Raw genomic sequence first — 115,343 nt, forward strand, 5'->3', positions numbered from 1 at the left:
TCGCGCAAAAACGCGGCCAGGGCCGCGTTGTCAGGCATTACTGCCTGTTTGCCAGCGCAATAAATTGCGCCGCTACAGAAGGTTACACCGATTTGTAGCGGCGCGATTCATCGCGCAAAATCGCGTCAAGGCCGCGTTGTCAGGCATTACTGCTTAAAGGAAGGGAATTCCATCTCGCTGTATTTCACGAAGCGGGTGCCGCGCGTCAGCTTATAGCCCAGCCAGATCACCAGGAACAGCGGAATGCCGATATAGGTTGCGGCTACGCCGTACCAGTCGATGCGATCGGCGAGGAATGCCTGATAATTCTGCCCCAGCGTAATGACCAGACACAGCGCGAACGCAAACATCGGACCCAGCGGGAAGAAGCCGGAGCGGTAAGGCAGATCGGCCAGATTCAGCCCCTGTGCCACATAGCCGCGGCGGAAGCGATAATGGCTGATAGCAATGCCGAGCCAGGCGATAAAGCCGGTCATCCCTGACGTATTCAGCAGCCACAGGTACACTTCCTGATTGCCAAATTTCGAGGTCAGGAAGCAAAGCGCTGCCACCACCGTGGTCGCCAGCAGGGCATTGCGCGGTACGCCGCCTTTCGACAGTTTTGCAAAAATGCGCGGTGCCTTGCCTTCCTGCGCCAGGTTAAACAGCATACGCGTTGAGGCGTACATGCCGGAGTTCCCCGCCGACAGCACCGCCGTCAGGATCACCGCGTTCATCACCGCCGCCGCGGACAGCAGACCGGCATTCTGGAACACCAGCGTGAACGGGCTGACGCTGATATCGGTGACATCGTTATGCAGCAGCTGCGGATCGGTATACGGCAGAATCAGGCTGATGATCAGGATCGCGAACACATAGAACAGCAGAATGCGCCAGAACACCTGGCGCACCGCGCGCGGGATATTCTTCGCCGGGTCTTCTGATTCACCGGCGGCAATCCCGATCAGTTCGGTGCCCTGGAAAGAGAAGCCGACAATCATCGCCACGCCAATCATCGCCGCAAACCCGCCGGCAAACGGCGCATCTCCCACCGTCCAGTTGTGCCAGCCAGCATTTTCCGCGCCGCGCAGGATGCCGGTAATCATCAGCACACCGACCACAATAAAGATGATGACGGTGGCGACTTTGATCAGCGAGAACCAGTATTCCGCCTCGCCGAAGCCTTTGACCGAAATATAGTTGAGCAGGAACATCAGACCGAGGAACAGCGCGCTCCAGATCCAGCCTGGCGTGTCCGGGAACCAGTAGTTCATCACCAGCTGTGAGGCGACGAGGTCAACGGCGATGGTCACCGCCCAGTTGTACCAGTAGTTCCAGCCCAGCGCGAAGCCAAAGCCCTCTTCGACATATTTAGCGCCGTAGGTGGCAAAGGAACCGGAGACCGGCATAAACGCCGCCAGTTCGCCGAGGCTGGTCATCAGGAAGTAGACCATCAGGCCGATCAGCGCGTAGGAGAGTAACGCACCGCCAGGACCCGCCTGAGAGATAGTGGCACCCGAGGCGACAAACAGGCCGGTGCCGATAGAACCGCCAATGGCGATCATGGTGAGATGGCGCGCTTTTAATTCACGGCGCAGCCCAGGTTGTTGTGTTGTTTTTGAGTCATTATGCATGTGTAAACGCTATGCTGGATAAAAATAAGGCGCGATTGTAGCAGCAAAGCCTGCACTGTATAGCATTCGCCTCGGGTTATTAGTTACCTTCATAATCGGCCGGGAATTATTAGCCACAGCACAGGGCAGGCTGCGGCTATTCCCGGCAATAGGCGAGGAAGCGGCTCAGCGCTTTCGACAGATGTTTCTGCCGGTGATGGATGCGATACAGGGTACGCCTCAGGCGCGGCAGGGGCACCGGCACTTCCGTCAGCGTGCCCGCCTCCAGCAGATCGGCAATCACCCGGCGCGATAAGCAGCTGATGCCCATGCCGTGGCGCACCGCGTGTTTAATCGCCTCTGAGTTGCCCAACTCCATCCCCAGCTGAAACTGCGGCAGGTGCGACAGCAGCAGGTAATCGACAATCTCACGCGTACCGGAACCGCGCTCGCGCAGGATCCACGGCGCAGCGGCCAGCGTCTCCAGCGTCACCGGCTGCCGTAACAGCGGCGCATCCGGCGCGGCGAACACCACCAGTTCATCTTCCAGCCACGGTTCGCTGATGATATCCGGCTCATGGCACGGCCCTTCAATCAGGCCAATGTCGACGCGAAAATCGGCCACCGCATTGATGGCGTCCTGGCTGTTGCCGACGCTCAGCTCCAGCGGCAGCGTGGGAAAATCGCGACGATACGCGGCGATCATCCCCGGCAGCAGATAGTTGCCGATGGTGCTGCTGGCAAACAGGCGAATCGCTCCGTTGTCCTCTTTAAACAGCTGTTCGATCTCAATCGCCTGCTCCAGCAGCCCGACCGCACGCGGATAGAGCAGCCGGCCGTGCTCGTTGAGCACCAGCCGTTTACCGACGCGGTCGAACAGCTGTACACCGAGCTGACTTTCCAGATCGGCCAGAGCCGCGCTGACCGCCGACTGCGACAGCGCCAGCACCTGCGAGGCCTGAGTGGTGGAGCCGCTTTTCAGCACCTCGGTAAACACTTCAATCTGACGCAGCGTAATGTGCATGCGTGCTCCTTACATGGCGTATCGCTTCACCAGATAGATCACCACCGCCAGCCAGATCAGCAGCATCAGAATCAGGCCGCTCCAGCTGACGATCTTTTTGCCGCGCGCCCGTTGCACCTCGGCGCGTTCGGCGCTGCTGATGCGCACGTCGCGCGGCAGCAGACGCAGCAGGATCATCACGCCAAGCGGGATGATAATCGCATCATCCAGCAGGCCAATAATCGGGATGAAGTCCGGAATCAGATCGATGGGGCTGAGCGCATAAGCGACGATGCCAAACGCCAGCAGCTTAAACCACCACGGCGTACGCGGATCGCGACAGGCAAACCACAGCGTCAGCACGTCCCGTTTGATGAGCTTCGCCCAGCGGCGCAAGCGCATGAACATTGTTGCCCTTCCTTATCACTTATTCCGGTTGATTATAAATATATTATCAATTTCACTTTTAAGCCAGCCAGGCGCACGCTAAAGCCTCACTGAGGAGAAGCGTATTATGGCTGAAGTAAGCGTCAACAAAACCCCTTTTCATGTTCATCGCTGGCTGCCGGGACTGCTGCTGACCGCCGCCATCGCCGCAGGTGCCGCGTGGCTGGCCAGTCAGCCGTGGCTGGCTGGCGCGGGATTCGGCGCGCTGACGCTGGCTATCATTATCGGCATCGTGCTGGGTAATAGCCTGTATCCCCGCGTTGCGACCCCGTGCGACAGCGGGGTGCTGCTGGCCAAACAGCGACTGCTGCGCCTCGGCATTATTCTTTACGGCTTCCGCATCACCGTGCAGCAGATCGCCGATGTCGGCGTCAGCGGCGTGCTGATTGATGTGCTGGTGCTGAGCTCAACCTTTCTGATCACCTGCCTGATCGGTATCCGTTTACTGAAAATGGATCGCGAAACCGTGTGGCTGATTGGTGCCGGCAGCAGCATCTGCGGTGCGGCAGCGGTGCTGGCAAGTGAACCGGTGATCAAAGCCGCACCGTCGAAAGTGGCGGTCGCGGTGGCCACCGTGGTGCTGTTTGGCACCGTCGGCATTGTGCTGTACCCGTTTATCTGGACGCTGCTGCCGCAGGTCAGCGCGCAGCACTTTGGCGTCTTTACCGGCTCGACGCTACACGAAGTGGCGCAGGTGGTGGCGGCTGGCCATGCAATGGGCGCGGAAACGGAGAACACGGCGGTGATCGCCAAGATGCTGCGGGTGATGATGCTGGCACCGTTTCTGCTGATCCTCGGCAGCTGGCTGCAGCGCCAGCGCAGCCACCAGCGTCAGGCGCAGCAGCCGATCCGCTTTCCGTGGTTTGCCCTGTTGTTTATTGTGGTGGCACTGTTTAACTCGCTGCATCTGCTGCCACCGCCGGTGGTAGCGGGACTGAATCAGCTGGCGAATCTGCTGCTGGCGATGGCGATGGCGGCGCTGGGCTTAACCACGCGTTTCGGCGCGCTGAAGCAGGCGGGCGTCAAACCGCTGCTGCTTGGTCTGCTGATGTTTATCTGGCTGATTCTCGGCGGCGGCGCACTGAATGTGCTGGTGCAACATTTCATGGCGTAAGCGCATCCGCTATCATGGGCGTTTTGCATCAGCAATCGCCCATTCAGGAGAGCGGCATGAAATATATCGGCGCACACGTAAGCGCATCCGGCGGCGTAGACCAGGCAGTGATCCGTGCCCATGAAATCGAAGCCACAGCCTTTGCGCTGTTCACAAAAAATCAGCGCCAGTGGAAAGCCGCGCCGCTCTCTGCGCAGGTGATCGACGCTTTTAAAACCGCCTGCGATCAATACAACTTTAGCGCCGCGCAAATCCTGCCGCACGACAGCTATCTGATTAACCTCGGCCACCCGGTGATGGACGCGCTGGAGAAATCGCGCGAGGCGTTTATCGATGAGATGCAGCGCGCCGAACAGCTTGGCCTGACGCTGCTCAACTTCCATCCCGGCAGCCACCTGCAGCAGATTGATGAAGATGCCTGCCTGAAGCGCATCGCCGAGTCGATCAACATTGCGCTGGATAAAACCCACAACGTGGTAGCGGTGATTGAGAATACCGCCGGCCAGGGCAGCAACCTCGGTTTCCGCTTTGAACACCTCGCGGCAATTATTGACCACGTCGAGGATAAATCGCGCGTCGGCGTATGCATCGACACCTGCCACGCCTTCGCTGGTGGATATGATTTACGCAGCGAAGCTGCCTGTGAAGCTACCTTTGCCGAGTTTGAGCGCGTGGTGGGCTTTCAGTATCTGCGCGGTATGCACCTTAACGATGCCAAATCCACGCTCGGCAGCCGCGTGGATCGCCATCACAGCCTCGGCGAGGGCAACATTGGCAAGACCGCGTTTAGCTGGCTGATGAAGGATGCGCGTTTTGACGGTATCCCGATGATTCTCGAAACCATCAATCCGGATATCTGGAAGGATGAAATTGCCTGGCTGAAGGCCGAGCAGCAGGCGTAACGGGTTTCACCGGGGCCTGTCGCCAATAAAAAAAGGGAGCCGCGGCTCCCTTTGTTGTTCCTGGCTGCCGTTACGCGGCTTTGGCCAGTTCCTCTTCCGGACGTTTCAGAATCGCATAGCCCAGACCCGCAATCAGCGTACCAATCACAATCGCCAGCAGGTAACCCAGCACCGGGGTAATGGCGCCTGGAATCAGCAGGACGAACAGCCCGCCGTGCGGCGCCATCAGTTTGGCCCCCATCGCCATGGAGATCGCACCGGTCACTGCGCCACCCACGATACAGCATGGCAGCACGCGCATCGGATCACGCGCCGCAAACGGAATGGCACCTTCGGAGATAAAGCACAGGCCGAGTACCAGCGCGGCTTTACCGCCTTCCTGCTGACCTTTATTGAACTTACGACGCGCTACCAGCGTTGCCAGCCCCATCGCCAGCGGTGGCACCATACCGGCCGCCATGATCGCGGCCATCGGCGCGTAGGTTTGCGAACTCAGCAGACCAACACCAAACGCGTAAGCCACTTTGTTCACCGGACCGCCCATGTCGGTACACATCATGCCGCCCAAAATTGCGCCCAGCAGGACCGCGTTAGCAGTGCCCATGTTCGCCAGCCAGCTGGTCAGGCCGCTCATGATGCCGGCAACCGGTTTGCCTACCACGTAAATCATCAGCAGGCCGGTAATCAGACTGGCCACCAGCGGAATGATCAGAATCGGCTTCAGCGCTTCCATACTTTGCGGCAGCTTCACTTTGCTGCTCAGCAGTTTCGCGGCGTAACCAGCGATGAAACCGGCGATGATGCCGCCAAGGAAACCGGCGTTGATGCTGGTGGCGATCATGCCGCCAATCAGACCCGGCGTCAGACCCGGACGGTCAGCAATCGAGAAGGCGATAAAGCCCGCCAGCACCGGCACCATCAGCGCAAAGGCGCTGCCGCCACCGATCTGCATCAGCGCCGCGGCTAAGGTGCCCTGCTCTTTAAACGCGGTAATCCCAAAGGCGAATGACAGCGCAATGCTCAGACCGCCGGCGACCACCATCGGCAGCATATAAGATACGCCGGTCAGCAGATGCCGATAGGCACCGGCTTTCTCTTTACTGTCGCTCTGGCTGGCTGCCGCCTGGTTGCCGGAAGGCAGCCAGACTTTGGCTTCCGCCTGCGCTTTATCCAGCTCCTGTGCGGTTTTCTTCAGCGCCAGACTGGTGGAGGTGCGGTACATCGGCTTGCCGGCAAATTTCGCCAGATCAACGTCGATATCCGCCGCAACGATCACCAGATCGGCCGCCGCCACTTCTTCCGGGGTGATCGGGTTGCCGGCGCCGACTGAGCCGCGGGTTTCCACTTTTACCCACCAGCCGCGCTTGCTGGCTTCCGCCTCAATCGCCTCGGCTGCCATGAAGGTGTGCGCCACGCCGGTCGGACAGGCAGTGACGGCCACAATACGTTTCTGCCCGGCGCTCTGCGCCGGTGCACTTGCCGCCGGTGTCGCCGCAGCTGGCTGCCACGGTTGCGCCGCATCTTTAGCCAGCGCCAGTGCCGCCTGCGGATCGCGCAGCGCCTGCTGCACGTCCACGAGGGCAACGGACTTGCCGGCGAGCTGCGCGTTGTCGGTAACCTGCTGGCCAATCACCAGCACCAGTTCGGCATCCGCGGCGCTGTCGACCAGCGTCAGTCCCGCCTGCCCTGCCGCCGCCTGCAGACGTTCCGAGGCTAAATGGCCTGATGCCAGGCCGAGTGAAGAATCTTTTATCAGCAGCGTTTTCATTATCGCTCTCCTGCTGTTAGTTAACGGGTTGTAAGTCGACACGCGCCATCATCGCGGCCAACTGGGTACGATCGGTCACGCCGACGTTGCTCTGGCTGACGGCCATGGCCGCCACCGCCGTCGCCAGACGCAGCGTGTGTTCACTGGATTCCCGCATCAGCAGGCCATAAATCAGGCCGCCAACCATCGAATCTCCGGCGCCTACGGTGCTGACCACTTCACACGCAGGCGGTTTGGCGATCCATTCGCCAGAGGCATTGACCCACAGCGCGCCTTCCGCACCGAGGGAGATCACCACGTGGGCAATGCCCTGCTCGCGCAGCTGGTGCGCGGCGTCAATCACATCCTGCAGCGTCGGCAGCTTGCGGCCGGCCCAGATCTCCAGCTCGCGGCGGTTGGGTTTTACCAGCCACGGTGCCGCTTTCAGACCGGCCACCAGCGCTTCACGGCTGCTGTCAAAAATGATGCACGGACAGTGGGTGCGCAGATCGCTCATCCATTTGGTGAACGCGTCCGGCGCAACGCCGGCTGGCAGGCTGCCGCTGACGCACACCATATCGAACTGGCCCAGCCAGGTCAGCGAGTCGGCGGTGAAGCGGTCCCAGTCCTGGGGTGTGACGTCAAAGCCCGAGAAGTTGAGGTCGGTGACGTCGCCGTCTTTTTCCGTCAGCTTAACGTTAATGCGGGTACGGCCCTGCACCACCTGAAAACGATTAGCGATGCCGAGTTCGCTGAACAGCTGCTGAAAGCCGTCCTGATTCTCTTTGCCGAGGAAGCCGCCGACGGTGACGTCGATGCCGAGATCTTTCAGCACTTTGGCGACATTGATGCCTTTACCCGCAGCGTGCAGCCCGGTGGTTTTGACCAGGTTAACTTCGCCGCGCTCGATCTCCGGCGTGTAGCCGACCAGATCGTACGCCGGGTTCAGGGTAATAGTGGCAACGCGACGACTCATGCTGCCCCCTCGCCCAGACCGCTATTAATGGCTTCTTCGATAGCGTGCAGTGCCTGCTGCGCATCGTCACCGCTGGCGGTGAAACGCAGACGATGGCCTTTCTTCACGCCCAGCGCGACCACCTTCATCAGGCTGCGCCCGTTAGCCGGCTTACCGCTGCCGTCGAGATTGGTCACGGTGATATCGCTGTTGAATTGCTTGATCACGCTCACCAGCGCGGTGCCCGGACGCGCATGCAGACCGTGCTCGTTGCGGATGGTGAATTCCGCGGTTAAGACGTCCGCAGCCTCATCAACTTCGCTGGTCAGCAGCGCGAGAATGCCTGCCGCGTCCGCCTTCAGCAGGCGTTCAGCCTGCTTGTTCAGCAGCAGATTGCTGAGGTAACCCAACACCTCAAGCGGGCGCTGATCGGTGGCGGCGACCGTCAGCAGCAGCGCTACCGGTTCGCCCTGATGCGTCAGCGGCGTCGCGCTGCGGCTCACTGCCACCGCGCTGTTGAGGTTGCCGTGCGTGCTGTCGCTCAGCCAGATGCCCTGACCGAGGCTGAGCGGCGCGTGCGAGACAACGTCCGCGACAAAGCTGGCGTCAACGGCACCGGCCGCCTGCAGACGACCAGCGTTCAGCGCCTGCAGCGTCATCAGATCGCTGGCGGCCACGTCAGTGGCGATCAGCGACGTATCGAACTGGAATTCAGCGGCCTGCTTTTCACCCATCAGCAGCGCGCGCAGCTCTTCAGCAGATGCAGATTTCAGCTGCTCCGCGATGCTGTCATCGCTTAATACGTGGGTCAGCTGGCGCAGCAGCGCGAGGTGCTCGTCAGATTTAGCGGCAATGCCGATGGCGACGTACGCCGTCTGGCCATCGCCCCAGTCCACGCCCTGCGGGAACTGATAAACCTGCACGCCGGTTTTCAGCACCAGATCGCGGGTATCGGTGGTGCCGTGCGGAATGGCGATGCCGTTGCCGAGAAAGGTGGTGGTTTGCTGTTCGCGCGCCAGCATGCCGTCGACGTAGCCTTCGGCCACATTTCCGGCCGCAGTAAGCGCAGCGGCAACCTGACGAATGGCCTGTTCTTTATCGGACGCGCTGGCGCCGGTGTGAATGGCCTGAACTTCGAGCTGGAACATATTTCTCCTCGCTTGCTGAAAGTGAATCGTTTCAGCCTGATGGCGAAAAAATACGCTGTGCGACACGGACTTAGCCGGGAGGACAACGCTGAAACGTTTCAGGGAATATGGTACAGCCCCCGATTACAGGCAAGAAAATGCGCAATCGGCGTAGCAGATTTTTGATGCTCCGCACACTTCGCGGCGGATTTAGGATTTTTCACAGCGGGCGCGCTGACGCGTTGCTGTAACGCGGTACCTGTGACGAGCGTGCTGTTCAGCTCGCGTCAGCTTAAACTCAGGGCGCGGTATCGGCTTCCAGCTGCAACAGGTAGATCATGGCGTCGGCGCGGCTGCTGCCGCACATCTCCGCCTGTGGCTGTAAACCGGCACACACCGCCGGACGCAGCGGCGAGCCAAAAATTTTGCAGCGCTGCTGTTCGTCGAGCTGCACGCAGCGGGTATTGGCCGGTTTGCCGTCAGGCATACCGGGAATGGGGGAAGAGATGGAGGGGGCTGTGCAGCAGGCACCGCACTGGTCTCGACATAACATCATGCGCTCCTGCAAAGATTAGCGGCCGACAATAGCAGTCTGCACCGCGGAATTCTATGCGCGACCAACAATTTTCACCGGCCTCACTTGCCTGTTTTTCACCGCGCGAGTAAGTTGGCGCGCATCTACATGGTTATAGCGAGTCAAGCATTATGCCAAAGGCAAACGAAATCAAAAAAGGAATGGCCGTCACCTGGAACGGTAAACTGTTGCTGGTGAAGGATATCGATGTCCAGAGCCCGAGCGCGCGCGGTGCCGCCACGCTGTACAAGATGCGTTTCACCGATGTGCGCACCGGCCTGAAAGTTGAAGAGCGCTTCAAGGGTGACGACATTATTGATGCCATCCAGCTCAGCCGCCGCGCGGTGACCTTCTCATACATTGACGGCGACGAATACGTGTTTATGGATGACGAAGATTACACGCCGTACAGCTTTAAAAAAGATCAAATCGAAGAAGAGCTGCTGTTTATTCCGGAAGGCGGCATTCCCGGTATCCAGGTACTCACCATGGATGGCCAGGTGCTGGCGCTGGAACTGCCGCAGACGGTAGACATGGAGATTGTTGATACCTCTCCCGGCATCAAAGGGGCATCCGCCAGCGCACGCACCAAACCGGCGGGCATGAGCACCGGGCTGTCGATTCAGGTGCCGGAGTACCTGAGCAATGGCGATCGCATCCGAATCCATATTGCCGAGCGTCGTTATATGGGACGCGCCGATTAAGCGCACGATTTTCTCCGGCGGCGGTTGATTGTTATAGTATAACAACAGCCTGCGCGCCGGATGCGGTTGTCCGGCGCGGCTATTTTAACGGAGTAAATCATGACGCGCGTGAACCTGATTACCGGTTTTCTCGGTAGCGGTAAAACCACCACCCTGTTACATCTGCTGGCGCACAAACCGGCCAATGAGAAGTGGGCCATTCTGGTCAACGAGTTTGGCGAGATCGGCATTGACGGCGCCCTGCTCGCTGACCGCGGCGCCACGCTGAAAGAGATCCCCGGCGGCTGCATGTGCTGTGTTAACGGCCTGCCGCTGCAGGTTGGGCTGAATATGCTGCTGAAGCAGACCCAGCCGGACCGCCTGATCATCGAACCCACCGGCCTTGGCCATCCCAAACAGTTACTGAATATGCTGCGTGCTGCGGTCTATCAGCCATGGATCCGCGTGGACGCCACGCTGACGCTGCTCGATCCGCGTCAGTTATCCGATACGCGCGTCACGGATAATGAAAACTTTCGCGACCAACTGATCGCCGCAGACATCATCATCGCCAACAAGAGCGACAAATGGGATGCGGAAGATCGTCAGCGGCTGGCGAGCTGGCAGCAGCAGCATCTGGGCGACCGTCAACTGGTGGAAGCCAGCTGGGGCAATATTGATCCGGCGTTGCTGAGTCAGCCGGCATTGGCGGATCGTGCGGTACCCGATGCCGCGCATCATCATCATTCGTCACGCCCGCAGGGGCTGGCGGCGCTGAAACTGGAAGGCGAAGCGCGCTGGCGTCGTGCGTTAAATGAAGGTCAGGGCTATGCTTCCTGTGGCTGGATTTTCGATGGTGACACGGTGTTCGATACTATTCCGGCTTTAGAGTGGGCGCGGCTTGCGCCGGTGGATCGCGTGAAAGGCGTGCTGCGTACCGCTGACGGTCTGGTCAGCATTAACCGTCAGGGTGAAGACCTGTTCATCGAAACGCGCCCGGTCACGCCGCCGGATAGCCGTATCGAATTGATCCACCATCAGGCCGCCGACTGGAATGCCTTGCAGACTGCCCTGTTGAAGATTCGTTTAAATTAGCTGCGGTAGGTTTGCCCGTTATTTTTTTTCTTTTTGAGTTACTTTTATGCGCACTTCTCGTTTGATCACCATCCTGCTGCTGAATGCGCTGGGTGTGATGCTATTTATGTCGTGGTATCTGCCGCCGGAGCACGGGTTCTGGTTCGCTCTCGACAAAGGCATCTTTTTTGGCTTTAACGACCAGATGGTCGACCATCACGGCTTTGCGCTGCTGGTGGCGATCACCAATTTCCGCGGTTTTGATGCGGTGTCGCTACTGGCGATGGGCCTGCTCTATCTGTGGTTCTGGCGCCGCGAAACGCCGCAGGGCCGACGTCGTATGCTGGCGATTGGTATCACCATGCTGCTGACGGCGGTGATTCTTAACCAGCTGGGCCATCTGCTGCCGGTTAAGCATGCCAGCCCGACGCTGTTCTTTGATAACGTGCATCGCGTCAGCGAACTGACCGGCATTCCGGCAAAAGATGCGTCCAGAGACAGCTTCCCCGGCGACCACGGCATGATGCTGATTATCTTCGCCTGCTTTATGTGGCGCTATTTCGGCTTCCGCGCCTTCCTGATGGGCCTGCTGATTGTGGTGCTCTTTTCCCTGCCGCGCGTAATGGCAGGCGCACACTGGTTTACCGATATCGCGGTCGGTTCGCTGTCGGTGGTGCTGGTGGGCCTGAGCTGGTGGTTATTAACACCGGCCAGCGACAAACTGGTGAACTGGCTCTATCGTTCGCTGCCCGGAAAATATAAACCCCAGGCGTAATTGTTTAGCGCGGGCGATTATTTCCTGTTTTTAAGATCGCCTGCGCTTATTTAATCCTGCAATAAATTATTAGCGGACTAAGCGTTTTCTGATAAAAGAAAAACCTATGCGTCAAATCGTCTGACAATGGCGTTATTCCTGGCCTGTCCAGTCAGAACCCTCTTAAAATCTTCCTTAGCGCCAGAATTAGCCGCTGTTCCTGCCGTTAATTGACGCTTAAATCGCTACCAGTTGTTGATAAAGTAACCGTTGTGTTACAGATTGATTTCACATCAAAAAAACCTATAAAAATTTATATAAAAGCACTCGCCACGCGGTCTGTAATCGGTTAACCTCAACTCCGATTACTACCGTGCAGCATAAAATTCGGTACCTTAAGCAACAAAAATGTGTGCATTAACACATTTTAGTAATTAAGGAATTGTCTTAGAGGGTCGCACTTATTAATCTCAACCCGTTTTGTCATCTGGCTGGCGACATTCTGTCGTAAGGACATCGAAGGAAAACACGTACAATGGTCAAGTCTCAACCAATTCTGAGATACCTCAGGCGGATTATTCCCGCAGTAGCATTAGCAACCCTCTTATCGGCATGTAGCAGTACCCATAACGGTCAGAACGCGAATAACGAGAATCATGAAGTTAACAACCAGAATGGTTTTTTACTTCAGGCGTCTCAGGACGAATTTGAACAAATGGTGCAGAACGTGGACGTTAAGTCCCGCATCATGGAGCAGTACAGTGACTGGAAAGGTGTGCGTTATCGCTTAGGCGGCGACACCAAACGCGGCATTGACTGTTCTGCTTTTGTTCAGCGCACCTTTCGCGAACAGTTTGGTTTAGAGCTGCCGCGTTCCACCTCGGAACAGCAGGACAGCGGTAAAGAGATTTCACGCAGTAAACTGCGTCCGGGTGATTTAGTGCTGTTCCGCGCCGGCTCCACCGGTCGCCATGTCGGCATCTATCTCGGCAACGACAATTTTGTACACGCGTCTACCAGCAGCGGCGTGATGATTTCCAGCCTTAACGACAGTTACTGGAAAAACCGCTACCGCGAAGCGCGTCGGGTACTGGCAAAAAACCCCAGTTAACCTCCTTCCTTCCTGATGTTCTCAGCCAGAGAATCTGAAAACGCTGCCCCGGCAGCGTTTTTTTTCGTCTGCGGTTGCTTAAGCCAAATCCATGACGGAAAAAGTAATTGTGAATCAAAAATATAACGAGACTTTTCGCGCAACCTCGTTATATTCTCGTTGCCTTGAACCAGCACAGTTGTATGCGTTTTTATAATAAAAAGGGCAAGATCAGGGGAACCAACTCCATGCCACTGTCGGGGACGTTAAATCGTCATGCCAGCTACTCGCGGCGCATCGCCTGGAGTAGCGTAATTATTGGGGTCGCGTTTTTTATCCTGTTTGTCACCGTCCTGCTCACGCTGACCTGGCAAAAACGCGTCCAGCAACACCAGCAGCTGCTGGCTCACAGCCGTGACGATCTGCAACAGGTGATGTCAACCCTGGTCGAGAGCCTTTATCCACTGCAGCAATACACTCAGCTCAGCTGCAACAGCGTCAACCGTGAGCTGACCTCTCGCGCCGCCTTTGCCGGCAACATTCGCGCGATATTACTGGTACGCGGCGGCAACGCTTACTGCTCTTCGGCTACCGGCGCATTTCTGCTGGCCGCCAGCGCCATTTCACCCGATTCAGAGCTGGAGCGCGACCGTGACGTCCGCCTGCTGCCCGGCACACCGCTGCAGCCCGCCAAGCCAGCGCTGGCGCTGTGGCTGAAAAGTCCGGGAGCGAACGAAACCGGCATCCTCGCCACCATGAACCTCAGCATGACGCCTTACCAGCTGCTGGCCTCTTACCATCCCGAAATCACGCGCATGGCGCTGGTGGCAGGCGATAGCGCGCTGCTCAGCGGCACCAGCCAGGTGGTGCGCAGCCGCGATTTGCCGCCCGCCCTCACCGACCTGACGCTTGATGACGGCAGCATGCGCTTTGTGCTTTACGGCAGCACGCTGGCCTCACGCGATTACACGCTGGCGTTGCTGACCGGCCTGCTGCTGGCGCTGCTGGTTGCCGCAATCAGCTGGCTGCTGCTGTCGCTGCATCAGCGACCGGGACGTGAAATCCTGCTCGGCATCCGGCGCGGTCAGTTTCACGTTGAGTATCAGCCGCTGGTAACGGCACACAACGGCAAACCCTATGGCGTTGAAGCGCTGCTGCGCTGGACTCACCCGGTTGAAGGCATGATCCCACCCGATGTATTTATCAGCCACGCCGAAGCGCAGAACCTGATTATTCCTCTGACCCAACATCTGTTCAGCCTGGTAGCGCGCGACGCGCGTTTTCTCTGTCAGCAACTGCCGCGCGGCACCCGTCTCAGTCTGAATATGTCACCGCAGCATCTGGCATCGGCCAGTTTTCGCCGCGACGTGCAGGCATGGATCGCCAGTATGCCCGCCGATCATTTTAACTATGTATTTGAAATCACCGAGCGCACCATGGTGCGGGAGAAGAACGCCGGCGAAATCTTCGCCTGGCTGCATGAACACAATTTCAAGATTGCCATCGATGATTTTGGCACTGGCCATAGCGCGCTGATCTACCTGGAAAAATATCCGTTCGACTACCTGAAAATCGATCGCGGCTTTGTGCAGAGTATCGGCACCGAAACCGTAACTTCGCCGGTGCTTGACACCGTGTTGCTGCTGGCAAAGAAACTCAACCTGAAAACTGTGGCGGAAGGCGTGGAAACCGGCGACCAGGCGGCCTGGCTGGTTAACCGGGGCGTCACGCATCTGCAGGGGTATCTGTTTAGCCGCCCGCTGCGCCCGGAAAAGCTGATCAGCTACTATCAGAGCCAGGCCAGTTTGGGTTAACGTCACGTACCGCACATGAAACTGCTACCATACAGTGCGGATTACCACAGGAGAGCGCCCCACTTATGCTGCTTCGTCTTGCCACAGCACTACTGATGTGCAGCGCCATTGCGCCGGTGCACGCGGTCACTATCCATGAAAGCTATGCCTTTGCGAAGCTGGGCGAACCGAAATACGCGGTCAACTTCAGCCATTATGATTACGCCAATCCGGCGGCGCCAAAAGGCGGCAAGATCACCCTCGCCGTGGTGGGCACTTACGACAACTTCAACCGCTATGCGTCGCGCGGCAATCCCGGTATCGGCACTGACACGCTGTACGACGGCCTGTTTACCACCTCAGACGATGAGCCCGGCAGCTACTATCCGCTGATCGCTGAATCAGCACGCTATCCCAGCGATTATCACTGGATGGAGGTGTCGATCAATCCGCACGCGCAGTTTCAGGACGGTACGCCGATCACCGCGCAGGATGTTGCCTTCACCTTCGGCAAATTCATGACCGAAGGCGTGCCGCAGTTTCGCGTGGCGTTTCGTGGCGTGCAGGTGAAAGCGCTGAACCGGCTGACGGTGCGCATTGAGATGCCCAAACCAGATAAAGACCTGGTGCTGAGCTGGATCACGCTGCCGGTACTGCCGGAAAAATTCTGGCAGAACAAAAAATTCAATGAGCCGCTTGGCTATCCGCCGCTCGCCAGCGGGCCTTACCGCGTCACTTCGTACAAATCCGGCCAGTTCATCCAATATAGCCGGGTGAAGAACTACTGGGCGGCCGATCTGCCGGTGAACCGCGGTCGCTTTAATTTTGATACCCTGCGCTACGACTACTATCTTGATGACAACGTGGCTTTTGAAGCGTTTAAGGCCGGTGCCTATGACCTGCGCGAGGAGAGTTCGGCGAAGAAATGGGCCACACAATATCGCGGGCGCAACTTCACCAGCCACGCCATTGTGAAAGCCACCACGCCGAATGACGTCTCCACCGACACGCGCTGGCTGGCGTTCAATAACGAGAAAGCATTATTTTCCGACCGCCGCGTGCGCGAGGCGCTGACGCTGGCGTTTGATTTTGAGTGGATGAACAAAGCGCTGTTCTACGGCGCTTACAAGCGGACCGACAGTTACTTCCAGAACACCGCTTACGCCGCCAAAGGCTATCCAGACGCCGATCAGCTGGTCCTGCTCGCGCCCTACAAGGCGCAGCTGCCTGCCGAGGTATTCAACAACGCCTACGCGCCTCCGCACTCTGACGGCAGCGGCTTTGACCGCAACAATCTGCTGCGGGCGATGGCGCTGCTGAAGCAGGCCGGCTGGCAGATCAAAAATCAGCAGTTAGTAAACGTGAAAACCGGCCAGCCGTTTCAGTTTGAACTGTTGCTTCGCAGCGGTTCTCCGAACGACTGGGCGCTGCCGTTCCAGCACAGCCTGGCACGGCTTGGCATTACAATGACGCTGCGTCAGGTGGACAGTTCGCAATATCTGCGCCGGCTGCGCGAAGGCGATTACGACATGATTCCGTCGCTTTATCAGGCGATGCCGTGGCCCTCCACCAGCCTGCAGTATGTCTGGCAGACGGATTACATCAGCTCCTCGTGGAACACCGCGCGGGTAAAAGATCCGCTGGTCGACCATTTCGTGCAGCAGATCGTGGCGCATCAGGGCGATGAAAAAGCGCTGCTGCCGCTCGGTCAGGCGCTGGATCGCCTGCTGCTGTGGAACGCCTACATGATTCCGATGTGGTACAACGCCGAGCAGCGGCTGGCCTGGTGGGACAAGTTTTCCCATCCGCAGATTAAACCGGCGTTTGCCACCGGGCTGGAAAACTGGTGGTACGATGTGAACAAAGCCGGTCGTTTACCGGCCGATCGACGCTGAGGAGAGCGGTTTGGGTGCTTATTTCCTGCGCAGGCTGTTGCTGATTATTCCCACGCTGTGGGCCATCATCACCCTGAATTTCTTTATCGTACAGATTGCGCCGGGCGGTCCGGTCGATCAGGCGCTGGCCAACATCCAGTTTGGTCATAGCACCGGTCTGCCTGGCAGCGGCGGCAGTGACAGCGGCGCGCGCGGTGCGCTGGTGCGCGACAATCCCGGCGACAGCCAGTACCGCGGCGCGCGCGGGCTGGATCCGGAGGTGGTGGCAGAAATAACCCATCGCTACGGCTTCGATAAGCCACTGCTGCAGCGCTATGGCGAAATGCTGTGGAATTACCTGCGTTTTGACTTTGGCGACAGCCTGTTTCGTAACGCCTCGGTGCTGCAGCTGATTAAAGAGAGCCTGCCGGTGTCGATCAGCCTCGGGTTGTGGAGCACGCTGATCATCTATCTGGTGTCGATTCCGCTGGGCATCAAAAAAGCGGTGCGCAACGGCAGCGCGTTTGATATCTGGAGCAGCATCTTTATCATCATCGGCTACTCAATTCCGGCGTTTTTGTTTGCCATCATGCTGATTGTGCTGTTTGCCGGCGGCAGCTATCTCGACTGGTTCCCGCTACGTGGCCTCACTTCGCCGCAGTTTGACACGCTGCCGTGGTACAGCAAAATCAGCGATTACCTGTGGCATATCACCCTGCCGGTGCTGGCTACGGTAATTGGCGGCTTTGCCACCCTGACCATGCTGACGAAAAATTCGTTCCTAGATGAGGTGCGCAAACAGTACGTCGTCACGGCACGCGCCAAGGGCCTGGATGAGAAGCGCATCCTGTACGGCCACGTGTTTCGCAACGCCATGCTGCTGGTGATCGCCGGGTTTCCCGCCACCTTTATCAGTATGTTTTTCACCAGCTCGGTGCTAATCGAGGTGATGTTCTCACTCAACGGCATGGGGCTGCTCGGCTATGATGCCACCATTCAGCGCGACTATCCGGTGATGTTCGGCACGCTGTATATCTTTACGCTGATTGGCCTGCTGATGAATATTCTCAGCGATCTGACCTATACGCTGGTCGATCCACGCATTGATTTTGAGGGCCGCTGATGCGTTTATCTCCCGTTAACCAGCAGCGCTGGCAGCGCTTTCGCCACAACCGGCGCGGCTACTGGTCGCTGTGGCTGTTTCTGCTCATTTTTGTGCTGTCGCTGGGCGCGGAATTATTAGCCAATGACAAACCGCTGCTGGTGCACTATCAGCAGCGCTGGTACGCACCGCTGCTGTTTAACTACAGCGAGAGCGATTTTGGCGGCCAGTTTGCCACGCCGGCGGATTATCAGGATCCGTGGCTGAAACAACGTATTGACCAGCAGGGCTGGGCGCTGTGGGCTCCCATCCGCTTCAGCGACAGCACCATTCATTTCGCCACCGACGTGCCCTTCCCGTCACCGCCGTCCGCGCAAAACTGGCTGGGTACCGATGCTAACGGTGGCGATGTACTGGCGCGTCTGCTGTACGGCACGCGCATCTCGCTGCTGTTCGGTTTGCTGTTAACGCTGTTCTCCAGCGTGATTGGCATTGTGGTGGGTGCCCTGCAGGGCTACTTTGGCGGCCGCGTTGACCTGATCGGCCAGCGATTGATTGAAGTGTGGTCCGGCATGCCGACGCTGTTTATGCTGATTCTGCTCTCCAGCGTGATTCAGCCCAATTTCTGGTGGCTGTTACTGCTGACAGTGATCTTCGGCTGGATGAGCCTGGTGAGCGTCGTGCGCGCCGAGTTCCTGCGCACGCGTAACTTTGATTATATCCGCGCCGCACGCGCGCTGGGCGTGAGCGATAGCCGCATCATGCTACGCCACATGTTGCCCAACGCCATGGTTGCCACGCTCACCTTTCTGCCGTTTATCCTGTGCGGTTCGATCACCACGTTGACCTCACTGGATTTTCTCGGCTTCGGCCTGCCGGTGGGCTCGCCGTCGCTGGGCGAACTGCTGCTGCAGGGAAAAAACAATTTACAGGCACCGTGGCTTGGCCTTTCTGGCTTCTTCGCCCTCGCCCTGCTGCTGTCGCTGCTGATTTTTATCGGCGAAGCGGTGCGCGATGCCTTTGATCCGAGCCGGGGGCGCTAAATGAGTTTGTTAACGGTGAATCATCTGGCGGTGGCGTTCGGGCCGCGCCGCGTGGTGGAAGATATCTCGCTGCGCATCGACGCCGGCGAAACGCTGGCGCTGGTGGGCGAATCGGGATCGGGCAAGAGCGTGACGGCGCTGTCGATTATGCGTCTGCTGCCGCAGCCGCCGGTGAGTTATCCGCAGGGCGAGATCCTGTTTGACGGGCGCGATGTGTTACAGGCCAGCGAACGTGAAATGCGCGGGCTGCGCGGCAACCAGATGGCGATGATTTTTCAGGAGCCGATGGTGTCACTCAATCCGCTGCACAGCGTGGAAAAGCAGCTGTATGAAGTGCTGTCGCTGCACCGTGGCATGCGGCGTGAAGCGGCGCGCGCTGAGATTCTCAGCTGCCTCGATCGCGTAGGCATTCGCCAGGCCGCGACGCGCCTGCAGGATTTTCCGCACCAGCTGTCCGGCGGCGAGCGCCAGCGCGTGATGATCGCCATGGCCTTGCTGACGCAGCCCAAACTGCTGATTGCCGATGAGCCCACCACGGCGCTGGATGTCACGGTACAGGCACAGATTTTACAGCTGCTGCGCGAACTGCAGCGCGAACTGAACACGGGCATGCTGTTCATTACCCATAACCTGAACATTGTGCGTCAGCTGGCCCACAGCGTGACGGTGATGCGCAACGGGCGCGAGGTGGAACACAACCGCTGTGACGCCCTGTTTCGCCAGCCGCAGCAGCCTTATACCCGTGAGCTGCTGGCCGCCGAGCCGGACGGCGCACCGGTACCGCTGATCGACGCGCCGCCGCTGTTGCAGGTAACTAATTTGCAGGTGGGTTTCCCGATTCGCCGTGGACTGCTGAAGCGCACCGTGGCGGAAAAAACCGCGCTACACAATCTCAGTTTTACCCTGCGGCGCGGCGAAAGCCTCGGGTTAGTCGGCGAATCCGGGTCAGGCAAAAGCACCACCGGCCTGGCGCTGCTGCGCCTGATTGCTGCGCGCGGCGAGATCTGGTTCGACGGCCAGCCGCTGCATCAGCTGAGCGCGAAGCAGCTACTGCCGCTGCGCCAGCGCATTCAGGTGGTGTTTCAGGATCCCAACTCTTCACTCAATCCGCGCATGACGGTACAGCAGGTGATTGCCGAAGGGCTGGCGGTGCACCAGCCGCAGCTCAGCGCTGCCGAACAGGAAGCCAGAGTCATTGCGGTGATGGAAGAGGTTGGTCTGGAGGCAGCGAGCCGCAGCCGCTACCCGGCGGAATTCTCTGGCGGTCAGCGCCAGCGCATCGCCATTGCCCGCGCGCTGATCCTGCAGCCGCAGCTAATCGTGCTGGATGAACCCACCTCGTCGCTGGACCGCTCGGTGCAAAAGCAGATCCTCACCCTGCTGCGCCGTTTACAGCAGCAGCATCAGCTGGCGTATCTGTTTATCAGTCACGATTTGCAGGTGGTGCGCGCGCTGTGTCATCAACTGGTGGTGTTGCGCCAGGGTGAAGTGGTGGAACAGGGTGAATGCGAAGCGCTGTTCAACGCGCCCGCAGCAGAGTATACGCGTCAGCTGCTGGCCTCCGCGCAGGGCAAGATCGGGCCTCAGTGACCGTCAAAGGTTTCGGCGATCGCCACGCCCTGATTTTTCAGACAACAGTTAGTGGCGCTCTCGTCGCCGCGCTGAATCAGCAAACACGGCTGCCCTTCACATTCGGCAATTTTGCACTCGACCTGAATCTGCGCCAGCGTTTCCTGTAGCTGCTGCAGGATCTCCAGCGCCGGATGGCCGTCATGGCTCAGCAGGCGCAGCGCGACCAGATCCCCGTCATGCGCGCCGTTCGCTGCTTCCTGGCGTTCAATGGCGCCGGCATGTTCCAGCGACCAGCGGTAAAGTTGTGGTAAACGATGCACAACCGAGAGTTGCAGCATAGTGTTTCGGTTCCCAGAGACAGTAACGTTATTCACAACGGACGGCTTCATCGCGGTGAATCCCCACCTGGCAAGCTCAGCATACGGACGTCAAGGATAGCCTTCTCGTTTTAAGCACATAGCGTGATGCAACTTTATTATTTGCGAGCTTTCTCGCATTTATGCCTATGTTTACCGCGTTACGCGGCGCTTAACAATCATTTTAGACGCAATGTCGTTACTTTTTTATCAATTAATTTTCACAATATGGAAACATTAAGCAGAGCGAGAGTGCGGAGAGGGGCAAATCAGGAGGTGAAATAACAGCGGGCTCAGCATAGACCCGCCGCCATCACGCGGTGTGGCGCGGACGGGCGGCGTAGCTGAACAGCACGATTGAGACGGTAGCGCACAGCGCGATGGTGGCGACCATTGGCCAGGCGCTGTTGACGCTGACCAGCGACAGCAGCGCGCCAACCAGCGCACCGACGCCAAAGCGCAGCGTACCGGCCAGCGAGGATGCGGTGCCGGCCATATGGGGAAATTCGTCAAGGATCACCGCCATCGCATTGGAGGAGACGGTCGATACGCAGCCAATAAACATTGCCACGCCAAACACCAGCGGCAGGAAACCGAGGTTGAGCGCGCTGACAATCAGCAGCCAGATGCCCATGGCAAACTGAATCAGCAGACCGAGGCGGAACATCGCCAGCGGTCCGAAACGGCGCACCGCGCGGCTGTTAATCAGCGTCATGACAAACAGAAACACCACATTGAGGCCAAAGTAGTAGCCGAAATTTTGCGGCGACACATGGTTCACTTCAATGTAAACAAACGGCCCGGCGTTAAGAAAGGTAAACAGCCCGGCAAACGAGAAGCCGCTTGCCAGCATATAGCTGAAGGCGCGTTTGTGCCGCACCAGCGAGACAAAATTGCTCAGCGTGGTGAGCAGGTGAAAACGCTGCCGCTGCTCGGGCTTAAGCGTTTCGCGGATCTGCGTTACCACCAGCACCGTGGTAATCAGCGCGGCCAATGCCAGCGTCCAGAAGATGGCGTGCCAGTTCCACAGCAGCAGCAGCCAGCCGCCGATGATCGGGGCCAGCAGCGGCGCAATGGTGGTGATCAGCATGACAAACGACATCATGCGCGAGAAATCTTCTTTCGAATAACTGTCGCGCATCAGGGCGTTAATTACCACGCTGGCCGCGGCGGCGGAGAGCCCGTGCAGGAAACGCATCAGAATCAGCTGGTCAATGGATTGCGACAGCGCGCAGGCTGCCGCCGCGCAGGCAAAAATCAGCGTGCCAAGCACAATCACCGGTTTACGTCCGTAGCTGTCCGCCAGCGGGCCATACACCAGTTGACCAATGGCGAAGCCGAGGATGTAGAGATTCAGCGTCATCTGTACGCTGCCGGCCGACACCGCGAATTCACGGGCAATTTGCGGCATCGCCGGCAGATACATATCAATAGAGAGCGGCATCAGCATGGCCAGCAATCCCAGAATCACCACTAATCCCACCGGTGAATTTTTTTCCTTACGCACCGCTGTCTCCCGCTATTTGCGCTGTTTCAGTTCGTCCGGCAGGCCGATGCTGTTGATTTCCGCCTCGGTCAGTTCACGGTATTCGCCTTCACCGAGCTCGTCATCCAGCACAATCTCACCGATGCTTTCGCGATGCAGCGCCGTGACGTGATTGCCCATCGCCGCAAACATACGTTTCACCTGGTGATAGCGCCCTTCACTGAGGGTGAGGCGCGCGGCTTTCTCATCGAGGATTTCCAGCTGCGCCGGTTTGGTCAGATCTTTCTCGTTGTGCAGCTGAATGCCGGCAGCAAATTTTTCGATCAGCCCCGCGTCAAGCGGCTGCTCCAGTTCCACCAGGTAGGTTTTCTCAAGGTGATGGCGCGGAGAGGTAATGCGATGCGACCACTGACCATCATCGGTCAGCAGCACCAGCCCGGTGGTATCAATATCCAGCCGCCCTGCCGCGTGCAGTTTGAACGCCGCCGGCTCCTCAATGAAATAGAGAATGGTGGGATGATCCGGATCGTCGGTGGAGCAGACATAGCCCTGCGGTTTATTCAGCATGAAATAGCGCGGGCCCTGCTGCACCGTCAGCGGATTGCCGTCGTACTCTACGGCATCGTCCGGCAGGACTTTATACGCGGTGTCGCGCACCACTTCGCCATTGATGGTGATCTTTCTGCCACGTATTTCACGGCCGGCGATGGCACGGCTAACTTCCAGTTGCTGAGATATGAATTTGTCGAGTCGCATGAATTCGCTTTTTTGCCTGTTACTGCGGAGGGGAACTGAAACGGCGTTTGCCCGGTAAATCATTTACAGCGTAGCGCGGCGGCCACGGCATAATTGAGAGCAGGGTTAACCGTTGAAAAAGTGTGGGCAGTATAGCCTGAACCTTTGCCTGCTAATAGTGCCGATCCTGCGTTTCAGCCACTTTCATGGCATAATGCGCGTCCGTTCCAGAAAAAGCCGGTTCCCATGTCGTTTACCCTGCGCCCCTATCAGCAAGAAGCCGTTGATGCCACCGTTGCCCATTTTCGCCGCCACGCCACGCCAGCGGTGATTGTGCTGCCAACCGGCGCCGGCAAAAGCCTGGTGATCGCCGAACTGGCGCGGCTGGCGCGCGGTCGCGTGCTGGTGCTGGCTCACGTCAAAGAACTGGTGGAGCAGAACCACAGTAAATATCAGGCGTACGGCCTGCAGGCGGACATCTTCGCCGCGGGCCTGCAGCGCAAGCAGAGCGACGGTAAAGTGGTGTTCGGCAGCGTGCAATCAGTGGCGCGCAATCTGGCCAGTTTTGACAGCGCCTTTTCGCTGGTGATCGTCGATGAGTGCCATCGCATCAGCGACAACGAGGAGAGCCAGTATCAGCAGCTGTTCGCCCATCTGCGCCAGCACAATCCGCAGCTGCGTCTGCTGGGGCTGACCGCCACGCCATTCCGCCTGGGCAAAGGCTGGATTTACCAGTACCATTATCACGGCATGGTGCGCGGCGATGATAATGCGCTGTTCCGCGACTGCATCTACGAATTGCCGCTGCGCTATATGATCAAACATGGCTTTCTGGTGCCACCCGAGCGGCTGGATATGCCGGTGGTGCAGTACGATTTCAGTCGGCTGATCCCGCAGAATAATGGCCTGTTCAGTGAGGCCGATCTTAACCGCGAACTGAAACAGCAGCAGCGCGTCACGCCGCAGATCATGCGACAGATCATCGAGTTCGCTGAGACGCGCAGCGGCGTGATGGTGTTTGCCGCGACCGTTGAACACGCGCGGGAAATCCTCAGCCTGCTGCCGGAAAACAGTGCGCTGGTGTCGGCGGAAACCCCGGTGAAAGAGCGTGACCGGCTGATTCAGCAGTTCAAAGCGCAACAGCTTAAGTTTCTGGTTAACGTGGCGGTGCTGACCACCGGCTTCGACGCGCCGCACGTCGATTTGATCGCCATTCTGCGCCCGACCGAATCGGTCAGCCTGTATCAGCAAATTGTCGGTCGCGGGTTGCGGCTGGCACCGGGCAAAACCGACTGCCTGATCCTTGATTACGCCGGAAACCCGCACGATCTCTTTACGCCCGAAGTCGGCGCACCGAAAGGCGCCAGCGATAACCAGCCGGTGCAGGTGTTTTGTCCGGCCTGCGGCTTTGCCAACACCTTCTGGGGCAAGGCGACCGAAGATGGCCACGTCATTGAGCACTTTGGCCGCCGCTGTCAGGGCGTGCTCGACGATGACGAGGGCAATCGCGCGCAGTGCGACTACCGTTTCCGCTTTAAAAGCTGCCCGGACTGCGGTGCAGAAAATGATATCGCCGCGCGCCGCTGCCAGCAGTGCGACAAGGTGCTGGTCGACCCCGATGATATGCTGAAAGCGGCGCTGAAGCTGAAAGACGCGCGCGTACTGCGCTGCAGTGGTATGACGCTGGCGCACGGACGCGATGATAAAGGCGAGTGGCTGCAAGCCACCTATTTTGATGAGGATGGCACCAGCGTCAGCGAGCGCTTTCGCCTGCGCACCCCGGCGCAGCGCACCGCCTTTGAGCAGCTGTTTATGCGGCCACATCAGCGTGCGCCCGGCGTGGAGCTCGGCTGGCAGACCGCCGCCGATGTGGTGGCGTTACAGCCGCTGCTGCGCCATCCCGATTTTGTGGTGGCGCGCGCCAAAGGCCACTTCTGGCAGGTGCGGGAAAAAATGTTCGATTATCAGGGACGCTATCGCCGCGCCAACGAGCTGCGCTAAGCGGCGGAATCATTTGCCCCGCTGTGGCAATCCGGCTATAATGCCGCCCGCTTTTGCATCCGTAAAAGCGTATTGAATAACCGTCCTGTTGCTGGGTCGCCTGTAGCAGGAACTATAGAAGAGATCTTAAGATGTTCACTATTAATGCAGAAGTACGTAAAGAGCAGGGTAAGGGTGCGAGCCGCCGCCTGCGCGCAGCGAACAAATTCCCGGCCATCATCTATGGCGGTAAAGACGCTGCGGTTTCTATCGAACTGGACCACGACTCTGTGATGAACATGCAGGCTAAGCCTGAGTTCTACAGCGACGTGCTGACTCTGGTTGTTGACGGTAAAGAAACCAAAGTTAAAGTTCAGGCTGTTCAGCGTCACCCGTTCAAGCCAAAACTGCACCACATCGACTTCGTTCGCGCTTAATCGCTAACGGGTTGACGAAAAAACGCCGCATCTGCGGCGTTTTTTTATGGCGCAAATCGGGCGATCACTGACCGCCGGTACGACGTTGCAGCTGATCGCGCAGATTCGGCGGCGTGCCTTTGATGGTCAGCGTATCGGTGGCCGGATCCCAGAAAATGCGCTCGCCCAGCAGCATGGCATCAAAGTTAAGCGTTAATCCCCCGCCGCTACCGGCAAATTTCGTCAGCTGACGCAGGGTGCTGCGGTCGGCCGGGAAATGCTCTTCCAGCTCATAACCCTGCTCCTGGGTAAACGCCTGAAAGGTTTTTTCGCCCAGCGGCGGCAGCTCGCTGGAGAGATCTTCCAGCGCAATCTCCTCGCCCGCCTGCAGCTGTTCATTGCAGTAGCTGTAGACCTGCTGGCGATAGTTCTGGCGCTCATTTTTATCGAGGCTGGACTCGGCACAATAATCATCTACCGCCTGCAGCAGCCCGCGGTTCTGTGCTTTGGTGTCCAGACCAACGCTGGCACCGAGGAAATCCATGAAGAAATCGGCCACTTTGCGCCCCACGCGTCCGCGCAGGAAGGTCAGGTAGCGCGTGGATTCCGGGTTGGTTTCCCACTCGGTGAGATCGATACGCGCCACGATATCGGCATGGTTGATGTCCAGATAGTGCGTGCTGCTGATGTCGAGCTGCTCGTTAACGCGCATGCTCGACTGGCTGTTCAGCACCGCCACCAGCAGATACTCCACCGCCAGATAGCGATAGTGCAGAAACAGCACCACGCCGCCTTCGGCGAACGGGTATTTGCTCAGCTCGTCGCGCAGGCGTCCGGTAGCCGCACGGCTGAACGCCAGGAAGTCATCCTGCCCTTTGCGGCAGTTGCGCAGCGCTTCCGCCAGCTCGCTGTCTTCATTAAACAGGCCGTAAGCCTTGCTTTTGGCGCTATAGACGCGGTGTAACTCTTCCGCCATCTCTTCCACCGCCTGCGTGGCAGGTAACAGGGTATCGCGCAGCACCAGTTCCAGCTGGTTTTCATCACGTTTGACTAACTGATGCAGGGCAATCTGGTCGATATCCAGACTCATGGTAGACTCTCCTTTTGGCTCAGGCGCGTATTCAAACACCGCCCGCAGCCGCTTTCAACTGCGCGCACAAACTGATCGTTCTGCTTGCGATAAAATTGCGGAAAAAAGTGCGTTGTTACGGTAATATACCGCGTTTTCACACTTGATTAGTCGACGATATGCCACAATCATCCCGTTACAGCGACGCGCGCGTCGAACAGCTTCTCGCGCAGCTGGCGCAGGTTCTTGAAAAAGACAAAGCGCCAACCGATCTTTCCCTGATGGTGTTGGGGAACATGGTGACCAATTTGATTAACACCGACATCGCACCGGCCCAGCGCCGCAGCCTCGCCCGCTCGTTTGCGGAAGCGCTGCAGTCTTCCGTGCGCGATGACAACGCCCACTAAATTGCAGATTTGACCTCATAAATATGGTAACCAACCGGCAGCGCTACCGTGAAAAAGTCTCCCAGATGATCAGCTGGGGGCACTGGTTTGCCCTGTTTAATATTCTGTTTGCGCTTATTTTAGGCAGCCGCTACCTGTTGGTCGCCGACTGGCCCTCTTCCCTCGCCGGCCGTATTTATGCGTTTACCAGCTGGATTGGCCATTTCAGCTTTATCGTGTTTGCCGCTTATCTGCTGATTATCTTCCCGCTGACGTTTGTCGCCATGTCGCAGCGGTTGCTGCGCGTGCTCTCCGCCGTGGTCGCCACGGCCGGGCTGACGCTGATTATGGTCGACAGCGCGGTGTTCAACCGTTTCCATCTGCACCTCAATCCGGTGGTGTGGGAACTGGTGGTCAACCCCGATCAAAGCGAGATGGCGCGCGACTGGCAGCTGATGTTTATCAGCGTACCGCTGATTTTCCTGGTTGAGATGCTGTTTGCCACCTGGAGCTGGCAAAAGCTGCGCAGCCTGAACCGGCGTTCGTTTGGCAAGCCGCTGGCCGCGCTGTTTATCAGCGCCTTCTTTGCCAGCCATCTGCTGTATATCTGGGCGGACGCCAACTTCTACCGGCCGATTACCATGCAGCGTGCCAACCTGCCGCTCTCCTATCCGATGACCGCACGGCGTTTTCTGGAGCGACACGGCCTGCTGGATGCGCAGGAGTATCAGCGCCGTCTGGTGCAACAGGGCGATCCGGAAGCGCTGTCGGTGCAGTATCCGCTCAGCGATATTACGTTCCGCGATGGCGGAACGCGTCACAACCTGCTGATTCTGACGGTGGACGGCCTGAACAATGCCACGGTGGATAAAGCGCTGCCATCGCTCAATCAGTTCGCCAGTGAAAACGTGCGCTTTACCCAGCATTACAGCGCCGGACTGCAGCCGGAAAAAGGCCTGTTCGGTCTGTTCTACGGTATCTCCTCCAGCTACATGGACGGCGTGCTGGCGGCGCGCATGCCCTCTGCCCTGCTCGGCGCGCTGAACAGCCAGGGTTATCAGTTCGGCCTGTTCTCTTCCGATGGCTTTAGCCAGCCGCTGTACCGTCAGGCGCTGCTGGCGGATTACAGCCTGCCGCAGGCCGATACCCAGCCTAACAGCACCACGGTGACGCAGTGGCAGAACTGGCTCAATGGTCAGAAAGGCGGCGCGCCTTGGTTCTCATGGATTGCGCTCAACGGCGTGACGGTAACCGGCGACAGCACCAAAGCGCGCCAGCGCAGCTATATGCGCCAGGCGACAGGCGTGGATGAACAAATCGCGACGGTGCTGCATACGCTGCAGCAGAATGATGCGCTGAAAAATACCGTGGTGGTGATCACGGCGCAGCGCGCCATCACCTTCGACAACAGCGATAATCCGGGCAACCGCGCGACGCTGCAGGTACCGCTGGTGGTGCACTGGCCGAATACCCCGGCGCAGAGCATCGATCGCCTGACCGATCAGCAGGATGTGATGACCACGCTGATGCAGCGCCTGCTGCACGTGCGCACCAATCCGGTTAACTATTCACAGGGTGAAGATCTGTTTGCCGCGCAGCGCAGCCATAACTGGGTCGCCAGCAGTGAAGATGGCAAACTGGTGGTGACTACGCCAACGGTAACGCTGGTGCTCAGCAACAACGGTAACTACAGCGCGTACGATGCCCAGGGCAAAGAGCTGAAAGATCATAAACCTCAGCTGGCGCTGCTGTTGCAGGTGCTGACGGAAGAGAAACGGTTCACGGCAAACTGATTAATTATGAGGCAGTTAAGCTGCCGGCATATTGCAATCGCCAACGGAACCAGTAGTATAACCCTCCACGTTCGGCACGTAGCGCAGCCTGGTAGCGCACTGTCATGGGGTGTCAGGGGTCGGAGGTTCAAATCCTCTCGTGCCGACCAAAATCCCAAAGAAAAGCAGCCTTTTACGGCTGCTTTTTTATTGTCTGCATTTTGCGAGGGTAAAACCCGGCGCGCCCCGAGCGCGATGGTTTTCAGCGCGCGGACTGCCACGCGTCTACGGGTTAAACGTCAGCGGAACTTCCGTCTCGCAGGGTTGCACCAGAATCAGCGGGCATTTCTTCACCTTACACGCCTGCGAATAAGCCAGCTCGCACACTTCGCAGATATCGCGCACTTCCGACTCATATTCATACTCCATGAAGTAGCGAAACGTACCGCTGCGCGTGTCGCTGCGCCAGAAGCGTTGCGGTTCCAGGATTTCATCCAGCTGCCTGAAGGTCAGGGCTGAGGGGTTGTGAAAACCCACTCTTACACGATATTTAGTCATGCCCTGATAATTATCGAGATTTGGCCGCGTTGCCAGCCGGAAACAATTCTCGCTGGGATAGGGAAAATCTTTGCTAACGCAGGCACATCGGGCGCCGCAACCCTATCCGTAACGGTTGCGGCGCAGAGGAAAGGCTTTGACCGTCAGCGCTGGATTTTCATTTCATCATCCCAGCGGTCTGGCGCCGCGTTTGCGGGATCGTGATCCTGCAGCAAAAACTCGCCGTTTTGCTGGGCGATCTGCTCACCGGTATCGGTAATCGCGTTTTGAATAAACACCTTTGCCTGCGCGCCATTCACAAAGGTGAGCTGATGGAAGGCGGTTTTGTTGCCCCAGTCTTTTGACGGCGCTGAAATATAGCGGATGGTGTAACTCTGGTCCTCAACGCTGCCCTGCATCACATAGAGGCCATAATGATTTTCGCCCTGCGACAGGATTTTATACACCCCGTTGCTGTAGTAATAAATCACCGCATCCGGGAACGGCTTTTCATCATAGAGTTTGCGGTAGTGCAGTTTATGCACAAAGGTGGGTTTGCCGGGCACCACTTCAATATTGCCCTGCGCATTCTGGAAGCTGAGATCTGCTGCCTGTGCAGCGCCTACGCTCATGCAACCCAGTAACATTATGCCAGCCAGTTTTTGCATCGTTCGCTCCTTAGCCTCTTTCGTCAGCCACCAGCATGTTACGCCCACGCTTTACCCCGGTTAAACGAAGCGGCTATCGATGTGTGATGGGCTTCATAATACAGCCATTACCGTAAGGATAGAGATGGAAAATGACGGCGCGATTACCGCGCCAGACGCGGCTATTCGTCACCACTGCAACTGGCCCTGACCTTATTGTTCAGGGTGCATAATCCTGCAGCATAATCTCGCATCATACTTCATTCATGCTGCGAATCAGGTACTTAACTGAAGTCAGCAAAGCCGACCGGGATCACGTTTTTACTGATTTGTGACAGCAATTCATTAAAGTGAAACAAAACTGTCACAGATTTCCCCTACCCTAAAGCTCCCCGTTTATTTGATGGAATCTCGTTATGGTCATCAAAGCAAAAAACCTGCAGGATGCGGAAGAACTCCTGCACTCAGGCATCAGCAAAGTGGAGCTGGCGTATGATATTGGCAGCGATGATTTCTTCCGCCTGGCGAGCCACTGGTGCGACCGTGGTGCACGCATTACCAAAGGCCACCACCATTTTGTGGTGCAGATGAAGAGCTTCGCTATCCCGCCAAATCGCTAACCCGCAGCAGCCTTTTCGGCTTGCTCTGCCCGCGGCTGACTGGTAAAACACGCTTTTCCATCAGCCGTTACTCGTTATGTTCTCAGCCGAAACATCCCTGCCGCTGCCCGCTTGTGGTTTTATCACCGCCGCTGGCCACACCGCTGAATCGCTGTCGCTGGCGTGGTGCCGCTTTGATCGGCAACAGTGGCACGCCGCTTTACCTGCGCAGTGGCAATTGCCGCTGCCGTCCGCGCTACAGCAGGCAGCCAGCAAACGCAAAATTGAATATCTCGCCAGCCGCTGGCTGGTGCGGCAACAGCTGGCGCAGCTGGGAATCACTGATTTTGTGCTGCACAACGCGCCGGATCGCTCACCGTGCTGGCCGGCAGGCATTCGTGCTTCACTGTCGCACAGCCATGACTGCGTGGTGATGGCCGCGACGCGCGAGGCATTGTATGTGGGTATTGATGTTGAGCAGGTGATGGCAGAGGAAACCGCGCAGGACACGGCGGAACTGCTGATGAACGCGCAGGAGCGCGCGCTGCTTGAGGGCCAGCCGCTGCCCTTTGCGCAGGCGGCAACGCTGCTGTTTTCGCTGAAAGAGAGTCTTTATAAGGCGCTATGGCCGCGGCTGCATCAGCCCATGGCGTTTCATCAGGCTGCGCTGATCGAGCTCGACCTGCCGCAGCAGCGCGCCAGGCTGCAGCTGTGTCAGGATTTCAGCGCGGAATTTACCCGCAGCACCGTGCTGGACGCACGCTTCTGGCTGCAGCCGGCGCGCGTGGTCACACTGCTCACTCACCCGGCCTGCGCGCAATAAAAAACCGGCGCGGAATGAGCCCGGGCCGGTGACAACACAAGACGACAGAAGTGTTCCAGGGAGGCAGAGACGAGGATCTCTGCTGCCATTCACTGTATCCCGCTGACAACGTCCTGCCCAATAAGGGTTTTTGCTAAGCTTTGCCGCCAGCCGTCAATGGCCGGTATCGGTGCGTTTGACGGCGTCCAGCGTGGCCATTTCGCGCTCGCGGCCGGTCAGCTCGCTTAACTGCCCATCGCGCATTTCCAGCAGCCGATCGGCATGAATAAAGTAGTGATCGTCATGGCTGATGGCGAACACGGTTTTGCCGGACGCCTGAAGCCACGGCAGCAGCTCGCGGTAGAAGATGCGGCGGAAATGCGGGTCCTGATCGGCCGCCCACTCATCAAGCAGCAGGATATCGCGCTCCTCCGCCGCCGCCAGCAGCAGAGCAAGCCGCTTGCTCTGCCCTTTCGACAGCTGCAGGTTGAGTACCCGGTTGCCTTCCAGCTTCAGCTTGTCCTGCATTTTCAGCCGCTCCAGCCACTGCTGCACCAGCGCCGGATTAGCCGGCTCACCACCGCGACGAATCAGGCGATCAAACAGGTGCACGTCAGTGAACACCGCCGAGAAGTGCTGGCGATAAACATCAAGGTTATGCCAGTCCACCTCTTTACCGTCCAGCAGCAGGCGGCCTGAATGCGGCTGATACAGGCCGGTCAGCAGCATCGCCAGCGTGGATTTACCGCTGCCGTTACCACCAATCAGAAACACCAGTTCACCGCGGCGCAGCGTCAGGTTGATCGGGCCGACGGCAAAACCGTGCTCGCCATAATGGAAACAGACGTCGCGCAGCTCCAGCGTCTGCCAGTCGCTCACCGTCGGCAGCGCGTTGAAACCGTCGCTGTAGGGAGCCAGATCAAAGGTATTAATTTTCCGCAATGCCACCTGTGCGCTGAGCAGCGTCGGCAGCGCGCCTACTGCCGCCAGCAGCGGCGTGCGCAGGAACAGCAGCGTCAGCGAATAGGTCGCGGCGACAGCGGTATTGGCCCAGCCCAGACCGTTGGCCATGAAGAACACAATACCAATCGCGCCGAGCATCATAATGTTCGACCAGTTCACCGCGCTGAGATGGAAGGTATCGGCGCGCACAATGTGACGACGATAATCCGTGGCATTTTCCTGATACACGGTGTCGTAAATCAGCCGGGCGCGCTCGCGGTTAAGCTGCAACTCTTTGCGCCCTTCAATGATGGTCTGAAAATCGCGGTACAGCTCGTCCTCGATGTCGCGCAGCTTCGCCATATGCTGATAAACACGCGACACCAGCAGCCAGCCGCCGATCAGCGTCACCACCAGCCACAGCGTGGTGATCAACAGCATTTGCGGTGACAGCCACGCCAGATAGATCGCGGAACCCAGCGTAATAATGATGCCCTGAATCAGCTCCGGCAGGCGCACAAACGCGATAGTGATGGCACGCACGTCGCTGGTCAGGCCGGCCAGCAGCTGAGCGTTACCAATCTGCTCAATGCGTTCAACCCGGGTATCCAGAATACGCTTGATAAACTCACCGCGCAGCCGCCAGACAAAATGGTGGCCGAGCTGAGTCAGCGCCAGCTGCGACGCCAGCGTCACCGCCATCAGCAGAAACAGCTGGGCGAGAAAGCCCGGCAGCACGGTGAGCGAGGTATTGACTGCCACGATCAGTTCATTATTGATGTAGGCGATTAGCCCGATACCCAGCGCGGCGCTAAGCAGCGTCAGCACAATCACGCCAATAAACGGCCAGCGGTACTGGCGAAAAACAACCTGAAGCAATGCCATTAAAAATTATCCAGAGGTCAACCAGGCAGCCTGCAGTTTAATGGCGCTTCAGGTGAAGGCAAGAATAATTCTCATCCGTTTTACGGTTACTGGGCGCGGCGGAATGTCAGGTTGTAACGGAACGCGCCAGCCTGCGGATGGATGCCCGCTTTTAGCGGCAAAATGCCGTGATAGCGCAGGCGCGACGGACCGCCCCATACCACGATATCGCCGTGCTCCAGCAGCACGCGCTGCGTCGCATCGCCGCGCTCAAAACCGCCAAACTGAAAAACGGCCGGCAGGCCAAGCGATACCGAGACAATCGGCTGGCGTAAGTCCTTCTCATCCTTATCCTGATGCAGCGTCAGTTTGGCACCGGGCTCATAGCGGTTAATCAGGCAGGCGTCCGGATTGAAACCGGCAAAGCCTGCCTCCTGCGCGGTCTGCTGTGCCAGCGTGCGGAACAGCGCAGGCATCGGCGGCCATTTACGGCCGCTGCTGACATCCTGTTCGGTGTACTGGTAACCGCGCGAATCGGTCGACCAGCCGAAATCGCCGCAGTTGGTCATGGCGACCGACATGCGATGTCCACCCGGCGTGATGCGATGGGCAAACGGGTTAAGGGCCGCGACGTCATGAATCGCCGCCAGCAGCGCATCGGCCTGCTCGCGCGCCCGGCGACGCAGAATCACCGCGCCCTCGGCCAGCGGCTCCTGCCATGGCGCGTCTTCACTAAATAGATCCAGCACAGTTACCTCCTGTCAGGTCAGGGCTGATCGATAAGAAACGATTTGAACTGTGGCGACATCCAGTGGCTGAAGCCGTCGCCCTGCTTCGTAATCAGATACACCGCCAGATGCTGTTTCAGCGCCAGCGCTTTGGCACGCTCGGTGCCGAGCACCATCAGCCCGGTGTCCCAGCCGTCGGCTTCCAGCGCGGTGGTGGCAATCACCGTGGCTGAGACCAGCCGGTGATCGATGGGTCGGCCGCTGGCGGGATCGATCACGTGCGAGATGCGTTTGCCATCCAGTTCATAATAGTTGCGATAGCTGCCGGAGGTGCTGATTCCGTGCCCCTGCAGATCGACGCGTGCCTCCACCGCGTTCTCGCGATCGGTCGGTTTCTGGATGGCGACCCGCCACGGCTGCTGGCTGGCATTCAGGCCGCGACTCAGCACCGCCCCGCCCACCGACACCAGATAATTAGTGATGCCCTGCTGCTCCATCAGCCGCGCCAGGTGATCGGTGGCGTAGCCTTCGCCCATGGTGGAGAGATCGACATACAGGCCCGGCAGATCTTTTTGCAGCCACTGGCCGTTCACCGTTTCAATCACGCGCAGGTGCTGCAGGCCGGTCTGCGCTTTGGCGGCGGCGATGGCGGCATCCGATGGCGTATGCGCCGGCTGCTGCGCCGGGCCAAAGCCCCACAGATTCACCAGCGGTCCGACGGTAATGTCCATCGCGCCGCCGGTCAGCTGGCCGATGCGCAGCGCGCGGGTGACGATATCGGCCATATCGGCACTGACCGGCTGGGGATCCTGTCCCTGATACTGGTTGAAGCGCGACAGCACTGAGTCCTTTTTCCAGGTGGAGAGTTCGCCATCGTCACGATCGAGCTGCTGCTGAATTGCCTGCTGCAGCGCGGCCTTACGCTGAGCATCCACGCCCGCCAGACTCACGCGCCACACCGTTCCCATGGTTTTGCCTTCCAGCACCAGCGCCTGCTGCGCCGTTTTTTGCTCGCACCCGCTCAGCAGCAGTGCTACCATGCCTGTCAGCAGAATGTTCTGAAAATTCATCAATTCCTCGTCTGTAACTCATTACTACAGCCTATTACAAAGCATAACTCGCTTGTAAAACCGTCTAAAGCTGCTTGAAGTTGATCGCTGGCTGGCACAGCATACTGCGTTCCTGCACGAGAATCCTTACAGGAGCGACAGATGATTTATATGATTCTTGCTATTACCGCCGGGTTGTTTGCTTACGGAAGCTTCCGTTGCTGGCAGCACTATCGCCACCGCCTGATTCAGCACTATCCGTCGCGCCGACGTTAAGGCATTGCACCAGCGTCGTGCATCCTGCACCGCTTCAGCGCTGGCGCAGTGTAACAAAGCGGCCACGGGGCGCGTGGCGCTGAGAGCGGTGGCATGGCATGAATTGTGCAGCGTTGATGGTGGGTTGAACATCAGCGAGGTGCAAGATGAGTAAGGCAACAGAACAACAGGATAAATGGCAGCGCTGGCTGAGCTTTTCCGCCTTTACGCTGGCGGGCGTGGCGCTGGAAGGCAGCCTGCCACCTGCTACTACATCCCCGCAGCAGGCGGCAAAGGCCAGACGCTGGCGCAACGCGCCGTAAATTACAGACCCAGCTCGCTCAGGCCCGGATGATCGTCCGGGCGTCTGCCAGCCGGCCAGTGAAACAGCCGCGCTTCAGCGCTAATCGGCAAATCGTTGATGCAGGCGAAGCGCTGAATCATCAGACCATCGGCACCAAAGTGCCAGTTTTCATTGCCGTAGCTGCGGAACCAGTTGCCGCTGTCATCGCGCCACTCATAGGCAAAACGCACCGCCAGCTTATCGTGGTGCCACGCCCACAACTCTTTAATCAACCGATAATCCAGCTCGCGGGCCCATTTACGCTGCAGAAAGGTCACGACGTCCGCGCGTCCGTTAACGAATTCGCTGCGATTGCGCCAGCGGGTATCTTCACTGTAAACCTGCGACACGCGCTGCGGATCGCAGCTGTTCCAGGCATCTTCCGCCATACGCACTTTTTCTAAGGCACTTTGATGATCGAACGGGGGGATGAGCATTTTTTATCTCCTGATGATGTAGACAGGTCTGTCTACTTGATTCATCCTGCCGTATGTAGACAATTCTGTCTACCCCCGAAAACAGGAATTTTTTCTTATGCTCGCACCCCTGCTGTTTGATGCCAGCGCCAGCGCGCGTGACCGCATCCTGCTCAGCGCGCAACAGCTGTTTTATGCGCAAGGCATCCGTGCTACCGGCATCGATAAAGTGATTGCCGCGGCTGGCGTGACCAAAGTGACCTTCTACCGCCACTTTCCGGCCAAAAATGACTTAATTCTGGCGTTTCTGCAGCAGCGCCATCAGCGCTGGATGAGCGGCTTTCGCAGCGCGCTGGCGCAGCAGCCTGCCATCAACGTGGCGCTGCCGGCTGCGTTACTGAGCTGGTTTCAGGAGGAGGATTTCCGCGGCTGTGCGTTTATTAATAGCGCGGCAGAACTGGCTGATACCCTGCCGGAAGCGAGCGCCCTGATTCGCCAGCACAAGCGTGAGATGGCGGCCGCCATTGCCGAAAGACTCAGCGCGGCACAGCAGGAAAAAACTGGGCAGATCGTGTTGCTGGTGGATGGTGCAATCGTGCAGGTTCAGATGGGGGAAGCGGCGCAGCAGGTGACGGCAACGCTGCAGGCGGCGCTGAACGCGCTGCTGGAGAGCAGAGCGTGACCCGCAGGCCACGCTCTCCGGCTTAGAACTGGTAAACCAGGCCCAGCGCTACGATGTCGTCGGTGTTGATACCGGCCGCATCGGTGAAGTTGTTGTCGTCCAGCAGGTTGATCTGGTAATCAACATAGGTCGACATGTTTTTGTTGAAGTAATAGGTCGCACCCACGTCGACATATTTTTTCAGGTTCTGGCTGCCGTAACCTTCGATATCGCTGCCGCGTGAGGAGACGAAGGCCAGCGACGGACGCAGACCGAAGTCAAACTGATACTGTGCCACCAGTTCCCAGTTGTCCGCTTTGTTGGCATAGCCGTACGCAGCGGAATCCACCGCGCCGAAGCGGGTTGCGTTGTAAGAACGGGTGTACATCGCCGCCAGATATACGTTGTTAGCGTCATATTTCAGACCGCCGGTGTAGGCTTCGGCTTTATCACCGCGACCGAGAATGCCTGGCGCGTTGCCGTTCTGATTGTTGGTACGGTCAGACTGGAACATCGCCGCACCCAGACCGAAGCCGGAGCCGAGATCGTAGGTGGTGCTCAGGCCCCAGCCGTCGCCGTTCTCACCCAGGACATCACGACCGGAAGAGGATTCGGTTGGGTTGTCGTTTTTGCCCTGATACTGCACGGCAAAGTTCCAGCCATCCACCAGGCCGAAGAAGTTGCTGTTGCGGTATGTCGCCAGGCCGTTGCTGCGCTGGAACATGAAGTTGTCCGCGCCGTAGGTGTCACCACCAAACTCCGGCAGCACGTCAGTCCATGCGCCGATGTCATACAGTACGCCGTAGTTACGGCCGTAGTCGAACGAGCCCGCATCACCGAATTTCAGACCGGCGAAGCCGACACGGGTGTAGCTGTTAGCGGTGCCCTGCGATTCTGCGGTGTTCAGCGCAGCCTGGTACTCCCACTGACCGTAGCCGGTCAGCTGGTCGGTCACCTGAGTTTCACCTTTAAAACCAAAACGCAGGTAAGACTGGTCACCGTCCTGGCCATCGTTGTCCGAAAAATAGTGCAGGCCGTCTACTTTGCCGTAGAGGTCTAATTTGTTGCCATCTTTGTTATAAATTTCAGCTGCGCTTGCTGAGCCTGCCACCAGCAATGCAGGAATCATCAGGGAGAGAACGCGACGTTTCATTTTATTACCCTCTGTAATGTGCCTTTTATATGTGCCACTGCTAACTGAATGCTTAAAAATTCAGCCGGCAAGCCATTGTTATTTTATGGAGAGCAATAATCTATCACGAAAATGATACTAAATTTCCGAAAGTGTTTCATTGTATTAAATAGTTATTTCTAAATGTAAATATCGCGGAACTAATAATCAGCACACATCGGCAAAAAATATCGCACTAATTGATAAACCGAATTTTATTCATTTAAATACATAGAGATAAGATGAGATAAGCTGCCGCACTGAATGATAAAACTTAACGCCACTCAGCGCATACAATTACTCCCGCTATCATCATTTATTTCATTATTACCTTCATTCACCCCGAATGAGAGATTTACCCTAATTCCCGCCGGACATGATTGTCCGGCATTTTTTTGCCTGCCATTTTTCTTCCGCTGTGTAATTTAATGTAAACCTGTTTGCTGAGGTTAAATTAACCGCCACTCAGGACGCCATTATTTGTTCGTTTTCGCACTTTTTGTTCATTACTTAGCCATGATTGCGCAATGTTAATTTCCGGGCGTAATAAAGTTGCACGGGAAAATAGCCGATGCGTTTACCCAACCGCTGGCGGAATATTCTTTACCACTATTCAATCAGTTAGCGCTGCCGCAGCAATCGATTTTCACCCCAACTTAAGCCAAATTCCCACTGAATCTGTCGGTTTAATAACGGTCAGAGAGCTTATGAAGTCCAGGAAATGTCTGGAAAAGCGCAGCGCCTGGCAAAAGATCGGTAATATGCTGTTTTCTGGCGACCATTTTTGCCCTGCTCTTCGCCTTCATTGAGCGGTGCCGCGCCAGCTTTAATGCTAAACTTCGTCGCTCGAACGACTTATGACAACGACACCTTTATGACAGCACTGGACGCCGCACAGCCCAATAAATTGCATCAGCGTGTCAATCTGGGAACACGCCTCGTTTTTCTCATCGCCGGTTTAAGCATGTCTGCCTGGGCGCCGCTGGTGCCGTTTGCCAGCCAGCGCCTGCAGCTGACGGGCGCGTCGCTGGGCGGCCTGCTGCTGTGTCTCGGCATTGGTTCACTGGCGGCAATGCCGGTGACCGGTGCGCTGGTGGCACGCTTTGGCTGCCGCCGCGTTATGCTGTGCTCCACGCTGGTGGTGCTGGCAGTATTGCCGCTGCTGGCGACGCTGAATGTGATGTGGCTGATGGCCGCCACGCTGATGGTGTTCGGTGCCGGGCTCGGCATGCTGGATGTGGCCATGAATGTGCAGGCGGTTGAGGTTGAGAAAGCGGCGGCCAAGCCAATGATGTCCGGTTTCCACGGTTTCTTCAGCCTTGGCGGTATTCTTGGCGCCGGCGCGGTCAGCCTGTTACTTGGCGCGGGTCTGACACCGCTGCAGGCAGTGGGCGTTATCATGCTGCTGATGGTGCTGCTGTTGCTGTGCAGCCTGCCGACGCTGATGACGGAGCGCCTGCATCAGCCCGATCAACCCTGGCTGGTGATCCCGCGCGGCTGGGTCGCCTTCCTCGGTTGCCTGTGCTTTATTCTGTTCCTTGCGGAAGGCGCGGTACTCGACTGGAGCGCCCTGCTGCTGCTGCAAAGTCCGGGCATGAGCGTGGCGCACGCCGGCCTGGGTTACGCCATCTTCTCCATCGCCATGACCATAGGTCGTCTGACGGGCGATAAAGTGATTCAGCGCTTTGGCCGCTATCCGGTGATGCTGACCGGTGCGCTGGCGGCGGCAGCCGGCATGACGCTGGCGGTGCTGCTGCCGTGGCCGCAGGCGGCGCTGCTGGCCTTTTTGCTGGTGGGCTTTGGCCTGGCCAATACCGTGCCGATGCTGTTTAATGCCGCCGGTAATCAACAGGATATGCCGGCCAATCTGGCGATTTCCGCCATGACAACGCTCGGCTATGCGGGTATTCTTTCAGGCCCGGCTTTAATCGGCTTTATTTCCCAGTGGCTCAGCCTGAGCGGCGCGTTTTTACTTATCGCCCTGCTGCTGCTGGCGGTTGCCGCCAGCGCCCGGCTGGTCGCGCGTTAATTGCAGGATCCTGAGACACCTATGCTGCCTTATAAATTTCCGCTGACCTCCGGCAACGTAACGCGCTTTTTCGTGGTGTTTAACCTGGTGCTGTTTCTCGCGCTCGGCGCCATGGTGCACAACAGTGTGAATGCGTGGATCATGGAAAAGCGCTACGCCATGACTGACCTGGCGCGCGCGATGCAAAAACGCATTGATGCTTACCGCTTTGCCACCTGGCAAATCTATGAAAATCTCGCCACCAGCGCCGCAGGTTCTACGCCGAACAGCAGCCTGCAGGAGACGCGCCTGCGCCCGGATGTTTACTATCTGGAGAAAACCCGCCGCAAGACCGAAGCGCTGATTTTCGGCTCGCACGACAGCAGCACGCTGGATATGACGCTGCGCATGTCCAATTATCTCGATACGCTGTGGGGCGCTGAAAATCCGGCGTGGTCGATGTACTTCCTCAATGGTCAGGACAACAGCCTGATCATGATCTCGACCCTGCCGCTCAAGGATATGGCGACACGCTATAAAGAGAGCGCGATCAATACGCTGGTGGACAGCCGCCGTGCCGAAATGCTGCAGCAGGCCAATGCGCTCGACGAACGCGAAAGCTTCTCGCCGCTGCGCCACTTTGCCTGGCAGAACGATCACTACTTCACGCTGCGCACCACGTTTAACCAGCCAGGTCATTTAGCCACGGTGGTGGCGTTCGATCTGCCGGTTAACGATTTGATTCCACGCAGTATGCCGCTGGAGAATTTCCAGCTGCGCCAGGATGCCAGCCAGCCCGGCAGCGCCACCAGCGATGACGCCAGCAGCGAAAGCACCGCGGTGACGCTGGTTAACCCGAACCTGGAGATTGCCGCCACGCTGCCCAGCACCTCGCTCCAGCTGGTGTACCGGGTGCCACTCGCCAGCCTGGCGATGGATACCCTGCACAACCTGATGTGGCCGCTGCTGATCAACTTGTTGCTGTTCCTGCTGTCTATTGCCGGCATTACGCTGCTGCGCCAGCAGTCGCTGCGACCGAATGAGAACCAGAGCGCTGAGCTTGATTCGCTGCGTATGCTGAATGAGGAGATCGTCGCCAGCCTGCCGGTCGGGCTGCTGGTGTATGACTTTGGCACCAATCGCACCCTGCTGAGCAACAAAATCGCTGAGCATCTGCTGCCGCATCTCAATCTGCAGAAGATTATCAATATGTCCGATCAGCATCAGGGCGTGCTGCAGGCTACCATCAATAACGAAGTGTATGAGATTCGCCACGCGCGCAGCATGCTGTCGCCGCACACCCAGCTGTTTATGATGCGCGATCAGGATCGCGAGCTGCTGGTGAATAAGAAGCTGCAAAAAGCGCAGCAGGTGCTGGATCGCAACCACCAGATGCGCCAGCAGCTGATGCAGAATCTTGGCCATGCGCTTAATCGTCCGCTGCAGAGCATGGTGACGCAGCTGGTGCAGCTCAGCCAGCGCGATGACGACGAGAGCGTGCTGGATCTGCTGGATGAGAGCCAGGGTCTGGCGCGGCTGGTGGACGATATCGTCCTGCTCAACCGGCTGGAAGCCCACGACTGGTCGCCGGATGCGGGCGTGTTTAACCTGCAGGATCTGCTGGATGAGATTGCGCTGGAAAGCCTGCCGCTGCTGCGGCGCAAAGGACTGACGCTGGTGGTCAACAATCAGCTGGCCAACGACGAGATGCGCTTTGGCGATCGCCGCGCGCTGCGTAAAGTCCTGACCACGCTGATGCACTACGCGCTCACCACCACGCAGTGGGGCAAGATTTCCCTCGATATCAAAGCCAGCGACAGCAAAGCCAACAGCGTGCTGTTCCAGCTGGTGGATACCGGCTCAGGCCTGACCGGCGACGAGCTGGCCAACGTCGATTTCCCTTACCTTGGCGAAACCACGCAGGACCGTTACGGTCAGGCGTCCGGCATGGCGTTTTTCCTGTGTAAGCAGCTGTGCAAACAGATGGGCGGCCAGCTGGAGATTATCGCCAAACCGGATATCGGCACGCGCTACAACATTCAGCTGCCGCTGGCGCTGGAGCAGCAGAGCGAGCAGGAAGAGAAACTGCTGGAAGGCGTGACGGCGCTGGTGGATATCGCGGTCGAAGACGTACACAAAATTGTCTGCCGCCACCTCGAGAACTGGGGGGCAAATTGCCTGACCTCGGACGAACGCCTGTCCGGGCAGGAGCATGATGTGCTGGTGACGGACGATCCGGCGCGCCTGCACGGCTGGGCGCTGTTGCTGGCGGGCGACGAAATGGGGCATCACGCCCTCAACGACCAGCAATTCCGGGTCAATTTCAATCTCAGCAATGCACTGCTTGATGCGCTGCTGGCCCTGATTGAGAAGCAACTGGCTCACGATTCGATAGAGGAGAGCGACGACGATGAGGCTGCCACGCCGCTGCTGAGCGGCGGCTATTTCCAGCTGTTTACGGAGACAGTACCGCCAGATGTGAAGAGACTGTATACTGAGTCGGCGGAGAAGGACTATCCCTCGCTTGCTCAGACAGCGCATCGCCTGAAAGGCGTGTTTGCCATGCTCAATTTACTGCCGGGTAAACAGCTTTGTGAAGAGTTAGAACAGCACATTAAATTGTGCGACGATTTAACCATTAAAAATACCACCAGTGAAATTGACGCGTACGTCAACCAACTGCTGCAGCAAGGTAACCAATAAGATGAATAACCTGAATGTAATTATTGCCGATGACCATCCAATCGTTCTGTTCGGTATCCGTAAATCTCTGGAACAGATCGAATGGGTGAATGTGGTAGGTGAGTTTGAAGACTCAACAGCACTGATCAATAGCTTGTCCAAACTGGATGCCAACGTCCTGATTACCGATCTGTCGATGCCGGGCGAAAAATACGGCGACGGCATCACGCTGATCAAGTACATCAAGCGTCACTATCCGGATCTCTCCATTATTGTTCTGACCATGAACAATAACCCGGCGATCCTGAGCGCGGTACTGGATCTGGATATCGAAGGCATCGTGCTGAAGCAGGGTGCACCGACCGACCTGCCAAAAGCGCTGGCAGCCCTGCAGAAAGGCAAAAAGTACACGCCGGAAAGCGTGGCCAAACTGCTGGAGAAAATCAGCGCCGGCGGCTACGGCGACAAACGTCTGTCACCGAAAGAGAGCGAAGTGCTGCGCCTGTTCGCCGAAGGTTTCCTCGTTACCGAGATCGCCAAGAAGCTGAACCGCAGTATCAAAACTATCAGTAGCCAGAAGAAATCAGCAATGATGAAGCTGGGCGTGGATAACGATATCGCGCTGCTGAACTACCTCTCTTCCGTCAGCGCCACTCAGGTCGACAAAGAGTAATCCCTGCGGCGGTGCTTCGGCACCGCCTCTCCCCTGCCCTGCTTATCCTTCGCGGCTTTTGCGTACGCGTTCGGCATACAGCGCCAGCGTGGTTTTCAGCACATCCAGCGTCACCGGTTTTGACAGGCAGTTATCCATGCCGGCATCCATACAGCGCTGTTTCTCTTCCGCCAGTGCGTTAGCGGTCACCCCAATCACCGGGAAAGCATGCCCCAGCTGGCGCAAACGCTGCGTCAGCCGGTAGCCGTCCATGTTTGGCATGTTAACGTCGCTCAGCACGATATCGATATGGTTGCGGCTGAGCACGTTGAGCGCATCCACGCCGTCCTGCGCCGTTTTGGTCTGATAGCCCAGCGTGCCAAGCTGTTCAGACAGCAGCATGCGGTTAATCGGATGGTCATCAACGATCAGCACCATGATGTCTTCATAGCTGGAGGCCTGCTGCGGCACCGGCAGCTCCAGCGTGGTCGCCGTTTCGCTGTCGATGGCAATGCGGTAAATTCGGCCCAGCAGCAGCGGCAGATCGTGCAGCGTCGCGCTGCTGTGCACCCACTGTCCCGGCGTCGTTTCCTGCGGCATATCAATGTGTTCACCGCAGATACGGATGCGCGCGCGTACCGTCTGCGCTGGCGCGTCGTGGTGATCGCAGATCATCACATCGTCCGCCCCAGCCCGCCCCTGATAGTGCGCAACCTGGATGCCCTGCTGCTGGAGCAGACGCAGCAGGAAGGCCGCCAGATAGTCGTTGCGCAGGTCGAGCCAGATGGCTTTTTCCTGCAGACCATCCAGCAGCGGCGGCGCGGGTTGCTGTCCGGCGTAGATCGGAATACGCACCACGAACTGGCTGCCCATGCCCGGTTCAGAGTCGACTTCGATGTCGCCATCCATCATGTTGATGAGCTTTTCACAGATCGCCAGTCCCAGCCCGGTGCCCTGGAAATTACGCTGCACGCCGGAGCCGACCTGGAAGAACGGGTCGAACAGGCGCGTGATCTCTTTCGCCGGGATTCCCACGCCGGTGTCGCGCACGCGAAACGCCAGATATCCCTCTTTGACATAGGCGTGCAGGATAATGCAGCCGGTGTGGGTGAACTTGATGGCGTTGTTCAGCAGGTTGGAGATCACCTGCTGCAGGCGCAGCGGATCGCCATCCAGCGCCAGCGGCACATCGTTCTCGATGAACACATACAGCGTCAGGCGCTTGCGCACCACCAGCGACAGATAGTTGCTGGCAATATGGTTGACCACCTCACGCGGCGAGAAGGGACGCGGCTCAATCTTCAACTGCTCGGACTCGATCTTCGAGAAGTCGAGAATATCGCTGATGATTTTCAGCAACAGGCTGGATGAGTTGTTCATCGCCGTGACCAGCGAATCCACGCCCTTCGGCAGCGATTTGGTCTGCAGCAGATCGAGGTTACCGATAATGCCGTACAGCGGCGTACGCAGTTCGTGACTGACGGTGGCAAGGAACATCGACTTGGACTGGCTGGCCTGCTCGGCAGCGTGCGCCATCTCCTGCAGCGACTGCTCCATGCGCACGCGCGCCGAGACGTCGACCAGCACGCAAATCGCCACGTTCTCGTTGCGGTAGCGCGAATGCACAAAGCTGATTTGCAGGTTAGTGTTACTGCCGGTCAGCATATCGACAAAATTAACCTGCTGGCCGCCGATGATTTCGTTCAGCCGCAGGCGATCTTCCTGCGTCAGCAGCGTCAGATAGTTATGCGCCAGTTCATTACTGAGGATGTTGGTGCCATCGCTGGTACGCAAAATACAGATGCCGACCGGCGCTGACGCGACAATCTTGCGGTTGAACTGCTCGTGCTCCTCCAGCCGGTGGGCGTTGTCTTCCGCCGGCAGGAACATGCGGCGTTCAAACACCCACGCCAGGGTAAACAGAATCAGCGCGCTGAGGATATTGAGCAGCAACGCGTTGATCAGCATCAGCTTGAGCTGATCCATTAGCACATCGGTCGACAGCGACCACACCACATTGAGGCTGGACGGCGGCAGCGGCTTTTTCAGCACCAGCTGACGATAGCCGTCAAGATAACCAAACCAGGTGCTGTTATCCGGCAGATCGTCCAGCGAATAACCGGGTCCGCCGCGTCGTGAGCTGATCAGCGGACGATAGTTTTCATCGGTGATGGTGGCCACCAGCGGCAGCCCGCCGGGCTGAATAAATTCATCCAGGCGAATGTTCTGTTCCACGCCGAGCAGCGCCTGCAGTTTGTTGGCGACGTAAACCGGCACCACCATGTAGAAGTTGCCGATGCCTGGCTGGCTGCTGTTGGTAATCCAGTACATTGGATTACGCCGCTCTTCCTCGTTGCCGCTGCGGTAGTGCAGCACGTTTTCGCGCAGCGCCTTCAGGCTGCGTTCGCGATCGACCGGATTATTGTTGCCAATGGTGAAGTCTGCCAGGCACTGATTTTCGCCGCCGATAAAGAACACCCGATTGAGTTCATAGGCTGAGGCAAAATTGCTTTTCCAGTAGTTAATGAAATAGCTCAGGGAATCGAGCGAGTTACGCCAGGTGTTGCTCATTGACGTGCAGTCACCGTCCGTAAACAGCGGCGTAAACTGCGGCAGCGTGCTTTTACCGCCCGGCATGCCGTTGAGCATATCCAGCCCGTTGACGCTGCTGCTCAGGCGATTCTCAGTGATGTACTTCAGCTCGCGCATCACATCCGCTGAGTGGCGCACATACCATTCGGCCTGACCATAATTGGTGGCAAACTCCTGGCGCACCGCGTTCTCTTTCTCGTGCAGCACATTGATGATGTAGAAAGTGGTCAACAGTGCACCCAGCGACCAGAGCAGCAGTGCCAGCGCACGAAACAGGTAGCGCGAGATGCGAAGCGTGGTGCGAAAGGAGACGAGATATTTCAAAAGAGACTCACTGGCGGCAAGGGTTATCGGGACGTTGAAAAGTTCTCATACACTAGCTTTATCAGGGCGAAAAAGCCAGTTGGCACGCGACTTTGGGAGTGAAAGTCAGACAAAAAAAACGGCAGGTCGGTTGCCCTGACCTGCCGCTTGTGACAGACAATGAACGGTTACTCTTCGTCGTCTGTTTCCGGTGCGTCGTCGTCGCTGTCGACTTCCGGCGCGATATCGTCTTCGCCTTCTGCCACGCTGCCGTCGATGGCGTCGAGTTCTTCCTCTTCCACCGGTTCAGCGACGCGCTGCAGGCCGACCACGCTTTCATCTTCCGCGGTACGAATCAGGATCACACCCTGCGTATTACGGCCAACCACGCTGACTTCCGACACGCGGGTACGCACCAGCGTACCGGCATCGGTGATCATCATGATCTGATCGCTATCCACCACCTGTACCGCGCCCACCACTGGCCCGTTACGCTCGGTGACTTTAATCGAGATTACGCCCTGCGTGGCGCGCGATTTGGTCGGATACTCGCTGTTAGCAGTACGCTTGCCGTAGCCGTTCTGCGTTACGGTGAGAATCGCACCCTCTTCACGTGGCACAATCAGCGACACCACTTTGTCGCCTTCGGCCAGCCTGATGCCGCGTACGCCCGAAGCCGAACGGCCCATGGCGCGCACCGCGCTCTCCGCGAAGCGCACCACTTTACCGGCGGCAGAGAACAGCATCGCTTCGTCGTTACCGTTGGTCAGCGCCACGCCAATCAGCTCATCGTCTTCACGCAGGTTGATGGCAATGATGCCGGCACTACGCGGACGGCTGAACTCCTGCAGCGCCGTTTTCTTCACGGTACCGTCTGCGGTCGCCATGAAGATGTTGAAGCCTTCAGTGTATTCGCGCACTGGCAGAATCGCGGTGATACGCTCGTTGGCTTCCAGCGGCAGCAGGTTGACGATCGGACGACCGCGCGCGCCACGGCTGGCTTCCGGCAGCTGATAGACCTTCATCCAGTAGAGGCGGCCACGGCTGGAGAAGCACAGAATGGTGTCGTGGGTGTTGGCCACCAGCAGACGATCGATAAAGTCTTCTTCTTTAATGCGCGCCGCCGATTTGCCCTTACCGCCGCGACGCTGGGCTTCATAGTCTGATAGCGGCTGGTATTTGACGTAGCCCTGATGCGACAGGGTGACCACCACATCTTCCTGGTTGATCAGGTCTTCGATGTTGATGTCAGCGCTGTTAGCGGTGATTTCCGTACGGCGCGCATCGCCAAACTGATCGCGCATCGCCACCAGCTCTTCACGGATCACTTCCATCAGGCGCTCGGCGCTCTGCAGGATGTGAATCAGTTCGGCGATCTGGTCCAGCAGCTCTTTGTACTCGTCGAGCAGTTTTTCATGCTCAAGGCCGGTCAGTTTCTGCAGACGCAGATCAAGAATGGCCTGTGCCTGCTGCTCGGTCAGGTAGTAGCGACCGTCGCGAATACCAAACTCCGCTTCCAGCCACTCCGGACGCGCGGCGTCGTCACCGGCACGTTCCAGCATCGCGGCGACGTTGCCGAGATCCCACGACTGCGCCAGCAGGCCGCTTTTCGCTTCGGCTGGCGTCGGAGCCCGACGAATCAGCTCGATAATCGGATCGATGTTGGCCAGCGCAATCGCCAGACCTTCAAGAATGTGCGCACGATCGCGCGCTTTACGCAGTTCGAAGATGGTACGACGCGTCACCACTTCACGGCGGTGGCGAACGAAGGCTTCAATGATCTCCTTCAGCGTCATGATCTTCGGCTGGCCCTGGTGCAGGGCAACCATGTTGATGCCGAAAGAGACCTGCAGCTGCGTCAGCGAGTAGAGGTTGTTGAGCACCACTTCGCCGACCGCATCGCGTTTCACTTCAATGACGATACGCATGCCGTCTTTGTCAGATTCGTCACGCAGGCCGCTGATGCCCTCAACGCGCTTCTCTTTCACCAGCTCGGCAATTTTCTCGATCAGGCGTGCTTTGTTCACCTGATACGGGATTTCATTGACGATGATGGTTTCACGACCGGTTTTGGCGTCGGTTTCGATCTCGCCGCGCGCGCGGATGTAAATTTTACCACGCCCGGTGCGGTAGGCTTCTTCAATGCCACGACGACCGTTGATAAAGGCGGCGGTCGGGAAATCCGGCCCGGTAATGTGCTCCATCAGCCCTTCGACGCTGATGTTTTCATCTTCGATGAACGCCAGGCAGCCGTTGATCACTTCCGTCAGGTTGTGAGGCGGAATGTTGGTCGCCATGCCGACGGCAATACCGGAGGAGCCGTTGATCAGCAGGTTAGGAATTTTGGTCGGCAGGACTTCTGGGATCTGCTCGGTGCCGTCATAGTTCGGCACAAAGTCGACCGTCTCTTTTTCCAGGTCAGCCAGCAGTTCAGAGGAGATCTTCGCCATGCGCACTTCGGTATAACGCATCGCTGCGGCGGAGTCGCCGTCGACCGAACCGAAGTTACCCTGACCGTCGACCAGCATGTAGCGCAGGGAGAACGGCTGGGCCATGCGCACGATACTTTCGTATACAGCGGAGTCACCGTGTGGGTGATATTTACCGATAACGTCACCGACCACACGGGCAGATTTCTTATAGGGTTTGTTCCAGTCGTTACCCAGTTCGCTCATGGCAAAAAGCACACGGCGATGCACCGGCTTCAGGCCATCACGTACATCGGGTAAGGCTCGGCCAACGATGACCGACATGGCGTAATCGAGGTAGGAGTTTTTCAACTCTTCTTCGATATTGACCGGTGTAATTTCTCTCGCAAGGTCGCTCATGGAGCCGCTATCCCTCTACATAATCCCGGATTTTAAAGGTGCGAAAGTATATCACATCGCTTGCGTGCGGTGAACGTAAAGCAGGGTTTTGTGGCGCTTTTCCTTTGCGCTGAGAGATGCCTCGCAGGGTTTATACGTTTATACTGGTGGCATATTTTGTCAGGAGTCATGATTCAATGAATGAACAACCGCAGGAAAGCCGCCAGAACGTTGACCACGCCGAAATTGCCAAGTTTGAGGCGGTTGCATCACGCTGGTGGGATTTAGAGGGTGAATTTAAGCCGTTGCACCGCATTAATCCCCTGCGTCTTGGCTGGATTGCCCAGCACAGCCATGGGCTGTTCGGTAAGAAAGTGCTGGATGTCGGCTGCGGCGGCGGCATTCTTGCCGAGAGCATGGCGCGCGAAGGGGCGGAGGTCACCGGTCTGGATATGGGCGCCGAGCCGCTGGAGATCGCGCGTCTGCACGCGCTGGAGAGCGGCGTGAGCGTCAATTACGTGCAGCAGACGGTTGAAGCGCATACGGCCAGCCATGCCGGTCAGTACGACGTGGTGACCTGTATGGAGATGCTGGAACACGTGCCGGATCCGCGTTCCGTGGTGCTGGCCTGCGCGCAGCTGGTGAAACCGGGCGGCGAAGTGTTCTTCTCCACCATCAACCGTAACCCTAAAGCCTGGCTGCTGGCGGTGTTTGGTGCTGAATACGTACTGCGCATGGTGCCGCGCGGTACCCATGACGTGAAAAAGTTTATTCGTCCCGCCGAGCTGCTGAACTGGGTGGATGAGACCGCCCTGCGTGAACGCAATATGACTGGCCTGCACTACAATCCGCTGACCAACCAGTTCCGCCTTGGCCGCGGGGTGGACGTCAATTATATGGTGCATACCCACCGTCAGGCGTAAACGACCTGTTTCGCCTGCCTGCCCGTGGGCAGCGCTGTTGTAGCGGCGCGATGTATTACGCGAGAAATCGCGCCGCTATGGAATCTACGACCGGCAATTTACTTAACTGAACGGCATAACGCCCTACTAACTGCCAGTCCTCCTCTCACTTCCGACCGCCCCCGGTTTATCACGCGCTGGCCCTATCCAGATCAATTTCCTTTTAGACGCTGCGATGCGCTTTTTGTAAGGTGAAAAGGTCATAAAAAATTCATAAGCAAACGCAGATAAGTTCGCTGCTGACGGAGCGGCGCGGGCTTTTTTCGCCTGGGAAATTTCCCGAATCGCAGCGGTTGAGCAATAAACACGCGCTCGATCAAAAATTGAAAAAAAACCTGTTATCCGTTGACACCAGGTGCAGGCCTTGTGGCGTGGGGATCCAGGATTTTCCCCACCCCCAGGGCGTAAAATTTTGTGAAAATCAACTCTTGTGATGATCCGATTGCTGACTAGAATACTCACCATATTGTTGTTCAAACTTTCCGCACCCCCTATATATAGTGTTTATCCACAGGCTTACTCACAATGAGCCGCCTGTGAATAGACGGGGGATAATTTTGTATTTCATGGACAGGTAAACACGCGACATGAACCAAAGTCTGCTCGTTACGAAACGCGATGGCCGCCAGGAGCGCATCGACCTCGATAAGATTCACCGGGTGCTGGACTGGGCAGCTGAAGGGCTGAACAATGTCTCCGTCTCGCAGGTTGAGTTGCGTTCGCACATCCAGTTTTACGATGGCATCAAAACCTCGGACATTCACGAGACCATCATCAAAGCGGCTGCCGATTTGATCTCCCGTGACGCGCCTGATTACCAGTACCTGGCCGCGCGTCTGGCGATCTTCCACCTGCGTAAAAAAGCGTACGGTCAGTTTGAGCCACCGAAGCTGTACGACCAGGTAGTGAAAATGGTCGAGATGGGCAAATACGATCGCCATCTGCTGGAAGACTACAGCACCGAAGAGTTTGAGCAGATGGACGGCTTCATCGACCACTGGCGCGACATGAACTTCTCCTACGCGGCGGTGAAGCAGCTGGAAGGCAAATATCTGGTGCAGAACCGCGTCAGCGGTGAAATCTACGAGAGCGCCCAGTTCCTGTATATTCTTGTCGCCGCCTGCCTGTTCTCCGGCTATCCGCGCGATACGCGTATGGATTACATCAAGCGTTTCTACGATGCGATCTCCACGTTCAAGATCTCGCTGCCTACGCCTATCATGTCCGGCGTGCGCACCCCGACCCGTCAGTTCAGCTCCTGCGTACTGATCGAGTGCGGCGACAGCCTGGATTCCATTAACGCCACCTCCAGCGCTATTGTGAAATATGTGTCACAGCGTGCCGGTATCGGCATCAACGCGGGTCGCATTCGTGCGCTCGGCAGCCCGATCCGCGGCGGTGAAGCGTTCCACACCGGCTGTATCCCGTTCTATAAGCACTTCCAGACGGCGGTAAAATCCTGCTCGCAGGGCGGCGTGCGCGGCGGTGCGGCAACGCTGTTCTACCCGATGTGGCATCTGGAAGTGGAAAGCCTGCTGGTGCTGAAAAACAACCGCGGCGTTGAAGGCAACCGCGTGCGTCATATGGATTACGGCGTGCAGATCAACAAGCTGATGTACACCCGCCTGCTGAAAGGCGAAGACATCACCCTGTTCAGCCCGTCCGACGTGCCAGGCCTGTATGACGCGTTCTTCGCCGATCAGGATGAGTTTGAGCGTCTGTATACCAAATATGAGAAGGACGACAGCATCCGCAAGCAGCGCGTGAAAGCCGTCGACCTGTTCTCACTGATGATGCAGGAACGTGCTTCAACCGGCCGTATCTACGTGCAGAACGTTGACCACTGCAACACTCACAGCCCGTTCGATCCGGCCATTGCGCCAGTGCGTCAGTCTAACCTGTGCCTGGAGATTGCGCTGCCGACCAAACCGCTGGAAGACGTCAACGACGAAAGCGGCGAGATCGCGCTGTGCACCCTGTCCGCCTTTAACCTCGGTGCGATTGAAAGCCTGGACGATCTGGAAGAGCTGGCGACGCTGGCAGTACGCGCGCTGGATGCCCTGCTCGATTACCAGGACTACCCGATTCCGGCGGCAAAACGCGGTGCGATGGGTCGTCGTACCCTGGGTATTGGCGTGATCAACTATGCCTATTACCTGGCGAAACACGGTGTGCGCTACTCCGACGGCAGCGCCAACAACCTGACGCACAAAACCTTTGAAGCCATTCAGTACTGGCTGCTGAAAGCCTCCAACGAGCTGGCGAAAGAGCAAGGTGCCTGCCCGTGGTTTAAAGAGACCACTTATTCACAGGGCATTCTGCCGATCGATACCTATAAAAAGGATCTCGACAGCGTATGCAATGAGCCGCTGCACCTTGACTGGGAAGCGCTGCGTGAGTCGATTAAAACCCACGGCCTGCGCAACTCCACGCTGTCTGCACTGATGCCGTCTGAGACCTCTTCGCAGATTTCGAACGCCACCAATGGTATCGAGCCGCCGCGCGGTCACATCAGTATCAAAGCGTCGAAAGACGGGATTCTGCGCCAGGTAGTACCGGAGTATGAGCGTCTGAAAGATCAGTACGAACTGCTGTGGGAGATGCCATCAAATGACGGCTATCTGCAGCTGGTGGGCGTGATGCAGAAGTTTATCGATCAGGCGATTTCATCGAACACCAACTACGATCCAGGCCGTTTCGCCAATGGCAAAGTGCCGATGAAACAGCTGCTGAAAGATCTGCTGACCGCGTACAAATTTGGCGTGAAGACCCTGTACTACCAAAACACCCGTGACGGTGCCGAGGATGCGCAGGACGATCTGGCGCCGTCTATTCAGGACGATGGCTGCGAAAGCGGCGCCTGTAAAATTTGATCGAAAGGCGCCTGCGGGCGCCTTATCGTGTCTGGGCCAGCAGCGGCTGGCCCGTTTCACTTTTGGACTTAGTCATGGCTTACACTACTTTCTCACAGAACAAAAATGACCAGCTGAAAGAGCCGATGTTCTTCGGCCAGTCAGTGAACGTTGCCCGTTTCGACCAGCAGAAATACGACATCTTTGAAAAGCTGATCGAGAAGCAGCTCTCTTTCTTCTGGCGTCCGGAAGAAGTTGACGTCTCGCGCGATCGCATCGACTATCAGGCGCTGCCGGAGCACGAGAAGCACATCTTTATCAGTAACCTGAAGTATCAGACGCTGCTGGATTCCATTCAGGGCCGCAGCCCGAACGTGGCGCTGCTGCCGCTGATCTCGATTCCCGAGCTGGAAACCTGGGTAGAAACCTGGGCGTTCTCCGAGACCATCCACTCACGCTCGTACACCCACATCATCCGTAATATCGTCAACGATCCGTCACTGGTGTTTGATGACATCGTGACTAACGAGCAGATTCTGGCGCGCGCGCAGGATATCTCGAAGTATTACGATGATCTGATCGAGATGACTAACTACTGGCATCTGCTGGGTGAAGGCACGCATCAGGTGGCGGGCAAGAGCGTGACCGTGAATCTGCGTGCGCTGAAGAAGCAGCTGTATATCTGCCTGATGAGCGTTAACGCGCTGGAAGCGATTCGCTTCTACGTCAGCTTTGCCTGCTCATTCGCCTTCGCCGAACGCGAACTGATGGAAGGCAACGCCAAGATTATTCGTCTGATTGCTCGTGACGAAGCGCTGCACCTGACCGGCACCCAGCATATGCTGAACCTGATGCGTACCGGTGAAGACGATCCTGAAATGAAAGAGATCGCCGCCGAGTGCCGCGACGAGTGCTTCGACCTGTTTAAGAAAGCAGCCGAGCAGGAAAAAGAGTGGGCTGAGTATCTGTTCAGCGGCGGCTCAATGATTGGTCTGAACAAGGACATTCTGTGCCAGTACATTGAGTACATCACCAATATCCGCATGCAGGCGGTGGGCCTTGATCTGCCGTTCCAGACGCGTTCTAACCCGATTCCATGGATTAACTCGTGGCTGGTGTCAGATAACGTGCAGGTGGCGCCGCAGGAAGTTGAAGTGAGCTCCTATCTGGTGGGTCAGATCGACTCCGAAGTGGGCGAAGACGACTTCAACGATTTCCAGCTGTAAGCATGAGCCGTTCCGTGGTAATCCTGCGCAGCTCCGGCTCCCGGCTGGAGTGCGCAGACGAACACCCTAATCTGCTGACGACGCTGGAAGCACACAATGTGTGCGTCGAGTTTCAGTGTCGCGAAGGCTACTGCGGCTCCTGCCGCATGCGTCTGCTAAAAGGCGAAGTGGATTATGCGGAAACCCCACTGGCGTTTATTCAGCAGGGCGAGATTCTGCCCTGCTGTTGTAAGGCCAAAGGGGAGATTGAGATCGAGCTGTAACCTGCCGCTACACCAAACGCAAAAGTCCTTTAATGCTGCAACATCCATACAGGTCGTCTGAGAGGTTGCCGCTTGCTGCACCGGCGTAAATCCATCCCTGGAGCCTGCCGCCGCGCCGTCCTGGCGCGGAGGCTGCTGCAAGCGGCAACCTCCCCCACGCCCTATCAGGCTTCTTCATTGCGGTAACAGAACGTCACCCTGCAGCGACACCCATGCTAACGGGAAGAGGGGATGTTGAGCTAAGCCGGACGTCACGCGGCAAGGATGCCGCGTGTCGAGGCCCGCAGGGAGCGGGTTTTGCCGTTCCGGGCGTGCTCAACTTCCCCTCTGACCTTGCTGATGATGACCGCCAGCACAATCGGGTTAGCTCTTCACCGTCTCCAGGACATCAATCCAGCCGTGACCGGTACTGACTTCACTGCCGTGCAGCCAGCGGCGCAGCATATTCATCGCCATCATCGCCACCACTTTCTGCCGGGTTTCCAGATTGTGCCGCCCGTGGGTAAATTTCACCCGCTGGCCCCAGCTGGCTTCCGGTGTGTGCAGCGCAATCGACACTTCTCCTTCCTGCAGATCGCCAACCGACAAGGCCAGCACCGTGCCCTGCTGAGCGGCTAACTGACGCGTGCGCGTAACCTGCGCTTCCAGCGACTCCTCACGTGCCGGCAGCAGCTCGGCGGCGCTAAGCGGCACCTGCGCGGCGGCCAGCTGCCAGTGCAGCAACCCGGCCGTGTATTGTTCGCTCAGAGCAAGGCGGAAGCCGCGATCGTGCAGTTCTCGCGCCAGCACGGCCGGCAGCCCTTCAAAGCCTTCAAAAATGGTGCACTCGGCCAGCAGTAACCTAACCTGCTGCCACACCTGCTCCATCGCCACGCGCTGGCTGGCCGGGCCGGTCAGTTTGATCTCAATGATGGGCATCGACGAACGGTAGCCCATCACTACGCCTTCCGGCAGCGGCAGCGGTTCAAGCTCGGCGGCAATATCGCTCTCGCCGCGGCCAAAGGTGGTCAGACGCAGGCACAGCGGGGGGTCTGGCAACGTAAAACGCGCCTTAAGACGCGGAATAATCTGCTGCTCAACCATCACTTTGAATTCTGACGGCACGCCGGGGGTAAAGAAAATCCAGCAGCGATTAAGCTGCAGGGCAAACCCACAGGCGGTGCCGACCGGGTTATCGATCAACTCGGCATTGGCCGGAATCTCCGCCTGCTTGCGATTACTGGGTGCCATGAGCCGCCCGCGGCTGGCAAACCAGGCTTCCATCTTCTCCAGCCACGCCTGCTGCAGCACCAGTTCGCTGCCGCTGGCGGTGGCCGCTGCCTGCGCGCTGAGATCGTCGCTGGTCGGCCCGAGACCGCCGTTCACAATCAGCACGTCGGCAATCTGGCTGCGGCTCTGTAGCGCTTCAACCAGCGAGCTCATCGCATCGCCGACCGTACTGCGACTGGTCATCGGCAGGCCGTGCTGAAACAGCACATCGGCCAGCCACGCGGCGTTGGTATCGACAATCTGCCCATGTAACACTTCATCGCCCGTTGAGAGCATTTCGACACGTATCACGATCTCTTCTCCTTATCCCTGTGGCTTTCACTGTAGGGAGCGCGCAGGCGAAACACAATCGCCGCCGGTGCGAAATAGCGGGTTAATCGCGATGCGGAAAGGAAACAGCGGGAAAACAGGAATCGGGCGCGACGGACATCGCGCCCACGGGGATTAACGGCGCGCCAGCAGCAGGCCAACAAACAGACCGGCAGCCGCACCGATACCAATGCCCTGCCACGGTTTTTCATGCACGTAATCGTCGGCACGATACGCTGCCTGTTTGGCACGATAGTAATAGCTGTCGGACGCCTGGCTCACGCGATTCTTCACGTCTTCCAGCGCCTGCTCGGCTTTCTGCTTCAGTTCGATATATTTCTGGTCCGCCGGATCGCCCGAGGAGCGCAGCACTTCTTCCAGCGTTTCCGTCAGCAGCGCCAGATCGTCATCAAGACGGGTTTCAAATTGATCGGTAGATGACATGTTCACAATCCTCCATGTTTAAATGCGGTGTCGATTAACTATAGTCATAAATCGCGTTTTTGCGCCGCGCCGTCATCCGCTGACTGCGCTTTTTGCCGCGCTGAACGCAAAGTTATGTCATCCGGGGCGTTGCACGCGGAATTGTGCTTCGTTTATTTGATTAATCTGATAAATTTTCAGCGGACTGAATTTTTTATTTTCGCCACTGTCGTAACCCCCTGTAGCCTGACGCTAAATGTCTTGCGACAGCCTCAATACACCCGAGCAGCTAAGGAAAAGATTTCCGGCATGAATCGTAGAAAATTTATGAAAGCGTCCATGGCCCTCTCTGCCGTTAGCGGCATGACCGGGCTCTCCTCGCTGTTTGCGCAGTCCGCCTGGGCCGATGATGGCATCGCCGACGGAACCGCCGTGCGCTTCGATTTCGATGTGCTGAAAAAGAAAGCCGCGGCGCTGGCCAAACAGCCCTGGGGCGGCGCGCCCGGCCCCCTGCCCGCGACCCTGGCCAATCTGACACCGCAGGCGTATAACGAAATTCAGTACGACGCTAACCACTCACTGTGGAACAACATCGCCGACCGCGAGCTGGATGTGCAGTTCTTCCACGTTGGCATGGGCTTTAAGCGCCGCATTCGCATGTTCTCCGTGGACGCCGCCAGCCGCGAGGCGCGGGAAATCCACTTCCGTCCGGAACTGTTTAATTATCACAACGCCAACGTGGATACCCAGCAGCTGGTGGGTAAAACCGACCTCGGCTTTGCCGGTTTCCGCGCCTTTAAAAAGCCGGAGCTGGCGCGACGCGACATCGTTTCTTTCCTCGGCGCCAGCTACTTCCGCGCGGTAGATGAAACCTACCAATATGGCCTGTCAGCCCGTGGCGTCGCGGTTAACACCTTCAGCAATGGCCAGGAAGAGTTTCCCGACTTCACCGCCTTCTGGTTCGAGACGCCAAAAGCTGAAGACACCACCTTTGTGGTGTATGCACTGCTGGACGGGGCCAGCGTCACCGGTGCCTACAAGTTCACCATTCACTGCGAAGAAAAACGCGTGGTGATGGAGGTGGAAAACCACCTGTTTGCGCGCAACGAGATTCGACAGCTCGGTATTGCGCCAATGACCAGCATGTTCAGCTGCGGCACCAATGAGCGGCGCATGTGCAATACCTATCATCCGCAGATTCATGACTCCGATCGCCTGGCGATGTGGAGCGGCAGCGGCGAGTGGATTGCCCGTCCGCTGAATAACCCGCAGCGCCTGCAGTTTAATGCCTATCAGGATGAAAACCCGCGCGGCTTCGGTCTGCTGCAGCTGAATCATGATTTCAAAGATTATCAGGATGTGATTGGCTGGTATGACAAACGCCCCAGCCTGTGGGTGGAGCCGATCGGTAAATGGGGTAAAGGCGCCATCAACCTGATGGAGATCCCGACGACCGGGGAAACGCTGGATAACATCGTCTGCTTCTGGCAGCCGGCCGAGCCGGTCAAAGCTGGCAGCGAGTTTAATTTCCAGTACAAACTCTACTGGAGCCAGCTGCCGCCAGTCCGCAGCGGTCTGGCCCGCGTTGATGCCACGCGCACCGGTATTGGTGGCTTCCCGGAAGGCTGGGCACCGGGCGAACACTTCCCGGACCAGTGGTGCCGCCGCTTTGCTATCGATTTCATTGGCGGCGACCTGCAGGCGGCCGCGCCGAAAGGTATCGAACCAGTGATCACCGTGTCGTCCGGCACCTTCAAACAGGTGGAGATTCTCTACGTCGAACCGCTGAAAGGTTACCGTATCCTGTTTGACTGGTATCCGAACAGCGACTCAACCAAACCGGTGGATATGCGCCTGTTCCTGCGCACCAAAGATGAGACGCTGAGTGAAACCTGGCTGTATCAGTACTTCCCGCCACCGCCCGATCAGCGCAAGTACACCGACGACCGGCAGATGACGCCGGGCTAACCTGCACGGCGAGGCCAACACCTCGCCGTTAGTTTTTCTGCATGCCGACGTGCGGAATATTATCTTCCAGATAAACGTCCGTGACCGCCCGGAAGCCCAGGCGACCATAAAAGCCTTCCAGATGCGCCTGCGCGGACAGATACACCGCCCGCTGCGGCCAGTGCTGTTCGCAGCTGTTCAGCGCCTGCTCCATCAGCCGATAGCCCAGTTTCAGGCCGCGCGCCTCTTCCGACACAATCACCCGACCAATGGTCACCGGCGAAGAAGCCAGCGCGGGCGTCAGCAGACGCGCATAGGCCAGCAGTTTGCCATCAAGAAAGCCCAGCAGATGGCGGTTATCAGCCGTCAAATCCTGGCCATCTATATCCTGATACGGACAGGCCTGTTCAACGATAAACACCTGATTGCGCAGCGCCAGCACGGTATACAGCTGCTGCGAGGTCAGTTCACTGTGGTGGCAATCAAGCCATTGCATATCCATCGTGCTTCCTTGTCTGAGCGAAAAAAGTGATCTTCACAGCCTATCACAGCGCATGCGCTAAACGCAGTGGGCAGCACGTAACAGGGGCTGACACGCGGAGTAATGTGATCAAACTCTCAAATTGCAGGCAAAAAAAATCAGGCCCGCAGGCCTGATTGTGAAGATGACGCGCTGTTTACATCAGCGGCTGGGCCAGCTGCACCAGCGTGATGAGCGGCTGCGGATAAACACCGAGCAGCAACACCAGGATAGCGGAGATCAGCACCACCACACCACCGGCGGTGAACGCCCAGTTGGCCGGGGTATCGCGGGTGTGCAGTTCCGGCGGGCTGAGGTACAGGCTCACCGTAACGCGCAGGTAGTAATACAGACCAATGGCGCTACCGGCGACAACCGCCGCGGTCAGCCACCACAGATGCGCGTTAACACCGGACGCGATGACGTAAAACTTACCGATAAAGCCCAGCGTCATCGGGATACCGGCCAGCGACAGCATCATCACCGTCATCACGGCGGAGAGAATCGGACGATGCCAGAACAGACCACGATAGGAGTAAAGCGTATCCGCATCCGGACCACGGTACGGGCTCGACATCAGGCTGACTACACCGAAGGCGCCGAGGCTGCTGAACAGGTAACCGGCCAGATAGACACCGGCGGTTTCCAGCGACAGCTGATGGGTTTTCACCGCAATCAGCGCCACCAGCAGATAGCCAAGATGCGCGATAGATGAATAACCGAGCAGACGCTTGATGTTGCTCTGCGAAATCGCCATCAGGTTACCGAACAGGATCGAGACGAAGGCAATCACACCCAGCACGGTGCGCACCGCTTCACTGTCGGTCACCGGAGCATACATGAACAGGCGCATGATGACCGCAAAGATAGCGATTTTGCTGGCGGTGGCGAGGAAGGTCGAGACCGGAGCCGGCGCGCCCTGATAAACGTCTGGCGTCCACAGATGGAACGGCACCAGCGACAGCTTGAAGCCAAGACCGATGATCATCATGCCCAGCCCGACCAGCAGCAGCGGCTGCTGAATCATGCTGTCATTCAGGCTTTTGCCGAGCTGCACAAAGCTCAGGCTGCCAGAATCGGCGTAGACCAGCGCAATACCGAAGATCAGGAACGAGGAGGCCGCAGCCGACAGAATCATGTACTTCAGCGCCGCTTCCAGCGAGCGCTTCTGACGGAAGGCGTAGCCGATGAGGCCAAACAGCGGCAGCGACAGCAGTTCGATACCGATGAACAGCGCCGCCAGATGGTTGGCGCTGGCCAGCACAATCCCGCCCAGCGCCGCAATCAGCACCAGCAGATAAAACTCATCTTTGTTGTCCGGGAAACCGGCCAGCCACGGATAAGCAAAGGTGCAGGTTGCCAGACTCGCCAGCATCACCAGCGCGGTATAGAACATCGAATAGCCATCCACGCGCAGCAGCGGCGTGACATCTATGGCGCCCACGTGGCCCACAAACCACAGCGACAGCAGCGCGAGGTTAAGACCGATGACCGTCAGCGTGGCATTAACAAAGTGGTTGCGTCGCCACGCAATGGACAGCATCACAACCACCACCGTCAATCCGACGATTAACAGCGGTAGCAACGCGATCAATTGTTGAGGAGTTATTGTCATGGCGAATTACGGCCTTGTAGTTGAAATTGAAGCGGTAAACCACTGCTGAATATTGCTCATCGCAGCATGGGACGTGTCGAGGATTGGCTGCGGGTAAACGCCCAGCAGCACCAGCAGCACGACCAGTACACCGATGGTCAGGAACTCGCGCGGCGACATTCCAGCCAGCGGCTCTTTAGATTTGGCTTCGCCGTAGTAAGCGCGCTGCATCATGATCAGCGAGTACACCGAGGCAAATACCAGGCCGAAGGTGGCAATCACGATAATCAACGGCACCACCTGATAGCTGCCGGTCAGAATCATGAACTCACCCACAAAGTTACCGGTGCCCGGCATACCGAGGTTAGCCACGGCAAAGAACAGCGACAGGCCCGGAATCCACTTGATGCGCGACCACAGGCCGCCCATCTGGCGCATGTCACGGGTATGCAGACGTTCATACAGCTGACCGCACAGGATGAACAGCGCCGCGGCCGACAGGCCGTGCGCAATCATCTGCACCACCGCGCCCTGGAACGCCAGCTGGCTGCCGGTGTAGATGGCAATCAGCACGAAGCCCATGTGCGAAATCGAGGTGTAGGCGATCAGGCGTTTGATATCGGTCTGCGAGAACGCCATCCAGGCGCCGTAGAAGATACCGATGATGCCGAGCCACATGGCGATCGGTGCGAACTCCGCCGACGCATTCGGGAACAGCGGCAGGCTAAAACGCAGCAGGCCGTAAGCCGCAGTTTTCAGCAGGATACCGGCAAGGTCAACCGAACCGGCGGTCGGTGCCTGGCTGTGGGCATCCGGCAGCCAGCCGTGCAACGGCACCACCGGCATTTTCACCGCAAAGGCGATGAAGAAGCCGAGCATCAGCAGATACTCAACGGTGTGTGACATCGGCGTTTTCAGCAGCTCTTCATAGCTGAACGTCCAGACGCCAGTGGCGTTGTAGTGCACGAACACCAGCGCCAGAATGGCAATCAGCATCACCAGACCTGACGCCTGGGTATAGATGAAGAATTTGGTTGCCGCGCTGATACGGGTTTTCCCGTCAGACGCTTTGTGACCCCAGAGCGCGATGAGGAAGTACATCGGCACCAGCATCATTTCCCAGAAGAAGAAGAACAGGAACATGTCGATGGCGAGGAACACGCCGATCACGCCGCCGAGAATCCACATCAGGTTGAGGTGGAAGAAGCCCTGATACTTTTCGATTTCATTCCACGAGCAGAGTACCGCCATCAAACCCAGCAGGCCGGTCAGCACCACCATCAGCAGCGACAGGCCATCCAGCGCCAGATGGAAATTAATGCCAAAGCGTGGGATCCACGACACCAGGAAAGTCGACTGCCACTGCGGCAGGCCCGCAGCCTGCGTCAGCGAATAGCCGCCCTGCAGCCACAGCTGCAGGCCCAGCGCCAGCGTCAGCCCCATGGTGATCAGGGCAATCCAGCGCGGCACCTTCGCGCCAAGGCGCTCAGCCAGCCAGCAAAGCAAGCCCCCAACAAAGGGTATAATTATTAGCCAAGGTAATAACACGGCGTACATTCCCTATTTTCGTCTTCGTTCAGGCTATCTGACGCGCCTGTTTCGCCTCGCCCGCGCGGGCAACGTTCACGTATTACTACGCGCCGGTTGCTGCACTAACGAACACCAAACTGACTGCGTTGATCTCACCCGTGCATCAGACAATTTTGAACATTCTTACGTGGGGCGCTAAACCATCGCGCGCCCCGCTCATCAATCGTTAAATCACCAGCATCAGCGCCAGCACCACCACGGCACCGACGCTCATCGACGCGATATACCAGCGCAGATAGCCGTTCTCACTCACCACCAGACCTTTATTACCGATGCGCGACAGCAGCGCCGGCAGGTTCATCAGGGAGTTGAGCGGATCGCGCTGCAGCAGCCAGGCAATGCCAAGGTACGGTTTAACAAATACCTTGTCGTACAGCCAGTCGAAGCCCCAGGCCGCAAACCACCAGGTGCCGAAGAAACGGCCCGGCGCGCTGTTGGCGATGCGGGTGACCAGCTGACGTTTGCCCAGCCACAGCGCGGCGGCAATCAGGATACCGATAATCGCCACGGCACCCGAGGTGATTTCCAGTGCCACTTTGCCGGTTTCACCAAACTCGTTCTGTGGCAGCACGCCCGCCAGCGGAGGCGTAATCAGCGCGCCAACGAAGGTCGAGAGCACCAGCAGCACAATCAGCGGCAGGTGATGCGTAATGCCTTTACCGGCATGCGCATGAATTTTCTCTTCGCCGTGGAACACGATGAAGATCATGCGGAAGGTGTAGATTGAGGTAAGGAATGCACCCAGCAGACCGGCGACCATCAGATTGATGTGACCGTTAGCCAGCGCACCGAACAGAATCTCGTCCTTACTGTAGAAGCCGGCGGTAATCAGCGGCAGCGCAGCCAGCGCGGCACCGCCCACCAGGAAGCAGACATACACCAGCGGGATGCTCTTACGCAGACCGCCCATTTTGAAAATATTCTGCTCGTGATGACAGGCCAGAATCACAGAACCGGAAGAGAGGAACAGCAGCGCCTTGAAGAACGCATGGGTCATCAGGTGGAAAATCGCGGCGTCCCACGCCTGTACGCCCAGCGCCAGGAACATATAGCCGATCTGACTCATGGTGGAGTAAGCCAGCACGCGTTTGATGTCGGTCTGTACCAGCGCGGCGAAGCCCGCCAGCACCAGCGTAATCGCACCAACAATACCCACCAGATGCAGCACTTCCGGCGTCAGCAGGAACAGACCGTGGGTGCGGGCAATCAGATAGACGCCTGCGGTTACCATGGTGGCAGCGTGGATCAGCGCGGAGACCGGCGTCGGACCGGCCATCGCATCGGCCAGCCACGTCTGCAACGGCAGCTGTGCCGATTTACCCACGGCACCGCCCAGCAGCATCAGCGTCGCCCACTGCAGCATGTGGTTGTCCGCCGCGAAGTGCGCCGGGGCCAGCTCCATCAGCTCACGGAAGTTCAGCGTACCCAGTTCGTTGTAGAGAATGAACAACGCAAAGGCGAGGAACACGTCACCGACACGGGTGATGATGAAGGCTTTCATCGCCGCTTTGCCGTTTTCCGGATTGCTGTAGTAGAAGCCAATCAGCAGGTAGGAACACAGCCCTACCCCTTCCCAGCCCAGGTACATCAGCATCAGGTTATCGGCCAGCACCAGCACCACCATGCTCGCGATGAACAGGTTAGTGTAAGCGAAGAAGCGTGAATAACCCTCTTCACCGCGCATGTACCACGAAGCGAACATGTGGATGAAGAAGCCGACGCCGGTGACCACCGACAGCATGGTCAGCGACAGACCATCCAGCACCAGGTTCACTTTGATGTCAAAGTTACCCACGTGCATCCAGGTCCACAGCGCCTGGGTAAATGGCTGCTGGCCGTGACTGAAGAAGTCCACACCCACAAATACGGTGGTCAGCGCCGCAAGGCCCACTGAACCCATCCCCACTGCAGCCGACAGGTTCTCCGACCAGCGACCACGGGAAAACGCCAATAGCAGGAAGCCAATCAGCGGAAATAATACGGTTAAATAGAGAAGATTCATCCGCGCATCTCGCTCACTGTGTCAATGTTCAGCGTCTGACGACGACGATAGAGCTGCAGCAGCAGCGCCAGACCAATACTGGCTTCCGCCGCCGCGAGGCTGATTGCCAGGATGTACATCACCTGACCGTCGGCTTGTCCCCAGTAGCTGCCTGCCACCACCAGCGCCAGCGCCGCGGCGTTGATCATGATCTCCAGACCGATCAGCATAAACAGCAGGTTGCGGCGCAGCACCAGCGAGGTCAGGCCGAGAACAAACAGCACAGCAGCCAGAATCAGGCCGTGTTGTAACGGGATCATGCGTGCTCCTCCTTATTGGCCGCCGCGTCTGACACGCGGTTGCTCAGCACTTCGCCCTGACGATCTTCACGTCCGATATGGAACGCCACCACCAGACCGGCCAGCAGCAGCATTGACGCCAGCTCAACCGCCAGAACATACGGGCCAAACAGACTGATGCCCACCGCTTTGGCATCGATGACGGTGCCATCAATACCCTGGTCGGTTGCGGTCAGGATGGCGTAGATCATCACCACCAGCAGCAGCAGCGAGACAATGCCCGGACCGATCCACAGCGACGGCTTCAGCCATTCGCGCTCCTGATCCTGCTGGGTTTTACCCAGGTTAAGCATCATCACCACGAACACAAACAGCACCATGATGGCACCGGCATAGACGATGATCTCCAGCGCACCGGCAAAATAGGCACCCATTGAGAAGAACACGCCGGCAATCGACAGCAGCGAAACAATCAGGTACAGCAGCGCATGTACCGGATTGGTGTGGGTGATGACGCGCAATGTCGTCAGCACCGCCACCAGTCCGCAAAGATAAAACGCAAATTCCATACCCGGCTCCTTAAGGTAATAAGCCTTTAACGTCGATCGGTTTGGCTTCGTTTTCCGCGTCGCCTTTGTCTTTACCGTCGATCGCCATACCTGCCATGCGGTAGAAGTTGTACTCCGGATATTTACCCGGACCGGAAATCAGCAGGTCTTCCTTCTCATACACCAGATCCTGACGCTTGAACTCACCGAGTTCGAAGTCCGGCGTCAGCTGAATCGCGGTGGTCGGACAGGCTTCTTCACATAAACCACAGAAGATGCAGCGCGAGAAGTTGATGCGGAAAAATTCCGGATACCAGCGGCCATCCTGCATCTCCGCTTTCTGCAGCGAAATACAGCCGACCGGGCAGGCAACGGCGCACAGGTTACAGGCCACGCAGCGCTCTTCGCCGTCCGGATCGCGCGTCAGCACGATACGGCCACGGTAGCGCGGCGGCAGATAAACCGGCTCTTCCGGATACATCTGGGTTTCGCGTTTGGCGAAGGCATGCATGCCAATCATCCAGATACTGCGCACTGTCGTGCCGAAGCCAACGACAATATCTTTTAAAGTCATCTCAAAACCCCTTACTGCGCGTTGTACAGAATCACTGCGGCAGTGGCCAGCAGGTTCAATAACGTCAACGGCAGACATACTTTCCAGCCGAACGACAGCACCTGGTCATAGCGTGGACGCGGCAGCGCAGCACGAATCAGGATAAACATCACCATAAAGAACGCCGTTTTCAGGGCGAACCAGATGAACGGCGGCAGGAACGGACCGTGCCAGCCACCGAAGAACAGGGTGACGATTAGCGCCGATACGGTAGTAATGGCCACGTACTCACCGACAAAGAACAGGCCGAACTTCATCCCGGCATATTCGATGTGGTAACCGTCGGCCAGCTCCTGTTCCGCTTCCGGCTGGTCAAACGGATGACGGTGGCACACCGCGACGCCGGCAATACAGAAGGTCACGAAGCCAAAGAACTGCGGGATGATGTTCCACAGGTGCGTCTGGCTCTCAACGATGGCGTTCAGGTTAAAGGAACCCGCCTGCGCCACCACGCCCATCAGCGACAGGCCGAGGAACACTTCGTAGCTCAGGGTCTGCGCGGAGGCACGCATTGCACCGAGCAGCGAGTATTTGTTGTTACTCGACCAGCCCGCGAACAGTACGGCGTAAACCGCCAGACCCGCCATCATCAGGAAGAACAGCAGACCGATGTTCAGGTCGGTGACCATCCAGCTCGGCGAAACCGGCACAATCGCAAACGCCAGCAGCAGCGAAACGAAGGCGATGACCGGTGCCAGGGTAAAGATGAAGCGATCGGTAAACGGCGGAACCCAGTCCTCTTTAAAGAACATTTTGATCATGTCCGCCGCCAGCTGCAGCGAGCCGCCCCAGCCTACGCGGTTCGGTCCATAACGGTTCTGCCACAGGCCGAGCAGACGACGCTCGGCAAAGCTCATGAAGGCACCACAGGCCACCACCACCAGCAGGATGACAATGGCTTTCACCACCTGCAGGATGATGTCAATAACGTCCGGTGTCAGCCAGCTCATTGCGCTGCCTCCTGCAGTTTGTCAATTTGCGCACCCGCGAGGAACGGCGGTACACCCGGCATGCCGAGCGGCAGACCCACCTGCCCCGCCTGCAGTGCCGCAGAGAAGCGCACCGGCAGACGCAGCGTTTCACCGGCGCAAACCAGCTCCACGGACGCACCGTTATTAACGCCCAGCTTCTCAGCATCTGCCGGGTTGATCACCAGCGTGGCCGGCGCCATGCGTTTCTGGAAGGTTGGCGAGCGCTGGGTCATCTCTTCACTACCAAACAGCTGATAGTAAGGTGCCACGCGATACTGGCTGCCGCCCACGAAGCGTGCCGGAACCTGGCTGAACCAGTCCAGTGCACTTTCGCTGGCTTCAAACAGACGCACGCCCGGATCGCCATGACGCAGTTTACCGCCCACTTCCGCCTGGAACTTGTTCCACGCCTGCGGTGAGTTCCAGCCTGGTGCCCAGGCAAAAGGAATCTGCGAACGCGGTGCCGACGGCTGGTTGTTACCTTCCATGGAGAAGGCGAACATGGTGTCTTTATCCTGCGGCTGACGCGGTTCGTGCACGCTGATGTTGGCGCGCGCGGCGGTACGGCCACTGGCACGATGCGGTGAACGCGCCAGTTTCTGACCACGGATGCGGAAGCTGGCGTCCGGCGCCGCGTCCTTAATCCCTTTCAGCTGCGGCAGCGCCACAATCGCGGCATCAATCACGTGATCGAGCTGCGTCCAGTCAATCTGGCGGCTCTCGACGGCACTGTGCAGCGAATGCAGCCAGCGCCAGCTCTCCAGCATCACCACGCTATCGTCGTAGTAGGACGGATCGTAAACCTGGAAGAAGCGCTGGGCGCGACCTTCATGGTTGATGGAGGTGCCGTCGCTCTCGGCAAAGCTGGCGGTGGAGAGCACCAGACCGGCTTTCTCCAGCGTGGCCGTGCGTTGATGATCAACCACGATCACGTGCGCGGTGTTATGCAGTGCCGCATCGACGGTGGCTTTCGGCGCGTGACGGTAGAGATCGTTCTCCAGCACCACCAGCGCTTCCGCTTCGCCTTTATCCAGCTGCTCCAGCGCGCTGTCCAGCGACTGGCCGCCCATCAGTCCCAGACCAAAGCTGTTGGCGGCACCGGCGAGGAAGGTGATACCCACGTCAGCACCGCGCGCTTTCAGCGCTTTAGCCACGTTGGCTGCCGCTTCAATCATTGCCGTGCTGCCCGAGTGGGTACCGGAAATGATCAGCGGTTTTTTCGCGCCGGCCAGCGCCTGAACCACCACGTCCAGCTTGCCATTCAGGCTGCTGTCAAAGTCGCTAACCGCCGGTGCGCTGTCATCCAGCGCATGCGCGATGGCGAAGCCCAGGCGTGCCTGATCTTCCACCGGTGCGCGATAGCTCCATGAGGCGATATCATCGAGACGGGTTTCATCAACGTTAGTGACAAACAGCGGATGTTTGGCATGCTGACCAATGTTGAGGATGGCGGCGATCTGCCAGTCCGCGACTTTCTGAGCGGCGGCCATTTCGCGTGCTTTGCCTTTAACGGCCTGACGCACCGACAGCGCCACGCGGGCACCGACCTGAGTCAGGTCTTCACCCAGCACCAGCACGGCGTCATAGCTTTCAATTTCACGCAGCGATGGCGTATAGATACCGCCCTGCTGCAGCACTTTCAGCATCAGCTCAACCCGCGCCTGCTCAGCTGCCGGCATACCGGTTGAGAAGTTTTCAGCGCCCACCAGTTCACGTAGCGCGAAGTTGCTTTCAATACTGGCGCGAGGTGAACCGATACCGATCACCTTCTTCGCCTGACGCAGGATATCCGCGGCGGCATTAACCGCCTGTTCTGCGTTCAGCGTGATACGGTCGCTGCCACGCAGCTGTTCCGGATGACGCGGACGATCTTTACGGTTCACGTAGCCATAGCCGAAACGGCCACGGTCGCACAGGAAGTAGTGGTTCACCGATCCGTTGTAGCGGTTTTCGATACGACGCAGCTCGCCATAACGCTCGCCCGGGCTGGTGTTACAACCCACGCTGCACTGCTGGCAGATGCTGGGCGCAAACTGCATATCCCACTTACGGTTATAGCGTTCAGAGTGGGTTTTATCGGTGAACACGCCGGTCGGACAGATTTCTACCAGGTTACCGGAGAATTCGCTCTCCAGCGTGCCATCTTCCGGACGGCCAAAGTAGACGTTGTCATGCGCGCCGTACACGCCAAGATCTTTGCCATCGGCGTAATCTTTGTAGTAGCGCACGCAGCGGTAACAGGCGATACAGCGGTTCATCTCATGCGAGATAAACGGCCCGAGATCCTGATTCTGATGGGTACGCTTGGTAAAACGGTAGCGACGGAAGCTGTGTCCCGTCATTACCGTCATATCCTGCAGGTGACAGTTACCGCCCTCTTCGCACACCGGACAGTCGTGCGGGTGGTTGGTCATCAGCCACTCCACCACGCTTTCACGAAACTCTTTCGCTTCGCCATCGTCGATGGAGATAAAGGTGCCGTCAGACGCAGGCGTCATGCAGGACATGACGAGGCGACCACGGGTATCTTCGGCATTCTGGAATTGCTTCACCGCGCACTGGCGGCAGGCTCCCACGCTTCCCAGCGCCGGATGCCAGCAAAAATAAGGAATATCAAGGCCCAGAGACAGACACGCCTGCAGCAGGTTGTCCGCTCCGTTCACATCATATTCTTTACCGTCTACATGGATTGTAGCCATAGTGAACATGCTTCCGTAAGGCTCGTCCGCAGACGAGCGTTAAACATCTAATTCCTGCCCCGCAGCCTCAGGCCCGGGCGATTCCGTGTACGACGGCGGCTTACCAGCGCGCTTTCAGCAGGTTAGGCTGAATCCCGCCAATGGCGCGGGTATTGCCAAACACCTGCGGCGCAATGCCAGCTTCAAACTCGTCACGGAAATATTTAATCGCGCTCTGCAGTGGCTCAACGGCACCCGGTGCGTGGGCGCAGAACGTCTTGCCCGGACCGAGCTGGCGGCACAGCTGCAGCAGGGTTTCGATATCCCCCGGCTGGCCTTTTTTCTGCTCCAGCGCACGCAGGATCTTCACGCTCCACGGCAGACCATCACGGCACGGCGTACACCAGCCGCACGACTCGCGCGCAAAGAACTCTTCGAGGTTGCGTACCAGCGACACCATATTGATTTCGTGGTCGACCGCCATCGCCAGCGCGGTACCCAGACGGCTGCCGGCTTTGCCGATGCTGGCAAATTCCATCGGCAGGTCGAGGTGCTGCTCGGTCAGGAAGTCAGTACCGGCTCCGCCCGGCTGCCAGGCTTTGAACTTGAGGCCATCGCGCATACCGCCGGCATAATCCTCAAGGATTTCGCGTGCGGTGGTGCCAAACGGCAGCTCCCACACGCCCGGATTTTTCACCCGGCCGGAGAAGCCCATCATCTTGGTGCCAGTGTCTTCGCTGCTGGAGATGTTTTTGTACCACTCCACGCCATTCAGGAAGATCGCCGGCACGTTCGACAGCGTCTCAACGTTGTTGACGCAGGTCGGTTTGCCCCAGACGCCGGCACTGGCCGGGAACGGCGGCTTGGAGCGCGGGTTAGCGCGGCGCCCTTCCAGCGAGTTGATCAGCGCGGTCTCTTCGCCGCAGATATAGCGGCCTGCACCGGTGTGAACAAACAGCTCGAAATCGAAGCCGGTACCAAGAATGTTTTTACCGAGATAGCCCGCGGCAGTGGCTTCGGCGATGGCACGACGCAGATTTTCCGCGGCTTCGATGTATTCACCGCGCAGGAAGATGTAGCCACGGTAGGCTTTCAGCGCAAACGCACTGATCAGCATGCCTTCCACCAGCTGGTGCGGCAACTGCTCCATCAGCAGGCGGTCTTTATAGGTGCCAGGTTCCATCTCATCGGCGTTACACAGCAGGTAACGGATGTTCATGGATTCATCTTTGGGCATCAGGCTCCACTTCAGGCCGGTGCTGAAGCCCGCACCGCCGCGCCCTTTCAGGCCGGAATCCTTCACCGCGGCGACGATCTCGTCCTGGCTCATGCCCTTGAGCGCTTTATCGGCGCCAACGTAGCCGTTTTTACTGCGGTATTCATCGAACCATACCGGCTGTTTGTCGTCACGCAGACGCCAGGTCAGCGGATGGGTTTCCGCAGTACGAATGATCTGTTTAATGGTCATTGATACTGCTCCAGCAGATTGGCGATGCCTTCCGGCGTCAGGTGAACGTGGGTATCTTCATCCACCATCATGGTCGGGCCTTTGTCACAGTTGCCGAGGCAGCAGGTTGGCAGCAGCGTAAAGCGACCATCCGGCGTGGTTTGTCCTGGCTTAATGTTCAGGTTCTGCTCCAGCGCCGCCTGAATGCCCTGGTAACCGGTGATGTGGCACACCACGCTGTCGCAGTAGCGAATCACGTGGCGGCCAACCGGCGTACGGTAGATCTGGCTGTAAAACGTCGCCACACCTTCTACGTCGCTGGCCGGAATGCCCAGTACCTCAGCAATCGCGTTGATGGCACCGTCTGGCACCCAGCCGCGCTGCTTCTGCACGATCTTCAGCGCTTCAATCGACGCCGCGCGCGCATCTTCATAGTGATGTTTTTCATGCTCAATAGCGTGGTGCTCGGCCTCGCTCAGCACAAAGACCTCAGTCGGGTCGATGGTTTGAATGGCAATTTTTTGATCGTGCATAATTAGCGGTCCACGTCTGACATAACAAAATCGATACTACCGAGGTACACGATCAGGTCGGATACCAGGCTGCCGCGGATCACCGAAGGGATCTGCTGCAGATGCGGGAAGCTCGGCGTACGCACGCGGGTGCGGTAGCTCATGGTGCTGCCATCGCTGGTCAGGTAGTAGCTGTTGATCCCTTTCGTCGCTTCAATCATCTGGAACGATTCGTTGGCCGGCATTACCGGGCCCCACGAAACCTGCAGGAAGTGCGTGATCAGGGTTTCAATGTGCTGCAGCGTGCGCTCTTTCGGTGGCGGCGTGGTCAGCGGATGATCGGCCTTGAACGAGCCTTCCGGCATGTTCTTCAGGCACTGCTCAAGGATACGCAGCGACTGCCACATCTCTTCCATCTTCAGCTGCACGCGGGTGTAAGCGTCGCTGATACCGGCGCCGACCGGCACCTCGAAGTCGAAGTTTTCATAGCCGGAATAGGGACGCCATTTACGCACGTCGAAGTCCAGACCGGTAGCGCGCAGACCGGCACCGGTGGTGCCCCACGCCAGCGCTTCGTCCATGTTATAGGCGGCCACGCCCTGCGAACGGCCCATCAGCACGGTGTTGCGCAGCGCAGCTTTGTCGTACTCTTTCAGACGCTTCGGCATCCAGTCGAGGAACTCGCGCAGCAGACGTTCCCAGCCTTTCGGCAGATCGTGCGCCACACCACCGATGCGGAACCACGCCGGGTGCATACGGAAACCGGTGATCGCTTCCACCACGTCATAAATTTTCTGACGGTCGGTAAAGGCAAAGAACACCGGCGTCATGGCACCGACGTCCTGAATAAAGGTGGAGATGTACAGCAGGTGGCTGTTGATACGGAACAGCTCTGACAGCATCACGCGAATCACATTCACGCGATCCGGTACGGTGATGCCCGCCAGCTTTTCCACCGCCAGCACGTACGGCATTTCGTTTACGCAGCCGCCGAGGTACTCGATACGGTCGGTATACGGAATATAGCTGTGCCACGACTGACGCTCGCCCATCTTCTCCGCGCCGCGGTGGTGGTAACCCACGTCCGGCACGCAGTCGACGATCTCTTCGCCATCCAGCTGCAGAATGATGCGGAACGCACCGTGCGCTGAAGGGTGGTTCGGACCGAGGTTGAGGAACATGAAGTCCTCATTGGTGGTGCCACGCTTCATGCCCCAGTCTTCCGGCTTGAAGGTCAGTGACTCCATCTCCAGATCTTCTTTCTGCTTAGTCAGCGTGAAAGGATCGAACTCGGTGGCGCGCGCCGGGTAGTCTTTACGCAGCGGGTGCCCTTCCCAGGTCTGCGGCATCATGATGCGCGTCAGGTGCGGGTGGCCGTTGAAGGTGATACCAAACATCTCCCAGGTTTCGCGCTCATACCAGTTGGCGTTGGCGAAAATTTTGGTGATGGTGGGCACATTCAGATCGTTTTCAGACAGCGCCACCTTGAGCATGATGTCGCGGTTGCGTTCAATCGACAGCAGGTGATAGAAAACGGAAAAATCCGCGGCGGGCAGACCGGCGCGGTGGGTACGTAAACGCTCATCGAAACCGTGCAGGTCATAGAGCATGACGTACGGCTTCGGCAGCTTACGCAGGAATTCAATGATTTCCAGTAGCTGTTCACGCTTCACCCAAACGACCGGAATGCCGGTGCGGGTGGCCTGAACGGTAAAGGCATCCGGCCCAAAACGGTTACGCAGCTCGCCGATCACCGGATCATCCAGGTGATCCCGGGTTTGCCATGCAGGCTGAGCGAGATCTTGCGTGGTTAAATCTGTCATACGTTACTCACCATTCCGGCCTGTAATCAGGCACTCAAAAGAAGGCGTCAGGATGGCGGCACACACTACGTTGTCATTATCTGCTGCGGCCGTGGCTCCATCCGTGTACGGGGTGCTTAAACTTCGTCTGGGGTTCTCAGGTTGGTGACGGCAATACGCTCACCACGCTTTCTTTCACGCTCAGACTGCATATTGGCGCGATACACGCCCTGATCGCCAACCACCCACGAGAGTGGACGACGTTCTTTGCCGATGGACTCACGCAGCAGCAGCAGCGCCTGCATGTAAGCTTCCGGACGTGGCGGACAACCCGGGATATACACATCAACCGGCAGGAATTTATCGACACCCTGCACCACCGAATAGATGTCATACATACCGCCGGAATTGGCGCAGGCCCCCATCGAAATCACCCATTTCGGTTCCAGCATCTGGTCATACAAACGCTGAATCACCGGTGCCATTTTGGTAAACGGCGTACCGGCGATCACCATAAAGTCAGCCTGACGTGGCGAGGCGCGCATTACTTCCGCACCGAAACGCGCCACATCATGTACTGCGGTGAATGACGTGGTCATTTCCACGTAGCAACAGGAAAGGCCGAAGTTATACGGCCAGAGAGAGTTTTTACGACCCCAGTTCACCATGTCATGCAGGGCGTGCTCGAGCTTGCCCATATAGACGCTGCGATGAACGTGCTGCTCCAGAGGATCGGTAACAATCTCCTGTTTCTGCAGGGGATAACGGTCGTTATCGCCCCCGTTCGGGTCTACGCGTGTCAGCGTGTAGTCCATCTTATTGCCTCGCTTTTACTGCTTATGAGGGTTGGTGTGACTGTGGCTGACCGGGCTCGATTTGACGACTACGCGACGACGCGCAGGCGCCCAATCCAGCGCACCGATGCGCACCAGATAAACCAGGCCTGCCAGGAGCACCAAAATGAAAATTGCGGCTTCGACAAAGCCGACCCAGCCGCTTTCGCGAATGGAGGTCGACCATGCGTATAGATAGAGGGCTTCGACGTCGAAAATGACGAAAAACATCGCAACCAGATAGAATTTTGCCGAGAGGCGGATATGGGTATCACCGACGGATTCGATACCGGATTCAAACGGCGTGTCTTTATGGCGCGCGCGTGCACGTCCACCTAACAACCAGCCACCGGTTAACATAAAGGCACACAGGCCAAACGCGATAACAATGAAAACAATAAACGCCCAGTGATGAGCGATGACTTCTGTGGTTGTTGACATACTCTTTGCTTACTCATCAAAAGTGGCGATGGCATCCTGCACTGTCGCAGCAAACACACCACATCGATTCAAGGGAAGGATAAAAAACCTTATAAACTTTGCTGTCTTTATCAATTAAGCAGCAATTTTATGGGGTTTTTTACTCCTTTCTATAACCTTTTGTCAACTTTGACAAAAGTATCCAAACATTAATTTACACCCGCATCATATTATTAACATATGCACCCCTGAGCGCCAGCTAAATCGCTTCAGTTTGTACGGTTAATTTCAGTGTAGCGGGTATTCACATGCATGGATCGTGCGTTTAACAATCATAGTTTGACAGGTCTTGCGCGGATTTCCCCCCCCTTATCGGGGGTATTTTTTTGATCCAGAACACATATTGACGTTTTTTGCTGGAAAAACCGGCAGGCGGTCTGGCGGCAGGCGGAGATAAAGTTGGCACGAAATGATAAATAAATTCCGCGCAGGATGAAAATGAAACACATTTCACTTTTCAGGAAGTTAGTGAAATTATCAGGTGCAAATCGTGCTAAAAAAGCGGAAATAACCGCCATAAAAAAAGCCTTAGCTGATTTTCATCAGGCTAAGGCTTTTTTCTCTAACTTTTAACAATTATCTGGCATGCCGGTTGTGCAGGATCACCAGTAACGGTCAACCTTACTCTTCATCATCCAGCAGCAGCGTACCGTCCGGATTCGCGCTCAGATTGTAAGGATCGTTAGTGGACTGCATCGCGTTGAAGATGGCCAGTGCCAGCTCATTATCGCTGTCCGGATTACGGCACAGCAGATATTGCGTATCCGGCAGCACCGGCAGGCCTTCTGCAGCACCCATCACGCGCAGCTCCGGGCTCATCATTTCAACCGGACGCGCGGTGACACCCAGCCCCGCTTTTACCGCCGCACGTACCGCCGCCAGCGTGGAAGCCACGTAGGAGATACGCCACGGGATACCCGCTTCGTTGAGATGATCGATCGCCATGTCACGGTACGGGCTTGGCTCATCCAGCAGCACCAGCGGAATGGCTTCACCGCGCTGGAAAATATAGTCTGCCGCGCAGTACCACAGCGTTGGCGAGGTGCGCAGCACCTGGTAGGTGAAGTTACCCGGACTGGAGGTGGTGACCACCAGATCCACTTCGCCCTGGTTCAGCATTTCCATCATAAACGGATTACGCTTCACGCGGACGTCGATTGCCAGTTTCGGATACACTGACGTTACGCGGTTAAGCAGAAACGGCAGAATGGTATCAGAGGTATCGTCAGACGCGCCAATCGTCAGCACGCCCTGGATATTGCTGTACATTAAAGAAGTGCAGGCTTCATCGTTGAAACGCAGGATCTTCCTGGCGTAGCCAAGCAGCTGAATGCCATGCTCAGTCAGCAATTTGTTACGTCCATGTCTGGCAAACAGCTCTTTACCTACCAATTGTTCCAGACGTTGCATCTGCTGGCTTACGGCTGATTGCGTTCTGCATACTGCTGCAGCGGCGGCTGCAAAGGTATTCAGGTCAGCAACGGCGACAAAAGTACGCAGCAGATCGAGGTCGAGATTCAGTATCGGACGATTTGCATTAGTCATGTTATTTCTTCACTTATAAGATTTTTTGAAACTACTACCCTGGTGTATTACCATACTTATCAAAGAGATAAGTGGTAATGGTGCTTAATGATCGCCCTGTGTGAAGGCGCTCATGAAAAAATCGAGTCAGGCGGATGCCGACGAACACATCACCGCAAAACGGGCAATGGCGTCGTAAAAGTCAGAACAACTTCCTGGGCCAGGGACGTCAGTAGAACGTTGCTGGAAGCTGTGTAGTTGCCTGGTTTCCCGCCAAACTGTCCTGCGGGGCAAAAAGGAATAACATCTTGTTATGCTGATGCGAAGCGATAAAGTGCATCAAATAATAAATTATACTTAATCATTTTTACGCTATAAATGGAAATGTTTTTGTTCAAAACATCGTAATTTTTGACCAAAAGCCATTTCCGGCACATCCTGCCACAACGCTGCTGATTTTTTAACCCGCCTGGTTCTTAAACTGAATGATAAGCGTTAAAGTGACAGCGTAAATGCTATTTAAGCCGCTGCCACGCGGTTTTATCCCCGGCTGACGGGGCCTGGTTTCAACCGCTTCGCAAAGCAAATAACCGTCGTCATCGCCTCATGCCAGATAGTGCTTAATCATTGCTGCACATTTTTTCGGCATCTAACAAGATTCCTTTAACTATTTCATCAAGTCGCTAACCATTCCTCAGACCGCAGTTAAATGAAAAATTGCTGAATGGCGCGGCGCGCGGCTGGATATCCCGGTTTACAGGCGACCCGATCAGCGCAAGCATTTAATGTTGACTGCTGCCATTTTAATAGATAATTAAACCAGTTTTAATAGTTAAAAATGCGTTTCACGCCACTGAATCCGGCAAAGCCTGGCTATCGCGCCAAAACCCAGCGCTGCCCTTCTTTTGTTACGGTGAGAGGAGTAAATTGAGCAGGTTTGATTTTAGTGGCAGGTTAAAAGGACTCTGCCCATTAAGGCGATAACGATGAATTTTCAAATTGATAAATCCGGCAAGCTGGAAAATGTCTGTTACGACATTCGTGGCCCGGTACTGAAAGAAGCTAAACGTCTCGAAGAAGAAGGCAACAAAGTTCTCAAACTCAACATCGGCAACCCTGCCCCGTTTGGTTTTGAAGCCCCTGATGAAATCCTGGTAGACGTGATTCGTAACCTACCGAGCGCGCAAGGCTATTGCGACTCGAAAGGTCTCTATTCAGCACGTAAAGCCATCATGCAGCACTACCAGGCGCGCGACATGCGCGACGTTACGGTAGAAGATATCTATATTGGCAACGGCGTGTCTGAACTGATCGTACAGGCGATGCAGGCGCTGCTGAACAGCGGCGATGAGATGCTGGTGCCCGCGCCAGATTATCCGCTGTGGACGGCGGCGGTTTCGCTGTCGAGCGGCAAAGCGGTGCACTATCTGTGCGACGAATCCGCGGGCTGGTTCCCGGATCTGAATGATATCCGCAGCAAAATCACGCCGCGTACCCGCGGGATCGTGATCATCAATCCCAACAACCCGACCGGTGCGGTGTACAGCAAAGAGCTGCTGCTGGAGATTGTGGAGATCGCCCGCCAGCATAACCTGATCATCTTCGCCGACGAGATCTACGATAAGATTCTGTATGACGAAGCCCAGCATCATTCGATTGCCGCGCTGGCACCGGATCTGCTGACCGTAACCTTCAACGGGCTGTCCAAAACCTACCGCGTGGCGGGTTTCCGCCAGGGCTGGATGGTGCTGAACGGACCGAAAAAGCACGCCAAAGGCTATATCGAAGGTCTGGAGATGCTGGCTTCAATGCGTTTGTGCGCTAACGTGCCGGCACAGCATGCCATTCAGACTGCGCTGGGCGGCTATCAGAGCATCAGCGAGTTTATCGCGCCGGGTGGACGGCTGTTCGAGCAGCGCCAGCGCGCCTGGGAACTGATTAACGATATTCCCGGCGTCAGCTGCGTAAAGCCGCAGGGCGCGCTGTATATGTTCCCGCGCATCGATGCGAAGAAATTCAACATCATGGACGACCAGAAAATGGTGCTGGATTTCCTGCTGCAGGAAAAAGTGCTGCTGGTGCAGGGCACCGCCTTTAACTGGCCGTGGCCGGATCACGTGCGCATCGTTACCCTGCCGCGCGTGGACGACCTCGAGATGGCGATCAACAAGTTTGGTCGCTTCCTGCAAGGCTATCGCCAGTAATCTGTGACGCGTATACTGTTTGACTTTCGGGGAGCCGCACAAGCTCCCCGCCGTGCAACAGGAACCGTCCATGACCCGTAGCCACTTTTTCGCCCACCTCTCCCGCCTGAAACTCATCAACCGCTGGCCGCTGATGCGCAATGTGCGCACGGAAAATGTCTCTGAGCACAGTCTGCAGGTCGCCATGGTGGCGCATGCGCTGGCCATCATTAAAAACAAAAAATTTAACGGCAATCTGAATGCCGATCGCATCGCCATGCTGGCGCTGTATCATGATGCCAGCGAAGTGCTGACCGGCGATCTGCCCACGCCGGTGAAGTACTACAACGCGCAGATTGCTCATGAGTACAAGAAGATCGAAAAGATTGCGCAGCACAAGCTGATTGAGATGCTGCCGCCTGAGTTGCAGGACGCGTATCGTCCGCTGCTGGATGAGCACCTGCATAGCGAGAGCGAGCAGGCGGTGGTGAAACAGGCCGATGCGCTGTGCGCCTACCTTAAGTGCCTTGAAGAACTGTCGGCCGGCAACAACGAGTTTCTGCTGGCCAAAGCCCGTCTGGAGAAGACGCTGGCGCAGCGGCGATCGCCGGAGATGGATTACTTCGTTGAAGTCTTCATCCCCAGCTTCAGCCTGTCGCTGGATGAAATTTCCCAGGATACGCCGCTGTAACCTGCGCCGCTCAGCGTGGGCTATTTCAGGCGCGGAGCGTCACGCTGAAATAACCGTCCGGCTGTTTACTGATGTGCAGCGGCTGCAGATTTTCCACCTGCAGCGCCACTTCACTCAGGCGTGGCGCATCGGCCGGCGGATTGACCGCCACCACCGCGCAGCCCGCTTCCAGCCCGGCGATAATGCCCGCCGGTGCATCTTCCACCACCACGCATTCTGGCGCATAAAGCCCGAGCCGCTCAGCACCCAGCAAATAAGGTTCAGGATTGGGCTTACCGAATTTAATGTTCTCGGCGGTAATAAACACTTCCGGCAGCGGTAAGCCGGCCGCTTTGTGGCGGGCGTGCGCCACCGGGATCGATCCCGAGGTCACAATCGCCCAGGGAATGTCGAGTGCGTTCAGGGTAGCCAGCAACGCGTGTGCACCGGCAATCGCCTGCACGCCTGCCGTGTCTTCTGCTTCCAGCTGCTCCAGCCAGCGAAATTCGGCCTGGATCGCTGCTTCAGACTGGCCCGCCATAAAGTGGCGCAGCGAGTTGATCGCCGGTTTGCCGTGAATGTAGTCCAGCACCTGCTGCGCGGCCAGGCCGTGGCGCGCGCCCCAGCTTGACCAGGCGCGATTCACGGCCGGCAGTGAATCCACCAGCGTCCCGTCTAAATCAAACAGAAAACCCCTGTACTTCACACGTTGCTCCTTATTCAGGCATTGAGGATTTGAGCGATTTCATTCTCACTGAGGTGATACTGACGCGGACAAGTGTGCCACACCGCCAGCATGCGTTGGTATTTTTCCCACATCGGGGTTTGCGCATTGAAGCCGTGGGTGCCGGAATCGAAATGGGTATAGCGCCCTTCCACATTAACCATAAAGCGCACATAGCCGAGGTAACGCGCTTCGGTGGCCGCGTCGAAGCCGAGAAACGCCAGGCGACGCTCTTCAATGTTGCACGGCGCTTTGTGATTGGACCAGGAAACATGCAGCGCATGATGCATTTCCATAATGTCGATCAGCGTACGGCAGGTCGCCTCGCTCAGCTCGCCGAACTCTTTGTCCAGCTCGCGCAATTGCAGTCCATAGCCGCGTTCAATGATGGTCTGATAGCGGCGATAGCGCTCGGCGTTATCCGGCTCAAGCATCGCCATCATCTGGTATTGATTAGAAAGAATCAGTCGCTGTGCATGGGTCATTTCCATGGTTTACTCCCGGGCCGCAGGGCCGCTTAAGATTTAAACAATGCAGAAATGATTACACAACGAAAGCGATGCGTGTATGTCCGCATCACTATTCTTTGATTTGAACCGGGATTGGGCGCAAATTCTCTGGCAGAGAAAAGCGCCATTTGATCAAAGATCGTCGAGGAAAGTACGGTCGAGCTGCTTAAAAGCACGCTTGAGCACATCCGCCAGCGCCTGGTAAGTCGGCTTGCCGTCAACGGGGGCAATGGCCTGTCCGGCCTCTTCCAGTTTGGCGCGCACTTCATGGAACCAGTGCAGCAGCGTTGGCGGCAGCGGCGTGACGGAACGTTTACCCAGCCACCATAATCCCTGCATTGGCAGGCTACAGGCAAACAGAGCGGTAGCAATCGCCGGACCGAGCTGCCCGCCGAGCGCGATTTGCCACGTCAGCGTAAAAATGGCCAGCGGTGGCATAAAGCGAATCGCAAAGCGGGTTGCCGTCACCACACGGTTCTCAGGAAACACCGGCGCCAGACGTTTGTCGGCGGGCCAGGTTTTCATATAGTGCTGGCCGCGCTGAAATAAGCCGAACCAGCCTGGATTGCCTGCGTCATTCGCCATGGTAGACCTCAACTATTACTGCAACATTTAAAAAAATTTTATAACTACACAACTTTACGTGACATCCTTCAAAAGATTTTGTCTTTGCGGGTCACAGTGGGTATTCTGACGCCGTTTTTGCAACATTACCGGAAGCCGCAGCTCAATAAAAGAGCGCGCTGGAGCCATGTTTCGCTTCGTGGATTTCAAAAATCTGCGTAAAATTACCGAAATTTTTTGCGTGTCGTTTCTTTTTTGACTAGCGCATGATGTTAATCATTAATCTACCAGCTTTCATAGGCTACGCTGTTAGTCTGATTGCGTTATTTTTAGCCACTATTTAACAAAATAGGTACTTCCATGTCGACGAAGTTAGTACTGGTCCTCAACTGCGGCAGCTCCTCTCTTAAGTTTGCCATTCTCAATCCAGCCAGCGGTGACGAATACCTTTCCGGTCTGGCGGAGTGTTTCCACCTGCCGGAAGCGCGCATCAAGTGGAAACTGGACGGCAGCAAACAGGAAGCCCCGCTCGGCGCGGGCGCAGCGCACAGCGAAGCGCTGAACTTCATCGTTAAAACTATTCTGGCACAAAAACCAGAGCTTTCGGCACAAATCGCTGCAATCGGCCATCGTATCGTTCACGGCGGCGAGCAGCTGACGCAATCGGTGGTGATTGACGAGTCCGTCATTCAGGGCATCAAAGACGCGTCGTCCTTCGCGCCACTGCACAATCCGGCGCACCTGATCGGTATCGACGAAGCGATGAAAAACTTCCCGCACCTGTCGGATAAAAATGTCGCCGTTTTCGACACCGCCTTCCATCAGACTATGCCGGAAGAGTCCTATCTCTATGCCCTGCCGTACAACCTGTATAAAGAGCATGGCGTGCGTCGTTACGGCGCGCACGGCACCAGTCACTACTATGTGACGCAGGAAGCCGCCAAAATGCTGAACAAGCCGGTCAGCGAGCTGAACATCATCACCTGCCATCTCGGCAACGGCGGTTCTGTTGCGGCCATCCGTAACGGCCAGTGCGTGGATACCTCAATGGGTCTGACGCCGCTGGAAGGCCTGGTAATGGGCACCCGCAGCGGTGACATCGATCCGGCTATCGTCTTCTTCCTGCACGATACGCTGGGCATGAGCGTGGATGCGATCAACAAACTGCTGACCAAAGAGTCCGGCCTGCTGGGCCTGACCGAAGTCACCAGCGACTGCCGTTACGTGGAAGATAACTACGCCACCAAAGACGATGCCAAACGTGCGATGGATGTGTTCTGTCACCGCCTGGCGAAGTACATCGGCAGCTACACCGCGCTGATGGAAGGCCGTCTGGATGCGGTAGTGTTTACCGGCGGTATCGGTGAAAACGCGGCGATGGTGCGTGAGCTGGCGCTGGACAAACTGGGTCTGCTTGGCTTCGAGGTTGACCACGAGCGCAACCTGGCTGCACGCTTCGGCAAATCCGGCTTCATCAATAAAGAGGGTACCCGCCCGGCGGTGGTGATTCCAACCAATGAAGAGTGGGTCATCGCCCAGGACGCCGCGCGCCTCACCGCGTAATGTTTCTCTCCGTCAGCTTCGGCTGACGGTGTTGTTTTTGACACCCTGTAACACCGCGAGGTTTCTATAGTGTCACGTACAATTATGCTTATTCCTACCGGCACCAGCGTCGGCCTGACCAGCGTCAGCCTTGGCGTGATTCGTGCCATGGAGCGCAAAGGCGTGCGCCTGAGCGTGTTCAAACCGATCGCCCAGCCGCGCGCTGGCGGCGATGCGCCAGACCAGACCACCACCATCATTCGCAAAAACTCCGCTATTCCGGCCGCGGTTCCGCTGCCAATGTCACGCGTTGAGTCGCTGCTGGGTTCTAACCAGCAGGATGTGCTGATGGAAGAGATCATTGCCAACTACCACGCCAACGCCAAAGATGCGGAAGTGGTGCTGGTGGAAGGCCTGGTTCCGACGCGCAAGCATCAGTTTGCCTCGGCGCTGAACTATGAAATTGCCAAAACGCTGAATGCGGAAATCGTCTTCGTCATGTCGCTGGGTAACGACTCTCCGGCACAGCTGAAAGAGCGCATCGAACTGACGCAGAGCAGCTTCGGCGGCAGCAAAAACAAAAACATCACTGGCGTCATCATCAACAAACTCAACGCGCCGGTGGATGAGCAGGGCCGTACCCGTCCGGATCTGTCAGAAATTTTCGACGACTCCTCAAAAGCCAGCATCGCCAACATCGATCCTAAGCAGCTGTTCGCCAACAGCCCGCTGCCGGTGCTGGGCTGCGTGCCGTGGAGCTTTGATCTGATCGCGACGCGCGCCATTGATATGTGCCGCCATCTCAACGCGGAGATCATCAACGAAGGTGAAATCCATACGCGTCGCGTCAAATCCGTCACCTTCTGCGCGCGCAGCATCCCGCATATGCTGGAGCACTTCCGTCCGGGCTCGCTGCTGGTGACCTCAGCTGACCGTCCTGACGTGCTGGTGGCGGCCTGTCTGGCGGCGATGAACGGCATCGAAATTGGTGCAGTGCTGCTGACCGGCGGCTATCAGATTGAAGCGCCGATCGCCCGTCTGTGCGAACGCGCTTTCCAGACCGGCCTGCCGGTGTTCATGGTAAAAACCAACACCTGGCAAACCTCGCTCAGCCTGCAGAGCTTCAATCTGGAAGTGCCGGCTGACGACACGCAGCGCATTGAAAAAGTGCAGGAGTACGTGGCCGGCTTTATCAATGCTGACTGGGTTGAATCACTGACCGCCACATCCGAACGCAGCCGTCGTCTGTCACCGCCGGCATTCCGTTATCAGCTCACCGAGCTGGCGCGTAAAGCCGGCAAGCGCATCGTCCTGCCGGAAGGTGACGAACCGCGTACCGTTAAAGCGGCGGCGATTTGTGCCGAGCGCGGCATCGCCACCTGTGTGCTGCTGGGCAATCCGGATGAGATTCAGCGCGTGGCCGCAGCGCAGGGCGTTGAGCTCGGTAAAGGCATTGAAATTGTCGATCCGCAGGTGGTGCGTGACAACTACGTGCCGCGCCTGGTTGAGCTGCGTAAGAGCAAAGGCATGACCGAAGTGGTCGCGCAGGAGCAACTGGAAGATAACGTGGTGCTGGGCACCATGATGCTGGAAAGCGGCGAAGTTGACGGTCTGGTCTCGGGCGCGGTTCACACCACCGCCAACACCATTCGTCCGCCGTTGCAGCTGATCAAAACCGCGCCGAACAGCTCGCTGGTCTCCTCGGTATTCTTCATGCTGCTGCCAGAGCAGGTGCTGGTGTACGGCGACTGCGCCATCAACCCGGATCCTAATCCGGAACAGCTGGCCGAGATCGCGATTCAGTCCGCCGACTCCGCCAAAGCCTTCGGCATCGATCCACGCGTAGCGATGATCTCCTACTCTACCGGTAACTCCGGTGCCGGTAGTGACGTAGAGAAAGTGCGTGAAGCAACGCGCATTGCGCAGGAAAAACGCCCGGATCTGGTGATCGATGGCCCGCTGCAGTACGACGCCGCGATCATGGAAGACGTCGCCAAGTCTAAAGCGCCGAACTCGGCGGTGGCCGGACGTGCGACGGTATTTATCTTCCCGGATCTCAACACCGGTAACACCACTTACAAAGCGGTGCAGCGTTCTGCCGACCTGATCTCCATCGGGCCGATGCTGCAGGGCATGCGCAAACCGGTTAACGACCTGTCACGCGGTGCGCTGGTCGATGATATTGTCTACACCATTGCGCTGACGGCGATTCAGTCGCAGCAGGCTGAAGGCTAATCCCCTTCCCCGCTCCGCATCAGCACGCCCGCCCGGGCGTGCTTTTTTTTATCCTGCGCCACAACCCTGCCCGTATAAACGCACTGGCAAAATCCCGCCTGCGCGCTAACACTGATTACACTCTCCCGCGACTTACGAGGTCAGCAATGAGCAACAGTGATGTGCACAGCCGTCGGTTACAGGCCACGCCGCGTGGCGTGGGCGTGATGTGTGATTTCTTTGCGGCGAAAGCCGAAAACGCCACGCTGTGGGACCAGCAGGGGCGCGAATATATTGATTTCGCCGCTGGCATTGCGGTGCTCAATACCGGCCACCGGCATCCCAAAGTGCTGGCGGCGGTACAGCAGCAGCTGACGTGCTTCACCCATACCGCGTTTCAAATTGTGCCGTATGAGAACTACATTCACCTTGCGGAGCGTCTGAATGCGCTGGTGCCGATTGAAGGCGCCGTGAAAACCACCTTCTTCTCTACCGGCGCCGAGGCGGTCGAGAACGCGGTGAAAATCGCGCGCGCAGCCACCGGCCGCCCGGGGATTATCGCCTTCAGCGGCGCGTTCCACGGTCGCACCAATATGACCATGGCGCTGACCGGCAAAGTTCTGCCTTACAAAACCGGCTTCGGCCCGTTTGCCAGCCCGGTGTTTCACGCCCGCTACCCCAATGCGCTGCATAACGTCAGCGTGCACGATGCGCTCGACAGTCTGGAGACGATTTTCCGCAGCGATATCGCGCCACAGCAGGTGGCGGCCATCATCTTTGAACCGGTTCAGGGCGAAGGCGGATTCTATGTCGCGCCGCCAGAGTTTGTGACGGCGCTGCGTCAGCTGTGCGATCGCCACGGCATCCTGCTGATCGCCGATGAAGTACAGAGCGGTTTTGCGCGCACCGGCAGGCTGTTTGCCAGCGAATATTATGAGGTGCAGCCGGATCTGATCACACTGGCGAAAAGTCTGGCAGGCGGGTTTCCGCTGTCGGCGGTGAGCGGCCGGGCCGCGGTGATGGATGCACCGGAGCCGGGCGGTCTGGGCGGCACCTATGCCGGCCATCCGCCAGCAATTGCCGCCGCGCATGCGGTGCTGGATATTATCAGTGAGGAAAAGCTGTGCGAGCGTGCGCAATGGCTCGGTACGCAGCTGGCGGAAGCGTTGAATGGCGCCGGATGCCGTGCGCTGGCCGAGGTACGCGGCTATGGCTCAATGATGGCGGCGGAGTTTCATGACGCGAGCGGTCGGCCCTCGGCGGAAATCGCCAAAGCGATTCAGCAGCAGGCGCTGGCCGAAGGATTGATTCTGCTGACCTGCGGCGTGCACAGCAACGTGATCCGCTTTCTTTATCCGCTAACCATTCCGGACGCCCAGTTCAGTACGGCGCTGAACATTCTCACCCGCATTCTCAGCCAGCATTAAACACAAAAGGCACCCTTAGGGTGCCTTAATGCGGAAGCGCAGGAATCAGGCTTCGCTGCTTTGCTTACTGCGCACCGCGTCACTGTTGCGGCTCAGCCACAGCGACAGGGCTTTGAGTGAATCATCGGTGAATTCATCACAGCGGGCGGTGATCTCTTCCGGCGTCATCCAGAACACTTCATCCACTTCCTCTTCCTGCATGGCAAACGGACCGTGCGACACGCAGCTGAACAGTCCACCCCATACGCGGCAGTGCTGATCTTCGAAGTAAAATTTGCCGTGCTCGGCGAACGGGACATCGGCGATGCCGAGCTCCTCTTCCGCTTCACGACGGGCGGATTCCAGCAGGTCTTCACCGCTTTGCACCACGCCGCCCGCAGTGGCATCCAGCATACCCGGCATGAAATCTTTGCTCTCGGTACGGCGTTGCACCAGAATCTTGCCCATGCCGTCGTGCACCACAATATAGGTAGCGCGATGGCGCAGACATTGCGCACGCATCTGCGCACGGCTGGCCTGCGCAATCACTTCGTTTTCTTCGCTAACGATATCCACCCACTCGATACCGTCACCTGCCGTTTGATCCACCATCCGGTAACCCTTTCTCTGTTTTCGGCGTGCCCAGCACGCGCCTGTTTGCGATGCTTTATTAGAATGAGCGCTAAGGTAAAGCGTTCTTTTCGCCGCCGCAAGGTTTTAGCGTGCTTTACCCGACTCGGCCAGCCACAGCTGCACTGAGGCGCGCTGCCACTGGAATTCTGCATAGTGCTGCAGCTTCACCGGCAGCGGATCGCCGTGCAGCGCCAGCCGGTTAATCATCACCGCCAGGTCGGTGTCGGCAATCGACCACTCGCCAAACAGGTTCTGTTGGCCGTCCGGCAGCAGGCGCTGCACCGCGGCAATCAGTTTACTGGCGGCCTGTTCGCCAGCGGGCGTGAGCGGAGCAAAGCGTTCAGCAGCAAACAGCACTTCGGTAGGTCGCTCCGTGCGCAGCGCCAGTAAATCGCTGCGCAGCCACGCCTGCACTTCGCGCGCGTGGGCACGTTTTTCGCGATCGCGCGGATAGAGGCGCTCAAACTCCGGCGCTGGAAAACGCTCTTCGAGGTATTCGGCGATGGCCGAGGATTCATTCAGGCTGACATCATCAATTTGCAGCGTGGGCACACGGCAGGTCAGCGACAGGCCACGGTATTCATCGTCAAGCTTTGCATTGCGCGACAGGTCAACGCGCCTGACAGTAAAAGGAATGCCCTTCTCGGTAAGCGCAACATAAACTGACATGGCATACGGGCTAAAAAAACAGGAATCGGACCACAAGGTAATGGCGGGATAGTTCATCAGCTGCCTCGGCTAAGCGTCAGGTGTGCATCATGTTTACCGATTTTTGCCGGCTAAGGCAATGGCGCGCTGGTCCGATGTTTTGCCGCAGGACCACGGCAAACTGGCGGTTTTTCATCATAAGCGTAAGCGCTGTCACGCCGCAGCGGCACTTCTCTTCTATGCTCAATTCTGAGCAGATAATTAATGACAGGGAGACTAAACATGCACCTGCTTATTACCGGCGGTACCGGCTTGATAGGTCGCCATTTAATTCCGCGCCTGCTGCAGCTGGGCCATCAGGTGAATGTGGTAACGCGTGACGTGGCGGCTGCGCGGGAAAAACTCGATGCGCGCGTGATGCTGTGGTCGGGCATTAACCAGCAGTCCGATCTCAATGCTATTGACGGCGTCATCAATCTGGCGGGAGAACCGATTGCCGACAAGCGCTGGACCGAGCAGCAGAAGCAGCGCCTGTGCGAAAGCCGCTGGCAAATCACTGAACAGATCGTCTCGCTGATCCACGCCAGCAGCAATCCGCCGCGCCTGTTGATTTCCGGCTCGGCCACCGGCTTTTATGGTGATAGCGGCGATGTGGTGGTGACCGAGGACGATCCGGGCCACGAGGAGTTTACCCACACCCTGTGCGCCCGCTGGGAGCAGCTGGCGCTGAAGGCGCAAAGCGAGCGCACCCGCGTGTGCCTGCTGCGCACCGGCGTGGTGCTGGCGCGCGAAGGTGGCGCGCTGAGCAAAATGAAGCTGCCGTTCAAACTTGGCGTCGGCGGACCGATTGGCAGCGGCAAACAGTACCTGCCGTGGATCCACGTGGACGATCTGGTCAACGCCATCCTGTGGTTGATCGATAACGATCAGTTGCAGGGCCCGTTCAACATGGTGGCGCCTTACGCGGTGCGCAACGAGCAGTTCGCCGCCACGCTGGGCCAGGTGATGCACCGTCCGGCCTTTATGCGCACCCCGGCCAGCGCCATCAAACTGATGATGGGAGAATCCGCCGTGCTGGTGCTGGGCGGGCAGCACGTGCTGCCGAAGCGGCTGGAGGAGTCCGGCTTTGGTTTCCGCTGGTACGATTTGCAGGAAGCGCTGCAGGATGTCGCCGGCTGACGCATCTCCGCTCAGGCTTACCGCGGCGCCACGGCGGGCGTGAGGGAAAGCTGCTGCAGAAAACGCGCCGTTAACGGTCGGGTATCCTGCCTGCGCCAGACGGCATATAGCACGATCTCCAGCGCCAGATCGGGTAGCGGCATCAGCACAACGTTATCCGGAACGATGCGCGCCAGGCTGTGCTGGATCAGGGTGAAACCCAGCCCGGCTTCGACACAGGCAAGCGCGGCCAGCGGACCATTCACTTCAAAACGAATATCCGGCTGGAAGCCGGCGCGCTGGCAGGCTGCCAGCAATCGCGCCCGCGCGGCAGGGTTGAGATTTTCCTGGTCGGCAATCCACGCCCGGCCGTGCAAATCAGCCGGTACGGGCGCGGTCAGCGCACCGGATGCCGGCATCGCCAGCAGCACCGGTTCGGTCGCGATCTTCTTATGCAGAAAATCCGTGTCATCGTGCGGCAGCGTATGCACAATGGCAATATCGATCGCCCCCGCCTCTAACCGGGCAATTTGCTGTGCAGAACGTAACGCATGCAGCCGGACATCAATGCCCGCCCCCGGTGCCAGCCGCGCCAGCGCCGCGGGCAGCAGGCGCGAGTGTATAGCCGCCTCCACATATCCTATATCCAGCCGCCCGACGTCCCCCTGCTGCAGATGCTGCGCATACTCTTTTAGCCGTTCGTGATGCTGCAAAAAGGGCGTTACCTCGGTGAGAAAGCGCTTACCCTCGTCCGTCAGGCGCAGACGTTTCTTTTCACGGTGAAACAGCACCATGCCCAGTTCGCTTTCCAGCTGCTGAATTTGCCGGCTAAGCGGTGACGGCGAAATATGTAACCGTTCCGCAGCCTGACCAATATGCTCCAGCGCCGCGACAGTGGCAAAGGCGCGCAAAATTTTTATGTCCATGACAATCCGGGTCTCAACTCTGTCAAAAATGACACTGGTCACCTTAACGGTGTTAGCGTCATTATCGCGCTGACAGCCACTGACGCAGCATTATCATCGCGCTAATCCGCCGCGAAAATTGCCGCGTTATTTTGTTTAACGTGAACGAATAAATTAGCGCACAGAGATCATTATGAGCCAGGCAATATTTTCATACACCACCGGGAAATATCAGGTCAGCGCCATCAGCGACGGCACTATGCAAGCCAGTCTGAGTTTATTAACGGATATTCACCACGACGATGCGGTCGATCTGCAACGCCAGGCAGGCATAGCACAGCCGGGCGACATCCATGTGTTTTGTTATCTGATCCGCGGTCAGGGACGCGTGATTCTGGTGGATACCGGGATGGGAAAATGCGATGCGCAGAGCGGCAAATTACTGCCTCATCTGCAGCTGGCCGGGGTGACGCCGGACGACATCGATACCCTGTTATTAACCCATGCGCACCCCGATCATATTGGCGGCTTGCTGGACAGCGCGGGTCAGCCGGTCTTTCGCCATGCCCGGCTCTGCCTCAGCCACAGCGAAGCCGCCTTCTGGCAGGATGATGCGGCGATCAGCCAGCTGAGTGAACGCGCGCAGTTAAACGCGGCGCTGGTGCGGCGCACCCTGCAGGCTTATGGCCCGCGGCTACAGCTGATGGCGGATGAGGAGATCAGCCCGGGAATCCGTGCGCTGGCGTTGCCCGGTCATACTCCGGGGCATTGCGGGTTTCGCATTGATTCAGACGACGAGCGTTTATTGATTTGGGGTGATATTGTGCATTACCCGCCAGTTCAGCTGGCCTGCCCACAGGTTTCCATCGCCTTCGATATCGATCCCGTCATGGCCAGAGAGACGCGCCAGCGTATTTTGCAGCAGGTGGCAGCGGAAAATACGGTGATTGCCGGCATGCATTTTGGCGCGTCTGGCTTTGCCAGAATCGTGGCGTTAGCGAACGGCGGTTATACGGCCAGCTATGTGTCAGCGTGTCATGATGGCGAAGCGCGTGAGACATGACCGACTAACAGGCGGATTGACGGTGACATTACACCTGATTCTCCGCCTGTTATCTCTTACGCCTGTTTCGGCTGGCCGTTCGACGCCGTCAGACCGCCATCGACCGGCAGGTTAACGCCGGTGATATAACGCGCATCGTCGCTGGCGATGAAAGCAATCGCGCTGGCGATATCTTCCGGTTCACCGGCGCGGCCCAGCGGAATACGGTCATAGAAGCGTGCAAGCAGCGCCTCATCGTTTTTCATCTCTTCGGTGAGATCGGTAAAGGTAAAACCCGGGCATACGGCGTTAACGCGCACACCGTCGGTGCCATAATCCATCGCCAGCGCGCGGGTAAAATTGGTCACCGCGCCCTTGGCGGCGTTGTAGACACTCATGCCCCAGTCGCCGCCCAGTCCGGATACCGACGAGGTATTCACCACGTTGCCTTTACTGTTGAGCAGCGCGGGCATAAAGAAGTGGGTGCAGTAAAATACACCGTCGAGGTCAGTGCTCATCAGCGACTTCCAGTCCGCTATCGACACTTCGTGAATTTTGCCCTGCACGATGCTGCCGGCGTTATTCACCAGCACATCCACGCGCCCATACTGCTGCTGCACCTGCTCTGCCAGCTGTTTAACCTGATCCGCATCGCCGACGTCGCAGGGTGCCACCAGATGATTCTCGCCGCTCAGCGTGCTCAGCACCTGTTCCAGCTTGTCACGGGTTCTGCCCACCAGCACCACCTGTGCGCCTTCACTGGCGAAACGCTGCGCCGCTGCGGCACCAATGCCGGATCCGGCTCCGGTAATCACCACCACTTTCTCTGCAAAGCGCGACATATTTCCTCCTGGTTATTTCGTGGTTGAAACGGTTAAGCCTGGCAGCCAGCGCGATGAGTTCAAGCGAAGCCTGCAGATTTAACGTGGCGCTTAGTTCAGGAAATAACCGGCGGATTATCAAATAGTGCACTTTTTTGTATGGTTATTGGTCGCCACCCCCCAGCCCGTCTACAGTTAACATTCGCCATAAAAATTTACAAAAACTGAAGATTCCGACCCGTTGTGTCGCCGCGCACGCCGGCCGGTTACGCCTTATCTTGTTACTCTGTCTGGAAGCGATGATGAAAAAACGAGCCAAAACCCTGCCCGGTGTCACACGACGCCAGGTCCTGACCTGGACGACGCTGGGCGTTGCCGCTGGCGTCACCCGCGCCGCCGATGCCGTCTCACTCAAGGGCGCCCCCGGCTGGACACCCTTCGCCGATAACCCTCCGGAACAGTTCCAGGCTCAGGGCTGGCTGTTCTTCACCGATGAAGAAGCGCGCACCGTGGAAGCCATGGTTGACCGCATTATTCCGGCGGACGAGCTGAGCGTGGGCGGCAAAGAAGCCGGCTGCGCTGTTTTTATCGACCGCCAGCTGCACGGCTTTTATGGCACCTTCGAACGCCTCTACATGCAGGGCCCGTTTCAGCAGGGCACCACCGAGCAGGGCGACCAGTCGCCGCTGGTGCCGCAACAGCGCTATCGCCAGGGGCTGGCGGCGCTCAACCGCTACGTGCAGCAAACTTCGCAAAAGAACTTTGTCGATCTGACGCCGGCGCAGCAGGACGCGCTGCTGGCAGACATGGAAGCCGGAAAGGTGCATTTCAGCGGCTTTGATGCGCAGTCGCTGTTTCTTGAGGTGCTGAACAACACCATGGAAGGCTTCTTTGCCGATCCGATCTACGGCGGCAACAAAGACATGGTGTCGTGGAAGATGCTGGGCTTTCCCGGCGCGCGCTACGACTATCGCGAATACGTTGAGCGCCACAACGAAAATCTGGGCTTAGAGCCGATCAGCATTGCGCAATGGAAAGCACGGGGATAGATGATGAAGAAATTACCCAAAACCGATGTGGTGGTGATTGGTCTCGGCTGGGCCGGATCGATTATCGCCAATGAACTGGCCGACGAAGGCCTGGAAGTGATCGGCATTGAGCGCGGCCCATGGCGCGACACCGCGCGCGACTTCAATATTGGCACCGTCACCGACGAGCTGCGCTACGTGATGCGCGAAGAGCTGATGCTGCGTACGCGGCAGAACACCTGCACCATGCGCAACAATCCGTCGCAAACCGCCCTGCCGATGCGCACCTGGGGCTCGTTCCATCCGGGCAACGGCACCGGCGGCGCGGGCAACCACTGGGCCGGCATTACCTTTCGCTTTCAGCCGGAAGAGTTTCGCCTGAAAAGCCACCTGACCGAACGCTACGGCGCCAGTGCCATTCCGGATGAGCTGGTGCTGCAGGACTGGGGCACCAGTTGGGAGGAGATGGAGCCGCACTACATGCAATTTGAGCGCGTGGCCGGCACCTCGGGTTACGCCGGCAATATTCAGGGAGAGAAACGCACGGGCGGCAATCCGTTCGAAGGCGCGCGGTCGGCCGACTACCCGACGCCGCCGCTGCGCCAGCCCTATGGTCCGACGCTGTTTGCCGAAGCAGCAAAAAATCTCGGCTACCAGCCGTTTCCGGTGCCCTCCTCGCTGGTTTCCGAGGCGTACACCAATCCCTATGGCGTCACCATGGGCCCCTGCACCTTCTGCGGCTTCTGCACCAACTACGGCTGCGCCAACTACTCGAAAGCCAGCGCCATCACCACCGTGCTGCCGGCGCTGATGCGCAAAGAGAACTTTACCGCGTATACCAACTGCGAAGTGCTGGAAGTGCTGACCGATGCCAGCGGCAAACAGGCCACCGGCGTCACCTACATCGACTCCTCCGGCGATAAGTGGGAACAGCCGGCCGATCTGGTGATCGTCGCCGCCTTTACCTTTGAAAACGTGCGCCTGATGCTGCTCTCCGGCATTGGCCAGGCTTATGATCCGGTCACTAACAAAGGCACCACCGGCCGCAATTACGCCTACCAGACGGCCAATGGCGTCACGCTGTTTTTTGACAACAAAAACTTTAACCCGTTTATCGGTGCCGGCGCGGTGGGCATGGGCATTGATGAATTCAATAACGATAATTTTGACCACAGCGGTCTGGGCTTCTTCGGCGGCGGCAGCATCCGCGTGACGCCCATCGGCTCGGCACCGATTGGCTACCGGCCGCTGCCGCCCAACACGCCCAAATGGGGCTCGAAGTGGAAACGCGCGCTGAAAGATAACTACCTCAGCACCATGTCGATTGGCTGCGAGGCCAGCAGCTACACCACGCGCACCAACTATCTGTCGCTCGATCCCAACTACAAAGATCCGCATGGCCGACCGCTGCTGCGCATTACCTTCGACTTTGCGGCGAACGATCTGAAAATGGCGCAGTACTGCACGGGTAAAGTGGCGGAAATCGCTAAATCGATGAACCCGCGCGAGATGATTGTCAAACCGATGACCGGCCACTGGAGCAGCGTGCCGTATCAGTCGTCGCACGTGGTTGGCGGCTTTATCATGGGCAGCGATCCCTCAACCAGCTCGGTCAATAAACATCTGCAGGTGTGGGATGTACCGAACCTGTTCGTGGTGGGCGCGTCAGCCTTTCCGCAAAACCCGGGCTATAACCCGACCGGCACCGTCGGCGCGCTGGCGTTCAAAGCAGCGCATGCGATTCGTCACTACTATCTGCAACGTCCCGGGGAGATGATTACCGCATGAAAACACGTCTCTCTCTGTGCGCTGCCGCGCTGCTGCTCACCAGCTTTGTGTCTCACGCCCAGCCGGAATACGATCAGTACGCGCGCGGCAGCTATATCGCCACGCTGGCGGACTGCACCGCCTGCCACACCGCCGATCCGCAGCAGCCGTTTGCCGGGGGCGTCAGGTTGCAGACGCCGTTTGGTACGCTGGTCGGCGCTAATATCACGCCGGACCGCGAAACCGGCATCGGCAACTGGCGCTATGAAGATTTCCGCCGCGCCATGACCGAGGGCATCGGCCACGGCGGCAAGCGGCTGTACGGCGCGATGCCGTTCACCGCCTACACCAAAATGTCGGATAAGGATCTGCAGGATTTGTGGGCATGGATGCAGACGCTGCAGCCGATACACAACCCGGTCGAGACCAATCAGCTGCCCTTCCCTTTCAACATCCGCACCAGCCTGATGGTGTGGAACTGGATCAACTTTGACCAGGGCGCGTTCCAGCCGGACGCCCGTCAATCCGCCCAGTGGAATCGCGGTGCGTATCTGGTGCAGGGCGCGGGCCACTGCGGCACCTGCCACACGCCGAAAAATCTGCTCGGCGGCGATAAAAACGGCGCGTTTTTGCGTGGTGAAGTGGTTGAAGGCTGGATGGCGCCGGACATCACCGCGAACCCACACAGCGGGCTGGGCAAATGGAGCCAGCAGGATATCGTCAGCTACCTGCGTACCGGCGTGAACCGTTTCGATATCGCTTCTGGTCCAATGGCCGACGCGGTGCGTCACTCCACGCAGCACTGGCGCGATGAAGATCTGCAGGCGGTGGCGGTGTACCTGAAAAGCGGTGAATCACGTGATGAGCAAGTGCCCGCTGCACTTGCCGCGACGGACGATCGCATGAAGCTGGGCGCGCAAATCTATGTGGCGAAGTGCTCAGCCTGCCACAGCCCGGGGGGGCGCGGTGAGAAGAATATCTTCCCGCAGCTGGCGGACAATCCGTTGCTCAATCAGGAGGATGCCACCTCGCTGATTCGGGTGGTCGCCGCCGGCAGTCGCGGTGTCGATACCGATGCCCGCCCCACGGCACCGGCAATGCCGGCCTTTGCCGGCACGCTGGGTGATAAGGAGATCGCCGCGGTGGTGAGCTACATCCGCAACAGCTGGGGAAATGCCGCCGCACCGGTCAGCGCTGACGACGTGAAGAAAGTGAAACAGAAGCTGGAATAGCGCCGTGTCAGCACCGGCAGCGGCGGCTGCCGGTGCGACAGGCTCAGCTTTAGCTGCGCTGCTGCACCACCGACGACTTCACCGCTGACGCTTCCCGCGTGTGTCCCGGCTGCGGCACGCGAATGATAAAGGTCAGCACGCCGGCGAACAGGTAGAGCGCGGTATAGGCCCACACCACCCCGACGATATCGAAGAACGGCAGCAGCAGTGAAGCAATCGCCGGGGCAACAAAGTTACTCAGCCCGGCCGACAGATTGTAAATCGATACCGCTGCGCCCTTATGATGCGGCTCCAGCGTCGGGAACACCGCGGTCATCGGCACAAATGCAGCGACAAAGATCCCCAGCATGATCGCCGGAATCAGCGCCACCCAGAAGTTATGCCCGGCATACAGCGGCAGGTAGTAAAACGCCAGGCTGGAGATCGCCATACCGAGGCAGCCGAACCAGCGCACCTGACGGATCCAGCCCAGCTTCTCACCGGTAATGCCCCAGAAAATATTGGTAAAGATGGTGACGAAGAAGAACACCGCCCAAATCTGCAGCCATTCGGAGATGGTAAAGCCGAGCCGATCGACAAACAGCAGCGGCATGATGATGGCAAAACCGAACAGCGACAGCGTATTGATGATGCGGATCAGGCAGGCATAAAACACATGCTGGTTGGTGAACAGAATGGTTACGGCACGCGACATCTCCGTCATCTTATCGCGCAGCGGCAGATTAACGCGGGAACGGTCCACCGGCACGTTGCGCAGGCTGAAGTAGGCCAGCACGCCGCCGCACGCCACCCAGACAATCGCCAGCCATAAGGTGCCGGTTTCGCCCAGCATCGGGATGGTCAGGCTCGGCAGATAGCTGCCCACCACGCCAATTCCCACGGAGTACATCGCCCAGAACCAGCCGGTAGCGGCGGCCAGCTTGTCACGCGGCAGCACCTGCACCAGCATCATCATGAACGAGTAGATAAACAGCGGATAGGCCAGGCCGCGAATACCGTAGAACAGCACCATCAGCGGATAGTTACGCAGCCCGAGCCCCAGCGACATAAACAGCGCATGCATGACGATCCACAGCATAAAGCCAATCATCATGGCGCGCTGCGGCGTAATCAGCTCCGCCACCACGCCGGAGGCCCACGCCGCCAGCGCGGCGGCCAGGCCGTAAAACGTAAACACTACCGCCGACTGGGCCGGCGAAAAGCCCATGTCAGTGATGTGGCGCGAGAGAAACGCCATTTCGAAGCCGTCGCCGGCCATGAAAATGGCGATGGCCAGAAAGCCCCAGAACATCTTTTTCGGTAAGCCAAACCAGTATGCGTTCGATTGCATGACAATCTTCCTTCCGTTCGCTAATCCGATCAGGCAGGCAGCAACGCGCGCGCCTGCTGTTGTTGTACATAGAGTTCACGGAACAGGCGTAGCCGCTGCTGCAGCATGGCTCCGCGCGCCGCATCGGGCTGATAGCGCGCCTGCACCGGCGGCTTCAGGCACACGTCGGCTTCACTGCCGCCGTCGGCCAGCCACGCCAGCCGTGCCGCACCCAGCGCGCCGGAGGCGCTGGCCGGATGGGTCACTATCGGCAGCTGCAGCACGTCGGCAATCAGCTGCGCCCACAGCGTGCTGCGCGCACCGCCGCCGGTCAGGCTGCACTGCTGAATCTGCTGCTGCGTATCGCCCAGCACCGCCAGACCATCCGCCAGGCCAAACGCTACGCCCTCAATCACCGCATAGCCGAGCAGCGCGCGCGGCGTTTCGTGGCGTAAATGGAAAAATGCCCCGGTCGCCTGCGGATCGTTGTGCGGCGTGCGTTCACCAGAGAGATACGGCAGAAACAGCGGTGCCTGACGCAGCTGTTCCGCGCTGAGCTGTGCCATCTCGTCCATCAGCTGGCTTTCGGTGACCGACAGCAGATTGCACAGCCAGCGCAGACAGCTGGCGGCGCTGAGCATCACGCTCATCTGGTGCCAGCGTCCCGGCAGCGCATGGCAGAAAGCGTGCACGCCGGATTGCGGATCGGCGCGCAGCCGATCGTTAACCACAAAAATCACGCCTGACGTGCCGAGCGAGATAAAGGCATCGCCCGCATTAACCGCACCGACGCCCACCGCCGACGCGGCATTATCACCGCCGCCGCCGGCCACGCTCACCGTGGCGGCTAAGCCCCATTCGCTGGCCAGATCGGCGCGCAGCGTGGCGCTGACCGCGCTGCCCTCAACCAGTTCGGGCATCTGTGCGCGCGTCAGCCCGCTAATCGCCAGCAGTGCGTCAGACCAGTCGCGCTGCGCCACGTCGAGCCACAGCGTGCCAGCGGCGTCCGACGGCTCGCTGACAAAGCGCCCGGTCAGACGCCAGCGCAGGTAGTCCTTCGGCAGCAGCACCTTGTCGATGCGGCGGAAGATTTCGGGCTCATGTTCCGCCACCCAGTGCAGTTTCGGCGCGGTGAAGCCAGGCATAATCAGGTTGGCGGCGATTTCCATCATCTGCGGATGGTGCTGGCGCAGCGCATCACACTGCGCCGCGCTGCGCGTGTCGTTCCACAATATGCATGGCCGCAGCACCTCACCGGCGGCATCCAGCAGCACGGCGCCGTGCATCTGACCGGAGAGACCGATGGCGCGGATCGCGGCCCACGCGTCCGGTGCCTGCTGGCGCAGCCCGGCGATCGCCTGACCACACGCCTGCCACCAGCGATCGGGATCCTGCTCCGCCCAGTGCGGATGCGGACGCTGCACGCTGAGCGTGGCGTGATTCGACGCCACAATCTCGCCCTGCGGGTTGACGATCAGCGCTTTGAGTTCTGAGGTGCCAATATCAATGCCGAGATACATGCTGTGCCCTCCTTACACCGTCGCCGGCTGCAGCAGTTGCTGCTCAATGGCGTTTACGCTGCGCGTCACCAGCGCATGAAAAGCGCGGTCATCGGCCAGTTCGGCAAACAGCGCGCGGTCGCTGAGGAAGGTTTGTAGCGCATTCTCGCCGCTCAGCTGCTGGCGCAGCGCGTCAGCATTGAGCACGCCATCCTGATACGCATACGGCAGCTGGTTGCTGGCCCAGCGTTGCAGGAACAGGTAGAACAGCGCCGGCAGCACGGCGGTAGCGGTCGGTTCTGCGCCGCGCTGATAGCATTCGCGCAGCGTCGGCGTCACCATGCCGGGGATTTTCGATAGCCCATCGGCACCGACGCGCTGATTGGTATCTTTAATGTAGGGATTGCTAAAGCGCGCCAGCACCACGTCGCGGTAATCCGCCAGATCGAGCGGGCTGGGCGACAGTGACGGGATCACGTCCTGCGTGATGTAGTCATACGCCAGCTGATAGATCGCGGGCTGACGCGTGCTGTCATCAATGTAGTCATGGCCGGTGAGCGTGCCGGCCCAGGCAATCGCCGCGTGCGTGGCGTTGAGGATGCGGATTTTCGCCTCTTCCCACGGCAGCACCGACGCCACCAGCTCCACGCCCACCTTTTCCAGCGCCGGGCGTCCGGCGATGAAATCATCCTCAATCACCCACTGGATAAACGATTCCGCCATCACCGCCGCGCCATCGTCTTTGCCGGTGGCCGCTTTGACGCGTTCGGCGACATCCGGCGTGGGACGCGGCGTGATGCGATCCACCATGGTGTTTGGCGAAGTGGTGTTATCGCGCACCCAGCTGGCCAGCGCGCGGTCGCCCTGCGCGGCGAGAAACGCCAGCATGCCGTGACGGAAACGTTCGCCGTTGTGACGCAGATTGTCGCAGTTGAGCAGCGTGACCGGCGCACCGCCGCTGGCCACGCGCTGGCGCAGAATGCGGGTCAGCGCGCCGTAAATAGTGCGCGCCTCACCACGGAGATCGGCCTGGATATCGGCCTGGCTGAGATCGAGTTCATGCGCCGGCGTCAGGTAATAACCCGCTTCGGTCACGGTAAAACCGATCACTTTTGTGTCGGCGCTGGCGCCCTGCGCCACCAGCGCGCTGATCTCCGCGTCCCACGGCAGAATGGTGCGCAGCGAAGTGATGGTTTCATACGCGCGCTCGCCCTCCGGCGTCACGGTTTCCAGCACGTACTCGCCGTTTTGCGCCTGCAGCTGGTTGAGCAGCGCTACCGCATCGCCGCGGATGTTGCCGAGCGCGATGCTCCAGCTGTCATCGCCCTGCTGGCGCAGCTGGTGCAGATACCACGCCTGATGCGCGCGGTGAAAAGAGCCTGCGCCGATATGCATCCACACTGATTTCGTCGTCATAGTTGCCTCGAAATAAACATTTGCCACAATTGAGGGCATTTGCCCGATGAGGCGTAGCATAGTCGCCGCCGGGGCGATCGTTCTGCGAGATCCATCACATTTAATACTTTTGCTCTTTTTTAGGGCTTTTGCTCAGTTAACGCTTCAGGGGCAAGACGCGATAAACTGGCGCATCGGAGTTTGACGGAACAAGGCGATGAGCAGAGAAGAGAAGAAGCAGGAGCTGGCGGCGCGGGCAGCGTGGATGTATTACGTGGCGGGCGTCACGCAGCAGGAGATTGCGCGCGCGCTGGGCTTATCGCGGCAGGTGGCGCAGCGGCTGGTCTCCAGCGCGCGTGAGATGGGCATGGTCAGCGTGAAGATCGACCATCCGGTCACGCACTGCCTGCATCTGGCGCGCGAGATCGAACAAAAGTTTGGCCTGACGCTGTGCCGCGTGGTGCCGTCAGCCGGGCTGGATGATGAGGCGATTCAGCAAATGCTGGCGGTGGAAGGCGCAGCGGTGATGGCGCAGTTTATCAACGAAGAGACGCCGCAGGTATTTGGCATCGGTTCCGGCAAAACGCTGCGCTCAATGATTGATGCGCTGCCGTGGGTTGAACGGTCACAGCATCAGTGTGTGTCGATGATCGGCGCGATTGCGCGTGACGATTCCGGTACCCGCTACGACGTACCGCTGAAAATGGCGGAGAAGATGCAGGGCAAATATTTCTTCATTCCGGCGCCGCTGTATGCAGACACGCCGCAGGATAAGACGATGTGGGTGCAGCATCAGGTCTATCAGCGCGTCACCCAGCGTGCGCTGCAGGCGAACGTGGCGTTTGTCGGCATTGGCGAAGTGATGCCGGGCTGCCCGCTCAATGCCGAAGGCTTTATCACCGATGCGCAGGTAGAAGCGCTCAACGCGCGCGGCGTGGTGGGTGAAATGCTGGGGCATTTTTTCAATCAGCAGGGAGAGCGGGTGTACGGCGAAACCGACGAGCTGCTGACCAGCGTGCTGCTGGAGAGCCAGACGCAGCGCAATATCATCGGCTTTGCCGGCAGCGCGCGCAAATACGCAGCGATTCACGCCGCGCTGCACGGCGGCTGGATTTCCGGGCTGGTGACGGATGAAGACACCGCGCTGAAACTGCTGCATGATTAATTAAAAATTTCTCTGATTCGTCGCGGCGCGATGTATCGCGCGGATTTAACCGCCGCATCGCCGGGAAACGCGCAGTACATTGCGCCGCAACGGTTCAGAAACCTATTTCAACGATCCCTTCAAAAACTGCTGCAGGCGCGGGCTTTTCGGGTTGCCGAACAGTTCGTCTGGCGCGCCCTGCTCTTCGATTTTGCCCTGATGCAGAAAAATCACGTGGTTGGATACGTGACGGGCGAACTCCATCTCGTGCGTCACTACCACCATGGTTTTGCCCTCTTCGGCCAGCTTCTGCATGATGCGCAGCACTTCGCCTACCAGCTCCGGATCGAGCGCCGAGGTGGGTTCGTCAAACAGCAACACTTCCGGCTCCATCGCCAGCGCGCGGGCAATCGAGACACGCTGCTGCTGGCCGCCTGACAGATGCACCGGATATTTGGCACGCGCGCGCGCATCAATACCGACTTTATCGAGGTATTTAATTGCCCGCTCGCGCGCTTCGGCTTTGCTCAGCCCCAGCACCTGAATCGGTGCTTCAGTGACGTTATCCAGCACCGTCATGTGGCTCCACAAATTGAAATGCTGGAACACCATGGTCAGCCGGGTACGCAGCGAACGCAACTGCTCCTTGTTGGCCACTTTCAGCTGGCCATCGGTGTCGCGCACCAGGTTTATCGCCTCGTTGTTAACCGCGATGGTGCCTTCGCTCGGCTTTTCGAGGAAGTTGATGCAGCGTAAAAAGGTACTTTTCCCGGAACCGGACGAGCCAATAATGCTGATCACATCGCCGGCGTTAGCCTGCAGCGACACGCCCTTCAGAACTTCATGTTCACCGTAACGCTTATGCAGTTCGGTAACGCTTAATTTATTTTCAGCCATAGTCATACTCAGTGCGACGAAGAGGGTTTCACATGCGCGAGGAAGCGGCGCTCCGCAAGGCGGAACAGGCTAATCAGCACGTAAGAGATAATCAGGTACAGCACCGCAGCGATGCCGAACGCGGTGAACGGCTGATAGGTCGCCGAGTTGATATCGCGCGCGATTTTTAGCAAATCCGGCACGGTGGCGGTGAACGCCAGCGCGGTGGAGTGCAGCATCAGAATCACTTCATTGCTGTAGGCGGGCAGCGCGGTGCGCAGCGCCGACGGCAGAATGATGCAGCGGTAAAGTTTAAACGGCGAGAAACCATAGGCGCGCGCGGCTTCGATTTCACCGTGTGGCACGGCGCGAATGGCACCGGCAAAAATCTCGGTGGTATAAGCACAGGTGTTCAGGGTAAATGCCAGCAGCGTACAGTTCAGGCCACTGCGGAAGAAGGCGTTCAGCAACTCGGAGCCTTTCACCACCTCCAGCGTGTACATGCCGGAATAGAACACCAGCAGCTGCACATACAGCGGCGTGCCGCGAAACACATAGGTAAACAGCCACACCGGCGTGGAGATATAGCGATTGGGCGACACGCGCGCGATGGCCAGCAGCACCGCAAGGCTGCCGCCAATCACTACGGACAGAATCAGCAGCCACAGCGTGATGGCCACGCCGGTAAAACGGTAACCGTCGGTCCAGAGCAGTTGTTTCCAGTACTCCTGAATAATCTCGATCATAACTCTGCCCTTTTCACCCCTACCGAGTAGCGGCGTTCAAGCCACCACAGCACGCCGTTGGACAGCGTGGTAAACACCAGATAAATCACCCCGGCCACAATCGCGAAGTAGAACGGTTGCCAGGTACTTTTGCCGGCCAGCTGCGTGGCTTTTACCACATCTTCAAGGCCGAGCAGCGACACCAGCGCGGTGGCTTTGAGGATCACCTGCCAGTTGTTGCCGATGCCGGGCAGCGCAAAGCGCATCATCGCCGGGAACAGAATGCGACGGAAAGTTTGCGCGCCGGTAAAGCCGAAGGCGGTGGCGGCTTCAATCTGCCCTTTCGGCACCGCGAGAAACGCGCCACGGAAGGTTTCAGTGAAGTAAGCACCGTAGATGAAGCCGAGCGTAATAATACCGGCAACCATCGGGTCGATATCAAACTGTGCCATGCCGAGCGCATCGGTTACGGCGTTGAGGGCAATCTGCAGACCGTAAAAGATCAGCAGCATCAGCACCAAATCGGGCACGCCACGGATGAGCGTGGTGTAGCCTTCAAAAATCATCGCCAGCGGGCGATTGCGGGAGAGTTTGGCGCCGGCCCCTATCAGGCCCAGCACCACGGCCAGTACCACCGAGCTGAGCGCCAGCTCAAGGGTCACCAGCGTGCCTTTGAGAATTACTTCAGAATAGCCATACAACATGGGTTCGATCCTGTCGTGAGGGAAATAAACAAACGCTGTCCAACAACACACGGACAGTCCTGACCAGGGATGTGAATCACGGAAGGATGGTGGCAAGCGTATGAACTCCGGGAGTTTACATAAGTAAGCGCCCGGAGTGAATAGTTATGACCCACGTTAGCGTGACTCAATACACCCGTTCAGGAACAGGAGTCTTAATCGCCGTAAACGTTGAAATCAAAGTACTTCTTCGCAATCTTGTCGTAGGTACCGTCTTTGCGCATGTCGTTAAAGGCTTTGTCGATGGCAGCTTTCAGATCGGCGTCATCTTTACGCAGGCCCATACCGGTGCCGACGCCAAAGATTTTGTCATCTTTCACCGCCGGACCGGCGAACGCGTAGTTTTTCCCGACCGGCTGCTTAAGGAAGCCTTCGCTCGCCTGCACCTCATCCTGGAACGCCGCATCAATACGGCCAGCATTCAGGTCCTGATACACCAGATCCTGGTTGGCATACGGCGTGACGGTCACCCCTTTTGGACGCCAGTATTCATTGGCGTAGGTTTCCTGCGTGGTGCCCTGCAGCAGGCCGATGTTCTTGCCCTTCAGCGACTCAATGGTCGGCTGCAGTTTAGACCCCTTCGGCGCCACTAAACGCGCGTTCGCTGCATACAGTTTTTCCGAGAAGGCGATCTCTTCCTGACGTTTCTCGGTGATCGAGAGTGAAGAGATGATGGCGTCGATCTTCTTCGCTTTCAGCGACGGGATCAGCGCATCGAAATCACTTTCCACATAAGTACATTTGGTCTTGATACGCTTACAGATCTCGTTGGCCAGGTCGATATCAAAGCCAACCAGCTGGCCCTGCGCGTTCTTGGACTCAAACGGCGGGTAAGTTGGATCAGTCCCGATGCGCAGCGACTGCGGTACCGCCGCGAACACGCTCGCAGCGCCGGACATAGCCAGCATCAGAGAAAGAGCCAGAACTCGCTTTTTCATAGGTAACCCTCAAGTGAAGTGCTTATTGTTATGTGGTGCGTGATGTGTTTGCGCTGAATGTTTTGCAGGTTTCATGCCAGTTGTGCAAATCGGCGAAACTGTGCGCAGGCGCACTAAATACTGCGTCTATCTGGGACGCAAGCACTTAGTTTGTGAGGGAAATATAACAGCGGTGTGAGGAAGAAAAAGTGAGATTGTTAACTTTTGGTGCACAAGATGCACGAACAGTGATCGGCCCCGCGCTTTTGCACGCATTCAGTGCATTAATGCACCATCATGCACCCTGCCAGCGGGTAAACAGATCTTCCGGCAACTCGATATCAAACTGATCCAGCACGCGGTTGACCGTCTGATCAATCAAATCGTCGATGCGCTGCGGGCGGTGATAAAACGCCGGCACCGGCGGCATAATCAGCGCGCCGAGTTCGGCGGCAGTGGTCATCATGCGCAGATGACCGAGATGCAGCGGGGTTTCGCGCACGCACAGCACCAGCCGGCGCTGCTCTTTCAGCACCACGTCGGCGGCGCGCGTCAGCAGACTGTCGCTGTAGCTGTGCACAATGCCCGACAGGGTTTTCATGGAACACGGCACAATTGCCATACCCAGCGTTTTGAACGAGCCGGACGAGATGCTGGCGGCGATATCGCGCACATCATGCACCACATCGGCCAGCGCCTGCACGTCACGCAGGCTGTAATCGGTTTCCAGCGCCAGCGTTTGCCGCGCCGCCGGGCTCATCACCAGATGGGTTTCCACTTCGGCTAACGGTTGCAGCACCTGCAGCATACGCACGCCGTAGATCGCGCCGCTGGCGCCGGAAATACCAATGATGAGTCGTTTCATAATTCAGCCTTGCTGCAAAAGAGTGCGCCAATAATAGCCGCTCCGCCGCCATAAATACAAAAACAAACAGGGCGGGATTGCGCCCGCCCTGTTTCGTCTGTCTGAGACTGACCTTAACCTTCGTTATGCAGTTCCAGGTTCTCCACTTCGTTCTGACGCGCAATCGCTTTAGCATCGTCGTTACGCAGCGACTGCAGATATTCCAGATACTGCAGGTCAACGTCTTTGGTGACGTAGATGCCGTTGAACACCGAGCATTCGAACTGGGCAATATCCGGGTTCTCTTCACGCACCGCGTCGATCAGATCCTGCAGATCCTGGAAAATCAGCGCATCGGCTTTAATCAGCTGACGAATCTCTTCCACTTCACGGCCGTGCGCAATCAGCTCGGTAGCGCTCGGCATATCGATGCCGTAGACGTTAGGGAAGCGAATTTCCGGTGCCGCCGACGCCAGATAGACGCGCTTCGCGCCCGCTTCACGCGCCATCTCGATAATCTGCTCAGAGGTGGTGCCGCGCACAATCGAGTCATCCACCAGTAGCACGTTTTTATCGCGGAACTCAGCGCGGTTGGCGTTGAGCTTACGGCGTACCGCACTGCGGCGCAGCTGCTGGCCCGGCATAATAAAGGTACGGCCCACGTAGCGGTTTTTCACAAAACCCTGGCGGTACGGCTTATCAAGAATACGGGCGATCTCCAGCGCGGTATCGGTCGAGGTTTCCGGAATCGGGATCACCACGTCAATATCAAGATCTTCCCACTCGCGGGCAATTTTCTCGCCCAGCTTGGTGCCCATGCGCACGCGTGCGCTGTAGACGGAGATCTTGTCGAGGAACGAGTCCGGACGCGCAAAGTAAACGTACTCGAACAGGCACGGATTGCTTTTCGGGTTCTCTGCGCACTGGCGCGTCGAGAGCTGACCCTGCTCGGTGATGTACACCGCTTCGCCTGGCGCAACGTCACGAATAAATTCGAAGCCGAGCGTATCCAGCGCCACGCTCTCTGAGGCCACCATGTACTCAGTGCGGCCATCGGCCAGCTCACGTTTGCCCAATACCAGCGGACGGATACCGTTAGGATCGCGGAACGCAACCATGCCGTGACCGATAATCATCGCCACCACGGCGTAAGCACCGCGCACCTGCTGATGCACCGCCGCCACGGCAGCAAAAATGTTGTCAGCTTCCAGCGGATAGTGCTGAAAACGATCCAGCTCCTGAGCAAAGATGTTGAGCAGGATTTCGGAATCTGAGGTGGTATTCACATGACGGCGACCGACTTCGAACAGCTGCTTGCGCAGTTCATGGGCGTTGGTCAGGTTACCGTTGTGAGCCAGCGTGATGCCGTACGGCGAGTTCACATAGAAGGGCTGCGCTTCAGAGGCGCTGGAGCTGCCGGCAGTCGGATAACGCACGTGGCCGATACCCATATTTCCCTGCAAACGCTGCATGTGGCGCGCTTCAAACACGTCGCTGACCAGGCCATTGGCCTTACGCAGACGGAAGCAGTTCAGCGCATCGATGGTACAAATGCCGGCGGCATCCTGCCCGCGGTGCTGCAGCACCGTTAACGCGTCATAGATCGACTGGTTTACTGGCATAAAACCGGTGATACCAACAATACCGCACATGTTGTCATTTCCTCATTAGCCGCACTCCCGGTGTTACCGGGGTAAAAAACTCGACGTGCTTTTCAGGTAATCGAAAAACCACCTGATGATGTAACTGAACTGGGGAATGAGTTGAGACTGTTGCCAGTCCGGACTTTTTGAAAAGCCGGTGAATGTATCAAGGAAGAAGAGAATGGCGGATACAATCAGCACGCCACGCAACGCCCCGAAACAGACCCCCAACACCCTGTCGGTTCCCGACAAGCCGGTTTTCTCAACCAGCGAGCCGATCACATAGTTCACGATGGCACCCACAATCAGGGTGGCAACGAATAACACCGCGATGGCGATGCCGTTGCGAACCAGTTCGTCGTCAAAACCTGTAAACCAGACTGCAAGGTAGGCGTAGTAATGACTGGCGACAAAAAACGCGCATCCCCAAGTAACAAGAGATAAGGCTTCCCGGACAAACCCGCGAATCAGGCTGACCAGAGCCGAAAAACCAACTACCGCAATAATGACGTAATCAATCCAGATCATGAACGCTTCCAGTACAGTGCATTTGCACCCCTGCATCCAGTTCGGGGCGCATTCTAACAGAAAAAGAAAACGTTTGCGTAGGGTTTTCCGGTTCTGTCCCGAGAAAAAGGGCGATGAAAAAAACTTTCCTCGCCCTTGTTGATGCCAGCCATTTAACCTGCTGATATTCCATAAATTTTCAGTAACGCTTCGCTAAAAAACACGCCAAAAGCCGCGCCTGTTTCTGCTATCGGCGCGGCTTATCAGTTGATCAGCGTGTGCTGTACGGCTTCACAACACCGCCGAGGCCGGAGATGCCTTTCAGCTCACCGAGTGCGCCCTGCAGTTTCGCTTTGGACGCATCCGGCCCGACGTAAATGCGGGTGATCTGCCCCTGCACCGGCGTCGACGGCACGGTAAAGGCGCGATAGCCGGAGAGCCGCAGCTGCGCCACGATCTCATTCACTTTGGCGGCGTTCTTCAGGGCACCAAGCTGCACCACATACGCCTGCCCTGCTGGCGCGGCCGGTTCGCTCTGCTTCGGCGTTTCCGCCGCTTTGGGCTGCTCTGAAGTTTTTGGCTGTTCTGTCGCTTTCGGTTGTTCTGCCGGCTTCGGTTTCGGCTGCTCCACCGGTTTAGGCTTCGGCTGCTCGACCGGCTTCGGCTTCACCTGCTCTGCCGGTTTCTGCTGCTGGTGCACCGGCGGCGGCGTTACGACGCTGGGCTGGCTGTTTTGTGCTGGCTGCGTGCTGCCGCTGGCGGCACTGTTTTGCGTTGCGCTGCTGGCGGGCGCCTGCTGCGCCGCGCTCGCACCTTCCGGCGGCTGCGACGGCAGCGGCTGCGTCACCGGCGGCACCATTTCGCTGTCCTGCTGATCGTCAGGCTTTGGCACCAGCGGAATCGCCGCGAACTCCTCTTTATAATGCTTTTTCTTACCATCCAGCAGACCCGGCAACACGATGACGCCAATCGCCACCAGAATCACCGTACCCACTAAACGATTCTGAAACTTACTTGCCACTGCCGTTCTCCGCTGCCATCGATTGCATTACCTGCGCCACGGTGTGGAACGAGCCGCACACCAGAATCACATCGTCGGGCTGAGCCTGCTGCCGCGCCGCCTGCCACGCGGTTTCTACGCTCTGCCAGGCGCTGCCGCCCTGCAGATGCGCCATCAGCTCATCAGCGGACGCGCCGCGCGGGCCGTCGAGCGGCGCGCAGTACCAGCGGTTGACCTGCGGCGCCAGCGCGGCCAGCGTCCCGGCGATATCCTTGTCGTGCAACATGCCAACCACCGCATGCACCGTGCCGTGTGCCGGCAGCTCCGTGAGACGTGAAGCCAGATAATAAGCCGCATGCGGATTGTGTGCCACATCAAGGATCACGCGCGGCGCGGTGCTGACCGTCTGGAAACGTCCCGGCAGAATCGCCAGCGGCAGATGCTGACGAATCAGCGCCTCGCTCACCGTCAGGCCGGAAGCGCGCAGCGCCGCAATGGCGGTGGCCGCATTGGGGAGCGGCACCTGGGGCAGCGGCAGATCGCGCAGTTCACCCTGGGCATCCTGCAACGTCCAGCTGTCGCCCTCGCGCTGCCACTGCCAGTCGCGGTTAATTTGTAACAGCTGCGCACCCTTCTCTGCGGCCACCTGGGCAATGGTGGCGGGCATATCAGCCTCGCCGACCACCGCCGGTTTACCGCCGCGGAATACGCCGGCCTTCTCGCGGCCGATGCTGGCGCGATCCGGCCCCAGCCAGTCGGTGTGGTCCAGCGCAATGCTGGTGATTACCGCCACGTCGGCGTCGACAATGTTCGTCGCATCCAGCCGGCCGCCCAGCCCCACTTCCAGAATCACGACATCCAGCTGCGCTTCACGGAACAGATTGAGCGCGGACAGCGTGCCAAACTCAAAGTAGGTGAGCGAAATATCGCCGCGTCCGGCCTCAATGGCGGCAAAGCTGGCGCTGTGCCGGGCTTCATCCAGCTCAGCGCCCTGCACGCGCACGCGTTCGGTGTAACGCACCAGATGCGGCGAGCTGTAGACGCCAACGCGATAGCCTGCGGCCATCAGCAGGGTTTCCAGCGTACGGCAGGTGGTGCCTTTGCCGTTGGTGCCGGCGACGGTGAAGACAAACGGAGCGGGTTTTAGCAGGTCGAGGCGTGCGGCGACGCGCTGAATACGGTCCAGGCCCAGATCGATAGCCTGAGAATGCAGATGCTCAAGATAATGAAGCCACGTGGCCAGAGGCGACGTGGCTTGCGGGAGGTGAAGAGTGTCCATGTGCCCTGTTAGCTCTTTACGATGTGGTGCATGAATAAAAAGGCGCATCACTCTGCGCCTTTCGGTTGCCTGTCAGGCTTCGTTGCTCTCCGGCTCAGCCGCAGTCGGGCGATCACCATCCTGCAGCGGTGCCGGCAGGTTCATCATTTTCGCCAGCAGGCTGGCCAGCTTAAAGCGCATTTCCGGACGACGGATGATCATGTCGATCGCGCCTTTTTCGATCAGGAACTCACTGCGCTGGAAGCCCGGCGGCAGCTTTTCACGTACCGTCTGTTCAATTACGCGTGGGCCGGCAAAGCCGATCAGCGCTTTTGGCTCTGCGACGTTCAAATCGCCCAGCATCGCGAAGCTGGCGGAGACGCCACCCATGGTCGGGTCGGTCAGTACCGAAATATACGGCAGACCGCGCTCCTGCATTTTTGCCAGCGCCGCACTGGTTTTCGCCATCTGCATCAGCGACTGCAGCGCTTCCTGCATACGCGCACCGCCAGAGGCGGAGAAGCAGATCAGCGGGCAGTTGTCTTCCAGCGCCTGCTCAACCGCACGCACGAAACGGGCGCCGACCACCGAGCCCATTGAGCCGCCCATAAAGGAGAACTCAAACGCGGCAGCCACCACCGGCATACCGTGCAGCTGGCCTTTCATTACCACCAGCGCATCTTTCTCGCCGGTCTCTTTCTGTGCCGCAACCAGACGATCTTTGTACTTCTTCGAGTCGCGGAACTTGAGCAGGTCTTTCGGTTCCAGCTCGCTACCCAGCTCTGTCATCGAACCTTCATCCATCAGGCTATGCAGACGCTCGCGCGCGTGCATACGCATGTGGTGGTCGCACTTCGGGCAGACTTCAAGGTTGCGCTCCAGCTCGGCGCGGTACAGCACCTGACCACAGCTATCGCATTTGGTCCACACCCCTTCCGGGATGCTGGCTTTGCGCGAAGGCGTGGTAGTGCTTTTATTCAGTATGCGTTCAATCCAGCTCATTGATGACCTTTCTGTTTAATGCTGACCTGGTCCAGTCTTGTCGTTACTGCTGAAATCACCTTCAGCAGGCCGTAAATGTCGCTCATTAAACCACAACCCGTTCACGCTGTGGATAAAAATCTGGTAACAGGCTTACTGCGACTTGTGCTGACGCGCCTGGCGGCGGTGACGCCACACTTCAATCACGCCTGGCAGTACCGAGACAATGATGATGCCGACAATCAGCAACTTAAGGTTTTCCTGCACCACTGGCAGGTCACCAAACAGGTAACCGGCATAGGAGAATAGCAGGACCCACAGCAGCGCGCCTGTCACGTTAAAGAGCGCGAAGTGGCGATAAGACATGTGTCCCATTCCCGCCACAAAGGGGGCAAAGGTTCGCACGATTGGCACAAAGCGCGCAAGTATAATGGTTTTGCCGCCGTGGCGATCGTAAAACGCGTGGGTTTTGTCGAGGTAGCTGCGGCGGAAAATTTTCGAGTTAGGGTTACTGAACAGCTTCTCGCCAAACAGCCGGCCAATGGTGTAGTTAACCGCGTCGCCGAGGATCGCGGCAATCACCAGCAGCGTCACCATCAGGTGCACGTTGAGGTCGTTGCCCGGCAGCGCCGCCAGCGCACCGGCGACGAACAGCAGCGAATCACCCGGCAGGAACGGCGTAACCACCAGCCCGGTTTCACAGAACAGAATCAGGAACAAAATGGCGTAAATCCAGATGCCGTACTGCGCCACCAGCTCGGCCAGATGCACGTCAATGTGCAGAATGAAATCGACGATAAAGTGGATAAACTCCATAACAGCTAACTCCCTGACACTTTCCGATTAAAATGAATCCGCGAGGAACAACGGTCCCAGCGCAGGCTGAGGTAACGCAAACTGAGCAGGGTAATCCACCGCCACCAGATACAGCCCTTCGGCTTTCGCCGTTGCCGCCGCCAGCGTGCGATCTTTTGCCGCCAGCAGCGTGGCCATCCACGTTTCCGGCTGATTGCCGCAGCCAATCTCCAGCAGACTGCCGACGATATTGCGCACCATATGATGCACGAAGGCGTTGGCTTTGATATCCACAATCACGTACGGCCCCAGGCGCGTGACATTGAGATGCATCACGTTGCGCCACGGCGTGCGCGACTGGCACTGCACCGCACGGAACGAGGTAAAATCGTTCTCACCCAGTAAAGCCTGGGCGGCGCGGTGCATCTTTTCCGCATCCAGCGGATGGTAAAAATGGGTAATGCCGTTACCGAGAATCGCCGGGCGCAGCCGCTGGTTGTAAATCACGTAGCGATAACGGCGCGCGGTAGCGCTGAAGCGCGCGTGAAAGCTTTCCGGCACCGCTTTCACCCAGCGCACCGCAATATCGTCCGGCAGGTTGGCGTTCACGCCCAGCGTCCAGGCGCTGTCGGCACGCGAGGAGGTGGTCTCAAAATGCACCACCTGGCCGGTGCCGTGCACGCCCGCGTCGGTGCGTCCGGCGCAAAACACGTTCACCGGGTGATTGGCCACTTTCGCCAGTGCTTTTTCCAGCTTTTCCTGCACGCTGCGTACTTCATTCTGGCGCTGCCAGCCGTAGTAACGGCTGCCGTCATACTCAATGCCGAGCGCCAGCTTAAACGGGGTCGCGTCTTCCAGCATTAATACAGATACTCCTGCACCAGCTTCTCTGCAGTTTTCACCGCCATCAGCGCGCCGCCGAAGCGGATGTTGTCGGCCACCGACCAGAACTGCAGCAGCTCCGGGATGCCGTAGTCGTTGCGCACGCTGCCGATGCTCAGTGTTTCGCTGCCGGAGGCGTCGCTAACCGGCGTCGGGTAATCACCGTCGTCGCTCAGGCTGATATCGTCGGCGCGCGCCAGTTCGTCACGCGCTTCCTCCGCCGACAGCGGCCGCAGGTTTTCGATATAGACGATCTGCGCGTTGCCGTAGAACACCGGCGCCTGCACGCTGCTTACCGCAATCGGTAATCCTTCATCCTGCAGCACTTTACGCACCTGATCGACCAGCCGGCGCTCGCTCGCCACGCTGCCGGCACTGTCCGCCTGCTGCGGCAGCAGGTTGAACGCCAGCTGGCGGCCAAAATAGTGCTCATCGGCCGGTACGCCGTTCAGCAGCCGCGCGCTCTCACCGGCCAGGCCGTCTACCGCCGCTTTGCCGTGGCTGGAGACCGACACCAGGTTGGTCACCTGCAGACGGCCTAAACCAGCGGTATCCACCAGCGGTTTGATGGCGCTTAACAGCTGGCTCACCAGCGCATCGGCCACGGTAATGATGTTGCGATTGCGGTAATCCGCCAGCACCTGTGGATTGACATCCGGCACCACCAGCGGCACGTCCGGCTCCAGCGCGAACAGGTCGCTGCTGTCGATTACCAGGCAACCCTGGCTGGCGGCGTCTTCGGCATAACGCGCCGACGCCTCGCGACCGGCGGTAAAGAACGCCAGCTGCGCCTGCGACCAGTCAAATTCCGCCGCATCCTGCACGCGCAGCGAGCGGCCATCAAAACGCACGCTCTCTCCGGCGCTGTTTTCACTCGCCAGCAGATATAACTCACCAACCGGGAACTGGCGTTCCGCCAGCAGTTCCAGTACAGCGTTCCCTACTGCGCCTGTCGCGCCCAGTAGCGCAATATTCCAGCCGTCAGACATGTTGGTTTACTCCAGACAATGACATAAAAAAGAGAGGCGATGACATGCATCGCCCATTAATTCAGAAAAATCAGAGATTAGTGATTCGCCCGCAGCGTGGCGCTGAAGCCAAGCTGATTGAGCAGCGCCGCGCTCTCCGCCTCATCACAGATCACCTGCAGCGAAGACCACTCGCGGCGCTCGACATACTGCTTGCGCAGGCGATCAAATTCGCCCGGCTGCGCGGCCACTTTGCGCAGCGGCGCATCGTCGCGGCGCACATCATACACCAGATGCACCAGTCGTTTCAGCGTCGGCTGATCGAGCTTGCCGTGCAGCGTAAGGGTGCCAAACTCGGGGCGCGGCAGCAGCGTGTCCAGCGCCACCTGCTGCGGCTGACCAATAAATTCGCTCCACGCCTCAAACACCTGGGTGGTGCCGCGCGCTTTCCCTTCAAGGGTATAACCGGCGATATGCGCGGTGGCGATATCGACCTTGTCCAGCAGATCGAGGTTGAGATCCGGCTCCGGTTCCCACACGTCCAGCACCACGCTGAGATCGTTACGCAGCCGGAGCACCTCCAGCAGCGCAGCGTTATCCACCACCGGACCCCGGCAGGCATTGATCAGAATGGTGTTGGGGCGCAGCGCCATCAGCAGTGCGGCATCTGCCAGATGCCAGCTTTTATAGCGCCCATCTTTAAACAGCGGCGTGTGAAAGGTCAGGATATCGGCCTGCGCCACCAGCGCGTCGAGCGAGTGGAAATCTTCGTCATCGCCGCGATCGGCGCGCGGCGGATCGCACAGCAGGGTTTTTACTCCCCACGCGGCGAGGCGTTTAGCCAGCCGTCCGCCCACGTTACCGACGCCGACGATGCCCACGGTGCGATCGCGCAGATCAAAGCCGTCGCGTTCGGCCAGCAGCAGCAGCGCGGAGAAGACATATTCCACCACCGCAATCGCGTTACAGCCCGGCGCGGCCGAGAAGCCGATACCGGCCGCCGCCAGCGAGGCATCATCGACATGATCGGTGCCGGCAGTGGCGGTGCCGACAAACTTCACCGGCGTGCCGGCCAGCAGTGCGGCATCCACTTTGGTGACGGAGCGCACCATCAGCGCGCTGGCATCCTGCAGTTCGGCTGCCGGCAGCGGGCGGCCCGGCACCGCCACCACCTCTCCGGTGCGGCTGAACAGTTCACGGGCGTAGGGCATATTTTCATCGACGAGAATTTTCACGGCGGCGGTCCTGTCTGCTTGAAATAAACGGGGCATATCATGGCACAAAGCCGGGGATTAACCTAACCGACTGCGATAGCGATCCGGCGTGGTGCCCGCCTGCTGCTGAAACATCACGATCAGCGCGGAGGCGGAGCTGTAACCCAGCTCGTGGGCGATGCCCTGCACGCTGCAGCCCTGCTCCAGCAGCGCAATCGCGCGCAAAAAGCGTAAACGCTGGCGCCACTCGCTGAATGACATCTGCAGCTGCTGCTGACAGCGCCGCGCCAGCGTACGCTCAGTGGTAAACACGCGCTTCGCCCATTGTGCCAGCGTGGTGTTATCACCCGGGTTCTCTTCCAGCGCGCGCAAAATCGGTGCGAGGAATTTATCGTCGGACATCGGCAGATAGCTGGTGTTCACCGGTGCAAGACGCAGCCGATCAATCAGCACTTCGCACAGCCGCCAGTCGGCGTCGCTCTGCGGCTGCTCCAGCGCGCGGCGGGCAAAATCATTCATGATGGCGTGCACGATGGCGTCCACGCTCAGCAGGCAGGCTTTCTCCGGCATGCCGGCGCATAAATCCGCGGCAAGGTTGAAGGTGCGAAACTGCGCCTGACAGTGGTTGTAGCTGCTGTGGCGCTGGCCCGGCGGGATCCAGATCGGCATTTCGGCTGGCGTCAGCAGCCGCTCGCCCTCCACTTCCATCTCCAGCACGTGGCTGGTGACAAATATCGCCTGGCCCCAGTCGTGCTGGTGCGGCAGGTATTCGGTTTTGGCGTTGGTTTGCTCATAGCGCATGAAAAAACGCAGCAGCGGCGCGTCGCGCGGTGGCTGATACTCAACCTGAAGATTCATTCTGTCCGGTCACTAACGAATTTTGTCCGATTTTAACTATCTGCTTTAAACCGGTCAAACGTAAGCTAGTCGCGATTTACATTTGGAGCCGTACTATGAACTTATTGTTACCGCTGGTGGCGGTGCTGATCTGGTCGATCAACACCATCGTCAGCAAGCTGTCTGCCGGCAGCATCGATCCTGCTGCCATCTCTTTTTACCGCTGGTTGCTGGCGCTGCTGGTACTCACGCCGTTCTGCCTGCCGGGCGTATGGCGCCATCGTCACACCATCAAAACCCAGCTGTGGCGCTTACTGGTGCTGGGCCTGCTCGGCATGGTGCTGTACCAGAGCCTCGCCTATTATGCGGCACACAGCGTTTCGGCGGTGATGATGGGGATTCTTGGCGCCACCATTCCGCTGCTGACCATCCTGCTCAGCCTGGTGGTACTGCGCCTTGCGCCGACGCGCGGCATTCTGATTGGCGGCCTGCTGTCGTTTGCCGGGCTGGTGTGGCTGGTGAGCGCCGGCAACCCGGCGCAGCTGCTCAGCCAGCGCCTCGGTAACGGCGAGCTGATGATGCTGGCGGCCTCAACTTCCTACGCGCTGTACGGCGTACTGACGAAGCGTTGGGCGATTCCGCTGCCGACGTGGCAAAGCCTGTACGTGCAAATCTTCTTCGGCGTGCTGTTGCTGCTGCCCGGCTTCTGGCACGCGCCGGAGGTGGCGCTGAACGCCGACAATATTCCGCTGGTACTGTTCGCCGGGCTGTTTGCCTCGATTGTGGCGCCGTTCCTGTGGATCCTTGGCGTGCAGCGCCTCGGCGCCAGCACCACCAGTATTTTCATGAACGTGGTGCCGGTGTTTACCGCCCTCATTGCCGTGCTGTTCCTGCACGAACAGTTGCATGCTTATCACTGGATTGGCGGCGGTCTGACGCTGGTCGGGGTGATCCTGGCGCAGCGGCTGAAAACCCCGCTGCGTAAAGCGCGCGCGATGACTCCACCGATCAGCGAAAGCTAACCGTCACCCGCAGGCCGCCCAGCTGCGGGCTGCGGTCCAGCTGCAGCTGCGCGCCGTGCCAGGCGCAGATATCCTGCACCAGCGCCAGTCCAATGCCCGCCCCGGGCTGGCTGGCGTGATCGAGCCGGCCAAACGGCTGCAGCGCCTGCCGCTGCTGATCCGCCGCGATGCCCGGCCCGCTGTCTTCAATCTCCAGCACCTTTTGCCGCAGCCGCGCGGTCACCGTGCCGCCGTGTGGTGTGTATTTGATAGCGTTGTCCAGCAGATTGGCGCACAGCTCGGCCAGCAACAGCGCATCGCCCTGCACCTGGCTCGCCGCCTGCTCTTCAAACCCCAGGTCGATCTGTTTACGCCGCGCCGCCGCATAACCGCTAAAACAGGCCTGCTGCAC

General features: G+C 58.1%; 103 protein-coding genes, 1 tRNA gene and 1 pseudogene (1 of these 105 running past the window's edge). 41 read left to right on the forward strand and 64 right to left on the reverse strand.

Annotation, left to right across the window (positions count from 1 at the left end; all coding sequences use genetic code 11):
- Nucleotides 1-146: 146 nt before the first annotated feature.
- The 3 genes from CBW22_RS14275 to CBW22_RS14285 all read right to left on the reverse strand — a co-directional run bounded on the left by CBW22_RS14275 (nt 147) and on the right by CBW22_RS14285 (nt 3,003).
- Nucleotides 147-1,613, reverse strand: a complete 1,467-nt coding sequence (locus CBW22_RS14275) for an amino acid permease (RefSeq protein ID WP_058775785.1) — start codon at nt 1,611-1,613, stop codon at nt 147-149.
- 136 nt (nt 1,614-1,749) lie between these two features.
- Nucleotides 1,750-2,616 (reverse strand): DNA-binding transcriptional regulator YeiE, encoded by an 867-nt coding sequence (yieE, locus tag CBW22_RS14280; protein ID WP_088517022.1) that lies wholly within the window; start codon nt 2,614-2,616, stop codon nt 1,750-1,752.
- Nucleotides 2,617-2,625: 9 nt separating this feature from the next.
- Nucleotides 2,626-3,003 (reverse strand): YkvA family protein, encoded by a 378-nt coding sequence (locus tag CBW22_RS14285; RefSeq protein ID WP_058757253.1) that lies wholly within the window; start codon nt 3,001-3,003, stop codon nt 2,626-2,628.
- 106 nt (nt 3,004-3,109) lie between these two features.
- Between CBW22_RS14285 and CBW22_RS14290 the strand changes: the two genes are divergently transcribed.
- Both CBW22_RS14290 and nfo read left to right on the forward strand, forming a co-directional pair.
- Nucleotides 3,110-4,156: a YeiH family putative sulfate export transporter gene (locus CBW22_RS14290; RefSeq protein WP_088517023.1), complete on the forward strand. Its 1,047-nt coding sequence runs from the start codon at nt 3,110-3,112 to the stop codon at nt 4,154-4,156.
- Nucleotides 4,157-4,212: 56 nt separating this feature from the next.
- A complete protein-coding gene (gene nfo / locus CBW22_RS14295) occupies nt 4,213-5,058 on the forward strand; it encodes a deoxyribonuclease IV (RefSeq protein ID WP_058775787.1) in 846 nt (281 codons plus the stop codon).
- Between the two features lie 70 nt (nt 5,059-5,128).
- On the opposite strand, the gene fruA is transcribed toward nfo, so the two are convergent.
- The 4 genes from fruA to CBW22_RS14315 all read right to left on the reverse strand — a co-directional run bounded on the left by fruA (nt 5,129) and on the right by CBW22_RS14315 (nt 9,440).
- Nucleotides 5,129-6,826, reverse strand: a complete 1,698-nt coding sequence (gene fruA / locus CBW22_RS14300; protein WP_088517024.1) for a PTS fructose transporter subunit IIBC — start codon at nt 6,824-6,826, stop codon at nt 5,129-5,131.
- A gap of 16 nt (nt 6,827-6,842) precedes the next feature.
- A complete protein-coding gene (fruK, locus tag CBW22_RS14305; protein WP_021509266.1) occupies nt 6,843-7,781 on the reverse strand; it encodes a 1-phosphofructokinase in 939 nt (312 codons plus the stop codon).
- On the reverse strand, nt 7,778-8,908 hold the full coding sequence (gene fruB, locus CBW22_RS14310) for a fused PTS fructose transporter subunit IIA/HPr protein (RefSeq protein ID WP_058769932.1): 1,131 nt from the start codon (nt 8,906-8,908) through the stop codon (nt 7,778-7,780). Before fruB ends, fruK begins: the two co-directional genes overlap by 4 nt.
- Before the next feature lie 277 nt (nt 8,909-9,185).
- A complete protein-coding gene (locus CBW22_RS14315; protein ID WP_058775788.1) occupies nt 9,186-9,440 on the reverse strand; it encodes a YkgJ family cysteine cluster protein in 255 nt (84 codons plus the stop codon).
- A gap of 152 nt (nt 9,441-9,592) precedes the next feature.
- Between CBW22_RS14315 and yeiP the strand changes: the two genes are divergently transcribed.
- The 9 genes from yeiP to yejF all read left to right on the forward strand — a co-directional run bounded on the left by yeiP (nt 9,593) and on the right by yejF (nt 20,464).
- Nucleotides 9,593-10,165: an elongation factor P-like protein YeiP gene (gene yeiP, locus CBW22_RS14320; RefSeq protein ID WP_031280049.1), complete on the forward strand. Its 573-nt coding sequence runs from the start codon at nt 9,593-9,595 to the stop codon at nt 10,163-10,165.
- Nucleotides 10,166-10,264: 99 nt separating this feature from the next.
- Nucleotides 10,265-11,239 (forward strand): CobW family GTP-binding protein, encoded by a 975-nt coding sequence (locus CBW22_RS14325; RefSeq protein WP_088517025.1) that lies wholly within the window; start codon nt 10,265-10,267, stop codon nt 11,237-11,239.
- 46 nt (nt 11,240-11,285) lie between these two features.
- Nucleotides 11,286-11,993 (forward strand): phosphatase PAP2 family protein, encoded by a 708-nt coding sequence (locus CBW22_RS14330; RefSeq protein ID WP_031280048.1) that lies wholly within the window; start codon nt 11,286-11,288, stop codon nt 11,991-11,993.
- A 514-nt stretch (nt 11,994-12,507) separates the two neighbouring features.
- Nucleotides 12,508-13,083 (forward strand): bifunctional murein DD-endopeptidase/murein LD-carboxypeptidase, encoded by a 576-nt coding sequence (gene mepS, locus CBW22_RS14335; RefSeq protein ID WP_031280047.1) that lies wholly within the window; start codon nt 12,508-12,510, stop codon nt 13,081-13,083.
- Between the two features lie 227 nt (nt 13,084-13,310).
- The gene (locus tag CBW22_RS14340) at nt 13,311-14,876 is read left to right on the forward strand and encodes a cyclic di-GMP phosphodiesterase (RefSeq protein WP_088517026.1); all 1,566 of its coding nucleotides are present in this window, start codon (nt 13,311-13,313) and stop codon (nt 14,874-14,876) included.
- 65 nt (nt 14,877-14,941) lie between these two features.
- Nucleotides 14,942-16,750: an extracellular solute-binding protein gene (locus CBW22_RS14345; RefSeq protein WP_088517027.1), complete on the forward strand. Its 1,809-nt coding sequence runs from the start codon at nt 14,942-14,944 to the stop codon at nt 16,748-16,750.
- 10 nt (nt 16,751-16,760) lie between these two features.
- Entirely contained in the window at nt 16,761-17,852 is a 1,092-nt protein-coding gene (locus tag CBW22_RS14350; RefSeq protein WP_059009158.1) for a microcin C ABC transporter permease YejB, read from the forward strand.
- The gene (locus CBW22_RS14355; protein ID WP_058780318.1) at nt 17,852-18,874 is read left to right on the forward strand and encodes an ABC transporter permease; all 1,023 of its coding nucleotides are present in this window, start codon (nt 17,852-17,854) and stop codon (nt 18,872-18,874) included. The genes CBW22_RS14350 and CBW22_RS14355 overlap by 1 nt, the downstream gene beginning before the upstream one ends.
- Nucleotides 18,875-20,464: a microcin C ABC transporter ATP-binding protein YejF gene (gene yejF, locus CBW22_RS14360; protein WP_088517028.1), complete on the forward strand. Its 1,590-nt coding sequence runs from the start codon at nt 18,875-18,877 to the stop codon at nt 20,462-20,464.
- On the opposite strand, the gene CBW22_RS14365 is transcribed toward yejF, so the two are convergent.
- From CBW22_RS14365 to rsuA, 3 genes are all read right to left on the reverse strand, one after another.
- On the reverse strand, nt 20,458-20,784 hold the full coding sequence (locus CBW22_RS14365) for a hypothetical protein (RefSeq protein ID WP_021509254.1): 327 nt from the start codon (nt 20,782-20,784) through the stop codon (nt 20,458-20,460). The genes yejF and CBW22_RS14365 overlap by 7 nt on opposite strands.
- A gap of 331 nt (nt 20,785-21,115) precedes the next feature.
- Nucleotides 21,116-22,309, reverse strand: coding sequence for a Bcr/CflA family multidrug efflux MFS transporter (locus CBW22_RS14370; RefSeq protein ID WP_088517029.1), 1,194 nt, complete (start codon nt 22,307-22,309; stop codon nt 21,116-21,118).
- A 12-nt stretch (nt 22,310-22,321) separates the two neighbouring features.
- Entirely contained in the window at nt 22,322-23,044 is a 723-nt protein-coding gene (gene rsuA, locus CBW22_RS14375; protein ID WP_088517030.1) for a 16S rRNA pseudouridine(516) synthase RsuA, read from the reverse strand.
- 225 nt (nt 23,045-23,269) lie between these two features.
- On the opposite strand from rsuA, the gene CBW22_RS14380 reads away from it, so the two are divergent.
- Nucleotides 23,270-25,024: a DEAD/DEAH box helicase gene (locus CBW22_RS14380; protein WP_088517031.1), complete on the forward strand. Its 1,755-nt coding sequence runs from the start codon at nt 23,270-23,272 to the stop codon at nt 25,022-25,024.
- 131 nt (nt 25,025-25,155) lie between these two features.
- On the forward strand, nt 25,156-25,440 hold the full coding sequence (gene rplY, locus CBW22_RS14385) for a 50S ribosomal protein L25 (RefSeq protein WP_058775794.1): 285 nt from the start codon (nt 25,156-25,158) through the stop codon (nt 25,438-25,440).
- Between the two features lie 64 nt (nt 25,441-25,504).
- On the opposite strand, the gene yejK is transcribed toward rplY, so the two are convergent.
- Nucleotides 25,505-26,509, reverse strand: coding sequence for a nucleoid-associated protein YejK (yejK, locus tag CBW22_RS14390; protein WP_021509250.1), 1,005 nt, complete (start codon nt 26,507-26,509; stop codon nt 25,505-25,507).
- A gap of 158 nt (nt 26,510-26,667) precedes the next feature.
- Here yejK and CBW22_RS14395 point away from each other — a divergent pair, with 158 nt between their 5' ends.
- The 3 genes from CBW22_RS14395 to CBW22_RS14405 all read left to right on the forward strand — a co-directional run bounded on the left by CBW22_RS14395 (nt 26,668) and on the right by CBW22_RS14405 (nt 28,816).
- On the forward strand, nt 26,668-26,895 hold the full coding sequence (locus tag CBW22_RS14395; protein WP_021509249.1) for a YejL family protein: 228 nt from the start codon (nt 26,668-26,670) through the stop codon (nt 26,893-26,895).
- 23 nt (nt 26,896-26,918) lie between these two features.
- A complete protein-coding gene (gene yejM, locus CBW22_RS14400; protein WP_021509248.1) occupies nt 26,919-28,667 on the forward strand; it encodes an LPS biosynthesis-modulating metalloenzyme YejM in 1,749 nt (582 codons plus the stop codon).
- 72 nt (nt 28,668-28,739) lie between these two features.
- Nucleotides 28,740-28,816: transfer RNA gene (locus CBW22_RS14405), tRNA-Pro, on the forward strand.
- Nucleotides 28,817-28,931: 115 nt separating this feature from the next.
- Here CBW22_RS14405 and CBW22_RS14410 read toward each other — a convergent pair.
- On the reverse strand, nt 28,932-29,204 hold the full coding sequence (locus CBW22_RS14410) for a hypothetical protein (RefSeq protein ID WP_058780313.1): 273 nt from the start codon (nt 29,202-29,204) through the stop codon (nt 28,932-28,934).
- Nucleotides 29,205-29,347: 143 nt separating this feature from the next.
- A complete protein-coding gene (locus CBW22_RS14415; protein ID WP_217899526.1) occupies nt 29,348-29,851 on the reverse strand; it encodes a hypothetical protein in 504 nt (167 codons plus the stop codon).
- A 395-nt stretch (nt 29,852-30,246) separates the two neighbouring features.
- Here CBW22_RS14415 and CBW22_RS14420 point away from each other — a divergent pair, with 395 nt between their 5' ends.
- A complete protein-coding gene (locus tag CBW22_RS14420) occupies nt 30,247-30,450 on the forward strand; it encodes a hypothetical protein (protein WP_010618078.1) in 204 nt (67 codons plus the stop codon).
- Between the two features lie 76 nt (nt 30,451-30,526).
- Nucleotides 30,527-31,252 (forward strand): 4'-phosphopantetheinyl transferase family protein, encoded by a 726-nt coding sequence (locus CBW22_RS14425; protein ID WP_088517032.1) that lies wholly within the window; start codon nt 30,527-30,529, stop codon nt 31,250-31,252.
- A 153-nt stretch (nt 31,253-31,405) separates the two neighbouring features.
- Here CBW22_RS14425 and CBW22_RS14430 read toward each other — a convergent pair whose 3' ends face one another.
- The 3 genes from CBW22_RS14430 to apbE all read right to left on the reverse strand — a co-directional run bounded on the left by CBW22_RS14430 (nt 31,406) and on the right by apbE (nt 34,835).
- Nucleotides 31,406-33,058: a multidrug ABC transporter permease/ATP-binding protein gene (locus CBW22_RS14430; RefSeq protein ID WP_088517033.1), complete on the reverse strand. Its 1,653-nt coding sequence runs from the start codon at nt 33,056-33,058 to the stop codon at nt 31,406-31,408.
- An 86-nt stretch (nt 33,059-33,144) separates the two neighbouring features.
- On the reverse strand, nt 33,145-33,786 hold the full coding sequence (gene alkB / locus CBW22_RS14435; RefSeq protein WP_059009149.1) for a DNA oxidative demethylase AlkB: 642 nt from the start codon (nt 33,784-33,786) through the stop codon (nt 33,145-33,147).
- A 17-nt stretch (nt 33,787-33,803) separates the two neighbouring features.
- Nucleotides 33,804-34,835 carry an FAD:protein FMN transferase ApbE gene (gene apbE, locus CBW22_RS14440; protein ID WP_088517034.1) on the reverse strand — a complete coding sequence of 344 codons (1,032 nt, stop codon included), beginning with the start codon at nt 34,833-34,835 and terminating at the stop codon, nt 33,804-33,806.
- A gap of 401 nt (nt 34,836-35,236) precedes the next feature.
- Between apbE and CBW22_RS26345 the strand changes: the two genes are divergently transcribed.
- On the forward strand, nt 35,237-35,392 hold the full coding sequence (locus tag CBW22_RS26345) for a hypothetical protein (RefSeq protein WP_164861051.1): 156 nt from the start codon (nt 35,237-35,239) through the stop codon (nt 35,390-35,392).
- A gap of 1 nt (nt 35,393) precedes the next feature.
- Here CBW22_RS26345 and CBW22_RS14445 read toward each other — a convergent pair whose 3' ends face one another.
- Nucleotides 35,394-35,849 carry a nuclear transport factor 2 family protein gene (locus tag CBW22_RS14445; protein ID WP_058758444.1) on the reverse strand — a complete coding sequence of 152 codons (456 nt, stop codon included), beginning with the start codon at nt 35,847-35,849 and terminating at the stop codon, nt 35,394-35,396.
- Between the two features lie 97 nt (nt 35,850-35,946).
- Here CBW22_RS14445 and CBW22_RS14450 point away from each other — a divergent pair, with 97 nt between their 5' ends.
- Complete coding sequence (locus CBW22_RS14450) at nt 35,947-36,510, forward strand: TetR/AcrR family transcriptional regulator (RefSeq protein WP_058758443.1); 564 nt, start codon at nt 35,947-35,949, stop codon at nt 36,508-36,510.
- Between the two features lie 22 nt (nt 36,511-36,532).
- Here the strand turns inward: CBW22_RS14450 and ompC are convergent, their stop codons facing one another.
- Entirely contained in the window at nt 36,533-37,642 is a 1,110-nt protein-coding gene (ompC, locus tag CBW22_RS14455) for a porin OmpC (protein WP_031280043.1), read from the reverse strand.
- A gap of 892 nt (nt 37,643-38,534) precedes the next feature.
- Between ompC and CBW22_RS14460 the strand changes: the two genes are divergently transcribed.
- From CBW22_RS14460 to rcsB, 3 genes are read left to right on the forward strand one after another with little or no spacing between them, the layout of a single operon-like run.
- Complete coding sequence (locus CBW22_RS14460; RefSeq protein WP_088517035.1) at nt 38,535-39,689, forward strand: MFS transporter; 1,155 nt, start codon at nt 38,535-38,537, stop codon at nt 39,687-39,689.
- A gap of 24 nt (nt 39,690-39,713) precedes the next feature.
- Nucleotides 39,714-42,371, forward strand: coding sequence for a phosphotransferase RcsD (rcsD, locus tag CBW22_RS14465; RefSeq protein WP_058758458.1), 2,658 nt, complete (start codon nt 39,714-39,716; stop codon nt 42,369-42,371).
- A gap of 1 nt (nt 42,372) precedes the next feature.
- Nucleotides 42,373-43,023 carry a response regulator transcription factor RcsB gene (gene rcsB / locus CBW22_RS14470; protein ID WP_013509853.1) on the forward strand — a complete coding sequence of 217 codons (651 nt, stop codon included), beginning with the start codon at nt 42,373-42,375 and terminating at the stop codon, nt 43,021-43,023.
- Nucleotides 43,024-43,065: 42 nt separating this feature from the next.
- Here the strand turns inward: rcsB and rcsC are convergent, their stop codons facing one another.
- Together rcsC and gyrA are read right to left on the reverse strand one after the other, a co-directional pair.
- Nucleotides 43,066-45,918 (reverse strand): two-component system sensor histidine kinase RcsC, encoded by a 2,853-nt coding sequence (rcsC, locus tag CBW22_RS14475; protein WP_021509234.1) that lies wholly within the window; start codon nt 45,916-45,918, stop codon nt 43,066-43,068.
- Nucleotides 45,919-46,085: 167 nt separating this feature from the next.
- Nucleotides 46,086-48,725, reverse strand: a complete 2,640-nt coding sequence (gene gyrA / locus CBW22_RS14480) for a DNA topoisomerase (ATP-hydrolyzing) subunit A (RefSeq protein ID WP_088517036.1) — start codon at nt 48,723-48,725, stop codon at nt 46,086-46,088.
- Nucleotides 48,726-48,901: 176 nt separating this feature from the next.
- On the opposite strand from gyrA, the gene ubiG reads away from it, so the two are divergent.
- From ubiG to yfaE, 4 genes are all read left to right on the forward strand, one after another.
- Nucleotides 48,902-49,627 carry a bifunctional 2-polyprenyl-6-hydroxyphenol methylase/3-demethylubiquinol 3-O-methyltransferase UbiG gene (ubiG, locus tag CBW22_RS14485; RefSeq protein WP_088517037.1) on the forward strand — a complete coding sequence of 242 codons (726 nt, stop codon included), beginning with the start codon at nt 48,902-48,904 and terminating at the stop codon, nt 49,625-49,627.
- 626 nt (nt 49,628-50,253) lie between these two features.
- Nucleotides 50,254-52,539 carry a class 1a ribonucleoside-diphosphate reductase subunit alpha gene (gene nrdA, locus CBW22_RS14490; RefSeq protein ID WP_021509231.1) on the forward strand — a complete coding sequence of 762 codons (2,286 nt, stop codon included), beginning with the start codon at nt 50,254-50,256 and terminating at the stop codon, nt 52,537-52,539.
- Between the two features lie 74 nt (nt 52,540-52,613).
- Nucleotides 52,614-53,744 carry a class Ia ribonucleoside-diphosphate reductase subunit beta gene (nrdB, locus tag CBW22_RS14495; protein ID WP_021509230.1) on the forward strand — a complete coding sequence of 377 codons (1,131 nt, stop codon included), beginning with the start codon at nt 52,614-52,616 and terminating at the stop codon, nt 53,742-53,744.
- Nucleotides 53,745-53,746: 2 nt separating this feature from the next.
- Nucleotides 53,747-54,007: a class I ribonucleotide reductase maintenance protein YfaE gene (gene yfaE / locus CBW22_RS14500; RefSeq protein WP_088517038.1), complete on the forward strand. Its 261-nt coding sequence runs from the start codon at nt 53,747-53,749 to the stop codon at nt 54,005-54,007.
- A 363-nt stretch (nt 54,008-54,370) separates the two neighbouring features.
- Here the strand turns inward: yfaE and CBW22_RS14505 are convergent, their stop codons facing one another.
- Together CBW22_RS14505 and elaB are read right to left on the reverse strand one after the other, a co-directional pair.
- Nucleotides 54,371-55,567, reverse strand: coding sequence for a nicotinamide mononucleotide deamidase-related protein YfaY (locus tag CBW22_RS14505; RefSeq protein WP_088517039.1), 1,197 nt, complete (start codon nt 55,565-55,567; stop codon nt 54,371-54,373).
- 153 nt (nt 55,568-55,720) lie between these two features.
- Nucleotides 55,721-56,029: a stress response protein ElaB gene (gene elaB / locus CBW22_RS14510; RefSeq protein WP_021509227.1), complete on the reverse strand. Its 309-nt coding sequence runs from the start codon at nt 56,027-56,029 to the stop codon at nt 55,721-55,723.
- Between the two features lie 288 nt (nt 56,030-56,317).
- Between elaB and CBW22_RS14515 the strand changes: the two genes are divergently transcribed.
- A complete protein-coding gene (locus tag CBW22_RS14515) occupies nt 56,318-57,976 on the forward strand; it encodes a glucan biosynthesis protein D (protein WP_031280040.1) in 1,659 nt (552 codons plus the stop codon).
- Between the two features lie 28 nt (nt 57,977-58,004).
- On the opposite strand, the gene CBW22_RS14520 is transcribed toward CBW22_RS14515, so the two are convergent.
- The 14 genes and pseudogenes from CBW22_RS14520 to CBW22_RS14585 form a co-directional block, all read right to left on the reverse strand.
- Nucleotides 58,005-58,457 carry a GNAT family N-acetyltransferase gene (locus tag CBW22_RS14520; protein WP_088517040.1) on the reverse strand — a complete coding sequence of 151 codons (453 nt, stop codon included), beginning with the start codon at nt 58,455-58,457 and terminating at the stop codon, nt 58,005-58,007.
- A gap of 175 nt (nt 58,458-58,632) precedes the next feature.
- Nucleotides 58,633-60,090: an NADH-quinone oxidoreductase subunit NuoN gene (gene nuoN / locus CBW22_RS14525; protein WP_088517041.1), complete on the reverse strand. Its 1,458-nt coding sequence runs from the start codon at nt 60,088-60,090 to the stop codon at nt 58,633-58,635.
- Nucleotides 60,091-60,096: 6 nt separating this feature from the next.
- A complete protein-coding gene (nuoM, locus tag CBW22_RS14530; RefSeq protein ID WP_031280038.1) occupies nt 60,097-61,617 on the reverse strand; it encodes an NADH-quinone oxidoreductase subunit M in 1,521 nt (506 codons plus the stop codon).
- A 208-nt stretch (nt 61,618-61,825) separates the two neighbouring features.
- Nucleotides 61,826-63,661: an NADH-quinone oxidoreductase subunit L gene (gene nuoL / locus CBW22_RS14535; RefSeq protein WP_088517042.1), complete on the reverse strand. Its 1,836-nt coding sequence runs from the start codon at nt 63,659-63,661 to the stop codon at nt 61,826-61,828.
- Nucleotides 63,658-63,960, reverse strand: coding sequence for an NADH-quinone oxidoreductase subunit NuoK (gene nuoK, locus CBW22_RS14540; RefSeq protein ID WP_013509877.1), 303 nt, complete (start codon nt 63,958-63,960; stop codon nt 63,658-63,660). Before nuoK ends, nuoL begins: the two co-directional genes overlap by 4 nt.
- A complete protein-coding gene (gene nuoJ / locus CBW22_RS14545) occupies nt 63,957-64,508 on the reverse strand; it encodes an NADH-quinone oxidoreductase subunit J (protein ID WP_021509221.1) in 552 nt (183 codons plus the stop codon). The genes nuoK and nuoJ overlap by 4 nt, the downstream gene beginning before the upstream one ends.
- Nucleotides 64,509-64,518: 10 nt before the next feature.
- Nucleotides 64,519-65,061, reverse strand: a complete 543-nt coding sequence (nuoI, locus tag CBW22_RS14550) for an NADH-quinone oxidoreductase subunit NuoI (RefSeq protein WP_021509220.1) — start codon at nt 65,059-65,061, stop codon at nt 64,519-64,521.
- 11 nt (nt 65,062-65,072) lie between these two features.
- Nucleotides 65,073-66,050 carry an NADH-quinone oxidoreductase subunit NuoH gene (nuoH, locus tag CBW22_RS14555; protein ID WP_021509219.1) on the reverse strand — a complete coding sequence of 326 codons (978 nt, stop codon included), beginning with the start codon at nt 66,048-66,050 and terminating at the stop codon, nt 65,073-65,075.
- Entirely contained in the window at nt 66,047-68,770 is a 2,724-nt protein-coding gene (nuoG, locus tag CBW22_RS14560) for an NADH-quinone oxidoreductase subunit NuoG (RefSeq protein ID WP_088517043.1), read from the reverse strand. Before nuoG ends, nuoH begins: the two co-directional genes overlap by 4 nt.
- A gap of 100 nt (nt 68,771-68,870) precedes the next feature.
- Entirely contained in the window at nt 68,871-70,211 is a 1,341-nt protein-coding gene (nuoF, locus tag CBW22_RS14565) for an NADH-quinone oxidoreductase subunit NuoF (RefSeq protein WP_031280037.1), read from the reverse strand.
- 2 nt (nt 70,212-70,213) lie between these two features.
- A pseudogene (nuoE, locus tag CBW22_RS14570) lies at nt 70,214-70,757 on the reverse strand (NADH-quinone oxidoreductase subunit NuoE).
- Nucleotides 70,732-72,531, reverse strand: a complete 1,800-nt coding sequence (gene nuoC, locus CBW22_RS14575; protein WP_088517044.1) for an NADH-quinone oxidoreductase subunit C/D — start codon at nt 72,529-72,531, stop codon at nt 70,732-70,734. The pseudogene nuoE and the gene nuoC overlap by 26 nt, the downstream one beginning before the upstream one ends.
- A 116-nt stretch (nt 72,532-72,647) precedes the next feature.
- Nucleotides 72,648-73,325: a NuoB/complex I 20 kDa subunit family protein gene (locus CBW22_RS14580; RefSeq protein ID WP_021509214.1), complete on the reverse strand. Its 678-nt coding sequence runs from the start codon at nt 73,323-73,325 to the stop codon at nt 72,648-72,650.
- Nucleotides 73,326-73,340: 15 nt separating this feature from the next.
- Nucleotides 73,341-73,784 carry an NADH-quinone oxidoreductase subunit A gene (locus CBW22_RS14585; protein ID WP_021509213.1) on the reverse strand — a complete coding sequence of 148 codons (444 nt, stop codon included), beginning with the start codon at nt 73,782-73,784 and terminating at the stop codon, nt 73,341-73,343.
- 477 nt (nt 73,785-74,261) lie between these two features.
- Between CBW22_RS14585 and CBW22_RS26740 the strand changes: the two genes are divergently transcribed.
- Nucleotides 74,262-74,396, forward strand: coding sequence for a hypothetical protein (locus tag CBW22_RS26740; protein WP_254919513.1), 135 nt, complete (start codon nt 74,262-74,264; stop codon nt 74,394-74,396).
- A 48-nt stretch (nt 74,397-74,444) separates the two neighbouring features.
- Here the strand turns inward: CBW22_RS26740 and lrhA are convergent, their stop codons facing one another.
- Entirely contained in the window at nt 74,445-75,368 is a 924-nt protein-coding gene (gene lrhA / locus CBW22_RS14590; RefSeq protein WP_021509211.1) for a transcriptional regulator LrhA, read from the reverse strand.
- Nucleotides 75,369-76,333: 965 nt separating this feature from the next.
- Between lrhA and CBW22_RS14595 the strand changes: the two genes are divergently transcribed.
- Nucleotides 76,334-77,551, forward strand: a complete 1,218-nt coding sequence (locus CBW22_RS14595; RefSeq protein WP_088517045.1) for a pyridoxal phosphate-dependent aminotransferase — start codon at nt 76,334-76,336, stop codon at nt 77,549-77,551.
- Between the two features lie 70 nt (nt 77,552-77,621).
- Complete coding sequence (gene yfbR / locus CBW22_RS14600; protein ID WP_021509207.1) at nt 77,622-78,221, forward strand: 5'-deoxynucleotidase; 600 nt, start codon at nt 77,622-77,624, stop codon at nt 78,219-78,221.
- Between the two features lie 25 nt (nt 78,222-78,246).
- Here the strand turns inward: yfbR and CBW22_RS14605 are convergent, their stop codons facing one another.
- From CBW22_RS14605 to yfbV, 3 genes are all read right to left on the reverse strand, one after another.
- Nucleotides 78,247-78,906, reverse strand: coding sequence for a sugar phosphatase (locus CBW22_RS14605; protein ID WP_088517046.1), 660 nt, complete (start codon nt 78,904-78,906; stop codon nt 78,247-78,249).
- A 14-nt stretch (nt 78,907-78,920) separates the two neighbouring features.
- Nucleotides 78,921-79,415 carry a YfbU family protein gene (locus CBW22_RS14610; RefSeq protein ID WP_021509205.1) on the reverse strand — a complete coding sequence of 165 codons (495 nt, stop codon included), beginning with the start codon at nt 79,413-79,415 and terminating at the stop codon, nt 78,921-78,923.
- Between the two features lie 150 nt (nt 79,416-79,565).
- The gene (yfbV, locus tag CBW22_RS14615; RefSeq protein WP_021509204.1) at nt 79,566-80,018 is read right to left on the reverse strand and encodes a terminus macrodomain insulation protein YfbV; all 453 of its coding nucleotides are present in this window, start codon (nt 80,016-80,018) and stop codon (nt 79,566-79,568) included.
- A 339-nt stretch (nt 80,019-80,357) separates the two neighbouring features.
- Here yfbV and ackA point away from each other — a divergent pair, with 339 nt between their 5' ends.
- The 3 genes from ackA (at nt 80,358) to CBW22_RS14630 (ending at nt 85,180) form a co-directional block, all read left to right on the forward strand.
- Nucleotides 80,358-81,560, forward strand: a complete 1,203-nt coding sequence (ackA, locus tag CBW22_RS14620; protein WP_021509203.1) for an acetate kinase — start codon at nt 80,358-80,360, stop codon at nt 81,558-81,560.
- A gap of 69 nt (nt 81,561-81,629) precedes the next feature.
- Entirely contained in the window at nt 81,630-83,774 is a 2,145-nt protein-coding gene (pta, locus tag CBW22_RS14625; protein ID WP_176428128.1) for a phosphate acetyltransferase, read from the forward strand.
- 146 nt (nt 83,775-83,920) lie between these two features.
- Complete coding sequence (locus CBW22_RS14630; protein ID WP_088517047.1) at nt 83,921-85,180, forward strand: 4-aminobutyrate--2-oxoglutarate transaminase; 1,260 nt, start codon at nt 83,921-83,923, stop codon at nt 85,178-85,180.
- 45 nt (nt 85,181-85,225) lie between these two features.
- Here CBW22_RS14630 and yfcD read toward each other — a convergent pair whose 3' ends face one another.
- Together yfcD and yfcF are read right to left on the reverse strand one after the other, a co-directional pair.
- Entirely contained in the window at nt 85,226-85,771 is a 546-nt protein-coding gene (yfcD, locus tag CBW22_RS14635) for an NUDIX hydrolase YfcD (protein ID WP_021509200.1), read from the reverse strand.
- Nucleotides 85,772-85,876: 105 nt separating this feature from the next.
- On the reverse strand, nt 85,877-86,518 hold the full coding sequence (yfcF, locus tag CBW22_RS14640) for a glutathione transferase (protein ID WP_088517048.1): 642 nt from the start codon (nt 86,516-86,518) through the stop codon (nt 85,877-85,879).
- A 204-nt stretch (nt 86,519-86,722) separates the two neighbouring features.
- Between yfcF and CBW22_RS14645 the strand changes: the two genes are divergently transcribed.
- Nucleotides 86,723-87,619 carry a TIGR01777 family oxidoreductase gene (locus tag CBW22_RS14645; RefSeq protein ID WP_088517049.1) on the forward strand — a complete coding sequence of 299 codons (897 nt, stop codon included), beginning with the start codon at nt 86,723-86,725 and terminating at the stop codon, nt 87,617-87,619.
- A gap of 17 nt (nt 87,620-87,636) precedes the next feature.
- Here the strand turns inward: CBW22_RS14645 and CBW22_RS14650 are convergent, their stop codons facing one another.
- Entirely contained in the window at nt 87,637-88,524 is an 888-nt protein-coding gene (locus CBW22_RS14650) for a LysR family transcriptional regulator (protein ID WP_088517050.1), read from the reverse strand.
- Nucleotides 88,525-88,696: 172 nt separating this feature from the next.
- On the opposite strand from CBW22_RS14650, the gene CBW22_RS14655 reads away from it, so the two are divergent.
- Complete coding sequence (locus CBW22_RS14655; protein WP_088517051.1) at nt 88,697-89,566, forward strand: MBL fold metallo-hydrolase; 870 nt, start codon at nt 88,697-88,699, stop codon at nt 89,564-89,566.
- A gap of 56 nt (nt 89,567-89,622) precedes the next feature.
- Here the strand turns inward: CBW22_RS14655 and CBW22_RS14660 are convergent, their stop codons facing one another.
- Nucleotides 89,623-90,387: an SDR family NAD(P)-dependent oxidoreductase gene (locus tag CBW22_RS14660; protein ID WP_088517052.1), complete on the reverse strand. Its 765-nt coding sequence runs from the start codon at nt 90,385-90,387 to the stop codon at nt 89,623-89,625.
- Between the two features lie 278 nt (nt 90,388-90,665).
- Between CBW22_RS14660 and CBW22_RS14665 the strand changes: the two genes are divergently transcribed.
- The 3 genes from CBW22_RS14665 to CBW22_RS14675 are packed head-to-tail and all read left to right on the forward strand — an operon-like array spanning nt 90,666 to nt 94,393.
- A complete protein-coding gene (locus CBW22_RS14665; RefSeq protein WP_254919514.1) occupies nt 90,666-91,415 on the forward strand; it encodes a gluconate 2-dehydrogenase subunit 3 family protein in 750 nt (249 codons plus the stop codon).
- Nucleotides 91,416-93,182, forward strand: coding sequence for a GMC family oxidoreductase (locus CBW22_RS14670; RefSeq protein WP_088517054.1), 1,767 nt, complete (start codon nt 91,416-91,418; stop codon nt 93,180-93,182).
- The gene (locus CBW22_RS14675) at nt 93,179-94,393 is read left to right on the forward strand and encodes a cytochrome c (RefSeq protein WP_088517055.1); all 1,215 of its coding nucleotides are present in this window, start codon (nt 93,179-93,181) and stop codon (nt 94,391-94,393) included. Before CBW22_RS14670 ends, CBW22_RS14675 begins: the two co-directional genes overlap by 4 nt.
- A gap of 49 nt (nt 94,394-94,442) precedes the next feature.
- Here CBW22_RS14675 and CBW22_RS14680 read toward each other — a convergent pair whose 3' ends face one another.
- Genes CBW22_RS14680 through dalD form a run of 3 tightly spaced genes read right to left on the reverse strand, consistent with a single transcriptional unit; the run spans nt 94,443 to nt 98,617 of the window.
- Entirely contained in the window at nt 94,443-95,723 is a 1,281-nt protein-coding gene (locus CBW22_RS14680) for an MFS transporter (RefSeq protein WP_088517056.1), read from the reverse strand.
- 29 nt (nt 95,724-95,752) lie between these two features.
- The gene (xylB, locus tag CBW22_RS14685; RefSeq protein ID WP_088517057.1) at nt 95,753-97,222 is read right to left on the reverse strand and encodes a xylulokinase; all 1,470 of its coding nucleotides are present in this window, start codon (nt 97,220-97,222) and stop codon (nt 95,753-95,755) included.
- A gap of 12 nt (nt 97,223-97,234) precedes the next feature.
- Nucleotides 97,235-98,617 carry a D-arabinitol 4-dehydrogenase gene (gene dalD / locus CBW22_RS14690; RefSeq protein ID WP_088517058.1) on the reverse strand — a complete coding sequence of 461 codons (1,383 nt, stop codon included), beginning with the start codon at nt 98,615-98,617 and terminating at the stop codon, nt 97,235-97,237.
- Nucleotides 98,618-98,813: 196 nt separating this feature from the next.
- Between dalD and CBW22_RS14695 the strand changes: the two genes are divergently transcribed.
- Nucleotides 98,814-99,761 carry a sugar-binding transcriptional regulator gene (locus tag CBW22_RS14695; RefSeq protein ID WP_088517059.1) on the forward strand — a complete coding sequence of 316 codons (948 nt, stop codon included), beginning with the start codon at nt 98,814-98,816 and terminating at the stop codon, nt 99,759-99,761.
- Nucleotides 99,762-99,863: 102 nt separating this feature from the next.
- Here CBW22_RS14695 and hisP read toward each other — a convergent pair whose 3' ends face one another.
- From hisP to CBW22_RS14770, 16 genes are all read right to left on the reverse strand, one after another.
- Complete coding sequence (gene hisP / locus CBW22_RS14700) at nt 99,864-100,637, reverse strand: histidine ABC transporter ATP-binding protein HisP (protein ID WP_058769896.1); 774 nt, start codon at nt 100,635-100,637, stop codon at nt 99,864-99,866.
- An 8-nt stretch (nt 100,638-100,645) separates the two neighbouring features.
- Entirely contained in the window at nt 100,646-101,362 is a 717-nt protein-coding gene (locus CBW22_RS14705) for an ABC transporter permease (RefSeq protein WP_021509186.1), read from the reverse strand.
- Nucleotides 101,359-102,045 carry a histidine ABC transporter permease HisQ gene (locus CBW22_RS14710; RefSeq protein WP_058785603.1) on the reverse strand — a complete coding sequence of 229 codons (687 nt, stop codon included), beginning with the start codon at nt 102,043-102,045 and terminating at the stop codon, nt 101,359-101,361. Before CBW22_RS14710 ends, CBW22_RS14705 begins: the two co-directional genes overlap by 4 nt.
- 194 nt (nt 102,046-102,239) lie before the next feature.
- Nucleotides 102,240-103,022, reverse strand: coding sequence for a lysine/arginine/ornithine ABC transporter substrate-binding protein ArgT (argT, locus tag CBW22_RS14715; protein ID WP_031280032.1), 783 nt, complete (start codon nt 103,020-103,022; stop codon nt 102,240-102,242).
- Between the two features lie 274 nt (nt 103,023-103,296).
- The gene (locus tag CBW22_RS14720) at nt 103,297-103,866 is read right to left on the reverse strand and encodes a UbiX family flavin prenyltransferase (RefSeq protein ID WP_021509183.1); all 570 of its coding nucleotides are present in this window, start codon (nt 103,864-103,866) and stop codon (nt 103,297-103,299) included.
- Nucleotides 103,867-103,979: 113 nt separating this feature from the next.
- Nucleotides 103,980-105,497 carry an amidophosphoribosyltransferase gene (gene purF / locus CBW22_RS14725; RefSeq protein WP_021509182.1) on the reverse strand — a complete coding sequence of 506 codons (1,518 nt, stop codon included), beginning with the start codon at nt 105,495-105,497 and terminating at the stop codon, nt 103,980-103,982.
- Between the two features lie 33 nt (nt 105,498-105,530).
- The gene (cvpA, locus tag CBW22_RS14730) at nt 105,531-106,016 is read right to left on the reverse strand and encodes a colicin V production protein (RefSeq protein WP_021509181.1); all 486 of its coding nucleotides are present in this window, start codon (nt 106,014-106,016) and stop codon (nt 105,531-105,533) included.
- Entirely contained in the window at nt 106,003-106,188 is a 186-nt protein-coding gene (locus CBW22_RS26350; RefSeq protein WP_176428129.1) for a hypothetical protein, read from the reverse strand. Before CBW22_RS26350 ends, cvpA begins: the two co-directional genes overlap by 14 nt.
- Nucleotides 106,189-106,266: 78 nt before the next feature.
- Nucleotides 106,267-107,016, reverse strand: a complete 750-nt coding sequence (gene dedD / locus CBW22_RS14735) for a cell division protein DedD (RefSeq protein ID WP_021509180.1) — start codon at nt 107,014-107,016, stop codon at nt 106,267-106,269.
- The gene (gene folC, locus CBW22_RS14740; RefSeq protein ID WP_088517147.1) at nt 107,006-108,274 is read right to left on the reverse strand and encodes a bifunctional tetrahydrofolate synthase/dihydrofolate synthase; all 1,269 of its coding nucleotides are present in this window, start codon (nt 108,272-108,274) and stop codon (nt 107,006-107,008) included. Before folC ends, dedD begins: the two co-directional genes overlap by 11 nt.
- Before the next feature lie 72 nt (nt 108,275-108,346).
- On the reverse strand, nt 108,347-109,255 hold the full coding sequence (gene accD, locus CBW22_RS14745) for an acetyl-CoA carboxylase, carboxyltransferase subunit beta (protein WP_021509178.1): 909 nt from the start codon (nt 109,253-109,255) through the stop codon (nt 108,347-108,349).
- A 132-nt stretch (nt 109,256-109,387) separates the two neighbouring features.
- The gene (locus CBW22_RS14750) at nt 109,388-110,050 is read right to left on the reverse strand and encodes a DedA family protein (RefSeq protein WP_010617492.1); all 663 of its coding nucleotides are present in this window, start codon (nt 110,048-110,050) and stop codon (nt 109,388-109,390) included.
- A 27-nt stretch (nt 110,051-110,077) separates the two neighbouring features.
- Nucleotides 110,078-110,890 carry a tRNA pseudouridine(38-40) synthase TruA gene (gene truA, locus CBW22_RS14755; RefSeq protein WP_058758421.1) on the reverse strand — a complete coding sequence of 271 codons (813 nt, stop codon included), beginning with the start codon at nt 110,888-110,890 and terminating at the stop codon, nt 110,078-110,080.
- Nucleotides 110,890-111,900, reverse strand: a complete 1,011-nt coding sequence (locus tag CBW22_RS14760; protein ID WP_088517060.1) for an aspartate-semialdehyde dehydrogenase — start codon at nt 111,898-111,900, stop codon at nt 110,890-110,892. Before CBW22_RS14760 ends, truA begins: the two co-directional genes overlap by 1 nt.
- A 77-nt stretch (nt 111,901-111,977) precedes the next feature.
- Nucleotides 111,978-113,114, reverse strand: coding sequence for a 4-phosphoerythronate dehydrogenase PdxB (gene pdxB, locus CBW22_RS14765; RefSeq protein WP_088517061.1), 1,137 nt, complete (start codon nt 113,112-113,114; stop codon nt 111,978-111,980).
- A 57-nt stretch (nt 113,115-113,171) separates the two neighbouring features.
- Nucleotides 113,172-113,951, reverse strand: coding sequence for an AraC family transcriptional regulator (locus tag CBW22_RS14770; protein ID WP_021509174.1), 780 nt, complete (start codon nt 113,949-113,951; stop codon nt 113,172-113,174).
- A 95-nt stretch (nt 113,952-114,046) separates the two neighbouring features.
- Here CBW22_RS14770 and CBW22_RS14775 point away from each other — a divergent pair, with 95 nt between their 5' ends.
- The gene (locus tag CBW22_RS14775; RefSeq protein ID WP_088517062.1) at nt 114,047-114,952 is read left to right on the forward strand and encodes a DMT family transporter; all 906 of its coding nucleotides are present in this window, start codon (nt 114,047-114,049) and stop codon (nt 114,950-114,952) included.
- On the opposite strand, the gene CBW22_RS14780 is transcribed toward CBW22_RS14775, so the two are convergent.
- Nucleotides 114,939-115,343: the 3' end of a sensor histidine kinase gene (locus CBW22_RS14780; protein WP_088517063.1), read on the reverse strand. Its footprint extends 972 nt past the window's final position; 405 of the gene's 1,377 nt are visible here — the last part of the coding sequence; its start codon lies beyond the right edge, outside the window; it ends in the stop codon at nt 114,939-114,941. The genes CBW22_RS14775 and CBW22_RS14780 overlap by 14 nt on opposite strands.

This window comes from Pantoea sp. VS1, assembly GCF_002207995.1.
Taxonomy (GTDB): Bacteria; Pseudomonadota; Gammaproteobacteria; order Enterobacterales; family Enterobacteriaceae; genus Pantoea; species Pantoea dispersa.

Excerpts from the sequence above, each read along its gene's own strand:
- yejF (WP_088517028.1), top strand. The coding sequence starts at position 18,875 with ATGAGTTTGTTAACGGTGAATCATCTGGCGGTGGCGTTCGGGCCGCGC.
- CBW22_RS14285 (WP_058757253.1), bottom strand. The coding sequence starts at position 3,003 with ATGTTCATGCGCTTGCGCCGCTGGGCGAAGCTCATCAAACGGGACGTG.
- CBW22_RS14655 (WP_088517051.1), top strand. The coding sequence starts at position 88,697 with ATGAGCCAGGCAATATTTTCATACACCACCGGGAAATATCAGGTCAGC.
- CBW22_RS14665 (WP_254919514.1), top strand. The coding sequence starts at position 90,666 with ATGATGAAAAAACGAGCCAAAACCCTGCCCGGTGTCACACGACGCCAG.
- CBW22_RS14445 (WP_058758444.1), bottom strand. The coding sequence starts at position 35,849 with ATGCTCATCCCCCCGTTCGATCATCAAAGTGCCTTAGAAAAAGTGCGT.
- rplY (WP_058775794.1), top strand. The coding sequence starts at position 25,156 with ATGTTCACTATTAATGCAGAAGTACGTAAAGAGCAGGGTAAGGGTGCG.
- truA (WP_058758421.1), bottom strand. The coding sequence starts at position 110,890 with ATGCTGGAAGACGCGACCCCGTTTAAGCTGGCGCTCGGCATTGAGTAT.
- CBW22_RS26740 (WP_254919513.1), top strand. The coding sequence starts at position 74,262 with ATGAAACACATTTCACTTTTCAGGAAGTTAGTGAAATTATCAGGTGCA.
- CBW22_RS14770 (WP_021509174.1), bottom strand. The coding sequence starts at position 113,951 with ATGAATCTTCAGGTTGAGTATCAGCCACCGCGCGACGCGCCGCTGCTG.
- yejM (WP_021509248.1), top strand. The coding sequence starts at position 26,919 with ATGGTAACCAACCGGCAGCGCTACCGTGAAAAAGTCTCCCAGATGATC.
- CBW22_RS14760 (WP_088517060.1), bottom strand. The coding sequence starts at position 111,900 with ATGTCTGACGGCTGGAATATTGCGCTACTGGGCGCGACAGGCGCAGTA.
- CBW22_RS14450 (WP_058758443.1), top strand. The coding sequence starts at position 35,947 with ATGCTCGCACCCCTGCTGTTTGATGCCAGCGCCAGCGCGCGTGACCGC.
- CBW22_RS14460 (WP_088517035.1), top strand. The coding sequence starts at position 38,535 with ATGACAGCACTGGACGCCGCACAGCCCAATAAATTGCATCAGCGTGTC.
- yfcD (WP_021509200.1), bottom strand. The coding sequence starts at position 85,771 with ATGGTGGATCAAACGGCAGGTGACGGTATCGAGTGGGTGGATATCGTT.
- argT (WP_031280032.1), bottom strand. The coding sequence starts at position 103,022 with ATGAAAAAGCGAGTTCTGGCTCTTTCTCTGATGCTGGCTATGTCCGGC.
- CBW22_RS14275 (WP_058775785.1), bottom strand. The coding sequence starts at position 1,613 with ATGCATAATGACTCAAAAACAACACAACAACCTGGGCTGCGCCGTGAA.
- nuoH (WP_021509219.1), bottom strand. The coding sequence starts at position 66,050 with ATGAGCTGGCTGACACCGGACGTTATTGACATCATCCTGCAGGTGGTG.
- folC (WP_088517147.1), bottom strand. The coding sequence starts at position 108,274 with ATGGACACTCTTCACCTCCCGCAAGCCACGTCGCCTCTGGCCACGTGG.
- lrhA (WP_021509211.1), bottom strand. The coding sequence starts at position 75,368 with ATGACTAATGCAAATCGTCCGATACTGAATCTCGACCTCGATCTGCTG.
- CBW22_RS14670 (WP_088517054.1), top strand. The coding sequence starts at position 91,416 with ATGATGAAGAAATTACCCAAAACCGATGTGGTGGTGATTGGTCTCGGC.
- CBW22_RS14585 (WP_021509213.1), bottom strand. The coding sequence starts at position 73,784 with ATGTCAACAACCACAGAAGTCATCGCTCATCACTGGGCGTTTATTGTT.
- yfaE (WP_088517038.1), top strand. The coding sequence starts at position 53,747 with ATGAGCCGTTCCGTGGTAATCCTGCGCAGCTCCGGCTCCCGGCTGGAG.
- CBW22_RS26350 (WP_176428129.1), bottom strand. The coding sequence starts at position 106,188 with ATGGAATATCAGCAGGTTAAATGGCTGGCATCAACAAGGGCGAGGAAA.
- elaB (WP_021509227.1), bottom strand. The coding sequence starts at position 56,029 with ATGTCATCTACCGATCAATTTGAAACCCGTCTTGATGACGATCTGGCG.
- nuoI (WP_021509220.1), bottom strand. The coding sequence starts at position 65,061 with ATGACTTTAAAAGATATTGTCGTTGGCTTCGGCACGACAGTGCGCAGT.
- CBW22_RS14645 (WP_088517049.1), top strand. The coding sequence starts at position 86,723 with ATGCACCTGCTTATTACCGGCGGTACCGGCTTGATAGGTCGCCATTTA.
- dalD (WP_088517058.1), bottom strand. The coding sequence starts at position 98,617 with ATGACGACGAAATCAGTGTGGATGCATATCGGCGCAGGCTCTTTTCAC.
- ackA (WP_021509203.1), top strand. The coding sequence starts at position 80,358 with ATGTCGACGAAGTTAGTACTGGTCCTCAACTGCGGCAGCTCCTCTCTT.
- fruA (WP_088517024.1), bottom strand. The coding sequence starts at position 6,826 with ATGAAAACGCTGCTGATAAAAGATTCTTCACTCGGCCTGGCATCAGGC.
- apbE (WP_088517034.1), bottom strand. The coding sequence starts at position 34,835 with ATGAATTTTCAGAACATTCTGCTGACAGGCATGGTAGCACTGCTGCTG.
- nuoJ (WP_021509221.1), bottom strand. The coding sequence starts at position 64,508 with ATGGAATTTGCGTTTTATCTTTGCGGACTGGTGGCGGTGCTGACGACA.
- CBW22_RS14710 (WP_058785603.1), bottom strand. The coding sequence starts at position 102,045 with ATGTTGTATGGCTATTCTGAAGTAATTCTCAAAGGCACGCTGGTGACC.
- hisP (WP_058769896.1), bottom strand. The coding sequence starts at position 100,637 with ATGGCTGAAAATAAATTAAGCGTTACCGAACTGCATAAGCGTTACGGT.
- nfo (WP_058775787.1), top strand. The coding sequence starts at position 4,213 with ATGAAATATATCGGCGCACACGTAAGCGCATCCGGCGGCGTAGACCAG.
- purF (WP_021509182.1), bottom strand. The coding sequence starts at position 105,497 with ATGTGCGGTATTGTTGGTATCACCGGTTTTATGCCAGTAAACCAGTCG.
- yfcF (WP_088517048.1), bottom strand. The coding sequence starts at position 86,518 with ATGAACTATCCCGCCATTACCTTGTGGTCCGATTCCTGTTTTTTTAGC.
- ompC (WP_031280043.1), bottom strand. The coding sequence starts at position 37,642 with ATGAAACGTCGCGTTCTCTCCCTGATGATTCCTGCATTGCTGGTGGCA.
- nuoL (WP_088517042.1), bottom strand. The coding sequence starts at position 63,661 with ATGAATCTTCTCTATTTAACCGTATTATTTCCGCTGATTGGCTTCCTG.
- CBW22_RS14610 (WP_021509205.1), bottom strand. The coding sequence starts at position 79,415 with ATGGAAATGACCCATGCACAGCGACTGATTCTTTCTAATCAATACCAG.
- CBW22_RS14325 (WP_088517025.1), top strand. The coding sequence starts at position 10,265 with ATGACGCGCGTGAACCTGATTACCGGTTTTCTCGGTAGCGGTAAAACC.
- CBW22_RS14395 (WP_021509249.1), top strand. The coding sequence starts at position 26,668 with ATGCCACAATCATCCCGTTACAGCGACGCGCGCGTCGAACAGCTTCTC.
- CBW22_RS14430 (WP_088517033.1), bottom strand. The coding sequence starts at position 33,058 with ATGGCATTGCTTCAGGTTGTTTTTCGCCAGTACCGCTGGCCGTTTATT.
- nuoG (WP_088517043.1), bottom strand. The coding sequence starts at position 68,770 with ATGGCTACAATCCATGTAGACGGTAAAGAATATGATGTGAACGGAGCG.
- xylB (WP_088517057.1), bottom strand. The coding sequence starts at position 97,222 with ATGTATCTCGGCATTGATATTGGCACCTCAGAACTCAAAGCGCTGATC.
- CBW22_RS14365 (WP_021509254.1), bottom strand. The coding sequence starts at position 20,784 with ATGCTGCAACTCTCGGTTGTGCATCGTTTACCACAACTTTACCGCTGG.
- fruB (WP_058769932.1), bottom strand. The coding sequence starts at position 8,908 with ATGTTCCAGCTCGAAGTTCAGGCCATTCACACCGGCGCCAGCGCGTCC.
- gyrA (WP_088517036.1), bottom strand. The coding sequence starts at position 48,725 with ATGAGCGACCTTGCGAGAGAAATTACACCGGTCAATATCGAAGAAGAG.
- nrdB (WP_021509230.1), top strand. The coding sequence starts at position 52,614 with ATGGCTTACACTACTTTCTCACAGAACAAAAATGACCAGCTGAAAGAG.
- fruK (WP_021509266.1), bottom strand. The coding sequence starts at position 7,781 with ATGAGTCGTCGCGTTGCCACTATTACCCTGAACCCGGCGTACGATCTG.
- yfbV (WP_021509204.1), bottom strand. The coding sequence starts at position 80,018 with ATGGCGAATGACGCAGGCAATCCAGGCTGGTTCGGCTTATTTCAGCGC.
- CBW22_RS14290 (WP_088517023.1), top strand. The coding sequence starts at position 3,110 with ATGGCTGAAGTAAGCGTCAACAAAACCCCTTTTCATGTTCATCGCTGG.
- CBW22_RS14410 (WP_058780313.1), bottom strand. The coding sequence starts at position 29,204 with ATGACTAAATATCGTGTAAGAGTGGGTTTTCACAACCCCTCAGCCCTG.
- CBW22_RS26345 (WP_164861051.1), top strand. The coding sequence starts at position 35,237 with ATGAGTAAGGCAACAGAACAACAGGATAAATGGCAGCGCTGGCTGAGC.
- CBW22_RS14750 (WP_010617492.1), bottom strand. The coding sequence starts at position 110,050 with ATGGAGTTTATCCACTTTATCGTCGATTTCATTCTGCACATTGACGTG.
- CBW22_RS14660 (WP_088517052.1), bottom strand. The coding sequence starts at position 90,387 with ATGTCGCGCTTTGCAGAGAAAGTGGTGGTGATTACCGGAGCCGGATCC.
- nuoK (WP_013509877.1), bottom strand. The coding sequence starts at position 63,960 with ATGATCCCGTTACAACACGGCCTGATTCTGGCTGCTGTGCTGTTTGTT.
- CBW22_RS14520 (WP_088517040.1), bottom strand. The coding sequence starts at position 58,457 with ATGGATATGCAATGGCTTGATTGCCACCACAGTGAACTGACCTCGCAG.
- nrdA (WP_021509231.1), top strand. The coding sequence starts at position 50,254 with ATGAACCAAAGTCTGCTCGTTACGAAACGCGATGGCCGCCAGGAGCGC.
- yeiP (WP_031280049.1), top strand. The coding sequence starts at position 9,593 with ATGCCAAAGGCAAACGAAATCAAAAAAGGAATGGCCGTCACCTGGAAC.
- CBW22_RS14515 (WP_031280040.1), top strand. The coding sequence starts at position 56,318 with ATGAATCGTAGAAAATTTATGAAAGCGTCCATGGCCCTCTCTGCCGTT.
- yieE (WP_088517022.1), bottom strand. The coding sequence starts at position 2,616 with ATGCACATTACGCTGCGTCAGATTGAAGTGTTTACCGAGGTGCTGAAA.
- CBW22_RS14345 (WP_088517027.1), top strand. The coding sequence starts at position 14,942 with ATGCTGCTTCGTCTTGCCACAGCACTACTGATGTGCAGCGCCATTGCG.
- CBW22_RS14425 (WP_088517032.1), top strand. The coding sequence starts at position 30,527 with ATGTTCTCAGCCGAAACATCCCTGCCGCTGCCCGCTTGTGGTTTTATC.
- mepS (WP_031280047.1), top strand. The coding sequence starts at position 12,508 with ATGGTCAAGTCTCAACCAATTCTGAGATACCTCAGGCGGATTATTCCC.
- yejK (WP_021509250.1), bottom strand. The coding sequence starts at position 26,509 with ATGAGTCTGGATATCGACCAGATTGCCCTGCATCAGTTAGTCAAACGT.
- CBW22_RS14380 (WP_088517031.1), top strand. The coding sequence starts at position 23,270 with ATGTCGTTTACCCTGCGCCCCTATCAGCAAGAAGCCGTTGATGCCACC.
- CBW22_RS14595 (WP_088517045.1), top strand. The coding sequence starts at position 76,334 with ATGAATTTTCAAATTGATAAATCCGGCAAGCTGGAAAATGTCTGTTAC.
- rsuA (WP_088517030.1), bottom strand. The coding sequence starts at position 23,044 with ATGCGACTCGACAAATTCATATCTCAGCAACTGGAAGTTAGCCGTGCC.
- CBW22_RS14675 (WP_088517055.1), top strand. The coding sequence starts at position 93,179 with ATGAAAACACGTCTCTCTCTGTGCGCTGCCGCGCTGCTGCTCACCAGC.
- CBW22_RS14775 (WP_088517062.1), top strand. The coding sequence starts at position 114,047 with ATGAACTTATTGTTACCGCTGGTGGCGGTGCTGATCTGGTCGATCAAC.
- nuoN (WP_088517041.1), bottom strand. The coding sequence starts at position 60,090 with ATGACAATAACTCCTCAACAATTGATCGCGTTGCTACCGCTGTTAATC.
- CBW22_RS14580 (WP_021509214.1), bottom strand. The coding sequence starts at position 73,325 with ATGGACTACACGCTGACACGCGTAGACCCGAACGGGGGCGATAACGAC.
- CBW22_RS14330 (WP_031280048.1), top strand. The coding sequence starts at position 11,286 with ATGCGCACTTCTCGTTTGATCACCATCCTGCTGCTGAATGCGCTGGGT.
- CBW22_RS14420 (WP_010618078.1), top strand. The coding sequence starts at position 30,247 with ATGGTCATCAAAGCAAAAAACCTGCAGGATGCGGAAGAACTCCTGCAC.
- ubiG (WP_088517037.1), top strand. The coding sequence starts at position 48,902 with ATGAATGAACAACCGCAGGAAAGCCGCCAGAACGTTGACCACGCCGAA.
- accD (WP_021509178.1), bottom strand. The coding sequence starts at position 109,255 with ATGAGCTGGATTGAACGCATACTGAATAAAAGCACTACCACGCCTTCG.
- CBW22_RS14680 (WP_088517056.1), bottom strand. The coding sequence starts at position 95,723 with ATGCAATCGAACGCATACTGGTTTGGCTTACCGAAAAAGATGTTCTGG.
- CBW22_RS14340 (WP_088517026.1), top strand. The coding sequence starts at position 13,311 with ATGCCACTGTCGGGGACGTTAAATCGTCATGCCAGCTACTCGCGGCGC.
- CBW22_RS14650 (WP_088517050.1), bottom strand. The coding sequence starts at position 88,524 with ATGGACATAAAAATTTTGCGCGCCTTTGCCACTGTCGCGGCGCTGGAG.
- yfbR (WP_021509207.1), top strand. The coding sequence starts at position 77,622 with ATGACCCGTAGCCACTTTTTCGCCCACCTCTCCCGCCTGAAACTCATC.
- CBW22_RS14720 (WP_021509183.1), bottom strand. The coding sequence starts at position 103,866 with ATGAAACGACTCATCATTGGTATTTCCGGCGCCAGCGGCGCGATCTAC.
- rcsB (WP_013509853.1), top strand. The coding sequence starts at position 42,373 with ATGAATAACCTGAATGTAATTATTGCCGATGACCATCCAATCGTTCTG.
- cvpA (WP_021509181.1), bottom strand. The coding sequence starts at position 106,016 with ATGATCTGGATTGATTACGTCATTATTGCGGTAGTTGGTTTTTCGGCT.
- CBW22_RS14695 (WP_088517059.1), top strand. The coding sequence starts at position 98,814 with ATGAGCAGAGAAGAGAAGAAGCAGGAGCTGGCGGCGCGGGCAGCGTGG.
- nuoC (WP_088517044.1), bottom strand. The coding sequence starts at position 72,531 with ATGACAGATTTAACCACGCAAGATCTCGCTCAGCCTGCATGGCAAACC.
- CBW22_RS14415 (WP_217899526.1), bottom strand. The coding sequence starts at position 29,851 with ATGCAAAAACTGGCTGGCATAATGTTACTGGGTTGCATGAGCGTAGGC.
- CBW22_RS14630 (WP_088517047.1), top strand. The coding sequence starts at position 83,921 with ATGAGCAACAGTGATGTGCACAGCCGTCGGTTACAGGCCACGCCGCGT.
- CBW22_RS14355 (WP_058780318.1), top strand. The coding sequence starts at position 17,852 with ATGCGTTTATCTCCCGTTAACCAGCAGCGCTGGCAGCGCTTTCGCCAC.
- CBW22_RS14315 (WP_058775788.1), bottom strand. The coding sequence starts at position 9,440 with ATGTTATGTCGAGACCAGTGCGGTGCCTGCTGCACAGCCCCCTCCATC.
- CBW22_RS14705 (WP_021509186.1), bottom strand. The coding sequence starts at position 101,362 with ATGATCGAGATTATTCAGGAGTACTGGAAACAACTGCTCTGGACCGAC.